General features: G+C 50.6%; 97 protein-coding genes and 1 pseudogene (1 of these 98 running past the window's edge). 53 read left to right on the top strand and 45 right to left on the bottom strand.

Annotated elements, in window-relative coordinates:
- Nucleotides 1-635: pseudogene (locus C9J03_RS11140) on the top strand (hypothetical protein); the annotation flags it as partial.
- A gap of 208 nt (nucleotides 636-843) precedes the next feature.
- On the opposite strand, the gene C9J03_RS11145 reads toward C9J03_RS11140, so the two are convergent.
- From C9J03_RS11145 to C9J03_RS11155, 3 genes are all read right to left on the bottom strand, one after another.
- Entirely contained in the window at nucleotides 844-1,743 is a 900-nt protein-coding gene (locus tag C9J03_RS11145) for a LysO family transporter (protein ID WP_044623796.1), read from the bottom strand.
- A gap of 198 nt (nucleotides 1,744-1,941) precedes the next feature.
- A complete protein-coding gene (locus C9J03_RS11150; protein ID WP_044623795.1) occupies nucleotides 1,942-2,865 on the bottom strand; it encodes an HDOD domain-containing protein in 924 nt (307 codons plus the stop codon).
- Nucleotides 2,866-2,963: 98 nt separating this feature from the next.
- Entirely contained in the window at nucleotides 2,964-3,629 is a 666-nt protein-coding gene (locus tag C9J03_RS11155; RefSeq protein ID WP_231580680.1) for an LON peptidase substrate-binding domain-containing protein, read from the bottom strand.
- 208 nt (nucleotides 3,630-3,837) lie between these two features.
- Between C9J03_RS11155 and C9J03_RS11160 the strand changes: the two genes are divergently transcribed.
- Both C9J03_RS11160 and dsdC read left to right on the top strand, forming a co-directional pair.
- Nucleotides 3,838-4,425: a TfoX/Sxy family DNA transformation protein gene (locus C9J03_RS11160; protein WP_044623794.1), complete on the top strand. Its 588-nt coding sequence runs from the start codon at nucleotides 3,838-3,840 to the stop codon at nucleotides 4,423-4,425.
- Nucleotides 4,426-4,568: 143 nt separating this feature from the next.
- Entirely contained in the window at nucleotides 4,569-5,471 is a 903-nt protein-coding gene (gene dsdC / locus C9J03_RS11165; protein ID WP_039459021.1) for a DNA-binding transcriptional regulator DsdC, read from the top strand.
- Nucleotides 5,472-5,546: 75 nt separating this feature from the next.
- On the opposite strand, the gene C9J03_RS11170 is transcribed toward dsdC, so the two are convergent.
- From C9J03_RS11170 to C9J03_RS11185, 4 genes are all read right to left on the bottom strand, one after another.
- Nucleotides 5,547-6,095: a hypothetical protein gene (locus tag C9J03_RS11170; RefSeq protein ID WP_039459018.1), complete on the bottom strand. Its 549-nt coding sequence runs from the start codon at nucleotides 6,093-6,095 to the stop codon at nucleotides 5,547-5,549.
- 241 nt (nucleotides 6,096-6,336) lie between these two features.
- Nucleotides 6,337-7,326, bottom strand: coding sequence for a 2-hydroxyacid dehydrogenase (locus C9J03_RS11175; RefSeq protein WP_044623793.1), 990 nt, complete (start codon nucleotides 7,324-7,326; stop codon nucleotides 6,337-6,339).
- A 133-nt stretch (nucleotides 7,327-7,459) separates the two neighbouring features.
- On the bottom strand, nucleotides 7,460-7,966 hold the full coding sequence (locus tag C9J03_RS11180; protein ID WP_044623792.1) for a response regulator: 507 nt from the start codon (nucleotides 7,964-7,966) through the stop codon (nucleotides 7,460-7,462).
- Entirely contained in the window at nucleotides 7,963-9,915 is a 1,953-nt protein-coding gene (locus C9J03_RS11185) for an ATP-binding protein (RefSeq protein ID WP_044623791.1), read from the bottom strand. The genes C9J03_RS11180 and C9J03_RS11185 overlap by 4 nt, the downstream gene beginning before the upstream one ends.
- A gap of 316 nt (nucleotides 9,916-10,231) precedes the next feature.
- Between C9J03_RS11185 and C9J03_RS11190 the strand changes: the two genes are divergently transcribed.
- The 6 genes from C9J03_RS11190 (at nucleotide 10,232) to C9J03_RS11215 (ending at nucleotide 17,283) form a co-directional block, all read left to right on the top strand.
- Entirely contained in the window at nucleotides 10,232-11,545 is a 1,314-nt protein-coding gene (locus C9J03_RS11190) for a DUF945 family protein (protein WP_044623790.1), read from the top strand.
- Between the two features lie 277 nt (nucleotides 11,546-11,822).
- Nucleotides 11,823-12,239, top strand: a complete 417-nt coding sequence (locus tag C9J03_RS11195; RefSeq protein ID WP_044623789.1) for a CBS domain-containing protein — start codon at nucleotides 11,823-11,825, stop codon at nucleotides 12,237-12,239.
- A 159-nt stretch (nucleotides 12,240-12,398) separates the two neighbouring features.
- A complete protein-coding gene (locus C9J03_RS11200) occupies nucleotides 12,399-13,820 on the top strand; it encodes an MATE family efflux transporter (protein ID WP_162845557.1) in 1,422 nt (473 codons plus the stop codon).
- A 230-nt stretch (nucleotides 13,821-14,050) separates the two neighbouring features.
- A complete protein-coding gene (locus tag C9J03_RS11205; RefSeq protein ID WP_044623788.1) occupies nucleotides 14,051-15,466 on the top strand; it encodes an SLC13 family permease in 1,416 nt (471 codons plus the stop codon).
- Between the two features lie 10 nt (nucleotides 15,467-15,476).
- Entirely contained in the window at nucleotides 15,477-16,799 is a 1,323-nt protein-coding gene (locus C9J03_RS11210; RefSeq protein WP_044623787.1) for an ATP-binding protein, read from the top strand.
- Nucleotides 16,800-16,809: 10 nt separating this feature from the next.
- On the top strand, nucleotides 16,810-17,283 hold the full coding sequence (locus tag C9J03_RS11215; RefSeq protein ID WP_044623786.1) for a response regulator: 474 nt from the start codon (nucleotides 16,810-16,812) through the stop codon (nucleotides 17,281-17,283).
- 91 nt (nucleotides 17,284-17,374) lie between these two features.
- Here C9J03_RS11215 and C9J03_RS11220 read toward each other — a convergent pair whose 3' ends face one another.
- Nucleotides 17,375-17,656: a hypothetical protein gene (locus C9J03_RS11220; protein WP_044623785.1), complete on the bottom strand. Its 282-nt coding sequence runs from the start codon at nucleotides 17,654-17,656 to the stop codon at nucleotides 17,375-17,377.
- A 201-nt stretch (nucleotides 17,657-17,857) separates the two neighbouring features.
- Between C9J03_RS11220 and C9J03_RS11225 the strand changes: the two genes are divergently transcribed.
- From C9J03_RS11225 to C9J03_RS11235, 3 genes are all read left to right on the top strand, one after another.
- A complete protein-coding gene (locus C9J03_RS11225) occupies nucleotides 17,858-20,281 on the top strand; it encodes a zinc/cadmium/mercury/lead-transporting ATPase (RefSeq protein ID WP_044623784.1) in 2,424 nt (807 codons plus the stop codon).
- Nucleotides 20,282-20,426: 145 nt separating this feature from the next.
- Nucleotides 20,427-20,876 (top strand): methyltransferase family protein, encoded by a 450-nt coding sequence (locus C9J03_RS11230; protein ID WP_044623783.1) that lies wholly within the window; start codon nucleotides 20,427-20,429, stop codon nucleotides 20,874-20,876.
- Nucleotides 20,877-21,008: 132 nt separating this feature from the next.
- A complete protein-coding gene (locus tag C9J03_RS11235) occupies nucleotides 21,009-21,272 on the top strand; it encodes a hypothetical protein (protein WP_044623782.1) in 264 nt (87 codons plus the stop codon).
- A 105-nt stretch (nucleotides 21,273-21,377) separates the two neighbouring features.
- Here C9J03_RS11235 and C9J03_RS11240 read toward each other — a convergent pair whose 3' ends face one another.
- The gene (locus tag C9J03_RS11240) at nucleotides 21,378-21,539 is read right to left on the bottom strand and encodes a CCGSCS motif protein (RefSeq protein WP_082060648.1); all 162 of its coding nucleotides are present in this window, start codon (nucleotides 21,537-21,539) and stop codon (nucleotides 21,378-21,380) included.
- Nucleotides 21,540-21,646: 107 nt separating this feature from the next.
- Between C9J03_RS11240 and C9J03_RS11245 the strand changes: the two genes are divergently transcribed.
- Nucleotides 21,647-22,090: a CopD family protein gene (locus C9J03_RS11245; protein WP_044623781.1), complete on the top strand. Its 444-nt coding sequence runs from the start codon at nucleotides 21,647-21,649 to the stop codon at nucleotides 22,088-22,090.
- Nucleotides 22,091-22,097: 7 nt separating this feature from the next.
- The gene (locus C9J03_RS11250; RefSeq protein ID WP_231580679.1) at nucleotides 22,098-22,919 is read left to right on the top strand and encodes a GNAT family N-acetyltransferase; all 822 of its coding nucleotides are present in this window, start codon (nucleotides 22,098-22,100) and stop codon (nucleotides 22,917-22,919) included.
- Between the two features lie 48 nt (nucleotides 22,920-22,967).
- Here the strand turns inward: C9J03_RS11250 and C9J03_RS11255 are convergent, their stop codons facing one another.
- The gene (locus C9J03_RS11255) at nucleotides 22,968-23,591 is read right to left on the bottom strand and encodes a LysE family translocator (RefSeq protein ID WP_044623779.1); all 624 of its coding nucleotides are present in this window, start codon (nucleotides 23,589-23,591) and stop codon (nucleotides 22,968-22,970) included.
- Between the two features lie 387 nt (nucleotides 23,592-23,978).
- Between C9J03_RS11255 and udp the strand changes: the two genes are divergently transcribed.
- Nucleotides 23,979-24,746, top strand: a complete 768-nt coding sequence (gene udp, locus C9J03_RS11260; protein WP_044623778.1) for a uridine phosphorylase — start codon at nucleotides 23,979-23,981, stop codon at nucleotides 24,744-24,746.
- A gap of 662 nt (nucleotides 24,747-25,408) precedes the next feature.
- Complete coding sequence (gene ygjK / locus C9J03_RS11265) at nucleotides 25,409-27,985, top strand: alpha-glucosidase (protein WP_044623777.1); 2,577 nt, start codon at nucleotides 25,409-25,411, stop codon at nucleotides 27,983-27,985.
- A gap of 86 nt (nucleotides 27,986-28,071) precedes the next feature.
- Here ygjK and C9J03_RS11270 read toward each other — a convergent pair whose 3' ends face one another.
- A complete protein-coding gene (locus tag C9J03_RS11270; RefSeq protein ID WP_044623776.1) occupies nucleotides 28,072-28,383 on the bottom strand; it encodes a hypothetical protein in 312 nt (103 codons plus the stop codon).
- Nucleotides 28,384-28,748: 365 nt separating this feature from the next.
- Between C9J03_RS11270 and C9J03_RS11275 the strand changes: the two genes are divergently transcribed.
- The 7 genes from C9J03_RS11275 to C9J03_RS11305 all read left to right on the top strand — a co-directional run bounded on the left by C9J03_RS11275 (nucleotide 28,749) and on the right by C9J03_RS11305 (nucleotide 35,104).
- Nucleotides 28,749-29,432 carry a TetR/AcrR family transcriptional regulator gene (locus tag C9J03_RS11275; protein ID WP_052829814.1) on the top strand — a complete coding sequence of 228 codons (684 nt, stop codon included), beginning with the start codon at nucleotides 28,749-28,751 and terminating at the stop codon, nucleotides 29,430-29,432.
- Between the two features lie 29 nt (nucleotides 29,433-29,461).
- Nucleotides 29,462-30,184, top strand: a complete 723-nt coding sequence (locus tag C9J03_RS11280) for an outer membrane lipoprotein-sorting protein (RefSeq protein WP_420813003.1) — start codon at nucleotides 29,462-29,464, stop codon at nucleotides 30,182-30,184.
- A gap of 23 nt (nucleotides 30,185-30,207) precedes the next feature.
- A complete protein-coding gene (locus C9J03_RS11285; protein ID WP_044623774.1) occupies nucleotides 30,208-31,437 on the top strand; it encodes an ABC transporter permease in 1,230 nt (409 codons plus the stop codon).
- A 1-nt stretch (nucleotide 31,438) separates the two neighbouring features.
- On the top strand, nucleotides 31,439-32,683 hold the full coding sequence (locus C9J03_RS11290) for an ABC transporter permease (protein ID WP_044624558.1): 1,245 nt from the start codon (nucleotides 31,439-31,441) through the stop codon (nucleotides 32,681-32,683).
- A 27-nt stretch (nucleotides 32,684-32,710) separates the two neighbouring features.
- A complete protein-coding gene (locus C9J03_RS11295) occupies nucleotides 32,711-33,394 on the top strand; it encodes an ABC transporter ATP-binding protein (RefSeq protein WP_044623773.1) in 684 nt (227 codons plus the stop codon).
- A 38-nt stretch (nucleotides 33,395-33,432) separates the two neighbouring features.
- On the top strand, nucleotides 33,433-34,605 hold the full coding sequence (locus C9J03_RS11300; protein ID WP_044623772.1) for a hypothetical protein: 1,173 nt from the start codon (nucleotides 33,433-33,435) through the stop codon (nucleotides 34,603-34,605).
- 94 nt (nucleotides 34,606-34,699) lie between these two features.
- On the top strand, nucleotides 34,700-35,104 hold the full coding sequence (locus C9J03_RS11305) for a VOC family protein (RefSeq protein WP_044623771.1): 405 nt from the start codon (nucleotides 34,700-34,702) through the stop codon (nucleotides 35,102-35,104).
- Nucleotides 35,105-35,117: 13 nt separating this feature from the next.
- Here C9J03_RS11305 and cyaB read toward each other — a convergent pair whose 3' ends face one another.
- On the bottom strand, nucleotides 35,118-35,672 hold the full coding sequence (gene cyaB, locus C9J03_RS11310) for a class IV adenylate cyclase (RefSeq protein WP_044623770.1): 555 nt from the start codon (nucleotides 35,670-35,672) through the stop codon (nucleotides 35,118-35,120).
- Nucleotides 35,673-35,695: 23 nt separating this feature from the next.
- Nucleotides 35,696-36,259 carry a sugar O-acetyltransferase gene (locus C9J03_RS11315; protein ID WP_044623769.1) on the bottom strand — a complete coding sequence of 188 codons (564 nt, stop codon included), beginning with the start codon at nucleotides 36,257-36,259 and terminating at the stop codon, nucleotides 35,696-35,698.
- 130 nt (nucleotides 36,260-36,389) lie between these two features.
- Here C9J03_RS11315 and C9J03_RS11320 point away from each other — a divergent pair, with 130 nt between their 5' ends.
- Nucleotides 36,390-37,334 carry a LysR substrate-binding domain-containing protein gene (locus tag C9J03_RS11320; RefSeq protein WP_044623768.1) on the top strand — a complete coding sequence of 315 codons (945 nt, stop codon included), beginning with the start codon at nucleotides 36,390-36,392 and terminating at the stop codon, nucleotides 37,332-37,334.
- Nucleotides 37,335-37,343: 9 nt separating this feature from the next.
- On the opposite strand, the gene C9J03_RS11325 is transcribed toward C9J03_RS11320, so the two are convergent.
- The 8 genes from C9J03_RS11325 to C9J03_RS11360 all read right to left on the bottom strand — a co-directional run bounded on the left by C9J03_RS11325 (nucleotide 37,344) and on the right by C9J03_RS11360 (nucleotide 44,300).
- Nucleotides 37,344-38,216: a helix-turn-helix transcriptional regulator gene (locus tag C9J03_RS11325; protein WP_044624557.1), complete on the bottom strand. Its 873-nt coding sequence runs from the start codon at nucleotides 38,214-38,216 to the stop codon at nucleotides 37,344-37,346.
- A gap of 88 nt (nucleotides 38,217-38,304) precedes the next feature.
- Entirely contained in the window at nucleotides 38,305-38,529 is a 225-nt protein-coding gene (locus C9J03_RS11330; protein ID WP_044623767.1) for a hypothetical protein, read from the bottom strand.
- Nucleotides 38,526-39,806, bottom strand: coding sequence for an FMN-binding protein (locus tag C9J03_RS11335; RefSeq protein ID WP_044623766.1), 1,281 nt, complete (start codon nucleotides 39,804-39,806; stop codon nucleotides 38,526-38,528). The genes C9J03_RS11330 and C9J03_RS11335 overlap by 4 nt, the downstream gene beginning before the upstream one ends.
- A 98-nt stretch (nucleotides 39,807-39,904) precedes the next feature.
- Complete coding sequence (locus tag C9J03_RS11340) at nucleotides 39,905-40,210, bottom strand: hypothetical protein (RefSeq protein WP_044623765.1); 306 nt, start codon at nucleotides 40,208-40,210, stop codon at nucleotides 39,905-39,907.
- Nucleotides 40,210-41,724 carry a reductive dehalogenase gene (locus tag C9J03_RS11345; protein ID WP_044623764.1) on the bottom strand — a complete coding sequence of 505 codons (1,515 nt, stop codon included), beginning with the start codon at nucleotides 41,722-41,724 and terminating at the stop codon, nucleotides 40,210-40,212. The genes C9J03_RS11340 and C9J03_RS11345 overlap by 1 nt, the downstream gene beginning before the upstream one ends.
- A gap of 16 nt (nucleotides 41,725-41,740) precedes the next feature.
- Entirely contained in the window at nucleotides 41,741-42,874 is a 1,134-nt protein-coding gene (locus C9J03_RS11350) for a tetratricopeptide repeat protein (protein WP_044623763.1), read from the bottom strand.
- Nucleotides 42,875-43,065: 191 nt separating this feature from the next.
- Complete coding sequence (locus C9J03_RS11355) at nucleotides 43,066-43,371, bottom strand: isoamylase early set domain-containing protein (protein WP_044623762.1); 306 nt, start codon at nucleotides 43,369-43,371, stop codon at nucleotides 43,066-43,068.
- A gap of 155 nt (nucleotides 43,372-43,526) precedes the next feature.
- Nucleotides 43,527-44,300 (bottom strand): helix-turn-helix domain-containing protein, encoded by a 774-nt coding sequence (locus C9J03_RS11360; protein WP_044623761.1) that lies wholly within the window; start codon nucleotides 44,298-44,300, stop codon nucleotides 43,527-43,529.
- Between the two features lie 47 nt (nucleotides 44,301-44,347).
- On the opposite strand from C9J03_RS11360, the gene C9J03_RS11365 reads away from it, so the two are divergent.
- A complete protein-coding gene (locus C9J03_RS11365) occupies nucleotides 44,348-45,715 on the top strand; it encodes an MFS transporter (protein ID WP_249031108.1) in 1,368 nt (455 codons plus the stop codon).
- A gap of 78 nt (nucleotides 45,716-45,793) precedes the next feature.
- Here the strand turns inward: C9J03_RS11365 and C9J03_RS11370 are convergent, their stop codons facing one another.
- Nucleotides 45,794-46,960, bottom strand: coding sequence for a Card1-like endonuclease domain-containing protein (locus C9J03_RS11370; RefSeq protein WP_044623759.1), 1,167 nt, complete (start codon nucleotides 46,958-46,960; stop codon nucleotides 45,794-45,796).
- A gap of 413 nt (nucleotides 46,961-47,373) precedes the next feature.
- Here C9J03_RS11370 and treR point away from each other — a divergent pair, with 413 nt between their 5' ends.
- The 3 genes from treR to treC all read left to right on the top strand — a co-directional run bounded on the left by treR (nucleotide 47,374) and on the right by treC (nucleotide 51,740).
- On the top strand, nucleotides 47,374-48,318 hold the full coding sequence (gene treR / locus C9J03_RS11375; RefSeq protein WP_044624556.1) for a trehalose operon repressor TreR: 945 nt from the start codon (nucleotides 47,374-47,376) through the stop codon (nucleotides 48,316-48,318).
- Between the two features lie 225 nt (nucleotides 48,319-48,543).
- Nucleotides 48,544-49,968, top strand: a complete 1,425-nt coding sequence (gene treB / locus C9J03_RS11380) for a PTS trehalose transporter subunit IIBC (protein WP_044623758.1) — start codon at nucleotides 48,544-48,546, stop codon at nucleotides 49,966-49,968.
- A 92-nt stretch (nucleotides 49,969-50,060) separates the two neighbouring features.
- On the top strand, nucleotides 50,061-51,740 hold the full coding sequence (gene treC / locus C9J03_RS11385; protein ID WP_044624555.1) for an alpha,alpha-phosphotrehalase: 1,680 nt from the start codon (nucleotides 50,061-50,063) through the stop codon (nucleotides 51,738-51,740).
- Between the two features lie 82 nt (nucleotides 51,741-51,822).
- Here treC and C9J03_RS11390 read toward each other — a convergent pair whose 3' ends face one another.
- Nucleotides 51,823-52,461, bottom strand: a complete 639-nt coding sequence (locus C9J03_RS11390; protein ID WP_044623757.1) for a LysE family translocator — start codon at nucleotides 52,459-52,461, stop codon at nucleotides 51,823-51,825.
- 281 nt (nucleotides 52,462-52,742) lie between these two features.
- On the opposite strand from C9J03_RS11390, the gene C9J03_RS11395 reads away from it, so the two are divergent.
- From C9J03_RS11395 to C9J03_RS11405, 3 genes are all read left to right on the top strand, one after another.
- Nucleotides 52,743-53,588: a MaoC family dehydratase gene (locus tag C9J03_RS11395; RefSeq protein ID WP_044623756.1), complete on the top strand. Its 846-nt coding sequence runs from the start codon at nucleotides 52,743-52,745 to the stop codon at nucleotides 53,586-53,588.
- Between the two features lie 164 nt (nucleotides 53,589-53,752).
- Nucleotides 53,753-54,103, top strand: a complete 351-nt coding sequence (locus tag C9J03_RS11400) for a RidA family protein (protein WP_044623755.1) — start codon at nucleotides 53,753-53,755, stop codon at nucleotides 54,101-54,103.
- Between the two features lie 85 nt (nucleotides 54,104-54,188).
- A complete protein-coding gene (locus tag C9J03_RS11405; protein ID WP_107291708.1) occupies nucleotides 54,189-54,584 on the top strand; it encodes a DUF2391 family protein in 396 nt (131 codons plus the stop codon).
- Nucleotides 54,585-54,686: 102 nt separating this feature from the next.
- On the opposite strand, the gene yccS is transcribed toward C9J03_RS11405, so the two are convergent.
- Nucleotides 54,687-56,885, bottom strand: coding sequence for a YccS family putative transporter (yccS, locus tag C9J03_RS11410; protein WP_044623754.1), 2,199 nt, complete (start codon nucleotides 56,883-56,885; stop codon nucleotides 54,687-54,689).
- A gap of 408 nt (nucleotides 56,886-57,293) precedes the next feature.
- Here yccS and helD point away from each other — a divergent pair, with 408 nt between their 5' ends.
- Nucleotides 57,294-59,381, top strand: a complete 2,088-nt coding sequence (gene helD, locus C9J03_RS11415) for a DNA helicase IV (protein WP_044623753.1) — start codon at nucleotides 57,294-57,296, stop codon at nucleotides 59,379-59,381.
- A gap of 93 nt (nucleotides 59,382-59,474) precedes the next feature.
- Here helD and C9J03_RS11420 read toward each other — a convergent pair whose 3' ends face one another.
- The 4 genes from C9J03_RS11420 to C9J03_RS11435 form a co-directional block, all read right to left on the bottom strand.
- A complete protein-coding gene (locus tag C9J03_RS11420; RefSeq protein ID WP_044623752.1) occupies nucleotides 59,475-60,305 on the bottom strand; it encodes a class I SAM-dependent methyltransferase in 831 nt (276 codons plus the stop codon).
- A gap of 92 nt (nucleotides 60,306-60,397) precedes the next feature.
- A complete protein-coding gene (locus C9J03_RS11425) occupies nucleotides 60,398-62,275 on the bottom strand; it encodes a hypothetical protein (RefSeq protein WP_052829813.1) in 1,878 nt (625 codons plus the stop codon).
- Nucleotides 62,262-63,536, bottom strand: a complete 1,275-nt coding sequence (locus C9J03_RS11430; protein ID WP_044623751.1) for an ATP-grasp domain-containing protein — start codon at nucleotides 63,534-63,536, stop codon at nucleotides 62,262-62,264. The genes C9J03_RS11425 and C9J03_RS11430 overlap by 14 nt, the downstream gene beginning before the upstream one ends.
- A gap of 114 nt (nucleotides 63,537-63,650) precedes the next feature.
- Nucleotides 63,651-64,868, bottom strand: a complete 1,218-nt coding sequence (locus C9J03_RS11435; protein ID WP_082060647.1) for a multidrug effflux MFS transporter — start codon at nucleotides 64,866-64,868, stop codon at nucleotides 63,651-63,653.
- Nucleotides 64,869-65,147: 279 nt separating this feature from the next.
- Here C9J03_RS11435 and C9J03_RS11440 point away from each other — a divergent pair, with 279 nt between their 5' ends.
- The 12 genes from C9J03_RS11440 (at nucleotide 65,148) to nifB (ending at nucleotide 78,778) form a co-directional block, all read left to right on the top strand.
- Nucleotides 65,148-65,966: a transporter substrate-binding domain-containing protein gene (locus C9J03_RS11440; protein ID WP_052829812.1), complete on the top strand. Its 819-nt coding sequence runs from the start codon at nucleotides 65,148-65,150 to the stop codon at nucleotides 65,964-65,966.
- 84 nt (nucleotides 65,967-66,050) lie between these two features.
- Nucleotides 66,051-67,157 carry an amino acid ABC transporter ATP-binding protein gene (locus C9J03_RS11445; protein ID WP_052829811.1) on the top strand — a complete coding sequence of 369 codons (1,107 nt, stop codon included), beginning with the start codon at nucleotides 66,051-66,053 and terminating at the stop codon, nucleotides 67,155-67,157.
- Between the two features lie 56 nt (nucleotides 67,158-67,213).
- Nucleotides 67,214-68,416, top strand: a complete 1,203-nt coding sequence (locus C9J03_RS11450; RefSeq protein WP_162845558.1) for a B12-binding domain-containing radical SAM protein — start codon at nucleotides 67,214-67,216, stop codon at nucleotides 68,414-68,416.
- 14 nt (nucleotides 68,417-68,430) lie between these two features.
- The gene (locus C9J03_RS11455; protein ID WP_044623748.1) at nucleotides 68,431-69,066 is read left to right on the top strand and encodes a hypothetical protein; all 636 of its coding nucleotides are present in this window, start codon (nucleotides 68,431-68,433) and stop codon (nucleotides 69,064-69,066) included.
- 12 nt (nucleotides 69,067-69,078) lie between these two features.
- Nucleotides 69,079-69,897, top strand: a complete 819-nt coding sequence (locus tag C9J03_RS11460; protein ID WP_044623747.1) for a nucleotide-binding protein — start codon at nucleotides 69,079-69,081, stop codon at nucleotides 69,895-69,897.
- A gap of 9 nt (nucleotides 69,898-69,906) precedes the next feature.
- A complete protein-coding gene (locus C9J03_RS11465; RefSeq protein ID WP_044623746.1) occupies nucleotides 69,907-71,265 on the top strand; it encodes a nitrogenase component 1 in 1,359 nt (452 codons plus the stop codon).
- Between the two features lie 10 nt (nucleotides 71,266-71,275).
- Entirely contained in the window at nucleotides 71,276-72,577 is a 1,302-nt protein-coding gene (locus tag C9J03_RS11470; protein WP_044623745.1) for a nitrogenase component 1, read from the top strand.
- 163 nt (nucleotides 72,578-72,740) lie between these two features.
- Complete coding sequence (locus tag C9J03_RS11475; protein ID WP_044623744.1) at nucleotides 72,741-73,469, top strand: ABC transporter permease subunit; 729 nt, start codon at nucleotides 72,741-72,743, stop codon at nucleotides 73,467-73,469.
- 1 nt (nucleotide 73,470) lies between these two features.
- Complete coding sequence (locus C9J03_RS11480; protein WP_044623743.1) at nucleotides 73,471-74,172, top strand: amino acid ABC transporter permease; 702 nt, start codon at nucleotides 73,471-73,473, stop codon at nucleotides 74,170-74,172.
- A 26-nt stretch (nucleotides 74,173-74,198) separates the two neighbouring features.
- On the top strand, nucleotides 74,199-75,104 hold the full coding sequence (gene dapA / locus C9J03_RS11485) for a 4-hydroxy-tetrahydrodipicolinate synthase (RefSeq protein WP_044623742.1): 906 nt from the start codon (nucleotides 74,199-74,201) through the stop codon (nucleotides 75,102-75,104).
- Nucleotides 75,105-75,111: 7 nt separating this feature from the next.
- On the top strand, nucleotides 75,112-77,328 hold the full coding sequence (locus C9J03_RS11490) for a molybdopterin-containing oxidoreductase family protein (RefSeq protein WP_146149075.1): 2,217 nt from the start codon (nucleotides 75,112-75,114) through the stop codon (nucleotides 77,326-77,328).
- 121 nt (nucleotides 77,329-77,449) lie between these two features.
- The gene (nifB, locus tag C9J03_RS11495) at nucleotides 77,450-78,778 is read left to right on the top strand and encodes a nitrogenase cofactor biosynthesis protein NifB (RefSeq protein ID WP_052829809.1); all 1,329 of its coding nucleotides are present in this window, start codon (nucleotides 77,450-77,452) and stop codon (nucleotides 78,776-78,778) included.
- Between the two features lie 33 nt (nucleotides 78,779-78,811).
- Here the strand turns inward: nifB and C9J03_RS11500 are convergent, their stop codons facing one another.
- From C9J03_RS11500 to torT, 6 genes are all read right to left on the bottom strand, one after another.
- A complete protein-coding gene (locus tag C9J03_RS11500) occupies nucleotides 78,812-80,209 on the bottom strand; it encodes an MATE family efflux transporter (protein ID WP_044623739.1) in 1,398 nt (465 codons plus the stop codon).
- Nucleotides 80,210-80,351: 142 nt separating this feature from the next.
- Nucleotides 80,352-81,539: a multidrug effflux MFS transporter gene (locus tag C9J03_RS11505; protein ID WP_044623738.1), complete on the bottom strand. Its 1,188-nt coding sequence runs from the start codon at nucleotides 81,537-81,539 to the stop codon at nucleotides 80,352-80,354.
- Nucleotides 81,539-82,183 (bottom strand): recombinase family protein, encoded by a 645-nt coding sequence (locus C9J03_RS11510; RefSeq protein ID WP_044623737.1) that lies wholly within the window; start codon nucleotides 82,181-82,183, stop codon nucleotides 81,539-81,541. Before C9J03_RS11510 ends, C9J03_RS11505 begins: the two co-directional genes overlap by 1 nt.
- A 113-nt stretch (nucleotides 82,184-82,296) precedes the next feature.
- Nucleotides 82,297-83,277 (bottom strand): zinc-binding dehydrogenase, encoded by a 981-nt coding sequence (locus C9J03_RS11515; protein WP_044623736.1) that lies wholly within the window; start codon nucleotides 83,275-83,277, stop codon nucleotides 82,297-82,299.
- A 218-nt stretch (nucleotides 83,278-83,495) separates the two neighbouring features.
- Nucleotides 83,496-83,954 carry a methylglyoxal synthase gene (locus tag C9J03_RS11520; protein ID WP_044623735.1) on the bottom strand — a complete coding sequence of 153 codons (459 nt, stop codon included), beginning with the start codon at nucleotides 83,952-83,954 and terminating at the stop codon, nucleotides 83,496-83,498.
- Nucleotides 83,955-84,245: 291 nt separating this feature from the next.
- Entirely contained in the window at nucleotides 84,246-85,316 is a 1,071-nt protein-coding gene (gene torT, locus C9J03_RS11525; protein ID WP_082060646.1) for a TMAO reductase system periplasmic protein TorT, read from the bottom strand.
- Between the two features lie 216 nt (nucleotides 85,317-85,532).
- Between torT and torS the strand changes: the two genes are divergently transcribed.
- On the top strand, nucleotides 85,533-88,496 hold the full coding sequence (gene torS, locus C9J03_RS11530; RefSeq protein ID WP_044623734.1) for a TMAO reductase system sensor histidine kinase/response regulator TorS: 2,964 nt from the start codon (nucleotides 85,533-85,535) through the stop codon (nucleotides 88,494-88,496).
- 89 nt (nucleotides 88,497-88,585) lie between these two features.
- Here the strand turns inward: torS and C9J03_RS11535 are convergent, their stop codons facing one another.
- From C9J03_RS11535 to C9J03_RS11550, 5 genes are all read right to left on the bottom strand, one after another.
- A complete protein-coding gene (locus C9J03_RS11535; protein WP_044623733.1) occupies nucleotides 88,586-89,896 on the bottom strand; it encodes a rhodanese-like domain-containing protein in 1,311 nt (436 codons plus the stop codon).
- A gap of 84 nt (nucleotides 89,897-89,980) precedes the next feature.
- A complete protein-coding gene (locus C9J03_RS11540; protein ID WP_044623732.1) occupies nucleotides 89,981-91,471 on the bottom strand; it encodes a DEAD/DEAH box helicase in 1,491 nt (496 codons plus the stop codon).
- A 127-nt stretch (nucleotides 91,472-91,598) separates the two neighbouring features.
- A complete protein-coding gene (locus C9J03_RS11545) occupies nucleotides 91,599-92,444 on the bottom strand; it encodes a TPR end-of-group domain-containing protein (protein WP_044623731.1) in 846 nt (281 codons plus the stop codon).
- Between the two features lie 200 nt (nucleotides 92,445-92,644).
- Nucleotides 92,645-92,800, bottom strand: a complete 156-nt coding sequence (locus C9J03_RS26685) for a hypothetical protein (protein WP_156149944.1) — start codon at nucleotides 92,798-92,800, stop codon at nucleotides 92,645-92,647.
- Nucleotides 92,801-92,958: 158 nt separating this feature from the next.
- Nucleotides 92,959-93,450 (bottom strand): NUDIX domain-containing protein, encoded by a 492-nt coding sequence (locus C9J03_RS11550; RefSeq protein ID WP_044623730.1) that lies wholly within the window; start codon nucleotides 93,448-93,450, stop codon nucleotides 92,959-92,961.
- 260 nt (nucleotides 93,451-93,710) lie between these two features.
- On the opposite strand from C9J03_RS11550, the gene C9J03_RS11555 reads away from it, so the two are divergent.
- The gene (locus C9J03_RS11555; protein ID WP_044623729.1) at nucleotides 93,711-94,166 is read left to right on the top strand and encodes an RNA-binding S4 domain-containing protein; all 456 of its coding nucleotides are present in this window, start codon (nucleotides 93,711-93,713) and stop codon (nucleotides 94,164-94,166) included.
- A 101-nt stretch (nucleotides 94,167-94,267) separates the two neighbouring features.
- Here C9J03_RS11555 and C9J03_RS11560 read toward each other — a convergent pair whose 3' ends face one another.
- Entirely contained in the window at nucleotides 94,268-96,025 is a 1,758-nt protein-coding gene (locus C9J03_RS11560; protein ID WP_044623728.1) for a sigma 54-interacting transcriptional regulator, read from the bottom strand.
- 559 nt (nucleotides 96,026-96,584) lie between these two features.
- Here C9J03_RS11560 and ygeW point away from each other — a divergent pair.
- From ygeW to C9J03_RS11590, 6 genes are all read left to right on the top strand, one after another.
- Nucleotides 96,585-97,772, top strand: coding sequence for a knotted carbamoyltransferase YgeW (gene ygeW / locus C9J03_RS11565; protein ID WP_044623727.1), 1,188 nt, complete (start codon nucleotides 96,585-96,587; stop codon nucleotides 97,770-97,772).
- A gap of 198 nt (nucleotides 97,773-97,970) precedes the next feature.
- Nucleotides 97,971-99,173, top strand: coding sequence for a diaminopropionate ammonia-lyase (dpaL, locus tag C9J03_RS11570; protein WP_044623726.1), 1,203 nt, complete (start codon nucleotides 97,971-97,973; stop codon nucleotides 99,171-99,173).
- Nucleotides 99,174-99,351: 178 nt separating this feature from the next.
- Complete coding sequence (locus tag C9J03_RS11575; protein WP_044623725.1) at nucleotides 99,352-100,563, top strand: YgeY family selenium metabolism-linked hydrolase; 1,212 nt, start codon at nucleotides 99,352-99,354, stop codon at nucleotides 100,561-100,563.
- Between the two features lie 278 nt (nucleotides 100,564-100,841).
- A complete protein-coding gene (gene hydA, locus C9J03_RS11580) occupies nucleotides 100,842-102,299 on the top strand; it encodes a dihydropyrimidinase (RefSeq protein ID WP_231580677.1) in 1,458 nt (485 codons plus the stop codon).
- A 61-nt stretch (nucleotides 102,300-102,360) separates the two neighbouring features.
- On the top strand, nucleotides 102,361-103,278 hold the full coding sequence (gene arcC / locus C9J03_RS11585; RefSeq protein ID WP_044623724.1) for a carbamate kinase: 918 nt from the start codon (nucleotides 102,361-102,363) through the stop codon (nucleotides 103,276-103,278).
- Nucleotides 103,279-103,668: 390 nt separating this feature from the next.
- Nucleotides 103,669-104,121: a septal ring lytic transglycosylase RlpA family protein gene (locus tag C9J03_RS11590; RefSeq protein ID WP_197078606.1), complete on the top strand. Its 453-nt coding sequence runs from the start codon at nucleotides 103,669-103,671 to the stop codon at nucleotides 104,119-104,121.
- A 71-nt stretch (nucleotides 104,122-104,192) separates the two neighbouring features.
- On the opposite strand, the gene C9J03_RS11595 is transcribed toward C9J03_RS11590, so the two are convergent.
- Nucleotides 104,193-104,420 carry a hypothetical protein gene (locus C9J03_RS11595; protein WP_044623723.1) on the bottom strand — a complete coding sequence of 76 codons (228 nt, stop codon included), beginning with the start codon at nucleotides 104,418-104,420 and terminating at the stop codon, nucleotides 104,193-104,195.
- 97 nt (nucleotides 104,421-104,517) lie between these two features.
- Complete coding sequence (locus C9J03_RS11600) at nucleotides 104,518-105,462, bottom strand: hypothetical protein (protein ID WP_044623722.1); 945 nt, start codon at nucleotides 105,460-105,462, stop codon at nucleotides 104,518-104,520.
- 347 nt (nucleotides 105,463-105,809) lie between these two features.
- Here C9J03_RS11600 and C9J03_RS11605 point away from each other — a divergent pair, with 347 nt between their 5' ends.
- Entirely contained in the window at nucleotides 105,810-107,573 is a 1,764-nt protein-coding gene (locus C9J03_RS11605) for a glycerophosphodiester phosphodiesterase (RefSeq protein WP_231580676.1), read from the top strand.
- Nucleotides 107,574-107,586: 13 nt separating this feature from the next.
- On the opposite strand, the gene C9J03_RS11610 is transcribed toward C9J03_RS11605, so the two are convergent.
- The 3 genes from C9J03_RS11610 to C9J03_RS11620 form a co-directional block, all read right to left on the bottom strand.
- A complete protein-coding gene (locus tag C9J03_RS11610; RefSeq protein ID WP_044623721.1) occupies nucleotides 107,587-107,805 on the bottom strand; it encodes a dodecin in 219 nt (72 codons plus the stop codon).
- Nucleotides 107,806-107,981: 176 nt separating this feature from the next.
- Nucleotides 107,982-110,765, bottom strand: a complete 2,784-nt coding sequence (locus C9J03_RS11615; RefSeq protein ID WP_044623720.1) for a sulfide/dihydroorotate dehydrogenase-like FAD/NAD-binding protein — start codon at nucleotides 110,763-110,765, stop codon at nucleotides 107,982-107,984.
- A gap of 2 nt (nucleotides 110,766-110,767) precedes the next feature.
- On the bottom strand, nucleotides 110,768-115,343 hold the 3' portion of the coding sequence (locus C9J03_RS11620; protein ID WP_044623719.1) for a 2-oxoacid:acceptor oxidoreductase family protein. The gene runs 443 nt beyond the window's last position; only the last 4,576 of its 5,019 coding nucleotides appear in the window; the start codon falls outside the window, past its right edge — the gene reads right to left on this strand; it ends in the stop codon at nucleotides 110,768-110,770.

Consider the following 115,343-nt stretch of genomic DNA (forward strand, 5'->3'; position numbering starts at 1 on the left):
TTCTATGGTTCTATGGTTCTATGGTTCTATGGTTCTATGGTTCTATGGTTCTATGGTTCTATGGTTCTATGGTTCTATGGTTCTATGGTTCTATGGTTCTATGGTTCTATGGTTCTATGGTTCTATGGTTCTATGAGGCTATGGCTAGGTCAGATTCAACAAGGCTCAGGGGGGGGATGTTATTGAAGGTATTGGACTTAGTGTTCACTGCTTCTGGAATAGGAGTATTGCTATCAAGCATCGCGTTTATCCTGACGGTGATCTTTACCAAGCGGTTAAATCCAACAATCATGCTTGTGATGGTGCTGAACCTTGTTATTGCGTTGGCCTTGATGGTGAGCTTGCCTCAGCTCGGGCGAGCTGAGCTTCGAAGCCGGTTTGCTGATGGGATTGACAGTATTTCATCTGATGAAGCCTTCAACCGTAATTTAATGGCTGAAAGGCTAACTAATATCAAATATGTTATTGGGTCAAATTCACATCCGAAAGGGCGTTTCGATATAGTGGTCTACACCAAGAGAGAAGAGATTCTGCTTCAGCTTGCCAGGGATTCAGTAGAGCAAAGTACCTATTGGGTCTACTACCCAAAATACCGCTTTATCACCATCAATGAAGTCGGCAAGGTAAGGCTATAAACCCCAGAGCCTCAAGGAGCTTTCCGCTCCTATCTAGGGCCAAGCACCCAGAACCTAGGACCGTTTTTCTCGGAACTCGGTATCAACAAAAAAAGCGAGAGCCTCAGACTCTCGCTTTGCTTTTCTTACTCTTATCTAGGTTCCAGGAACTAGGATCTATTTGGCTCTTACCCTGCACCTAGGGCCTAGGCTCCTGCTCTTCCTGCTTTTACAGCGACAAAAAGAACAGCATCAACACCGGTACTAGCAAACTCAGGATAAAGCCGCTGACAATGGCGATGGGGACGCAGCGGATCCCACCGCAGTTCTGGATCACCGGCAGGGTAAAGTCCATCGCAGTGGCACCGGCATAGCCGATGGCAGTACTCGGGTAGCGACTGATCATCATTGGGATCAGGCTCAGGGCGACCAGTTCTCGCAACAACTCATTGAGAAAGGCGACACCGCCCATTACAGGGCCGAGGCTGTCACCAATCAGAATACCTGCCAGAGAGTACCAGCCAAAGCCTGAAGCCATTGCTAAGCCTTGGTTATAGGGTAGGTCGAGCAGCCAGGCAGCAATCAGGCCACCAGGCAAAGATGTTGCGATGATCGTCAAAGCAATGATGATGCCTTTTTTATTGAGCAGAATCTGCTTAAGCGTCATACCGCTGTTTCTGAGCTGGATCCCGATCAGAAATAGCAACAGCAGCAGAATGACTTCACTGGCCTGATCGACCCAGTCGAGATCAATACCCGTCACCAAGCCGACAATCAGCCCACCGGCCACGACAAAGATCAGCTTCATGGACTCCATGACCATATCACGTAGCGGGAGTGTCTGGTGACCATGCTCGGTTTCAGTTGGCATTAACTTATCTAGCAAGGGCAACGCAAGTAGGTTGCAGGCACTAATGATCAAAAAGAATACCAATGTATAAGTAATTATCTGGTTGAGGTTTTGTCCAATATTGTCCAAGCCAGCCAAGCTCAGCCCCATCAGGGTCAGGATCACCAAAACCAAACGGCTGGTTTGGGTATTGATAAAATCCAAAACCGAAGGCTTTTTGACGGTGATGAGGTAGCCGATAATCAGCGGCAGGAAGATATAAAGCATGCCAGAGAACATGGTGGTCCTTTTTAATGTCAGAGGGGCAACAGGCGGGATTATCCATAAACCCGCGTACAGTCAGTTAGTAGATAGCATGGTGATCAAGCTCACTATTTTCAGCAGCTTATCAGGTTGGCTGAGAATGGGTCAATATTCATTCTCAGCCAATTTATGCATTTATCATCACTGGCAGTGAAAGGCAGGAGTGTCGGTTGCTTACAGGCCGCTATTACTGATAACCGTTTTGAGGCGTTGGTTGAATTCCTGCGAGGGTAGGTTGGTCAGTTCATACATGACTTCAGCCCCGGCAAGATCAAGTTCGACATGGTGCTCGTCGATCGCATCGTCATTGCTTTTGAACATTAATAAATGATGGGCCATACGGGCGACGTCAAGATAGCCGGTGTCGTCATTGGAGGAGCGGCTGCGCAACAATTGGTTGGTTGCCACTTCGAGATAGTCATCGTCGAAGCCCCAGTGCTTGAGGATGACCTTGCTCGCCTCTTGACAACTGTGCTGGAAGACATATTTAGCGATATCAATGTCGAGATAGTTACCACTATCGAGGTAAGCCTGATATTCGTGGATTAGGCTAAACAGGCCAATGTCAGCAAACAGTCCAGCCAGTAGAGCTTTTTCCGGCTCGATTTTTTTGGGAAGCTCTTCGTGAGTGGCCAGGCCATGGCTGATCAGGGCCATGGTGGCCGCTAACTGCCGCGAGCGTATCGCACTTTGCTTGAGCAACTGATTACATTCCTGGCTGAAGTGGTAACGCAGTTTAAGCTCCTCGATAGCCTTGGCGGTAATGATATCCCTTACCCGAAAAATGCCCAGTCGGCTAACGGCTGTGTAGATATCATGACATACCACATTGCGCCGATTGAACATCATCGTGTTGGATATTTTCACGATGTAAGCAGTAATACCCGGATCATCGATTAGCAAGTCTGCAACACTGCGCACCGTGGTTTCGTCATCATTGCAAAGCTGTTGAAGTTTATTGAGAACAGACGGGATAGGGGGAAGGATAAGCCGGTCTTTTTGGACTGCCGATTTAACCAGAGAGCAAAATTCTGACTCCAATCCCTTGATTATCATGTCGTTTTCAGGTCTTAACCAAAAAAAAGATACGTGAGTCATTTTTATATTATGAAAAGTCTGGACTAGGCTATTCTATCGGGACTGACAAGGGATAGATAGATCCAACTTCATAATTTCGGTACTTATTGTCCAGGTGGTTAATTTTCAGGCGAATGGAATAACTTATGCAGGAAGCGAGTGGTTAATTTAGCTGTATCCTGTGCGATCAACAGTTGTTTGTAGTGAGCTTCCAGCGGCAAAACTTCAATCCACCTTTGGCAAACCCAGGACACATCACCCCACAAGGGGGCGGGGTATAAGGCACCAATTTCGGGCATTGTTTGGTAAAACAGTTTGAGTTTCTCTGCCAGTTCTTGGTCGGCCTGAGCGAGGGGAGCTGATTGCCAGTTAGGGTACAAGGTTGCATCACCTTGCATCAAACCGTCGTTGTCAACGCTGATTCCGCTCAGACGGATTTTTTGTGTCCCCTCTACCACAATGGATAGCAGCCCGGAGTCATTCTGATCAAAATTAATAACTTCACACAGGGTTGCGATAGCTGGGATCTGCTTGAGCTCGTTCAATTCCTCTGATTCATTAATCATGCACAAGGCGAATGGAGTGCCATTAGTCAGCGATTCTTTCAGCATCCGCAAATGACGCTTCTCTATCAGCGTAAAGGGCGCCCGTCCTCCTGGTAAAAGGTGGGTACTTGATGGATAGAGGGCGATCTTATTCATGCTATGGCCTAAAAGAATACCCGTTGTGTAAAAGTTAGTGATAAGAATAAAGATAGTGGTTACTGCATATTTTGGGAGATCCATCGGGTTTTACCATCATACAAATGTGGTCGAAATTGCCACAATTCGCTTAATTTTCATCTCGTAATATGTCTAAATTCTCACTTTTAAATGTTCGCTGTTTCATATGTGGCGATTATTTTCTGGCTGTGTCAAAGTCATTTCTATGATGCTGTCAGGCTTGATGACGGCAAAAAATATAAGCCATTAACCATTTAATGGGAGAATAATTGTGCTAGGTTTCAGGGACGAGATATTTAATTATTTACGCGAATTTGGTGAGTTTGAAAAACGCTCAATGTTTGGCGGTACAGGTATTTTCATCGACAGTGCCATGTATGCCATCATCACCGATGGAGCGTTATTCCTTCGAGGCGGTGGTGAGCTAGACCAACAGTTGACTTCGCTGGGCTGTGAGAGGTTTAGGCATATCAAACGCAGTACCACGGCCGTCGTGAATTATTATGATGTTTCTCGAGTCTATCAGCAGAATTTGGCGCTTTGCTCAAGGCTGGTTAAACAGTCTATTGCTATTTCTACCTCTGAGAAAAACTATAAAATGTCAGGAAAAAGCAAAAGGATCAGGGATTTGCCAAACATGCGCCTGACGTTGGAGAGAATGGTGAAAAAAGCGGGCGTGCCGGATGTCACCAGTTTCGTCTCTCTCGGCGCGGTGGAGGTTTTTCGCAAAGTGCGTCATAGCCAAGGCAAAGATCTAGACGTGAAGTTGCTATGGATGTTTGCCGGGGCGATTGACGGTTGCCATTGGACATTATTAAAAGATGATCAAAAACAGCGCTTATTACGTGATGTGGAATAAGTGAACCACATTATTTCATTGCTAACAAAAAGCCACTTTTTCGAAGTGGCTTTTTTATTTTCTCCTTCCGGGAAAACGTTGGGGGGAATCTGATCGTTTTTGGGTATATCATGTGATGATAATCCCATGCCGTTCAAAGATATATGCGACTACCACGTTTGACGGGGCCTGTACTTTCAGGGCTCCATTGCTTCCTTATTGCTGCCGATCAAATGAGCTTTACTCGGGCGGCTGAGATTTTATGCCTGACCCAGAGTGCAGTAAGCCACAAAATCAAAAACCTGGAAGATTCCTTGGGGGTAAAGCTGTTCATCCGCCAGCCGAGAAAGCTGACCCTGACCGACGAAGGCAAGCGACTTAAAGAAGTTTTGGCGCTTAATTTTGGTGATATTGCCAATGAGTTGAGAGACCTGAGAACGCTTGAGTTAAGTGGTGATCTCAATGTGTCGGTGCCGCCAACATTTGCTCAGCGTTGGCTGCTGCCAAGACTCAATAGCTTTTTGGAAAAATACCCGGCATTGCGTTTTCACTTGCGTACCCGCAATGAGCTGGTGGATTTCCACACCGAATCCTTTGATTGCGCGATATATTTTGGCAATGGTAAATACACAGGCTTACATGTCGTCAAGCTGATGGATGAAAGCATGGTTCCGGTCTGCAGCCATGAGTATGCTGAGCAACATGATTTATACGGTAACCCTGCCAAGTTGTCATCCTGCATGCTACTGCACGATGCCGCGCCGTGGGCCAGAGCGGGGAAAAACGATGAATGGCAATATTGGGCCCAGCAAAATGGTGTTGTCCTGCCGGCAGCCGGTTGTACGTTTGACCGAGCTGATTTAGCATTGCAGGCGGCAGAGCGGGGGATTGGCGTGGCGATTGGACGGGCGTCGTTTATTGCCGAGCAGCTCCAGTCAGGGCGCTTGGTGACCCCCTTTACCTTGTCGGTTCCATCCCCCCAACATTATTTTTTGGTATGTCGCAAGGAAATGGCAAGCTCACCCAGGGTGAAGGCATTTATTGATTGGCTTGGAGAAGTGCAATAGCAATCCGGGGTGAAAGTTAAAGGCCAAATAGCAAAACGCCCTGCAGCGGCAGGGCGTTTAGGGGGCATGTGCCGATCAGAATTTGAATCGAGTCGACAGCATGACCTGATCACCATATAGCTCGTTGAAACGACCGGTTACGCCGACAGAGAATAGCTCTGTGGCATGGAAGCGGCCGTAGACACTACCAATCACTTCTTCGTAATCATCAATGTTCAGGTGACCGATGGTACCGCCAACTTCTAGCTGTGGACCTAGCCACTGGCGTACACCCAAGTTGACTTCAACACCAAATTTACCGCTGGAGCTTTTCAGTGCTCCTTTGTTTTTAGCACTGCGGGCTTTGATCTCACCCGTAATGTCGGCCCAGTTGTTGACTGGTGCGTGGAAACCTACCCCTAGTGCCGCATCCCAGTCACTGTCGAATTCGGTATCGACGCTACCAGTAATGTGGGCATTCGGGTGAATAGACGTACTGAAACCAGCACCGTAAGTCAGCGGGCTAATACCAATACGAGCCTCAGCATAGTCGTAGCTGAAATTGCTCATTGTCGGCTGGGCATTTGCCTGAGCCGCTGAAACAGATGCCAGGACAAGACCTGAAGCAATGAGGATTTTACGCATGACAAATTTGTCCAATGGGCTAAACATAATTGGATTATTTTAATGGACAATAGCCAGTGTTCATAGCAGTTTTAAAGAATTTTGCTGTCTTGTTTCTAAGGAAATAGGCATATAAGTGGACATAATTGGTAAAATTTTATGATCGTATGCTCCAACGCCCTCAAACCGTCATGGGCACGGTCTCCCTTGCCCATGGTGCGGTGTCGTTGAATGTAAGCAATTGTCTTTGTAATAAAAGAGTTTAGATCAATTCATTTCCCGACCGATGTTGCTGCTCGAACTGCTTAATATTGTTCAAGGTGGTATCGGCAATATTGCCAAGGGCTTCCTCAGTAAGGAAAGCCTGGTGGCCGGTAAAGAGTACGTTGTGGCAAGCTGACAAACGACGGAAGACATCGTCTTTAATCACATCGTTGGATTTGTCCTCGAAGAACAGATCTTTTTCATTTTCGTAGACATCAATCCCCAGGGAGCCGATTTTGCTATTTTTCAATGCCTCGATGGCATCTTTCGAGTTGAGCAGCTCGCCACGGCTGGTATTGATGATCATCACCCCATCGCGCATTTTGCCAAACGCCTCGGCATTGAGCATGTGGTAGTTTTCATCAGTCATCGGGCAATGCAGAGTGATGACATCGGCCTGGCGGTAGATTTCATCCAGATTGGTGTATTCGACACCCAGCTCAATCGCCACGGGGTTATGGTATGGGTCGTAGGCGAGAATATTCATGCCTAGCCCCTTGAGGATACGGATTGTTGCGATGCCGATTTTCCCCGTGCCTATCACCCCGACAGTTTTACCGTGGAAGTTGAAGCCCGTGAGGCCCTCCAGTGAAAAGTTGGCATCCCGGGTACGCTGGTAGGCACGGTGGATACGGCGGTTGAGGCTGAGCATGAGGCCAAGGGTATGCTCGGCAATGGCTTCAGGGGAGTAAGCGGGAACACGGACGACTTGAATGCCGAGTGATTTTGCTGCTTCAAGATCGACCTTGTCGTAACCGGCGCAGCGCATGGCGATGAGCTTCACCTGGTTTGCTGCCAGCGCTTCGAGCACTGGTCGGCTCAAGTCGTCGTTGACGAAAGCACATACGGCGTCGTAGCCCTGAACGATTTTGACGGTTTGAGGCGTTAGACGGAAATCATAGAAGTCGAGATGATGGTTATAGTGTTGATTTATCAGCTCGAAGGAGTTCTGGTCATATTTTTTGGTGCTGAAGACTGCAACTTTCATGGATCACCTTTTCGGGGGAAACTCTACCTCGGCGTTTGCCTTGGATTAGTGTAATTGGTCTTGTGGCTTTGTGACCAAGATAACACTTTCGCCCTGTCCCGAAAAGGTTTGTATGACAATTGAGGTTGTAGGGTTATATGTCTGATAGCGATAACCGACGGTGGCTCAGCGCTTCCATGATCCGGTTGGTGTCGAGGATCTGCATCCATGCCATCAGCTCGGCCTCAGATTCGTTGTCGATCACGAAGGTGGTCAGCTGGTCGATCACGATCTGTTTGAGCTGGTCTCCGTTCCATGGCTTGGCGATGTAATAATCCAGGCTGGCATTGTTTACAGCCTGAACAGTTTCCTCGAGGCCGGCCTGACCAGTAAGCAATACTTTGCGAGCGTTGCTGGATTCTTCCTGGTGCTTGAGCTCGATCAGGAAATCGATGCCGGTTTCGCCGGGCATGATGTGATCACACAGGATTAGTGCCAGCGGCATGTGGTCAGCAACAGCATCAGCGAGCACTTCTTTGGCTTCATCAACCGACTCAGCGGCTTCGATAACAAAATATTCTTCCAGCGCACGTAGATCATTAAGCACGCTATCGAGCACTTCCCGCTCATCATCAACGCAAAGGATCAGGTACTTGTTCATAGGCTCTCCTTAGCTGCCTCATCCAAAGGCAACGTGACTATCATTCTGGTAAACAATCCAGGTTCGGATTCGACCCTGATACTGCCATTGTGTTGGTGGATGATCTGCTGGCAGACAGACAATCCAATGCCAAGGCCGAAGTTTCCTTCTCGCTTGGTGGTAAAATTTAGTTCAAAGACTTTTTCCTGCTGCTCTGGCGGAATTCCCTTGCCGTTGTCCTCGACAATAACTTCAATAGCTTGCTGGCCGGCCTGCTCCATGGTTACCTGCCGGGTGATGACTTTGATTTCTCCGGGCTCGTCGATGGCGTCGAGGGCATTGGAAATCAGGTTGGTCCACACTTGCTGCAGGGCGATAGGCTGGCACTGTATTGGCGGTAGCGGGCTGTATTCTTTGATAACGTGGTGTCGCTTGAGCTTGTTATCGAAGATCACCAGCGTATCTTCCAATCCTTCATGGATATCGACAAAGTGTATCGACTCATCATCTTGCCGGGCATAACTTTTCAGGCTTTTGACCAGATCCGCTATTCGCTGGGCACAGACATTGATTGAGCGCAGGAAGTTACCCATCTGGTAGTAATTCTCCCATTCGGCCAACACCTGCGGCAGGTTGTTCTTTTGCGGGAGCAACCATTCCTGAAGGTGGCTATCGTCATCTATCCCCATCTGAACGACTTTGCGGGCTAACTGCCTGTCGCCGAGTGAACCGGTGAGCCGCTTGGCCCGCTGGCGGGCCACCGACGTGGACAATGGTCGTGACCGCATCGCCTGATGCATAATGTCATTGCCGCGGTCTTGGTTTTCATGGCTCAACGCGGTTTTGGTAATATAGCCAATGGTCTGCTGGAGGGTATCACTGCCCCTGAGGATCGCCGATACCGGGTTGTTGAGCTCATGGGCCACGCCTGCCACCAACTGGCCCAACATCGCCATCTTCTCCTTTTCGACCAGCTGATGGTAAGCCTCATCGAGTGACTTCAAGGTCTGCTGCAGTCGCATTTCGGTTTGGATACTTCCTTTGAGGCGGCGGTTGAAGTTACGCAGCAGGAGGTTGGTGAAAAGAGGCAGCAGCTCGCTGCGGGAGTTCATCACCTTGTTGAACAGCGCCCGGTCGAGCTTGATCACGTCGGTAGCGCACAAGGTCACACCGGTAGAGAAGGAGCTTTCGCCGGAAATAAATGACATACCGCCAACGAGATGGCCGGGGCCGGCCCTGACGACCTCATGACGACAGCCATGTTCATCTTTTTTGTACAGGGCAACCTCGCCGCTGGTGATGAACCAGAGGAAGTTATTCGGCTCGCCCTCCTGGGTTAGGATATGGTCGGCACTGTAGCTGCGGCAGGCGCGGGTTTCGTCTTTGCTGGCGAAAAAATCGTGCAGGGCATCAATCACCTGTTTGGCCAGGCTGGTGTCGTCAAGGCTATGGCTATGCTGGATAAACCCCGACCGGAAGCGTGACATTTGGCGTTCGATATGGGCATTGAGGATCCGGCGGTGATCAAGCAATTGGCTGTACTTGAGCCAGTCTTCATCGGGATGTTTCAAGACAAATTGCGTCAGCTCCTTGAGCATCACTTGCTTGAGTTCTTGCGAATTCCAGGGTTTGGTGAGGCAATAGTGCAGGCGGCCCTCGTTCACTGCCTGCATGATGGCATCAAGCTGTGGCATGTCATTGAGCAGCACCGAGCGTGCCTGTTTGCTGGCAGGGTACTGATCGAGAGAGACCAGAAAATTGACCCCCTTGTCCTCGCCCAGCTCATTGTCACAGATCACCATGGCGACTCGCTGGTTGTTAGTCGCAATATCATCAAGGATCTCATTGGCTTCTGTAATGCTATAGGCATTGTAGATGTCAAAAAGAGAGGCAAAATCTGCCAAATCTCGATTGAGCTTTTCAACTACAAGGGGATCGTCATCCAGACAGACAATCGCAAAATTATTCACCGTTACACCCTTCTTGCTCAGATAGCCTGACCCCAAGTACGTGCAGGCGACGGGGTCAGTAAAACACGTCAAAATATTGCTATATGGCTGTTATGTTTAGATACTTTATAAATAAGTGTATAAGAGTTCGTCATTATGGACTGAGAGCCACCTTGCAATCGCGTGAGAATATTATTACCGGATGTTCAAGGTGTGACTGTGAGCGGATTTGCGGGAGCAACAAGTAAAATATCCTAGAAAATCAATGCATAAATTTATTGTTCAGCAAGCTATGATAGACTGAGTCTTTCATCTTCAGATCTGGGACCTAAAAATAATGCTAGGAAAAGTTGGTGCCGTTGGTGGTGCAGTGGCTGTGGCACTGTGTTGGCCGTTTGCCACGGGGCAAATTGGCGAGCGTATTTATCTCGATACGTTTGGGCAGTATGAAAATCCGTATCTTGCCGTGTCCAATGACACCTATCAGCGGGGATACCTCAAGTCTGAGGCGGTATCAAAAATCGAGCTAAAGGATGAGCTGAAATTTCTATTTGAAGATGAAGGTCTGCCGACTGTTTGGTTTGTCAAACACCACGTAAGCCATGGCTTTATGGGAGTCTCCTCGACCAGCGAGCTGGTGGTGGACGATGCGCTTAAGCCGATGACAGAGGCGTTGTGGGGAGAAGGGATCTCACCGATCACCTTCACCACCAACACCGCGCTGACGCGCAAGACGGATTTTACCTTCCAGATTAATCCGATCAGCGAGAAAGAAGTCAATGGCACGAGTGTTGCGTTGGCTTCATTTGTCATGCAGGGTACGGTGAACGCCAAGGGGGCTGGCGAGTTTCATTACCAGCTTCCTTCTGCCAGCCTGGCAACAGTCGCCCGCGAAGAGATGGTGTTAAAAGGGTTGAAAGGCGGCGGAAAGGGCTACTTGGACGGCCAGTTCTGGATTGGTGATCAGGCTCTGACACTGGATGAGGTGCGGTTTGTCGACTTGAACTCAGAGCAGAGCCTGGACGTGGCCCAACTGGCGATAGGGATGGAAAATGTGCTTATCCAGCCTGATGCGGTAGAGGGGCAGGAGAAGCCTGAGGTACAGCTATCGAATTCCAACCATATCAAGGTTGGCAAAGTTGTGATGCTAGACGGCAGCGAATACCGTAACTTCAATTTTCAAATGGCCTTCTCTGAGCTGGATTATCCATCCTTGAGCCGTTTGGGGGATATGACGGATGACTTGGACGAGCCACTCACCGAACAACAGGCGATGGAAGTCTCTGCAGCACTGGATACGCTGGTAGCCAAGGGCCTGACATTTTCTATTAACGATTTGAGCGTATTAGCTCCGGAAGGACAGGTCACCAGCCGCCTGAACATGACTGTCGCTCCTGGGATCAGCAATATTTCCCAGAATATTGGCCAGATTGCGGAGAAGCTTGGGGGAGATCTTCACCTTAGCTTGCCGGTGGATCTGGTCGAAGCGGATCCGCTGCTTAATGAGCGTGTCGATATGTTGGAGCAGAGTGCGATTGTCGAGCGCAATGCCACCCACTACCTGCTAAATATGCAGATCGAGGGTGACAAGGTGGTCCTATCAAACGGGGATCAACTGCCATTTGCGATGTTGTTTATGCTTTTCATGTAACTTGCTGTTGCGTGTGCTAGTTCGAAAACCGCCGTTATCAACGGCGGTTTTTTTGTTTCAAATCTTCCTCAATCCTGTGCGGGTAAGCGGGTTAACGCCAAGATAGGCCATGCCTATTGATAAAATTGCTCATTTCAATTTAGTAATTTCAAGGAAATAGACGACACTTATATCAAAAGGAGGTGAGCCCGGAGTGGGACCACCAATTTGAAAAATTACGGTCTGGGCAGTTAGCTACGAGGCGAATTGCCCCAGCAAACATGAATTAGGGGGATGTATGGAGTCGTTGAAGGTGAAGGATTATATGAATGTACGTCCGGTGACATTCGAACCCAAAATGTCTCTTTCTAAGGCACTGGACAAACTGCTATCGTCAAAACAAATTGGTGGTCCGGTTGTTAATGAGACCCATCATGTCGTGGGCTTCCTTTCCGAGCAGGATATGATCCACAAGCTACTCAAGGTAGGGTATTACTGCCAGGACACGCACACGGTTGAAGAATGCATGCGGCCAGATGTGCTGACCGTGTCGCCTGAGGATTCAATTATCGAATTGGCCGACATCATGGCCGGGCAGAAGCCGAAAATCTATCCGGTTGTCGACAATGGCCGTCTGGTTGGGGTGATCACAAGGCGCGATGTGCTGACAGCCATAAGTAACCAAATCGTAGATTGTTTCAAGCATCCGGTTTAGTCGATGAAGCTGTAAAGAACATAGAAAGGCGCTTCGAGCGCCTTTTTCGTATCTCCCTCACAAGGAATGTTTGTGCCTAGACAAAGCCAATCCCATCAAGAAGCGAACATATCACGACAAATACCCAAAAAAGAGGCCAAGTTTGTCACCGGATCACCAATGAAGCATATTGTGGTGATGTCTAGTACCGGTGCCGTTGGCCTGATGGCCCTGTTTCTGGTGGATCTGCTCGATATGTTTTTCATCAGCTTGCTGGGAGAAGTCGAATTAGCTGCGGCGATTGGTTTTGCTGGGACACTGGTGTTTTTTACGACTTCCGCATCTATCGGTACGTCTATTGCTATGGGGGCGCTGGTGTCGCGTTCGCTGGGGGCCAACCAGCCTGAGCAGGCTCGGGTGATGACAATAAACATCATGATTTTTGCCGTTATTTTCAGCGCGGTGCTGGTGTTCTTTATGCTTAGCAACCTGCAAGCGCTGTTGGCAATGATAGGAGCCAAGGGGAAGGTTGCCGAGGCGGCGACTGATTATCTTACGATACTGATGCCCAGTGCGCCGGTGGTAGCGGTGTCGATGGCCGCTGGTGCGGCACTCAGAGGAGTCGGGGATGCCCGGCGTTCGATGTATGCCACGATCATCGGGGGAGGGGTCAATGCGGTGTTTGATCCCCTGCTCATCTTTGGCTTCTCAATGGGCGTTGAAGGGGCTGCTGCGGCCTCTGTGTTAGCGCGGGTGGCTGTGATGATATTCTCGATCCATGCTGTGATTATCCACCATGATTTGCTTGCCCGCCCGCGGCTCGGCGCTTTTTTTTCTTCGGTACTCCCGGTCTCAGCGATTGCCTTTCCGGCAATCCTAACCAATACCGCCACACCGATCGGCAACGCTATCGTTACCAGCAATATCGCCCAGTTTGGTGAGAGTTTTGTTGCGGGCTATGCGGTAATTGGCCGGATTATGCCGGTTTGCTTTGCTCTGGTTTTTTCGTTATCCGGGGCTATCGGCCCTATCATCGGGCAAAACTTTGGCGCCGGCCGCTGGGATCGCATCCTGCGCTCGCTGTCCGATGCGCTTAAGTTCGTGACGGGATATTGTGTCGCGGTCTCTATCCTGCTTTGGCTGGTGCAGGATTGGTTGGTTGCTATCTTCAGTCTGGAAGCGGAAGCTGCAAGTCTGATCTCGGTATTTTGTACCTACATCGCCATTACGTTTATCTTCAATGGTGCGATGTTCGTCGCCAATGCCGCTTTTAACAACCTCAATCGCCCGACCTGGTCGACCATGCTCAATATGGGCAAGGCGACCTTGGGGACGATTCCGTTTGTCTGGATCGGGGGGAACCTTGGCGGGGCGGCTGGGGTGCTGATTGGACAGGCGGCAGGTACGATTGTATTTGGGATCGTCAGCGGCCTGCTGGTGGTCAGCCAGGTCCGAAAAATGGCTATCGAACATGAGCAGCAGGAGGCAGAGCCGGAAATACTAGAGCCGAGTGTGCCACTGACCCCGTTCTGTTCGTCACGGACCTATATGGGACATGAAGATGTCATAGAGGAGAGCTTGGCGAGCGATACCAAGGCCTGAGTTTGGTTTTTCAGTAAGTCAATTGTTAAAAAGAGTTATATTTCACTGGTTTATTGATCTGTTCCGGTGAAATTTCCTACCCATAGACGCACAATCACTTTATCTGGATTTTTACCGGTAGACAGAATCGCTGCCGGTGCTGCTGTTGCTGCGGGCTTTTTATTGATGAAAAGTGGTTTCTGGCAGTGACAGGCACACAAGATTTTGTGTTTTAAGGGAATAATGTAAACATGCGTCAATATCTAAGGGTGATCATACCCGTTCTCATTCCACTCATCATTCTGATGCTGCCGGCATCAGCGTTTCCTGTCGAAGGACTAACCGTTGTACAGCAGCGTGTTATTGCGATCTTCTTGCTAGCAGCCTTATGCTGGGTGCTGGAGCCGATCCCGATTTATGCCACCTCGGTGGTGATAATTGTGCTGGAGCTTATGTTGCTCTCCGACAAAGGGCTGTATTTGTTCCGGGGCGCTGAAGGACAGCCGCATTTTGGTGAGCTACTGAACTACAGTGATATTATGGCAACCTTTGCCAGCCCGATCATTATGCTGTTCCTCGGTGGTTTCTTCCTAGCCATGGCTGCCACCAAATACCGCCTCGATGTCAACTTGGCCCGGGTGTTGCTAAGGCCTTTCGGTACCCAGCCTAAGTACGTCATGTTTGGCCTGATGCTGATCACTGCCATTTTCTCCATGTTTATGTCGAATACGGCGACCACGGCCATGATGCTGTCGATTCTGGCCCCAGTGATAGCCCTGTTTGGCGCCAAGGACCCGGGCAAAATCGCCTTTGCTCTGTGTATCCCGGTAGCTGCCAACATCGGTGGTATCGGTACTCCAATCGGTACCCCGCCCAATGCGATTGCCTTGAAGTACCTGACTGGCGACAACATGATCACCTTCGGTGAGTGGATGTTCTTCGGTGTGCCGTTTGTTGCGGTGATGCTGGTTTTTGCCTGGGTGCTGATCAATGCGCTTTACCCGGCCAAACAGGAAAAAATCGAGCTGACCATCAAAGGGAAGTTCTTGATGACACCGAAGGCGATCACAGTTTACGTGACTTTCGCCCTGACGATCATTTTATGGTTGATGGGATCGGCCCACGGCATGAACTCATATACCGTTGCCCTGATCCCGGTGGCGGTGTTCTCGCTAACCGGTATTATCAACAAGGAAGATCTTAAAAAGATCTCGTGGGATGTGCTGTGGCTGGTCTCGGGGGGGATTGCCCTCGGCTTGGCGCTGGATCAGACCGGACTGGCCAGACTGATGGTGCACAGCATCCCGTTCGATAGTTTCTCGCCATACATCGTCCTTGGTGGCTCGGCGCTGCTGTGTCTGGTCATGGCTAACTTCATGTCGCACACCGCAACGGCCAACTTGCTGATGCCGATCATGGCGGCATTGGGTACCTCCATGGTCTCGCTGGTTCCGCTTGGCGGTGAGATCACCCTGATTTTGGTGGTCACTTTCGCAGCCTCGCTGGGGATGTCCTTGCCAATCAGTACCCCGCCGAATGCCCTGGCGCATGCCACTGGTCATGTCCAGAGTAACCAGATGGCCCGTGTAGGGGTGATCATCGGGGTTGTCGGTGTGGTGCTGAGCTTTGCCATGATTTGGCTTCTTCACCTGATTGACCATATCTAAGAGAGTCGCCATGCATCAACCTAAAGCCATGCAGCGGATCATTGATGTGTACTTTCGTGATCCCGCCCGGACCGAAGCGGTTAAGGCCGGCACCCAGGTGCTGGTCCAAGATGGATACAACGACAAACTGTACTGGGTGAAAAAAGGCGAGTTGTCTGGCTACCTCAAGAACGAAGCCGATGTAACGGCAAGAGTGTTCAGGGTCGAGCAGGGCATGTTTTTCGGTGTCCACAGTTTCTTTGCCCAGACACTGATGGCGTCGACCACGGTGGTGGCGGAAAAAGACAGCGAAATCGCCTGGATCGATCTCAAAACCCAGCCGGTCGAGCCCGAAACTTTCGGCTCGTTGGCTGAGCAGTTCATGCCGGTTATGGTCCATGAACTGGCCCAGCGCCAGATGATGACCGGGTTGCAGGCGATTGAGAAAGAGAAGGCGCTGCAAAAGCTTTATGCTGCGGAGCAGATGACGACCTTGGGCCAGCTGGCTGCTGGCATAGCCCATGAACTCAACAATGCGGTTGGGGTGCTAAGCAGTAAAACCGAGGGCTTGCAGCAGGGGATCTGTCGCTTCCTGGAAGAAAACAAGCCGGAAGTCAGTCCATTTCTTGATCTGGGGATTTGCGATGGCCAGGCTGTTACCTCGGCACAGGCCCGCAAGCGCGCCAAGCAGCTAGAGCAAGATCTGACGCTCCAGCGGGATCAGGCCAGGCAATTGGCCCGGGCAGTACCGGAAGGGGACATTCCGGATTACTGGCTCGATAATCTCGACGACGCTTTGCAGTACTGGGATATCGGCCGCGACCTGCATGATATGAAGCTGGCTGCCAAGCATGCCGCCAGTATCGTCCGCTCGGTGAAACAGCTCGGTGGCACAGACAATGCGCGCCAGCCCGAGGTTGATGTTAACGATACGATCCACAAGTCCCTGGCGTTGCTGCAAAGCAATCTGAGGCGGGTCAATGTGGTACTGCGCCCGGCGGTGCTACCCACGATGACCGCGAGCACAACCGAGCTGGTGCAGGTGTGGGTCAATATCATCAAGAATGCGTGTGATGCGATGGAGCATACGGCCGAGCCGCAGATCGAGATCATCACGCGCCATTCGAAAAACCGCTTGCTGATCACCATCAGCAACAACGGGCCGATGATCGATGAAGCGACGCGGCGCAAAGTGTTTCAACCCAACTTCACCACCAAGAAAGGAGGGTTGTCGTTCGGATTAGGGCTGGGCCTCTCGATAGTACAGCGGATAGTCAACAGTTATGGTGGCACCATTGCACTGAAGAGCGACCTGGAGAAAACAAAATTTCGTATCAAACTGCCAATCGCGTAAGGGAATGGTTATGGAAAAACTAAACATCATCTGTGTCGATGATCAGAGGGAAGTACTAAGCGCTGTATTGAAAGATTTATCACCTTTGAATGATTTCTTTCATGTCGAAGACTGTGAATCGGCGGATGAGGCGCTTGAATTGATGGACGAGCTGGATGCCGAAGGCGAGTTCATTGCTTTGGTGATCTCAGACCATGTTATGCCGGGCAAAACCGGGGTCGAGTTGCTGACTGAGGTTTCACAGGATAGCCGCTTCCACAAAACCAAGAAGGTCTTGCTGACCGGACAGGCGACCCATCAGGACACCATTGCGGCAATAAACCGCGCCCGCATCGAGAGCTATTTCGAGAAGCCTTGGAAAGCCGATAGCCTGCTGACCACGGCACGCAGCCTGATTACTGAATACATCTTTGACATGGGGATGGATTACCAGCCGTGGATGGAAATCCTTGATAACGGCGTGGTGTTTAGGCGCCTAAGTTAAGGTTTTAGCTAAAGGCTTAGCCAAGGGCTAGTAAAACTAAAAAGCAGGCTTTTGTGCCTGCTTTTTGTATCTTGAAGTCGCTTGGGTATATTTAAGCCGCCACAATATTGTTTCTGACCAAGCCGCGCTTGATATTGCGGCACATCTTGCCAAAACGCGAAATATCGTCAAAGTCCGGCGACTCGCCTCTTTCAAGTACGCATTCCCAGTAAGAGACTTCCGACTCCAGCAACTCCATCAGCTTTTTCGGGCAGCCGATACAACTGTTGTCCGGGCCGCAGACAAAGGTATCGGGATCATACAATGGCAGCTCTTGCTTTACTTGTTCGATGATCAGTTGCATCGCCGTGCGGCGATCGGGTTTTTTGGCCATAGTCGGTGCTGGGTATAGGAGAATAGGAGGGCAGAGGGTATAACATGAGAGGGAGATGTCCATAGCCAATTAGTGGTTTTGTTTATTGCAAGCAAGTGGGGCACTTTATGTATCTTACGACTTGACCTTGGACTTAGCTCCAAGGTTTATAGTTACAGTATGGTGATGCTAATCACTATCAATAACGAAAAGGAGAAGGCCATGTGCGCCCAATGCAATAATAAGAAGTTACATGTTCATGCGGACAAAGCTGCCAGCTTTGGCCAGCCATCCGTTGTGGTTGAAAATAACAGCCCAGAGCCGTGCTGCACTTCTGGCAGTTGCCAATCCACGCCATCCCCTTCAGCATCGCAAGAATCAGAGCTGTCGCCGGGCGATGACGATCCTGCCTCCGGAGCCTCCAAAGGGTGTTCAGTTAATAAAATCACTTCCGCAGAGGCAGCGGTCAAATCGTCATGTTGCAGCTCAGGTAGCTGTGATAGTTCAGCGACGGATGAATCTACCCCCGATGACCTTGCTCCCGCTCCTCATAGCACGACGTTAAGTTGGAAAGTCGAAGGCATGGACTGCCCGAGTTGTGCTAATAAACTTGAAAGGGCCATTAATGGCTTAGAGGGTGTTGCTTCGGCGAAAGTGATGTTTGCCACTGAAAAGTTGATCGTCAACTGCCAATCAGCAGCGATGTCAGAGGATATTGTAGCGAAAACCCGCGAAGCAGGCTTTATTCTCTATACCACTGACAATACACCTGAAGACAGCAAGCGGATGGGTTTATTCCGGGAGATCCTGCCCGTATTGACGATAGCGGTGATGATGCTGGTTTCTTTTTTGCTCAACCAGCAGTCTCAAGCCATGGGGTTAGCTGCCTTTACCGCAACGACGCTGGTGGGTTTGCTCCCTATCGCCCGCAAGGCCGTCAGGTTGGCCAAGAGTGGCACCCCATTCTCCATCGAAACCCTGATGAGCGTGGCGTCTATCGGCGCGCTGTACCTGGGGGAAATGGCGGAAGCGGCGATGGTGTTGCTGCTGTTTTTGATTGGTGAGCAACTCGAAGGTTACGCGTCTGCGAAAGCCAGAAGTGGGGTGAAGGCACTGATGGCCTTGGTGCCGGAAAAAGCCAGCCGAGTATTGCCGGACGGTCGCAAAGAGCAGGTCTCGGCGAGTGAGCTTAAACCTGGCGATATTATCGAAGTTGCTCCGGGCGGCCGGTTGCCCGCTGATGTCGAGCTGATGGATGCGGCGGCCAGCTTTGATGAAAGTGCCTTGACCGGCGAATCCGTTCCGGTAGAGCGTTTACCTGGTGAGCAGGTGATGGCTGGTGCTTTGGTGGCCGATAAAGTGGTGCGCCTGAGGATTATTTCCGAGCAGGGCGAGAATGCCATCGACCGCATCTTGCATTTGATTGAGGATGCCGAATCGCGCAAGGCTCCACTGGAGCGCTTTGTCGACCGGTTCAGCCGCTGGTATACCCCTGCGATGATTGTGCTGGCCGCTCTGGTGGTCGTCATTCCACCGATGTTGTTCGGGCAGGCGTGGGACGAGTGGTTATACAAAGGCCTCACGCTATTGCTGATTGCCTGTCCGTGTGCTTTGGTAATTTCCATTCCGGCCGCAATTACTTCAGGTCTGGCGGCGGCAACACGTCGAGGTGCTCTGATTAAAGGTGGGGCTGCCCTCGAGCAGTTAGGCAAGATTGAAACGGTGGCATTCGACAAGACCGGTACCCTGACCGAAGGAAAACCGGTGATGACGGATATTGTCAGCTGGGATGGCGATGAAGCCCGCTTGCTGCGCCAGTCGGCTGCGGTAGAGATGGGATCAGCCCACCCTCTGGCACAAGCGGTGGTCAATGCTGCTCAAGCGCGCGGTTTGAATGTTGAAGAAGCGCAGGAGCGCCAAGCGTTGCCGGGCCGCGGGATCCAGGGCAATTGTCAGGGTGATACCCTGATGCTGCTAGCTGCCGACCGTCTACCACAGGGCATTACGCTGACCGTGCAGCAGGCTGAGCAAGCCCATGAGCTGGAAGGCCAAGGAAAGACCTTGGTGGTCGTGTTGCGTAACCAGCAACCTGTCGGGTTGATTGCCTGGCGTGACAACTTGCGCGAGGACAGTGCCAAGGCGGTAGAGCAACTCAAAGCGATGGGCATCCACTCCGTTATGCTAACTGGTGATAACCCGCGTGCCGCGGCGGCGATTGCCGGTGAAATAGGGATTGCCTTTGAGGCGGGACTGTTGCCTGAAGATAAAGTGAAGCATGTCGAGCTGGCCAACCAACGTACCAACGTTGCTATGGTTGGCGATGGCATTAACGATGCGCCTGCGATGAAAACGGCGTCGATTGGTATTGCGATGGGTGGGGGCACCGACGTGGCATTGGAAACGGCCGATGCGGCTCTAACCCATAACCGTGTCGCTGAGTTGCCGATGATGATCGCGTTGTCGAAAGCAACGCTGGCCAATATCAAGCAGAATGTGTTCTTGTCGCTGGGTCTGAAAGGGGTTTTCCTGATCACCACCTTGCTGGGGATGACGGGACTTTGGGTGGCGGTGCTGGCCGACAGTGGGGCAACCGCGCTGGTCACCCTCAATGCGCTGCGTCTGTTGAAGTTCAAGCTTAAGGACTAAACCGGTAATGATAGTCAAAAGGCACCCTCGGGTGCCTTTTGACAGTTTGAGTACCATGGCTTGTAAGTGTCCCCAAACATCAACGTACGCTGATAGCTGTTTCAAGCGACAAATGCAATTATCACCAAGTCCAAGGAGAGGAGCCATGCTTGAGTTAAAGATCCCGCCGTTATTGCTGTTCAATATCTTTGCGGCCGCGATGTTACTGCCGGCAGATTACCCGATTAAACTGGATAACGAAGGCTTTTGGGCAGGCAGTCTTCTGATAGCCATCGCAATGGCGATAGCACTGTCAGCAACGATGACCTTCAGGCGGGCCAAGACCACGGTTAATCCCTGCCGTTTTGATAATGTCAATGCATTGGTGACTTCCGGTGTGTTCGGGTACTCAAGAAACCCGATGTATCTTGCCATGGCTATTGCCCTGTTGGGTGTTGGCTTGATAGTGGGCACAGTGGTTACGGCCGTGTTGGCGGCTGTCGGATTCGTCATTTATATGACGAAGTTTCAAATATTGCCAGAGGAGCGGTTGTTGGCCGAGCTGTTCGGCGCAGAGTACCGCCGGTACTGTCAGCAAGTACGGCGCTGGGTTTAGGCTATCCCAATTGTGTTCACTCTAATTGCTAAGGAGAGGAAAGTAGCTCAATTTCGCTAATTGTTGTTGGCCTCATAAACTGCGTAAGCGAAAGCGGTTACTCTTGCCTATCACCTTTCATGGAGGCTACTAATGATGAAAACAGAAAAAAATAAGACAATCGCCATTGTTTCAGCAATCATTTTCTTCATCGGACTCGCGACATTTAATATTAGCGGGCTCGGTATTGTTCCGGTATTTATTGTGGTGATTTCCTTTTTTACGTCACTGATACACGGCTGGCTGTATCTTTCCGGGCATAAAGAGACCGATGTTTTCACAGCCTATCAGGATGGCGCCAAAACCAAGGCGAAGGCGCTACATTCGGGCTTCAAAGGAAAAGCCGGTAAGGAGTAATGGTTTACTTCAACAGGCTATCTGCCGTTCACAGAGTGAAGCCCTAAAGCGGCAGGGGGAGATTTGCTGGTGCAGGCATCATAGCCCCCTGGTGGCATTGTTTGGTTACGAGCAAGAGCCACAGCAAAAACCGGGTTCACCGTGTTTCTTTGTTGTTTTAGTCTTTTCGGACTCTTGACGTTCGCTGGAAGCAGGTTGCTCAATAAACGTCTTATCTTCGGCTTTTTCGTTATCTTTCTTAAAGATCTTGGTAAATGAAATGGCCATTCTACTTCTCTCCTAGTGGTCTTGTGTGATGCAACTTATAAGTTGTATTTTTTATATGTGTTATAGTTTGCCCAAGATGACTGTCAATGATTAAGATGGAGGGAAGAATGTTTGGGTTGTTACTAGCATTGCATATTATTGCCGCAACTATTTGGACTGGCGGGCATATTGTATTGTCGCTGGTAGTCTTGCCGTCGGTGCTAAAAAATCGCAATCCACAGCAGTTGTTGGATTTTGAGCAGGTATACGAAAAAATCGGTATGCCAGCGTTGATCATCCAGGTTGTTACAGGACTCATGCTGGCATACAGAATGCTACCGGATATGACTTTGTGGTTTGATACCAGCATTCCTTTAGCTCATGGGATCATGGCCAAACTTCTGTTGCTAGCGCTAACCGTAATATTTGCGCTGGACGCAAGGTTCAGAGTGATACCGAAATTGTCTCAGGCGAATCTGTGGGATATGGCGTGGCATATTATTCCGGTAACGGTGATTTCTGTGCTGTTTGTTTTGGTTGGTGTCTCTTTCCGGGTTGGCTGGCTGGTATGATAGGAGGATGCTGAATCGTTTAACAGGTGCAGTAATAGGGAGAGAAGGAGTCATGAACACAACGGATGTTATGCATGCTTACAACAAGCATGAAAGAAAGGTTATCAATGATCTCTATGGAAAGGTGATTGATACGGATGGTGTGATTAAATTTGTTTCAGATAACCCCGAAGGGAGTTACATCTCTTTTTACGGTCTCAACGAGCAATCTGCCAAGGCTGCTATTGAACGGGAAGTGGCTTACTTTTCTCAATTGGGTAAAGCATTTGAATGGAAGACTTATTGCACAGACTTACCGCAGAATATTGGTGAGTTGTTATTGAGTTTTGGCTTTGAACAAGAAGAGTCAGAATCCTTTATGGCGCTAGAACTGTCAACCGTCTCTGGGCGTGAGGTTGATGACAGCCGGATAGTTGAAGTGTTTGATGCCAAAGGGATCAGAGATGCTGTCAGCGTGCAGGAGCAGGTCTGGGGCGGAAATTTCGATTGGCAATATGCCCATCTGCTCAATATGAAGACCCAAACCCCGGATAATATCGCTATCTACGTTGTGTATGATGACGGCAAACCGGTAACCTCGGCCTGGATAGTTTATAACGATGAGAGTCCGTTTGCGGGGATCTGGGGTGGTAGTACTATCGCTGAATACCGGGGAAGGGGACATTATTCGTTATTGCTCAACAAGCGAATCAACGAAGCGAAAAAGAGGGGCAAACAATATTTAATTATTGATGCTTCTGAGATGAGTCGCCCCATTGTTGAAAAGCATGGCTTTGTTTTTGTTTCAACAACCACACCCTATATTTTTGAGCCGGGCAAGCAGCCATAGAGATTGGATGGGGCATCCTTTTGCAGGATGCCTGTTTGTTATGCCGAGTTATCCTGCGGCCAGCCAGATGCCGACGCCCATCATCAGCGAACCGGCAATCCGGTTTAGCATCTGTACGTTGCCACGCTGTTGCAGAAAACGGCGCAGTGTACGCCCCCCGCTTGCATACAGCAGCAGGCAGCTGAATTCGGTGATTAGGATAATGCTGATCAGCACCGACAGCTGTGGTAACAGGGCGTTGCCGGTATTGATGAACGGGGGCAGCAGCGAAATCATAAATGCCCATCCCTTTGGATTGGCAATGGCCGTAACAAACCCCTGTATGGCCAATCCGACCGCAGAGGTATCCACTTCCTCATCGATATTATCCGGAATTGCGAGCTTGCCCCTAGAGCGCCACATCTGGATCCCCAGCCAGAACAAATAGCCGCCACCGAGATATTTTAGTAGCAGGAACATTGCAGGGTAGTTGAGCATAATGGCTGCCACACCTACCACAGAAGCGATGGAAACCAATGCGACCCCGATCAGCTCCCCCCACATCATTGGCAGGCTTCTGCGAACCCCAATCGTCATACCCAGCGTCATCGATAGCGTCATGCACATTCCAGGCGTAACCGAGACGAAAAAGAAAGTAGGAATAAAAACAGCCAAAATGGCGAAGTCGATCATCAATTAACATCCTTGCGGTTAACTATACTGACGGGGCAACGAGAATAATTGAAAAAATATTATCAGTTAACTCAATAACAAAAAATAGTGTGATAAGCCGCACGGGCAAACGTTTTTTGGTGATCTTTGTCACTTTATTGTGAAACATGAAATTAATGCAATTTCTCTTAGTGTGATTGTGATCACTCAAATGCTAATTTTTATCAGCTATCGTAATTATGTGTTTACGAACTCTTATTATGAATAAACGGTTTATACCCAAGTGATTACCAGATAGCTGACTCAGCGCTGGGATCTTCATGTTGAAGCCATTTGGGTATAAACAAAACTAATCAGCCGCTGGCCTCAATTTCCCTACCAGGCGGCAACAATAGAAAGGATATGATTATGTCTGACAACGCAGTATTCCATTTGGGTGTGAACAAAGCAGATCTTAACGGTGCAGAGCTAGCCATTATTCCTGGTGACCCGGCACGAGTTGAAAAAATCGCAAACCTAATGGATAACCCTGAGTTTCTAGCAAGCTCTCGTGAATACACGGTGTACCGCGCTAAGTTGGATGGTAAGTCTGTTGTTGTTTGTTCTACCGGTATTGGCGGCCCGTCTACGTCAATTGCTGTTGAAGAGTTGGCACAGCTGGGTGTGCGTACGTTCCTTCGTGTCGGTACAACCGGTGCTATCCAGCCGCACATCAACGTAGGCGATATGATCGTAACGACGGGTTCCGTCCGTCTAGATGGCGCAAGCTTGCACTTTGCCCCAATGGAGTTCCCTGCGGTAGCTGATTTCGATGTGGCTACAGCAATGAAAGCGGCATGTGATGCCGATGGTGCGACCGTTCACACAGGCGTAACCGCATCAAGTGATACGTTCTACCCAGGTCAGGAGCGTTACGACACATTCTCTGGTCGTATTGTCCGTCGTTTCCAAGGCTCGATGAAAGAGTGGCAGGAAATGGGCGTGCTTAACTTCGAAATGGAATCAGCAACGCTGCTAACCATGTGTGCAAGCTCAGGCCTTCGTGCCGGCTGTGTTGCTGGTGTTATTATCAACCGCACTCAGAAAGAAATTCCGGATCACGCAACGTTGAAAGAAACAGAAGCGCGCTCTATCAAGGTTGTAGTTGAAGCAGCCCGCCGTATGCTTGCTGAGTAATCGGTTATTACCCAGCCGGATACCGAGTAGAGAAGCCAGCTCAATTGAGCTGGCTTTTTTTTACTTCCAATAACCGCACATGCAGCGGCTGTCGTTTGGTACCTTGCCTGTGGTTTCACTTGCATAAATATACTGGCGATATTTTGCTCATGCAGGGGGCTGTGCCCAAGCCGGTTGCTGTTACATAAGCAAGGCCTGGGTAACATTTGAAATAAACTGTTGTTGGTTTTGTTGCATCTATGGCGCATGTTTCTGTCGGTAATGAAAATGAACAGGCTCCATTACGTGACCCTGAGTCCATAGTTATTGGCAGCGACAGTTTTTATCAGTTTCTTTGAGTAACAAAGAAACCATTTTGCCAACAGTGATCTGCTTGCAGGAAATCAAAATTTAGTAAAAAGTTGATTGTGATATTGATTCCGAACTTAACTGATTGTTATGAATTACTTTTCACTTCATTCCGGATGGTTATTCAAGGCGGTTTGATTAATTGTTTTACTGAAAAATTTTACTGTGACGGCGATCTATTTTACTTAAAGTTTTACTTATTATTATTTCCTCCGTTAATAAACAAGCTTGTTATGTGTAAATAAAAAAGCGCCTGCCAGCCAATACAAGAATCGCACAGATCACGGCGGCGGGTGACATCGGGGGATTTTTTAATGACTTTTCGTAAAACGTGTTTAGCCGTGTTGATTGGTTCCGTCGTGGCATTGGCGGGGTGTAATAGCAGCAGTAGCAAATCAGAAAAAGAAGCCGGGTTACCGAGCAACGATTTTATCAATGTGATCGACAGAAGTGGCGCGCCAGAGTACCTGCGCGATTATGACGAATACAGCAACTTGAAGTTTAACGCGTTTGTTGACAACGGGGCCTGGCACGGTCACTTGCTACCGGCAGACGAACAAGGCTATGGCTCTTTTGGCGGTATCATGCAGGTGACCCAGGAGTATGCGCATTTCATGTCGGGCCAGACCTTCGACAAACTTCACATCACCGATACCATCAGCGGCGAGACGATTGATCTTTCCGCAGCCGAAGCTAAGGTCTACAGCACACCGGGGGCGCTGGTACAGATCTTGAAAACCGATAAGCTTGAAGTGCAGATGGTGCTTCGCTTTGTCACCGATAGAACCTCGTTGGTTGAAACCAAACTGACTAACCTGACGAGTCAGGACATGGATCTGCAATTGTTGTGGGACGGTGAGCTGCTGCAAAAAGCGCGCTCGACACCGGGTTACGAAAACCAGACCGTTGACCAGATGTATCCGGAATACAATCGCCAAATCCACGCCACGGATAATGGCCTGAAAATCACTTTCGGTGACATGAAAGGCAACTGGGCAATTCGCAACGATGATGACAGTGAGTTCCGTATTGCCCGCTCGGTCAGCACCCAAACACATGTGATGCCAAACGAAATCTCGTACGCCTCTGTTGGCCACCAGCCGCTGTCAGCAAAGGGCACTGCGAGCATCTACACCACTTATTCCCACCTGCACAACGGTGCGGAGGTAACGAAAGAAACAGGCAAAGTAACGGATATTCTCAACAACCCGCAGCCATACATGATAGCTGCCGATGAGCGTTGGGCGGGTTACCTGTCATCGGGCATGGTCAACGGTCAGGCGACCGATGAACAGGCGCGGGTTGGCGTAAAAGCCATTATGACCCTGAACGGTAACTGGCGTTCGGCTGCCGGTGATGTCCACCAGGCAACGGTGACGCCATCGGTAACGGCGCGTTGGTTCTCCGGTAACCTCACCTGGCCTTGGGATACCTGGAAACAGGCTTACGCCATGGCGCACTTCAACCCAGATGTGGCCATGGACAATATCCGCACGGTATTTGAATACCAGGTGCAGGAAGACGATCCGATCAGGCCGCAGGACAAAGGCTACCTGCTTGATGTCGTCACGTATACCTTGCCGGAAAACCGCGGTGGTGCCGGCTCCGAGAACTGGAACGAGCGTAATACCAAACCTTCCCTGGCGGCTTGGTCGGTGATGGAAGTGTATAACGCGCTTAAAAACGAGTTCGACCGTCCGGCAGATGCCCAGGCCTGGATTGATGAGATGTATCCTAAGCTGGTGGCTTATCACGATTGGTGGCTGACCAACCGAGACCATAATGGCAACGGGGTGCCGGAGTATGGTGCGGCAGTGGACCCGGCGCATAATACCGATGATGGCTACATGTATGTGTGGGTTAAGACCGATGATGATTTGGTAGGTGCTGTCGGCCAAGAAAATATCCTTGAGCAAAAAGGAAATGAATACAAAGTAAAAGGAGTGGATAGCTACAACACCATCCTTGATAAAGTGATCTACCAGGAGCTGCATGTGGGTGCTCAGGAAGCCGCTGGCTGGGAATCCGGCATGGATAACGCCGCCCGCTTTGGCTTTATTTCAGCCGAGCAGCTTCAAGCGTACGCCGATGTCCAGCACGGCGGTGATGTGGAAGCGGCGAAGAAAGACTGGGAAGTGCGCTTCGCCGAGAACCGTGGCCGTAACGATGAGCTGCTGGGCTTCTCGATGCTGCAGGAGTCAGTAGACCAAGCGTCGTACATGTATTCCGACAATAAGTACTTGGCGCAAATGGCGACCCTGGTGTCAGCTAATGTTCCCGGCAAACAGCGCGGCCAGGAGTTCCTCGACGGCGCGGCAGCCATCAAGGACTACATCAATACCTGTATGTTTGATGCCAACACCGAGTTCTACTATGACATCCACCTGAATGTCGACCAGGACGGCAAGCCAGCACCTGTAATGAAAAACGGCATTGCCTGCGCTGGTGAGCCGATTGTCGAGCGCGGACGCGGTCCTGAGGGCTGGGGGCCGTTGTTCAATGGTGCCGCGACCCAGGAGCTGGCGGATAAAGTGGTACGGACCATGATGGAGCCGGAGGAGTTCAACACTTCTGAAAAGTATATAGGTGAGGGGATTTCACTGCCGACGGCTTCGCAAACCAACCCGGCTTACCATGCTGACATCTATTGGCGAGGCAGGGTATGGCTAGACCAATTCTACTTCGGTGTGCGTGCGATGGAGCAATACGGTTATGGCAGCGAGGCGGTGCATATGGCCAATGAGCTGTTTGCCAACGCCGAAGGGATGACTGAAGACGGTGCGATCCGCGAAAACTACAACCCGGAAACCGGTGCGGTACAGGGGGCCACGAACTTCTCTTGGAGTGCTGCCCATATGTATATGCTTTACAGAGAGTTTTTTAAGAACTAATCGCCCTGCCCGACAGCAGATAAAATGAAAGCCAGCTCCTGCGAGCTGGCTTTTTGTTTGCAGCAATACGTTGTACAAACACTTGTTTAGTCGAAGCTCTTGGTATGCAGGCTTCGCCGAGTATATTCATTCCACTCTTCGGTTAGTATTGAATAGGTGAGAGTACTCGAGGTGCGGGTATACAAAGGAATATAGACTTCACCGTGTTCATTGGTTTTGTAAACTCTCCCACGGTTAGCCGGGTTGCTGACGCTTACTCTGGCATTGGCAGCCGGTTTGCCATTTTCAGTGACTTTCACCCAGCTACCTACTTGGGTGTCGATAATTCGGATATCAGCAAAAGCGAGTGAGCTAGTAGATAGCATCAGCGCTGCGATACTTGCTTGTTTGAATGTCATGTAAACCTCTCAGACAACTTACCCTGACATTGTTGTATTGCCACCTTCTTCATTGATCACACTGGCAAGCAAAAGAAGATGATGTGTGGTTTCGATGGAATAGCCAATCGCGTCGGTAGATAGCTGCTAGAGATCAGTATAGATAAGGTCACCCACTCCAGAAAGAAAACCGCTGCTCTTGCAATCACTGTGATTACCCTGTGCCAAACGCATCGTGAGCAATGCCGTCGTGGGGCAATTGGGTTCAGGGACAAATTTTGTAACAGAAGGAGTGATGGATTTTTGAACTTGTTATTTGAGCTCGATGATAACCGGGCATATAGTTAATACATACCGACCGTCGGTCGGTCTGTGTGGGGCAGGGTATGTCAAGAGTCGTCAAGTCGCCGCAGGAGCGGCGGGCAGAGTTCATCGCCGCGGCCAATGAGCTGTTTTTTTCCAAGGGGTATGCCAATACCTCGGTCAACGATCTCATCCAGCATGTGGGGGTGTCCAAAGGGGCGTTCTATCACCATTTCGATTCCAAGCAAGCGGTGCTGGAAGCGTGGAGCGATGACATGCTGGCGCAATATCGTCAGGTGATCGGTGGACTGGTAGATGATCCTAACCTCAGTGCCCTGACCAAGTGGGCACTCTTGCTGCGTCGTACTAACCAATGGGAAATCGGCCAGAAGGCAATCATGCTGGGCTTTGTCAAAATCATCAATATGGATGAAAACCTACAGCTAAAACATAACTTCATGCAAAAGGTCAGTGCGTTGCTCGCCGGTTACTACGAAGCTATCTTGCGCCAGGGATCTCAAGAGCAGGTGTTCGATGTGCCTTTTCCGGCGGTGACGGCCAGATTGATGGTGACTGTGCTCAACGGTTTTTCTGAAGCCCTCACCCAAAAAATGCTGCAAGCCGAGCATATCCAAGATCTGTTTGACGGTGTCGTGGATGAAGTGAAAGCCACCCAGCAAATACTGGAAAGGATGGTCGCGGCAAAGGCTGGCAGCATGCCTTTGATTGATGACGAGTTGCTGCGGGCTTGGTTTACAGGGGAATAGAGATGCGATTTGTGAAGGTGCTGTTTGTAATGTTGGTCTGTATTCCGGCTTGGGCCATGGCGGAGTCAGCGACATCGATTGTAAAAAAGTCTGATCAGCAGATGCGGGGGGATTCCAGCTACAGCGAGGCGACGATGCGCATTGTCCGGCCAGACTGGACCCGAACCATGAGCATGAAAAGCTGGACCAAGGGTTTGGATTTGTCATTGGTGCTGGTGACGGCTCCCGCCAAAGACAAAGGTACGGCTTCTCTTAAACGCTACCGCGAAATGTGGAACTGGCTACCTAGCATTGAGCGGGTGGTCAAAATTGCCCCTTCCATGCTCGGCCAGTCGTGGATGGGGTCGGATTTCACCAATGATGATCTGATCAACCAGTCGTCGATTGTCGTTGACTATACCCATGCGATGGTTGGCAAAGACGTCTTCGATAATGACCCGACCTGGGTAATTGATGCGATAGCCAAGCCCAATGCGCCGGTTGTCTGGAGCAAGGTGAGGCTGTGGATCTCGCAACAGACCTACCTGCAACGCAAGGTGGAGTTTTACGATGAGTTCGACGAGTTGATCAACACCCTCAATACTTACGAGGTGAAGTGGATGGGCGGGCGCCAGGTTGCGACGCGAATGGAAATGCTCCCGGCCGATAAGCCGGGCAACAAAACCGAGATCATCACCCATCAGGCCCAGTTTAATTTTCCGATCAAAGAGAGCTTTTTCTCCCAAAGCCAGATGAAAGCCCTGCGCGACTGATGGGCAGTTAACAAGGAAGGACCATGTTACTGAAACTAGCTTGGCGCAACATCTGGCGGCAGAAAAAGCGGACTCTCCTGACGGCATCGGCGTTGGCGCTGGCATTGGCACTCTCATTATTTATGCGCAGCCTGCAAGAGGGTACCTATGCCAATAATATTGAAAATGCGGCGCGATTCTATACCGGGCTGATCCAGCTCCAGCATCCTGAGTTTGCCGAAAGTCACAGCATCGATGATTTGCTCGTCATGGATGAATCTTTTCTCCAGCCGGTATTGGCGAACGTGCATATTAACCGTGTCCTGCCGCGGATAGAGTCGTTTGCCCTGGCTGCCTCCGCGGATAAGTCTAAAGGGGTGATGGTGCTCGGGGTCGATACGGTCGCGGAGGATAGTTATTCCGGCATTTCAAACCGCCTGATCCGGGGAGCGTTTCTGGCACCTGACGATCAGCAAGTCCTGGTTGGCGAGGGGCTGGCCCGGTATTTTGGCTTGGATGTCGGTGACGAACTGATCCTCTATGGACAGGGGTATCGCGGGCAGACGGCCGCGGGTTTGTACCGGATAAAAGGTATCCTCGATTTTCCGGTTGCCCAACTGGATAACCAACTGGTGTACATGCCGATAGCACTCGCTCAAACTCTCTACAGCACCGGGGAACAAGTGACGGCCTGGGTGATGGATGTCAAGCCGCTTGCCCAGCTGCAACCGACGGTCGACCTGCTGGGCGAGGCGTACCGCAGCGAGGTAAATGTCCGGGATTGGCAGGATCTGGCGCCGGAAATGGCCCAGCAGATCCTGATGGATAAAGCCGGGGGGATTTTCATTATGTACCTGCTCTATGGCGTTGTGGGGTTTGGCCTGTTTGCGACCCTGTTGATGATGACGCTGGAGCGGCAACGTGAATTCGGGGTTATGCTGGCAACCGGGATGCTCAAGCGCAAGATAATTGCCTTATTAGGCTTGGAATCACTGATGATCGGCTGGTTGGGGATTGCCATGGGTATGGCAATTACGCTACCGGTGCTAATTTGGTTCTATTTCAACCCGATTGAGCTAACCGGTGAAACCGCGGAGCTGGTGCTGGAGATGGGCTGGGAGCCTATCTTGCCCATGTCGCTGGACCCGGTGTTGATGCTCAACCAAATGGTGATTGTATTGGGGCTGCTGGCCATTTGCCTGATTTATCCGATGTGGCGGATCCGTCGCCTCGATGTGGTCAGGGCGCTAAAAGGAGGCGGTCATGCGAACTGACATGCTGTTCAAGCTGGCGTGGCGTAATCTTTGGCGCAATAAACTTCGCACGGCGATCATGCTGGGTGCCATGGTGTTTGGCCTGATGGGGGTCGTTGCCATGATGGGGTTCCTGTCTGGTATGTACGGCAGCATGATCCACAACGCCATTGCTTGGCAAACCAGCCATATTCAAATTCACAACCGGCTCTATCTGGATGATCCCGACATCAAGCACACAATTGTTGAACTGGCCGATGTCGAGCAAGCCGTGGCGGCGCTACCCGGGCTCAAAGGGTGGTCAGCCCGGTTTGTTGCCGATGGTATGGTGGCGTCAGCGCGCAGTAACCGCGGTGTCCGTATCAATGGCGTGGATCTCGACGCGGAGTCAAAGGTTACGCCGCTGGTAGATAATATCACCCAGGGGCAATGGCTGAGCGAAGAAGGACGGAACCCGGTATTGGTGTCGGAAAAAACCGCCTCGCGCCTCAAGCTTCGAATTGGCTCCAAGGTCGTACTGACCTTCACGGATGCCAACGGCGATGTCAGCGGGGCCGCCTTTCGGGTGCGGGGGATGTTCAAGACACCCTCTACCAGTTTTGATGATGGCAATGTATTTGTTCGCCGGACTGACCTAACCGCGCTGGCTGGTATTGGGGGCGCCCATGAAATCGCCATTTTGCTCGATAGCGATGAGGCGGCCATGGTGCAGGCAGGGCGATTGGGTAAAGCGCTGGCGGCAACGGACGACAGTGCCGCGATGGCGAGGGGCAACCGGGTTCGAGACTGGCAGCAGGTCCAGCCTATGCTGGCTTCGATCATCAACCAGCAAGGGCTGAGCAATGCCATCATGCTGGGTATCTTCGTGGTGGCAATGGGCTTTGGTATCGTCAATGTCATGCTGATGTCGGTTTTCGAGCGTACCCGTGAGTTCGGGGTGCTGATGGCTGTTGGCATGCAGAAACACCGGGTGTTTTTGCTGATCATGCTAGAGACTACGTGGCTGGGGGTAACCGGAGCCGGTCTTGGCTTGCTTGCCAGTTTCTCCTTGATTGGCTTGCTGCAGTACACCGGGATACCGCTCGGGGCGATGGCCGAAGGACTGGGGGCGTTTGGGGTCGACACCTTGCTGTACCCGCATGTGTCCTTTGCCGAATACCAAATGATCTTTTTTACTGTCGTTGCGGCCAGCCTTCTCGCCGCACTTTATCCTGCTCGGCAAATCCTCAGGCAGCGCCCGGTTGATGCCATGGCTGAGATGCACTGATGAAAAAGCACTGATAGCGAGAAACGGATGACCATTACCATAAAGCAGTTATGCAAAACCTATAACCCTGACAGTGATTTTCCCGTACATGCGGTAAAAGATCTCGATCTTACGGTCGAACAAGGTGAGTTTGTTGCGATCATGGGGCCATCGGGCTCGGGCAAGACAACGTTGCTCAATATGATCGGGGGGATCGATAGTCCAAGCTCGGGGAGTGTGCATATCGATGGCTGCGATATCTGCCAGCTCGACGAAAAGGCATTGATTGCTTTTCGCCGCGACCATGTCGGCTTTATTTTCCAGGACTACAGCTTGCTGCCGGTTCTTACCGCGCTGGAAAATGTCGAGTTCGTGATGCAGTTGCAAGGGCACGATGATGCCACCTGCCGCCAGCGGGCCAGTGCACTGTTGGCGCAAGTGGGGTTGGCAAGCCAGCAGCACAAGCGACCGGCCAAGCTCTCGGGTGGGCAACAGCAGCGGGTCGCCGTCGCGAGGGCGCTGGCGCCTCGTCCCCGTTTTGTGATGGCCGATGAGCCGACCGCCAACCTCGATGCCCAGAGTACCGCCGAGCTGCTCGATATCATGCAGCAACTCAATGAAAAGGAAGGGACCACCTTTATCTTTTCCACCCACGACCCTCGGGTGATCACGCGGGCCAAGCGGGTGATTGTGTTTGAGGACGGCAAGCTGAAGGAGGATCGCCGCCAGTGAGCAGGTATCGAAATAGCGTCGGCAAACCGCGACTGTCAATGCCGGTTTGGCTTTTGCTGACAGCTGGGGGACTGTTATCCCCGCTGGCATGTGGCCAGATCCCGGGCTTGGAGCCGGAAAAAGATTGGGATCTCAACGGATACGTGAAGTACATGGCAACGGGCACATTGCCGGACAACGGCTCGAATGGCCTTGATCACCTGATCCATCAGCGCTTCAATTTTGAATATCGGTTTAATGGGCAGTGGCGGTTCAATGTCGGGATGCGCAATCGCCTGCTGTTTGGTGATGCCGCAGAAATCCCCGGTTACGGTGATCTGGTTGCGATCGATACCGGCTATATGGACTTGTCGAAAAATTGGCTGGACAAAAAAGGCGCCGTGGGGAATAGCCAGCTTGATCGCCTGTATGTCAATTGGCAGCGCGATGACTGGCAGGTGCGAGGCGGCCGTTTCCGGGTCAATTGGGCGATGGCCACGCTGTGGAACCCGAACGATATCTTCAATTCCTATTCCATCTATGATTTTGACTACGAAGAGCGTGCCGGAAGCGATGCGGTGATGGTCAGCCGTAAGCTCGGTTTTGCCAGTTCTTTCGATGTGGTTGTTAATCCCAACTCCGATAACAACCTGAACAGTTACGCCGGCCGGTATCTGTTCAATCACAATGGCTGGGACTATCAGGTATTGGCCGGAAAATCCCTGTGGGATCATGTTGTCGGGGCTGGCTTTGCCGGCGATCTCCAAGGGGCTGGTGTCAGGGGAGAATTGAGCTGGTTCGAGCCTGATCAGGATGAATGGCAGGGTGAGCCGCTCAAGCATTCTGCGGTAGCCACACTCGAAACCGATTACAGCTTTGGCGGCCAGCGCAACTGGATGGCGCGAGGGGCGGTGCTGTATATCTCGAACCCGCAGACCCCACGCAATGCCATCGCCTTTTTGAACCTGCCGCTAACCGCGAGGACCTTGAGCTTTACCCGCTGGACGGCCTATGCGGATGCCAGTTTGGATGTTACCCCCCTTAGCCGCCTGACTCTGTCAGCATCATACTATGATGATGGCTCGTATTTTGTCGGTGCCAGCAACAGTTATTCGCTGGCGGATGACTGGCAGTTGCTCGGGGTTATCCAGCGCTTCGACGGCAGCGGCAATAGCTTGTTTGGTGACACCGCCAGTACCTTGCTGTTTGCCCAGATTCGCTGGAATTTTTAAGTTAGTCCAAACTGGGTAATAGTGGGGTATTGCAAGCGATAAATGCTGATTATGCGTGCTTGTTGGTATCAATGACAGGGTAACGGGATAGCTGATGATAACACTCGAAGGGATTGACCATGTGGTGCTGAGAACCACCAAACTGCCTGACATGCTCCATTTTTATTGCCAGGTGCTTGGTGCAAAGCTGGAGCGCGAGCTGCCCAAGGAGATGGGGTTGGTACAACTGCGTGCCGGTAGTGCCTTGATTGATCTGGTAACCGTTGATAGCCAGCTTGGCCAGTTAGGCGGTAAGCCGCCTAGCCAAGATGGCCGCAACGTCGATCACTTTTGTTTGCAGATAGCGCCTGTTTCGGAACAAGCGCTGCTTGAGTACTTATCCCAACACAATATTTCCTGCGAGGGCTTCGCCGAGCGCTATGGCGCTGAAGGGTTCGGCCGCTCGATCTATATTCAAGATCCTGAAGGGAATGTGGTGGAGCTCAAGCTGAAGTGCTAATGAACGTTATTAGCTAGAGCGTTGACCGCAACTGATAAAGTGTTCGGTACGAGCGATGCTCGAGATCCTTGGACGTCAGCCCAAACTGCTTGGCCAGCTGTTCAAGCTCACCTTTATATTTTGCAAGAAGCGATTCATCATTGGTCATGATGGCAAATTCTGCAAAGTGGCCAATACCATCGAGGAAGTCCAGGGTAATGTGGTACGGACCGACAAAGTAAATGCTACGCACTTTCTTCATTAACAAGTAAGGCTCATAGCCCATGGTCGCCAGCATGCTTTTGGCGGCCTTTGCATCAGTGATATTGGTCGCTTCGCAGCGATCAGCCTCCGGCCCTTTGACGATCCAGAGCTTGATGTCCGATGGCTCCATTTCGCGGATAGCGACGGTCTTGTTTTGGCTTGCCAGTGAATGCTCGGGCGTGTCAAAGTACCAATCGGTCTCTATGTTGTCGACTAGCATAACTTCATGGTGGAGCGAACTGAGCACCTGTAAAAAATCAGATTTTGATTCCACACGGTACTTCAGCTCGACTTCATATTTTCCTTTGAAGTGTTCACTACTCATGTCTGTTTTCCGGGTGCTGGTTTTCAGTTTTGTTCATTTTCATGAATACGGCGGATCAGCTTGGCGGGGGTACCACCGTAAAGGCTGTCAGGTGGCACGTCTGAATTGACCACGGAGTTGGCGGCAATAACGGAGCGGGCACCGATGGTGACACCTTGGTTGATTACCACATTGCCGCCAATCCAGACATCATCTTCGACGGTAATGGGCTTGCAGGTGGTCGCCCATTGGCGGCGCTCGAGGTAGTTCAGCGGGTGGCTGGCGCAGTAGAGCTGGGTATTTGGGCCAATGAGTACATTGTTGCCAATGGTAATCTTGGCACCGTCCAGCATAGTGACATTCATATTGATGAAGGTTTTCTCACCGATATAAATGGTTTTACCGAATTCACAGTGGAAGGGAGAGCGGACGATGCTTGAATCGGGTATGTCACCCATCAGTTGGCTGAGGAGAACACTGCGCTGGGTGTCATCAATGGTTTGGTTTAACGCCATCAACACCTGTGCGGCGTTGTCACGAATGTGATTGATCCCTTGGTCGCTGCCGTCAAAGTCTTTGCCTGCGAGCATTTTCTCGAATTCGGTCATTGTCTTTCCAATCTGTCTCTATTTGGGCCGGTCAGGCAGCCCTGAGTATATTGTTGCAAGGACTATAGCGACCTCATGATATGATGAGAAGTGATTAAAATTCATTATTCAGCTGAATCAAAGGAATATCATGATCGATCTATCCCGCCTGCTAAAAAATGATATGAATCTGTTGATTTGCCTGTATGTGCTATTGCAAGAGCGCAGTGTCAGCCGGGCAGCAGACAAGCTGTATTTATCGCAGTCTGCAGTGAGCAAACAGCTGACAAAATTGCGCCAAGTGTTTGATGACCAGCTTTTCGAGCGCGAGTCGAAAGGCTTGTTGCCCACCCCAAAAGCACTCTCTTTGGAGGCTAAATTACAGCAGATCTTGCTGCAGGTCGACCAGCTCAGTGATCCCGACCGCTTCGAGCCGGAGAGCAGTACCCGTTCATTCAATATCGATCTGATTGAAACGGCGTACGCGACAATTTATCCCCGTTTTTTGCCAGCGGCGTTAGCCGAAGCGCCGAATATCACCATAAACAGCCGCGACTGGAATGCAAACAGCCTCCTGCGCCTGCAAAAACGGGAAGTGGACTTTGGGATCGGGATTTTCGAGTGGGACAGCCGGGCGAAGACCCATGTCCAGACTATTCCAGACACGCTCAGCTATGTTGAGCTAATGCGCGACTCATCCGCTTGTGTAATGCGCAGAGGACACCCTGCGCTGCAGGAGGAGTGGAGCCTGGAGACCTTTTTGAAATACCGCCATATCCAGGTGTTGACCGGGGGGATCACCAGCTGGTTATTGCATGAAGTGCTGGACTCCAAGCGCCTTAAGATAAACAACGCGGTAAATATGTCGGATATTGCCAGTGCGGTAAAGCTGTGTGAGAAGAGTGATTTGCTGACCTCTTACCCTTATGAGTGTGTGCGCGATTTTGTTGATAGCGCCGACATTGTGATCAAGCCGCTGCCGATTGAATTAGACCCCGGCGGTCAGTTCTTGTTGTGGAACAAGCAGTTCGACACGGATCCCAGCCATAGATGGCTCAGGGAGCTGATTATCAATCAGTTCAACGGCAGCGAGTGAAACCGGCGGTTATTTCTGGTGTAGCCCCATCTTGCACAGCTGCCTGAAGTCCTTGGGACTGACATCGGTATGGCGCTTGAAGAATTTGGTCATATTGGTGGCTTCGTTGAAACCGAGCCGGTTGGCCACATCGGAAATCGAATACTGGCTGAAGGCCAACAGGCGCTTGGCCTCAACCAGGACCCGTTCATCGACGAGCTCTTTGACACTGAGGCAGGCGTGATCCTTGGCAAGCTTGTCCAGCTGCTTGATGCTTTTGCCCAATGCCAGCGCGATTTCCCCTGCTGTCGGTCTTTGCTGGAAATGCTCGTCGATATATTTTTTCAGCCGGTAATAGTCGTTGTGGCCAATTCGCTGGATGGATTGCAATTGTTGCTGGTAGCTGGGTACCACGGCTTTGAGGATGATGGACCGGATCAGATTGCGAATGATCTCGTCTTTGAATTCAGAGGTCGATGCAAACTCATTGACCATGGCATTGAACAGTAGCCCGATATCGTCATCGACATGGTGGACGCAATTAATGTGGCCCATGGCGGTGAGCAAGAGATCGAAGTAGGGATCGGTATTGCCACTGGACAGAAAGCTGCAGTCGAACGAAAGCACGTAGCCATCGACTGCACGCTGTTTGGCAAAGGCATGGATCTGGTTCTTGCCCAGTATCAGCATAGATCCGGTACGCAGTCGATGCTGTTGGTGCTCGACGTAATGTACGCCTTGGCCCTCGGTGATATAGATCAATGCACTGAAGTTAAGCCGGTGTGGTCTGGAAACGGTCTCTAAACCCCTTAGGGTATAGAGATCTGAAATTCTGTTGATAAAGGGATTAATCAGGTTCACTTCTCTGTTCAGGCGCTCGAGAGGGATGCACTTGCTAGTCATATCTATCTTTACAAAAGGCGCTTGGCGTTCGGCCAAGCCCTTACACTCCATGGAAACTGCGGCGTAGCAGAGGTGTTTGCTGCTCGCTTTAGTATTTTTCTTGCGTCAAATCGTTAGCCATTTGCCGGAAGTCGACTTTTGGTACGCTGTTGAGCTCCGTGGTCTTGGCCGTCGGCTCGGTCTGGCGTGACACACTGTGCAATATCGAGCGCTGAGGTGCATCACTGCTCAGGGCCATGAAGCTGGCACCGATTTGCAGCATGATGACAACAGAAGCCAGGCAATAAAATACGAGGGAAATACGCTGCCTCATCGGTGGCCTCCAGTATGTTCATGGCGAGTAGGTACGTCTTCCGCTGCGATTTGTTTTGGTGCCGTTCGTTTGGCCAAGCCTTGTTTCCGCTTGCGAGGCTTGGCAGCCTGTTTGATCCACTGCTTATTGAAAACGACAAAGTCAGTTAAGGTATTGATCGGACACAAACTTTGGCACCAAGGACGGCGGACGATTAATGAGGTTAGGAGGATCATCACAGTTAGGATAAACAGGTACATACCGCCGATCATGCCAAAGGCGATGCCGAAGGGCTCGTAGACAAAGGCGGCAGGGTTGCGGAAATAAGCCCCCAGACAGAGGGTGGCCAGCAGCAGGAAGCGGGGAAACCAGATAAACAGTGAACGGCGTATCGGTGACGCTTTGGCTTTGCCGACCTTGGCCAGGCATTGCTGGACGGCACCGAATGGGCAGAGGCTCTGGCAATACACGTTCCGGTTGTAGTAGAGGATACAGCCAATGCTCAGCATCAGCAGAATAAATGGCGTGTAATTGGCGACACCACTGAGCCAGGTGCCGGAGACTAATCCAGCCATGGTGGAAGCCGAATAGAGTGACGCGGAGTGGAAGCCAAACAGCAGGGTTGAGCCAGCCAGCAGCACGGCATTCATTTTGCTCTTGTGCTCAGAGCGGGTGCGGTTAACCCAGACTGCCGCAACGAAAAATAGCAGGGCCGCAGCATCAAGCCATTTCAGGTAATGCCACGCGGGCTTGGCCTCGGTAAACTGGTAGCCAAATAGCCGCAGCCGGATCGGATCGGCCGCTTGGTTCAATGCCTGGGTATAGGCCTTCGAAGTCAGGGTGGCGCCGGATACCGCATCTACAGACAATGCGGTTTTGATATTCTGGGACAGTAATGATTCGGGCAGTTTCTGCTCGGCCACTTTGTCAAAATAAGAGGTTGTTTCTTTAGAGCCCAGCAAGGCAATGGTTTCTATCTCCCCTTGATGGGAAAAGACCGCGCCGATGGTTAACTCGCCGCCGTAGCCAACGCCGGTGCCGAAGCTGACCCACTTGCTCGTATCCTGGGTGGTTTCTGGCGCAGGGTTGTTCTCAACACTCGGTACGATTTGATAGAGCAGGGGAGCCACTTCGATAAGCTGTTCGCCGCTGGCGAGGATACTGTCGAAGAACTGGGTTTGGGAATGGTTGGTGCGCTGCCCGCCGAGGTACCATGCAAACGCCAAAGCCAAGATAGAGATAACACTCACAAATTTGTCGAAGCGGCTATTACGCCGAGGTTTGGTCTTTCTTTCCATATATCTCCAAAGCCATGAGGCATCGATCCGATGCCTCATGGCTTATTCCTATCATACTGTGATCAAAATAGGTTAGCGCTGTATTCAGAACTAGCGACTCAGTGCTTCGGCTTCAGGGCGATGAGTATTCTTAGCAGGACTGCCCCTGCGATAACGAGGCCGGTGCCGACAAACCCGAGGAAGTACCAACCGGCAAGGCCCTCGTTTTCACCCAACAGGGTAAATGCCCCGGCAATGGTGAGAATGATCGAGGCCCACCAGGTACCGGCCAGTGTCCATTTCCACCAGTTCATCCCCAGTTTAAATTGCTTGGCCCATTGGTTGGCGCCGGCAAAGACCAGTACCTGCAAAGCGCCGAATGCCATCCAGAACAACGGATCCAGTATTGTTGATTGTGGAAACATCAGAAGCCCTCCCAGTTGCCGTCATAGTCCCAGGTCTTCTTGACCTGGAGGTATTCCTCGCTGCGTAGCCACTCCGGTGGCTGGTGGTAGCCTGCAAATCGCCCGCCGTTCCAGTCGCCGTGGTAGGCTTCTGCCTCTGGGTAATAGAAGAAGTTATGCTGCATCGCCAACAAGGTTTTGCGGGTCAAGCCGGTTGGATCTCGCGGGTCGGTCTCCTTGACCAGCGCATGGATCCAGTTGTTCTTGCGGGTATATGGGCATACCGCGATACAGACCCTGCATCCCATGGCGGTCTCCGTTGGACCCTGGCGCCACATGGTCCAGCAACTGTCCTGGTTGAAGTCGAACTTGCGATAGCCTCGCACGACGGCATCGGGTTTATCAGCTTTGCTGATCGAGCCGCTCGGGCAGGAATCTGCGCAGATTTTGCACTCTTCGCAGAAGTGTTTCACTTTGGTATCGATCGGCTTGTCAGGCTCCAGATCCAAATCAGTGATCACGGCGGCAAGGCGGATATTCGGACCCAGCTCCGGGGTCAGCAGGATACCGTTGCGGGCGGCTTCGCCCATACCGGCCTGAATTGCCAGTGGCGGCACGACGATCTCATAGTCCGAACCCGGCCACTGCGGCCGGGCCGCGTAACCCAGTTCACCTAGGAAGGCTGCCATCAGCCCCGAAGCATTCTTGGCGCGGAAATAGCCGTCATAGGAGGTAGAGTAGCCGATAGAAGCATACATCGGGTCCCAGTTCATTGGGGTACCGAAGATAATGACATTCTTCCAGTGTTTCGGAATGCTCTCGTCCCAGTCGGGCATACCGCGCATGGTGTTTTTGAATACGAAGCTCGGGTCCAGCTTGGTGATGCCGACAATGCTCATGCCGAACTTGAACGCCATTTTCTTGATCAGCTCTGAGGCGTGTTTAGGCGATTTAAAGGCTTGAGGCTCACGCTTTACCCACTGGAAATCGACCTCATCGGGGTGGCCTTTGGGCTTAGGAGGGAAGTTGCTGCTATTGCCCTTCAAGTAAGCCGCAGAATAGGCCCAAGCGAGGGCAAAGCGGTCACGGTGTCGTTCGATGTTCTGGTCGTGCTTGGCCTTTTCTTCAAATGACTGGTACATATCGTCCCAGCGTTCTGGGTGGCGGGAGTAGTACTCACGCACCTGCTCATTGGGGATATCACGCCAATCCTTAGTGGGTACCCAGCCGTTGCCCATCTCTTTGCCCAGCGCACGGGTGCGGTGGAACAGGAAGTCGCTCCATTCAGGACGGACGGGCTCGCTGACCACTTCCATTGTCGGGGCGACATCGACCCGGAAAGGCTCGCGGTTGAAATACATATCTTTGCCCGCTTCGGTGCGACCCCAGCCGACGTTGGCATCTGGGTCACGGCCTAGTACAAAACCTGCACCGGCGGCGGCACCCACGGTGGCAGTGGCTGCCGCAACACCACCAAGTTTAAGGAAGTCGCGTCGCGATGTACTGGCAACGCCTTGTTCGGTTTTTTCTCTCACGTTTGCTCCCTGTGTATTAGTTTAATTCGACGATATCGAGGCTCAGTTTCTTGTTGATGGTATTGATGAGCGCTCGGTGAGTAACTTTGTAATGGCCGGATAGCTTGTTGAGTTCGACCATAATGTGCTGGGCCTCGGCCCATTGCCCGTTATGGAAATAGCAAAGGAAAAGTTGCTCGAGGCTCCATTCTTCATGCGGTTCGAGGGTCAGTAGCTGCTTGAGATCAGGCTCGAGCTGGTCAAAAAGCTTGAGCTCGGCTTTGATGCGGGCACGGATGTTGAGTACATCGAAATTGCTTGGGTGTACGCTTAGGTATTGGTCCAACGCTTCAAGCGCTTCTTCCAGTCGGCCTTGCTGGTGGGCACAGATGCCAGCCAATCGCACCAGCTCGATCGATGAAACCTGATTTTCGAAGGCGCGGGTGATCCATTTATCAGCCTGAACGTTCTCCCCCAGCGCCAGGTAACTGCTGGTGGCGGTGATGTAGGTAGAAACCAGCGAATGATCTTTGCTGTAGGCCTGTTCGGCATATTGTGCTGCCAACGCGAAGTTGCCTTCTTGGTAATAAAGGCCAGCAAGATTCTGGTAGCCGCCGATAAAGTCAGGGTCGGTGGTGATACTGCGCTTGAAGCTCTCTTCGGCCAACTCACTTTGACCCAGATACAGATGGCTAAAGCCGAGGTGGCAGTGCAGCAGGGGATTGTGGGTATTGAGGGCTATCGACTCTTCGAACATCGATTTTGCCATTTCGTAATCGCCCAACTGCTGGTAGACCAACCCGCAGCAGGTTTTGAATTCTTCTTCGCTGAGCAGGGGCCTATGGTTATTGATGGTTACCATGGCAAGCTGGCACATCTGGGCGGCCATCAGGGTTTCGAACAGGAATTTCAGCTGGGCTGGGCTAAGCCTGTGTGTAGCCACGATGTCACTCATGATTAACGTAAAGGCTTCATGTTCTAACCAGTCGGCATGGCTATGTCCTTGGGTGTCTTCGTTCTCCCAGTTTGTTTGCTGTTGTTGCTTGGGAAACTGTACTTGTAAAAACAGCAGACGCTCGTTGAGCGGTGCGAGTACGTCGGCAGGATCAGGGAACTGCGTGATCTGTTTCTTGATATATTGGTAAAGCTCAATCCACTTACTGCTAATCATTCGGGTGTCCTTGGAGAAAGATCAGCTCAAGTATTGTGGATGCGGCAAATGGTCAAAAGGTACAAATCCCCCCGTTTCGGGTAGAAAAATGCCCTTTGCTGACAATGTTGATTTTAATCAATAGATGTGTTCGGAATGAAAGGGCTAAAAGCAATATAGCCCTTTGTATTTATTGAGTTTGTTTTGTAAGGCTAATGGTCGCTGTGGGTTGATAGCAGGCCGTTGTCACTACCAAAACCGTTATGGATGTAGTCATCTGCACCGGGGTCATTTTCCCACGTCGAACCATTGATCAGGTAGCGGAATTGATATTGGCCACCTTTGGGCAAGCGAAGTTTCAGGCTAAAGATTTTCTTTTTGTTCAGTTTCATCGGGGTGGCTTGCCACTGGGTAAAGTCACCCGATACCGCAACGGTTTCGGTCATGCTATCTGCTTGTGGCCACTCGAAAGTGACTTCGACTTCATCTTTGGTTTTAAAAAAGCGCTTTTTAATCATGTTCACTCCTTGGAATAAAGCGTAATGATGTAAGCAAGCAACTTAAATGCCAATAATCAATGGGTTATACAGTGGTAGTGAAAGGTGGTATAGGGCTGGAAATTGTTGCCAATGCCCCATAAAGGGGCAATGGATGCACCATGACTAAGCTAAGCTTACGGCCTGCGAGTCTGCAAGTTTGGAATAACGGGTAACTCGTCATGAAAAGCGCCTTTTGCTGCCATAAAACCAAATGTATATGGAGCAACCTGTAGCCCTTGGCGGGCACGGTGGTCTTGGCTTTCGCGTAGCAGGTTAAATAACCAATCATCTAGCTTATGGACAACTTTTTGAAACTCGTCTTTGGTGAGATCGGCTTTCAGTGTAATGAGGAAAGCATCCTCATCGTCGGCCGAAATACCGATGACTCGCTCTTGAAGCCGGGTTAATACTTGATGGGTAAAAAACTCGGGAAATTTAGAGCCTTTTTCGAATGAGGTATGGGTCGGGACACACAGCTTTACTTCATGAGCTAGCCCTAGGGTGATTAGCCCTACTTTTTCCAGCTGCCTTAGATAGAGGTGAACGGAAGCGTTATTGAGGTGATATTTAGCTGTAATCTCAGCAACGCTTTGGTGCTCGGTCAGTTTTGTCCAGAACGTAAATAGGGCAGGGTTATCCCAAAATGCCTGATCTTGCTCAGAGGTGAAAAGGGGGATTTTAAACAGGTTTTTCTCGGCCTCTACTAGCAGGTTTGAAAGCGGTACATCAATGAGCTGGCAGATAGCAATGAGTCTCTGCATGGAAAGAGGCTGCTGGTTGTTCAGCAGGCGCTTGATGCTCACATCAGAAATACCTAATTGGGTCGAAAGTGCTCTGTAGTTAATGCCGTGCTTTTTGAGCTCCCTTTTGATTATCCGGCATACCTCGAAGGACAGTTGTTCTTCCATATTGTTTACTTTTCTTTTTCCATGTTGTCGGGCACGTGAGGTGATACATGAATGGTCATTATACGATGCTTTTTTGTTCATTGTTGTTCTGGAGGGTCAATATGAGACTCTTTGAAAAACAAAGGACAGGGAGGAGCAAGATGACACGGGAAGTATTGGTATGGCGTTATGCCATTCAACAATTTATACACTGGACGATTGTCGGTATTACTATTCCGGTGTTGATACTGCTTTTTCAGGCCAGAGGGTTTAACTTACAGGATATTGGTCTGGTGATGGCCGTTTGGGTGGGCAGTACTGCGGTACTGGAAGTGCCCCTTGGTGGTGTTGCGGATAGGTATGGCCGTAAAGCCACCTACCTTGGTTCGTTGATCGTCAATATACTGGGTTGTTTTGCTCTGTTGTATGTCACCGAACTAGTAGAGATGTTGTTCTCAGCCTTTATGCTAGGGGCGTCTCGGGCCATTTACTCTGGCACGCTTGATGCTTGGTTCTATGATGCCTTTCAACAATGTCGCCAGCAATGCCGTCAGCGCAAGCTGACGTTTCATACTGCACAGTCCTATGTGAATATGTCTGTCACCATTGGTTTAGCTTTGGGCTCGCTGCTTGGCGGCTGGCTGCCGGACTATGTGGTGAGTACTGGTGCACAGTGGGCCAGCATTTATGATCTTAATCTTGTGGTAGTGATTGTCGCAAATACCTTTTTGATTGCTGTCACGGCAGTGCTGATCCGCGATAATAAAGAGCAAAACAAAGCTGTTGATGTGAAAGCCACTAACCTAAGTGTTTCGGTCCAGGTTTTAAGTGAGGCGTTTACGCATGATGTTATCAAGAGGCTGATGCAGACAACTATCGTTTATGGTGCAGTGCTAAGTGCCGTAGAGACATTTTGGCAGCCTTATCTGATGGCGATAATACAAACGACCACCAGCGGTCCGAATGAGAGTAGCATCACGCTGTTTGGCATTTTAGCAGGGCTGTACTTTTTGATGTCTGCTTTATCTTCCTTATTCTCTATCCGTTTGTTGGCTTTTTGTAATGGCTCACATAAAACGTTGATGCTTGCAACTCGGATCTTAGCCGGTCTTGTTTTGATAGCCATGGCAAATAGTGATGAAACTCTTTCTTTTACTTTGTCTTATCTGGCTTTTTTCTTCTTTTTTACTCTGGGCAATAGTTCTCAAAGCGTGCTGACCCATGAAAATACCCAGCCGCAGCATCGGTCTACCATGTTGTCGGTGAGCTCCTTGGTAGTGACTTGCGGGGCGGTGGTTGCTTCATTGTTGTTTGGCTTTATCTCTGAGCATTATGGCATTTCACTGAGCTGGCTGATTTGCGGAGGGGCACTGGTAGTATCTTCAGCGTGGTTCGTCCTGATCCCTGATAATCACAGTGCTGTTGCCCAGCAGTAGAAAGATACCAGCGCCACAACAAAAGAGGGAGAACGTATGTTCCCCCTCTAAATTCACTGAGATAAGTGCCAAATTCAATTAGGCGATATTGTGGCTTTGCCCACCGGCGTCTTTGAACCAGTTGTAGAGGTGGGTTTGCAGCTCGCTGAGCTGCTCCGGGCCGATAATGGCCAGGCCAAGGTCCTGGGCGCGCACCACATCGTGATGACGAAGAGGTCGAAAGCTCACCAGCATGGCACGGGCCTGCAGGCCGCCAAGCAGGTCTCGCAGCGATTCTAGCTTGTACAAGGTGTCGTCACCGTCGTCACGCATCCCCTTGGTTTTACATTCGATAATATGGAGCTTGTTGTTTACCACTGTGGCAACATCAAGCTCATTACGAACCTCGCGATCTCCAATCTGGCGGTAGACCTGAACACCCAGCGAGTGGTCTTGGATGGTTGGCAGATCATTCTGGATAGCCCGTACTGTGCTGTGGACCAGATTCTCTAGCCATTCGCCATTGGCGAAGCGGCGTGCTTCCTCATGCTTGAAGGTTAGGGTGCCAGCCTGGTAGGTCGCGAGGCCGGTTTCTTCCAGATCCTTGATCAGCATCCCCAGTTCTTTGTAGCCTTGCTGCTTCTCGCTCAGCTCAACATCGAGCTTTTGCTCTTTGCGGCAAGTGGTGGCCAGGTAGTTGAGGGTGGCAAGGCCGGGGCCAAGCTCAAGGGCTGAACTTGCCCAGCGTTGCCCCAGCTCCCAAAGTTGCTCGTTGAGCTCTTCGGGTACTAGGCTTTCTGGGAGTTCACAACGGGCACCGAAGATAGTGAGGTAATCAGTAAGTTGAATGCGATCTTCGACTTGTTGTTGTTCACGATCCGCTGGGTATAGCCAGCACATTTCATCGCTGAATGGCTCAATCACATAGATAGGCCAATGGTAAGTGCGGAAAACTTCATAAGCGGATAATAGGCGGTGACGCAGGCCACAACTGGCGTTGAACCAGACATCGGTTTGGGCGGCTTTGAGTTTTTCTGCCAGCTCAATAATGCGAGCGCGAATACTGGTGATATTGATGGAGTCCGGGATAATGAAAAACTCGGCGTCGATATTGCGGGGAAGCAATATTGACGCAAGGCGGTTGTATTGCTCTTGCTGTGCCTCGGTCCCGATAAAAATCATTTTATCGGCCGGGACGCCGTGGTCGAGAAGTGGGGTGATCAGTCTCACGGGGTCCTGATCGATAATGCCAACATGTGTAATCATAATTATCCTTAAGCGTTATCTATGACTGTGCCGGCTCATCGATAATGGGGTACAAAGGGTGGTCCGGGCTTACTAGTCAGTAACGCTTTATATTTGTCATTCTTTATATATGCGGACAGTGTTCATTAAAATCAAGTCACACTGTTGCGTATGCTCATGTTATTTGTGCTTGTTGCTTTCTTTTGTGACCGCTTATCCACTAACTTAATTCAATCAATTCAAAGAAATGTCTGAACCATGTCAGTGTTTGTCAGAAAAAATGAAGTTTTGTTCCGCTTGGCGAACAATATTTGGCAGAAAGTTGTGTAGCTGGCAGCAGCCTGCTGATTTGTTGCAGGAAAAGGATTGAAATTATCGCGGTGTCAGTGACAATAGGGGGTAACTAGGCTGTTGCCCTATTGACCAGAATGATTATGACCCAGAAACTTACAATCCTAGACATTGCCAAGCTGGCAGGTGTTGGCAAATCCACCGTTTCCCGAGTACTGACCAATGATCCTAAAGTAAAGCCAGCGACCAGAGAGAAAGTCGAGCAGGTGATCCGTGAGTCCGGTTACGTGCCGTCTAAGTCAGCCCAGGCGATGCGCGGAGGGAGTGCCAAGGTGGTTGGGATCATTCTCTCTCGCCTGGATTCTCCCTCCGAAAACAAGGCGGTCAGCGGTATTTTGGATGTTATCTACAAAGCCGGCTATGACGCGGTGATCATGGAAAGCCAGTTCAGTGCTGAAAAGACCAATGAGCACTTAGCGGTATTGCAAAAGCGCAATGTTGATGGGGTGATTGTATTCGGTTTCTCGGGCTGTGATCTGAGCCGTATTGAACTGCTTGGCCATAAAGCGGTGGTTATCGCCACCGATACCGATACTATTTCTTCTGTCGATTATGACCACCAGGGCTTGATAGCACTTGCCATGGACAAGCTGGTCTCATGTGGCAAGCAAAGCATTAGCTATATCGGGGTGGATGAATCCGATCGAACTACAGGTCTGCTGCGCCTTAATGCCTACCTTGAGAGCTGTCGTAAGCTGGGGATTGAACCGTGTTACCGGACCGGCCAGTTGAGCTATGACAGCGCTTACCATATTACCGATCAGGTGCTCAGCGAGGGCACTGAAGCGATTGTCTGTGCCAGTGATACCTTGGCAATGGGGGTCGCCAAACGCCTTCAGGAACTGGACCGAACTGATATTCAGGTCTCTGGGGTAGGGGCCACGGATCTGCTGTCGTTTCTGTTTCCTAATACCTTCAGTATTGATCCGGGCTACTTTGAGGCCGGCAAAGCCTCGGCCCAATTGCTGATAAAGCAGCTGTCGGGCCAGCAAGAAATTACTCACCTCATTCAGCAAGCGTCATACTAAGCGGGAGCTTGCTAGGCGATACCGCAGGATCTAAATCATAGGTTTGCTATTAATCTATACATGTAGGTTGTGAACTGATTCACGAAATGGGAATGTTCCCATTTTCATCGGTCAGCGGATCTGACAATATTTGCGATATCAAGTGGGAACATTCCCATTCATTTGAAAGTGAACAAAGACAGACAACCCAACACATTCCTATTTTTATAACGATGGACAATCGGCATGAGTAAGATTAACCAACAGCAGATAGAGCGTTTGGTCGAGTTAATCGGCGGTAAGGACAACATTGCAAGCGTCAGCCACTGCCTGACCCGTTTACGTTTTGTACTGGCTGACACAGACAAGGCGCAAACTAAGGAAATTGAAAAACTGAGCATGGTAAAAGGTTGTTTTACCAATGCTGGCCAGTTTCAGGTAGTGATCGGGACTGAAGTTGATCAAGTGTATAAAGCGCTGAATGAATATACCGGTCAATCGGGGGCCAGCAAGGACGAAGCCAAAGTCGCTGCCCGTCAGAATATGAGTTTGCTGGAGCGTGGGATCTCCCATCTTGCTGAAATCTTTGTCCCATTGCTTCCAGCGATTATCACCGGTGGTTTGATCCTCGGTTTCCGCAATGTCATCGGCGACATCAAGATGTTCGATGGCCAAACCCTGACAGAAATCAGCCAGTTTTGGGCGACGGTTCACTCTTTCCTATGGCTGATTGGCGAAGCGATCTTCTTCTTCCTGCCGGTTGGTGTGTGCTGGTCAACCGTGAAAAAACTGGGCGGTACGCCAATTCTGGGGATCGTGCTGGGTGTCACATTGGTATCCCCACAGTTGATGAATGCCTACCTGATAGGCCAGCAATTGCCGGAAGTGTGGGACTTCGGCCTGTTCACCATTGAAAAGGTCGGTTATCAGGCGCAGGTCATTCCAGCAATGTTAGCGGGTATTGCCTTGGCTCTGATTGAAACCAACTTGAAAAAAGTGATTCCTGCGTACCTTTACCTGGTGATTGTCCCGTTTGTTTCAATCATTACGGCGGTTATTTTGGCCCACGCATTCATCGGTCCATTCGGCCGTATGCTTGGCGACGGTGTGGGGTATGCGGCTCAAGCTGCAATGACCGGTGACTTTGCCATTTTCGGGGCGATGATCTTCGGCTTCCTGTATGCCCCGCTGGTTATTACCGGTATCCACCACACCACGAACGCCGTGGACTTGCAGCTGATGCAATCTATGGGGGGGACACCGATCTGGCCATTGATTGCCCTATCTAACATTGCTCAGGCTTCTGCGGTTGTTGGCATCATCATTATCAGCAAGAAAACCAATGAGCGTGAAATTTCGGTACCGGCTGCCATCTCTGCGTACTTGGGGGTCACCGAGCCTGCCATGTACGGTATTAACCTTAAGTACAAGTTCCCGATGCTGAGCGCAATGATTGGTTCGGCGATTGCCGCGGCTATTTGTGGTAGCGCAGGTGTGATGGCGAACGGTATCGGTGTCGGTGGCCTACCGGGCATCCTATCTATTCAGCCGCAGTACTGGCTAGTGTATTTCATCGCTATGGTGGTTGCCGTTGTGGTACCGATGGCACTGACCTTGTTCATGTACAAGCGTGCTGAAGCAAAAGGCGAGTTGAGTGAAGCAACGGCCTAGTGGCAATCGCCTCCCTGAGTAATTTTGTAGCTGGTCGGAACGGTTTAAATGGCCAGCTACCTTTTTCTGATTTGTTAAGTGTGCAGGTTATTATGTTGAAAGAGCAACTTGAATGGTGGCGTACCGCTACGATTTACCAGATTTATCCAAAAAGCTTCTGTGACAGTGGCAGCAAGGGAACCGGTGATATTCAAGGGATCATTGCTAAGCTAGACTACCTCAAAACATTGGGTGTCGATGCGCTTTGGCTGACGCCGGTGTATAGCTCGCCAATGATTGATAACGGCTACGATATTTCCGACTACTACAATATCAACCCAGAGTTCGGCACCATGGCCGATTTTGACCAATTGCTGGCGCAGGCGCATCAGCGCGGCATCAGGATTGTTATGGATATTGTCGTTAACCACACTTCAACCGAGCATGCCTGGTTCCAGTCGGCGCTGGGTGACAGGAACAGCCCATACCGTGATTATTATATTTGGAAAGATCCGGTTGACGGCGCTGAGCCGACCAACTGGCAGTCGAAATTCGGTGGCAATGCCTGGGCACTGGACGAGGCCACCGGCCAATATTATTTACACTTGTTTGCCAAAGAACAGGCTGATCTGAACTGGGAAAACCCGAAGGTTCGTGAAGAGGTCAAAGAGGTGATCAACTTCTGGGCCGAGAAAGGGGTCGATGGCTTCCGCCTGGATGTGATCAACTTGATTTCCAAGCAGCAAGACTTCCCGAACGACGACATTGGCGATGGTCGCCGTTTTTATACCGATGGCCCTCGTGTTCATGAATACCTGCAGGAAATCAGTGAAGCGGTGTTCCAGCAGTATGGCTCAGTGACCGTTGGCGAGATGTCTTCGACAACGCTTGAGCACTGCCTGCAATATTCATCGCTCGATGGCAAAGAGCTGTCGATGGTGTTTAACTTCCACCACTTGAAAGTTGATTACCCCAATGGCGAGAAGTGGACCAAGGCACCGTTTGATTTCCATCAGCTTAAATCTATTTTCAACCACTGGCAGCTTGGTTTGAATGGCAAAGGATGGGGCGCACTGTTCTGGTGTAACCATGACCAACCTCGGGTGGTTAGCCGTTTGGGTGACGATGTTAACTACCGAATTGAATCGGCCAAGATGCTGGGGGCGTCAGTGCATATGATGCAGGGCACCCCGTATATCTTCCAAGGTGAAGAAATCGGTATGACCAATCCGGGGTATACCTCGATTGACCAGTACCGCGATGTGGAAAGCACCAACATGTACGACATCATGGTGAATCAGCAAGGGGTGAGTCACGATGAGATGATGGCGATTCTGGCGCAAAAATCCCGCGATAATTCCCGTACCCCGATGCAGTGGGACGATAGCGACTATGCCGGTTTCTCCAAGGCACAACCTTGGCTGCAAGTGGCAGAGAACTATAAGCAGATCAATGCCAAAGCCGCGGTTGCAGATCAGAACTCTGTGTTCCATTTCTACCGCCAGCTTATCCAGTTGCGTAAAGAGGTTGCCGTTATTACCGACGGAGACTACACCGACCTGATGCCGGAGCACGATCGTATCTTCTGCTACAAACGCGAGTCAGCCAGCCAGATTTTGTTGTGTGTGAACAACTACTATGGTGACGAGGTCGAATGCCATCTACCTGAAGGGTTGGCTGTCGTCAGTGGTGAATGCTTGCTGTCGAACTACGCCGAATCGATGAAGGCGGCTCAGCAAAACAGTTTCACTCTGAAGCCGTATGAAACTCGGATTATCTTGATTGCCAAGTAGGCAGGGCTTAAAAGTTATGAGTAATAAGGGCATCTCTCGAGATGCCCTTATTTATTGTAACGAGGTGGTAGGGCACAGAGCCTTAAACCGCCGGTACCTGTGAGGCCAATAGCCAGATCGCCAAGACGAAAAAGATAAGCCCCATGAACTTGTGCTGGTTGGTACGGAATTTTTCGTTCTTCAGCAGTGGCTGGCCCAGGCTGCCGATCATGGTGACCAAGAACAGGTTGAATAACAGACCCAGTACATTCAATAGCAGACCTAGCACTAGCATTTGTTCACCGGAAGTCGCCGTAACCTGAGTGGATACAAACTGCGGCAGGAACAGAACAAAGAAAATTAGCGCTTTAGGGTTAAGCAAATTACTGATCACCGCTCGGCGGTACAAGGTTTTGGCTACACTGCTGCTTTGCTCAAGGCTTGGCGCATCAGAAGGTTGGGTACGCATACAGTCCCAGCCCATTTTTAGCAGGTAGGCACCGCCAAGTAAACGAAGCACCTGCAGGGCGATTGGGTTCATGGCAATCAATGCCGAGACGCCCATGGCTGCCAGCAGGGTAAGGATCAATCCTGAGGTGGCATTGCCCAGGCTGGCAAAGACCCCCACCTTTTTACCGTAGCTCAGGCTGGAGCTGGCGATGAGCAGCATGTCAGGGCCAGGGATGAGCAGCAGGGCGATAACGGCAGTCAAGTAAACAGGTAAAATGGCTAGATCAATCATGGTAATTCGGTGTTGGATTTACAAGGTGCTGGATTCTAGTTCTTTTTGTGGTTGATTTAAACGTATTGATGGTATTTTTTGGTTTGTCTGTTTGTTTTGTTGGTGTTTTGTTGTTTGATTGTTCTGCTTGGTGCGTTTTTGAGGCACTTAGTTGCGTGAATTGATTTAATTGTCCAACTAAGTAAAAGCGGTAGTCTGGATGAAGGGAAATATGAGATAAACAGAAAAACGAAGGGCACTCCTTTTGCTCGGCCTCTGTTAATTCAATCTAGGGTGTTGCTGTGACCACCATTACCATCAAGCAAAGCCAGTTACCGTCTTCCATGTTGCTATTGGCGAAAGCAATACTGAAAAAGGGAAGAGATCCTTTGCCATCGATAACTGTGGCTATCGATGGCTTTACGTTCGAAAGCGAGAGCGTCAACCGTTACAACACATGCTGTGGCTTGCCTCAGGGTCGGTTACCGCTCCCTTACTTGTTTGTGGCCACCCAACCCGCCCAGTTACTGTTGCTGACCCATCCATCCGTTTCTTTGACACTGCTGGGCATGATCCATACCCATGTTAGTTTTCATCAACAAGCCCCACTGCAAATCGGCAAGGCCTATGACTTCTCGCTTGGTGTTATCGAATGCAATCAAACCGAAAAGGGCATGGAATTTGAGTTGGAAGGGCGTTTTGCGCTCGATGGCGTGTATCAGGCTGGCTATCGCAGCCGTTGCCTGTTGCGAGGTAAGACGCCAGTTAACCGTAAAGACCAAAATGAGTCAACGTCAGAGATTGAAGAACAATGCCCTGCTTGGACCAAGCTGAAGACGTTGACTCTAACGCCCCAGATAGCGAGAGGCTATGCGGCCGTTTCGGGGGATTACAATCCTATTCATCTTCATTGGTTGACCGCCAAGCCATTTGGCTTCAATGCACCGATCATTCACGGCATGTATTCTGTCGCACGGATGTTTGCTGCTATTGAGTCTCCAATTAGCCAAGCTGAGTTTACCTTCCGTCGCCCGGCGTTTTTGCCTTCAACGGCAGACTTGGAGTTTTGCGAAAGTGAGGCGAGGGAAGGGGAGCTGAGGCTGGTCAATAGCGAAGGCAAGCCTCTGGTAGAGGCACATTACCGTTAAGACCGTGAATTAGCCTAGTCGCTTGGCATTTATAACCTGGCATTTATAAATAGTTACGTTTCTGAGTGAGTTAGCCGACAATGCCAAGCCGATTTTTCGCTATTATATCGTCCTAACAATCAATAAACCCAAGTGCCAAACTTTGGGTATCAAAGGAAAGTAGAATGGATATTCAGCGAATTAACCCGACCAAGCGATGGTCTGATGTGACTGTCTTCAATGGTATCGCACATTTCGTCGAAGTGGCCGAGCAGGACACCAGCGCCGACATGACTGGTCAGGTCAACCAGATTTTTGCCCAGGCCGAAGCAATGCTGGCCAGTGTTGGCAGCGATAAATCCCGCTTGTTGTCAGTCACTATTTACGTTACCGATTTTGCCAACTTCGATGCGCTCAATGTCGCATGGGAAGCTTGGCTGCCGCAAGGCTGCGCCCCGAGCCGCGCCTGTGTCAAAGTTGAACTTGCCGACCCGAGCCTGTTGGTTGAAATGGCGTTTGTGGCAGCAGCAGGGTAATTTTACCCGTTGTTACTAAAACAAATTTATCATTTTGTTATGCAATGAGCCATGATGGTGTTGTACGGTAATTTTGCTGGATAACATCATGTTGAATTTCAATATGGAGGACGCAAGCCAAGTGTGTGTTGGCGCATTTGCCCTTGCTGTCCCGATTTCCTTTTCCGAAGAAGCTTGGCGGCTAGGGGAAACCCTTCCGCTCCCTAACTTGGTTATGCTGTTTTGCCTTGCGGTGTTTTTCCTGGGTGTCTTCACCTATGAAAGTGTATTTCAGAAAAACATACGCCACAGGCTTGCCGGCTTCGTCTTTCGTATTGTCATTGCTTACCTGATTACGGCGGTGGTTGTGTCCCTTATCCTAGTGGCGCTGGATAAATTACCTTTGCTCTCCGATCCGCTGACTTCGTTCAAGCGGATTATTGTTATCGCTATGCCAGCTTCGATGGGGGCTATCGTCGTCGATAGCTTTGACAAAGAATAGGCTTGATAATGAATAGCGAGTCCGTACTCCCTCAGCAAAAAACGCCATCACAACCACTGGCGGTTTGTGATGGCGTTATTGAGGGGTAACTCTCAATCGCGGTTACGCGGCTTTTTCATTTTTTGACTGGGCTGTTTGGCGGGTCCGCGCCGCCAGCTTGTTGGCGAGTGAGTTAAGCTCAGGCAGCATGCGCTGGATCAGGTGCAATTGCTGCAGCACCATACGGGCCGATGTCGAATCCTCATCGCGCCACAGCGATAGGCGCTGTTCCAGCTCGCTGTCGGACTCCGGTGCCTGAGCACACTGATTACCGGCAAGTTGCGCTGCCAAACAATCCAAGTGCTGGTGGATCTGCCTGTGGGCCTGCGAGACCAAATGATGCGTACTTTCATCTTCCAGCTGGGTGCGGTGGGCACCAAGGGCTGATATATAGCTCAGCATGGCATGGTTGAGCGTCAGGAATCGGAAGCTTTCATCGGTGGCCATCCGGTAGCGCCCGGGCTCCAGCAGCATGTTGCTGATCGCGGTGCTGAGCTGGGCATCGGTATTGTGGGCATCACGGCGGGCAATTCGGTAGTTCAGGCTGTCTTTTTTCCCGATACGGTACTGGCCAATGATTTGTGCCAGATAATCACGGTTTGTCTCTACGGCTGCCGCCATGACCTTGTGCAAGCGACGGGCTTGCCAGTCCGGTAAGATAAAGCTGACCGCCATTACTGCCAGCAAGCAGCCGAGCAGGGTATCGCCGAGGCGAGGCAGGATCACCGCAAAGCCTTCACCGAGCTGGTTGAAACAGAACAGTACCAGCAGGGTGATGAACATGGTGGCCACTCCATAGTTGGCAGTACGGAAGGCAAAGAACATCACCCCGGTAAAGACCATCAGTACCAGTTGCCCTTCTTGGCCCGGAAACAGGAACAGTAACGGCATGCCGATCAGCAAACCGGCGATGGTGCCTATCACCCGCTGCTTGAGGCGCTGGCGGGTTGCACTGTAGTTCGGCTGGCAGACAAACAGGGTAGTAAGCAAAATCCAGTACCCCCGCTCCAGGTCGAGGCCAAGAATGATGCCGTAACCTACGGTGAGGGCGATGGCCATTCGCAATGCATGGCGGAACAGCATCGAACTAGGATCAAGCTGAGCACGGATCCGCTGCCAGCGCTCTTTCATGCTGCGCGCTTCAGTGTCCGATAACTCGTTATCACGGGCGCTGTCCGTGGTCGAAACATCCGGGTTACTGACGTTCGACAACTGGCGTTCAACCGTCGCAAGGTTGTTGAACAGATATTCGAGCTGGTTGATATACACGCGCCGTTTGGGATCGTTCTGGCTTTTCAGGTAAAGCAAGGATTCTTGTAGTTCGTCCAGGGCCTTTACACTGTCGATAGCGTGGCTATAGGGCTTACCCATGGCCAGGGCTCGGGCAATCTCCCGGCAGGCATTGGCTTGCCGGGTCAGGAGCCGCTGGAATCGGAATAGCACGTCACTGCGTTGGAATTCCGCCGCGAGATCTTGGTAGCGGTAGTGAGATGAGCTGGCCCGCTCGTGGATGTCCTGTACCAAGAAGTAAATATTGAGGAATTTATCCCCCGTTTCATTTGGGTGGCCGCGACGGGCGCGGTGAAGCAAGGTAGCCTTGGCGTCGTTAAGCGCACTGACCACCTTGGCATTCTTGGTAGCCGCTTGAAGCCGCAGTGGCTGAGGAACTAAATCGGCCACCGGCTCGAACAGCTGGCTCTTGCTATCGAGGTAGCAGGACAGCTCGGTAAAGACTTTCGACAGGCTCTGCTGAACCGGCTGGTTCGGCCACAGTACCTGCCAGCTGAGCGACAGCAACCCATACCAGGTTGCGCCGCCGAGCAGTAACATCGGTTGGTACCACAGGTTCGGGCTTTGCGCCGCGCCCAGCATGGTATAGACAGCTAGCAGCAGTGAAGCAAAGGCGATACTGGCATAGCGGGCACCCATCGCCCCCAACATGATAAAGCCAAAGGTTGAAGTAAACAGCCCGATGGCAAACAGCGGCGGGTAGGGAAACAATAGTTCAATCGAGAAAGCGGCAAGCACGAAACAAAGCAGGGTGGTGATCAATGCTTTGATCCGCCCTGCCAGGTTGTCATCGGTTTCGGCCAGCGCCGAGGCAATGATGCCCAAGACTAACGGTGTAACCTCGGTGGTTGCTTGAAGATACCAGCAAGGCAGAGCAACCCCAACCAGGGCAATAAGTACACGAATGCTGTAGTTTATCCGGTCGTTTGCCCAGTAACGACGCAGAGTTAATTGTAAGCGGCTAGTTGTCATTGTTTTTATGGTCTTCCTAATGAAGCGCTAAAGATAGCAAACTTCAGTAAACAAGCGTTATAAAACCCTAAAAAAAATGCAGTTTATCGTTTCTTGCTACTGCTGGGGCGAAAGACTGTTCGGGTGTCGGTGCTTAAGGCCAAGCCCCTGATTGACGATAAACGGTGTTAGTGTGAATTACCCGCAACCTGTGCAAAAGTCACCTTGTAAGGTCAGAATCCCGATTTTTTTTAGCAAAAAATTTACCTAAAAGGTTTTCTGGACGCTAGGGTATATCTAGAGAACTTGGTACTCTAAGTCCAAATTGTTATTCCGTTAATAGGCTATAAATGTCTAATAACGCGCGCAATAGCGCAATAGCGCAATAGTTAGTGCGGTAGAAGAAGAATATTGAGTGTTGGTGACAGAATGCGTTTGACAGCAGGGTGGTTGGCCCAATGGCTCGCCCAAGGTGATTATTGCAGTATTGCTCTTGGTGACAATTGTTTGGTGCTTGATAGCCAGACAGAGACAGAAGAAATTCCCTTTGATGAGTGGGATGGGGCCATAGACGTTCACCGCGGTGTGTTATGGGGCAGCTTTGAATTGACCTCAGCGGATCAGGAGTACTGCTGGACGGTACATGGCCTGCCATGGCAGCAATGTAAGGCCTTTGCCAATATGTTGCTCGAAGCCTACCGCAACTGGGCGCAAGGCCGGGTCGAAAAGCTCGATAACCTGCTGCCAGTGATGCTTGAACGCATTGATTGTTATGCCCAAGCCGACGGCTACCTACGTGAATCTTCCCATCGTCAATTACACCGTTATCTCGATAACGCATTGGCTTCGACTGGTCTTAGCCGCGAGCTGGCGGCATCGTTCCGTCCGCTGGCGTTCGAGAAGGTTGAACCTTGGCTGGAAGGCAATGAAGAATGGGTGGAAGAAGCCAACAACCAATGGCTGGAAAAAGAAACCGATAAATGGTCGTCGTGGTTCGATAAGTTTGAATCGTCGCCGTTAAACCCGTCCCAGCGCGAAGCGGTGTTGATTAACCAGGATCATAACCTAGTGCTGGCCGGTGCTGGTACGGGGAAAACCAGCGTATTGATTGCTCGTGCCGCCTACCTGATTGCCAATCAGCAGAGTCAGCCCGAAGAGATCCTGATGCTGGCGTTTGGCCGCAAAGCCGCCGAGGAGATGAGCGAGAGACTGGCGGCCAAAGTCAGCGATCGCATCAAGGTGGCGACTTTCCATAGTTTGGGCACTCAAATCATCAAGGCAGTCGAGAGCGAGATGCCAAGTGTCTCGCCGATCACTTTGGACGACAAAGAGCGTGCCAAGTGGATTGCCCAAGTGCTGACCGAGCAGTGGGAAAGCGCTGCTTCGGCCAAGCGCTGGCAGAAGCACCTGACCCAATGGCGCATTCCGGGCTTCAAAGCGGACAACTCGATGGAAAAGCAGGCCAAGAGTGAACAACTGGCAGCTTGGGTATGGCGTCATATCGAGTTAATTGGCCAGCGCGGGGCCAACAAGTCTCAGCTGGTTGAGAGTATCGAAAAGCATGAGAATGAATCTGCCCGGGCGCGAATGAAGAGTGAGCTGGCACTGCTGTGGCCATGCTACCGCGCCTATGAGCAGCACCTGAAGGCCAACAAGCAGATTGATTTCAACACCATGATCCAAAGGGCGACCGAATACGTCAAAGAGGGCAAGTTCACCCCGCCGTGGACGTTTGTCATGGTCGATGAATACCAAGATATCTCGCCGCACCGTTTGGCCCTGATCGAAGCGCTCTGTCATGTTGGCGACAAAGACCAGCGACCAACCTTGTTTGCGGTTGGGGATGACTGGCAGGCTATCTACCGCTTTGCCGGAGCCGATGTGAACCTGACCACTGGCTTTGAACAGCGTTTTGGTGCCAGTCATATTACCGAGCTGGATACCACCTACCGTTTCAATAGCATGATTGGTGAAGTGGCCAATGCGTTTATCCAGCAAAACCCGAACCAGCTGAAAAAAGATCTCACTAGCTTCAAGAAGCAAAAGCGCAAAGCCGTGACGTTGCTGTGCCAGGACTTGATCGACCAGGAGCTGGCTCAACTGGCCTCGCAGCAAAAAGGCGAAGTGACCACCTTGCTACTGGGACGCAACAACAACCAGCGCCCGGAGAAGCTCAAGCAGTGGCAGGAAAAGTGGCCTCATCTTGGCATTAGCTTCATGACCTGCCACGCCAGCAAGGGGCGTGAAGCCGATTTCGTGTTCATTCTGGATGTGAATCGCGGTGTATTTCCGGCTCCAGACCGCGATACTGGCCTCGCCGCTTGCCTCCAGGCCCGCGGGGAAAGTTTCACCGATGCCGAAGAGCGCAGGTTGTTCTACGTCGCACTGACCCGTGCCAAGAAGCACGTTTGGGTCTGCGCCGAGCCGCAGAAACCATCGACGTTCGTCAATGAGCTGATTGACGACGGCTACCCGGTGATGAACAAGATCAAGCGGGTGAAAGCGAAGCAGAAATGATCGCAGAAGTTTGACGCAAGCAGTGCTTTTAAATCGACACGCAGTGGCCACGGCGGAAAGTGGCCACTGACAGATAAAGTGACTCGGTGGCGATTACTTTTGAAAAACGATCATGTCCAAATCCATCATCAATCCATTTGAATTTGGATTATGTGGCAACTTTTCAAGTTCGACACTGCGAAAGCCCAATAATTGTTGAAATTTTCGATAAGAGTATTTTCCTGGCTCATTAATTTCTATCGGGTATATTGCTATAGAACGATGGGTTGTCTCTTCGAGTAGGCCATTGATATATTTTTCCGTGATGCAGTCTGATTGTTGAGTATCCTTGTTATAAGTACGAGAGCTTTTGAATACAGTCCCATCTTCTTTGTTTACACTAAACGTAAAAGGGTTGGATTTATTTCTAGCGAGATTGATGTTGTATTTTGGAACGGTAAGGAATAGTAAGCCGCCATTATCCAGTCGTTGGTAGAGGCTTTTTAATACTGTCAGGTTGACTGAATGCTCGAAGAAGCCAAAACTGTTGCCAAATAAGCATATGCAGTTGTATTTTCTATCTGTCTTTTGCTGCTCTAATGCCTGCATATCCATCTCAATATATTGACATTTTTCGTCATCTAACCATGCTTGATGGTGTTTGTGTGTAGCATTGAAATGTGTTCTGTTAAGTTCAAGGAACTGCTTGTTAATGTCGATATGATCAACATATGAGATGGCGTGTTCTTTTACCAAGGCGATACTATGCGCAGCATTTGGACCGCAAGCGAGATTCAAAAGAGTAATATTAGAAATATTATGTTGTGTCAATAGTCGACTAACAACCTCAATTTCGTTATTGATCCTGAAGTCCTCAAAATATATTTGATAATCATAGCGTGATACTAAGTCGCCTGTTTGATAATAAGAAAGGTGCCAACTCATAGTGTTCCCTGTTGATTAATCGATTGTGTCTGTCGAAACAAAGATAGCAATGTGTATTTCTGAATAAGAATCATAACTCTTGAGTGTTTGGTTCAGGACAGAGGCCAGTGTCGATACTGGCCTCTGGGTATTAGTAACAAGTCATGTTCGAGCAAATCGGCATTGCTGGAGATATTGAGTTTCTCTTTCTTTGCTTCAACCATATCGGAGTTGCGCTTTTTGCTCGCGGCGGAAAGAGGGAGGTTGCCACAGTCAAGATAGCGTACCGCGTAACTATTATCCCTGGCGGTTGTAACTCTGCCCATACTATATAGGCTCGGCGAAAAGGGGATATCAAGCCAGCCGCGGTTAAAGGCGTTAATAATCGCGTCGCGGTAGTCCGCCTGGTGACCGAGAATGGTCGATAGCAGCTCGGTGGTCTCTTGATAAATAATCTCTTTTTCAATATTAACCATTTCCCAGTCGGCTGTAGCAGTGTCACGCATAGCGCGCTGAATCAACTGGAATGCTTCAGTGTTGTCCTCCAGTGTTGGAATATTATTGAATTCGGCTGCTGTTTTGTAGAGCAAACGGTCGGCCCCTGCGAGTACCGCTGTCTGCGCTGAGGCATAGATGAGTTGTTCGCTACGCGCACGGGTTGCCGGGAAGGCAGCCATGTACTGATGGAATACAGTTTGTATGGTGATGTCATTAAAGCCGTGAGCGGCGGCAGTTTGCTTGGCAAGTTCACCCATCACCGCGATTGCAGCGATATCTTGGCTGCGACAACCTTGCTCAGCGTAGCCGAGTGATACGCTTTTGACCCCATGGCTGATAGCCGTCAGCATTTCAAGGATATTGCTGGCAATGGCCAGCGAGGGGGGAATAAGGGTGCCGGTCAGGGTACCAAAGAACTCGCGGTCAATTGCGACACCATGATACTGGTAATAATGGGCGCACAGTTGATCGACGTAAGCCCAGCGGTTGAGCGACTCGGCCAGTGAATAGTCTTTGTAATAGGGAATGTTATAGCAAATCGGCCCCCCCTCAAAAGACGTGCAGCCAGCCGCGAGGCTGATTTCAGCAAGCAGCCGAGGATCTTTGGTGCTGTGGCGAACTTGTAGCGGGGGAGCCACAGCTTGACAGATGGCTCTGACCGGACCAACACCATGATTGATCAGGGGAAAGCCGTTGAGTTTGTTCTGGTTTAGCCCTTGCTCTGCACCGTTGTAATCATTATTGCGGGTCAGCGAGTCGATTTGAAATGAAAGTACCTCGACGCCCAGAGACGTAAAGTGTTCGAAATAGCGCAATTGTTCGCTGGTGGTGGAGACGCCAGATCGCGGTTGGAGGAGCGGAAGGTGGCATAGGGATCTTGAGTGGCTGACAATATGGCTAAAAGAAGGTTTCTCGGCAAGAAAAAGCCCGTTCTGGTGAAGGTTGGCTGCCGCTTGCCCATTGGGGTGCGAGGCCAGAACTTTCGCTCTTGATCGCATGAAAGAGCTACCTGCTTCCAGTTCATCGATGCGTGATAGCAAATGCTGGTGGATTCCTGTTTGGGCATGCTTTGTATCTGGCAGGGGCAATGCTATGTTATTGAGGGTAAATAGCTGCTCCAACTGCAAAAAGAAAGTTGTTAGATCGACATATTTGGGGTACACCAAGTCGAACCCCTTTGTTTGGAATGCAGCCTCAAGAGCACCGGGCTCGGCGTCGATGGTCAGATTGCCGCCGATCACCCAGAGCGCCCCCTGTTTGTCGTGTTCACTAATCGTGAAATTCTGGAGATACAGCGAAGCATGGCCATCTAGGGTCGAGAGCATCACGAGCTGGTAATCTTTGCTCAGAGACTTGAAGTCTTCCGGATTGTTTTGGATCCCCCGAAAGTCAACATCAAAACCGCGCTCAGCCAAGGAGAGCTTAAGCAGGTGGAGCCCAACAGAATGAGAATCTTTTCCTATACCGGCGAGTAGAACCTTACAATTGGGCATCAGACGTAACCTCGCATGACGGTGCAACGGTATATGGGTAGTAGGATCTCAGCCGTTCAAAATCGGCACGTAGTATCGTTTCATCGTCGTTCCACAACAGCATTCTCCCCGCATTCTTACAAAGACCCTTGTTGGTATTGACGGCATCGTCAACCTGGTAATTCCAAAAAGTCTGGTAATCGCTAATTAACTGAGGCGGATTGATCTGGCTGACGATACCCTCCGTGGGAGGAAGTGGGTAGATATAGCGAGCGACGAAGCTGGTGGACGTGAACTCAAGATCCATATCAGGATCAACCTGAATTAAAATGTGAATCTCTTTGAGCGGAATGCCGCAGCGCTGAAGATACATCTCTGAAGCGAGGTTGCCTGGTGGACGGTAAGCAATTTCAAGAAATACCAAAGTGCCATCATGTTTCTTAAAGACTTCAAGATGAGTAACCCCATGCTTGATTGGTGCTAGCAGGGCGTGGATTTTTTTGCTCATGATGCTGATATTGATATGGTCGGGATCGGTTTCCGCCAGCGTGATGCTACCTAGAGCCTGACCAAGTGTAATGTTAAAGCATGGGGTTGAGTATTCGTTTACTTGTGAATAGATGATTTCGCCGTGCTGGAGTATTGATTCACAATGGTAAAGGGTGCCATTAATAAACTCGTCTATTTCGTACTGGTAACCGTCTTCTTGCCAGTTGGCGAGCCAGTGCTCCAGTGCATCCTGGTTATCCAGTCTTGCAGCTCTTACCGCGCCGGCTTGATCAATAGGCTTGATAAAACAGGGAAAAGGGATCGTGGCGACAAGCCGGTCAAGATAGGCTATCGGGTCATTAAGCCAGGTTTGACGGCATAATGCTTGATGCTTGGGGATCACAATACCGCTATTGCGTAACCGGGCTTTCATTTCGAGCTTATCGACATAGGATTCATGGTCAAAGTCCTGAAGCCCATAATGGCGCTTTAGCTTGCCGCACAGTGACACGGTAGGCTCTTCAATCGATAAGATATCGAATGGCTCATGCTGGATATCGACGCTACTCTCGATGGCCTCGGTGATGGCTGAAAAATCATCCATAGAGGGGACTGAGAGTATCGCATCGAAGTAGATGTCCTTGCGTTGCTGGCGAAGGTTATTTCGAAAGCAATTTGAGCAGATGAGATAGAATTTGCCTTTGATGTGCTGGCGCAACAATGCAAAATCGATACTGATATCTGCACTGCATTGGCGATGCAGAAGGTAGATGGTGCGCTCAGGGAACGTCATAATCTTAGGGCTCCTTTAAACCTATCTGACTCAGCTTTCCACCATTAGATGCCCCACCGCATTTTCTTATATGCTGTGTTGAGTAGGGGATGGGTAATAGCCGAGCAGGGGGGGTTAGTTCAATTCGTTTGAAATTAGTAATTGGTTTTGTCGCATGAAGTACAGGAACTGGCACAAAGCAAACGAGCTACCGACTAATAAAACCAACGCCAGCGGAAGTTGGCTTGATTTGGGCAAATACCCGATCAAAGCACTGGTGAGGACCGAGCCGGCAATCTGAAAAAAACCATAAAGCGATGAGGCGACCCCCGTTATGCCGCGAAAATCAGACAGGGCGCCAGCCATGGCATTGGCAAAAATAAGCCGCGTACCGATCATGAAAAAGCACATTGGTATCACCAAGGCGTAGAGGTTGAGAATACCGACCACCCCAATAAATGTCAGGCTCAACGAGGAAAGCAACATGGTAGTGAGGCCAATGGCAATCACATGGTCGATCGTGTGTTTATCAATAAGGCGATTGTTCAACCACCCTCCTGTGATGTAGGAGAGAGTAATCGTGATAGTTAGCCAGCTAAATTGTTCCATAGTTAGACCCAGTAGGCTCTGGAACAAAAAAGGGCTGGAGGTGGTATAAGCGATAACACCAGCATAGGCTAGACAGGTGCACAGGCTATAGGCAACGAAGCTGCGGCTGGCGAATAGGCGGCGATAGTTTGCAAGGAGCTTACCTTTACTGGCGTCTTTACTAAATCTTTGCTGATTTGTTTCTGGTAAAAAGCGTAGGATAAGTAGCAATACTAATGCCGACAGTATTAGCACAAAAATGAATGTGGATTGCCAGTCAAAATATTTAACTAGATAAGCGCCTAATATTGGAGAAAAAGCCGGTAGGACGGCAAAGATAGTATTAAGTAGTGATGCTGCTTTCGAAACGTCTTTCTTGTCATATAGGTCAGTCAAAATCACTCGGCCGATAGGAATACTGGCCGCGACTCCGACCCCAAGGACGAATCGACCCAGAAGAAAAGTGGATATAGAGGTAGATAAAGCGCAAATGGCGGAGCCTAATAATGCTATTAGCAAGCCGAAAATAATAAGAGGCTTTCGACCATAATAATCAGAAGCAGGACCGTAAGCGAGTTGGGCGATAGCAAATCCAACGAAATAAATGGAAATAGAATACTGTAATACACTCGTTGTTGCAGCAAAATATTCTGTCATCAAAGGCAGTGCAGGTAGATAACTATCTGATGCTAATGAAGGTATCGTGCATAAAATAACTAGCAATGACAGGATTAAAGATTTTTGTGTTTTATTTATATCGGACATTCTAGGTCAACTCATATCGAATAGCTAAATTATATATCCTACCTTTCCTGTATCTTGTCAATAAAAACATATACACAGCGATATCGTTAATATTGTTGTTAGCAAACAAGGCCAAAAATATAATTTTGCGCGAACATTATTAGCTGGCGTTTTTTATTGTTCTTTATGTTAATTGATTTTGATCAAGAATGCTCATGACTAGACTGTTATTGTTTTTTTAGTTTTATTTTTTCATTGTCATTAATAACCCGTCTATCAATAATCAATGGAGTTGATGTTTTGCGTAGGATCGTATCTTTTCTTTTTGTTTTTTTTTCGCTCGGTTCACTTCAGATTCATGCCGGGAATTTATTTGATGAAATTAGTGCTAGAGAGGAAATAAATATCGGTGTCGGGTATATGGTTCCGCCGATGAATTATATTGATGATGATGGCGTACATACTGGTTTCGATGTGGATTTAGCGTTTGCAATCGCAAAGCACATGGGGAAAACCGCTAACTTGGTTAAGGTCAATAATAAAACACGAGTTAGTTTTCTGGTTACGGGCAAGGTCGATATTGTTATTTCCAGTATGAACCACACTGTCGGAAGAGATAAGGTGATCGATTTTAGCGACGTCTATCTTTATGACGGTAAGCGTATATTGGCTAAGCGCGGACGCTTTAGCTCTCTTCAAGACTTCGTCGGTAAGCGGGTTGCTGTCGTACAGGGAAGCAATGCGCGCACTGCTCTTCATGAGAAGCTCATCGAGTTGGGCGATCCTAATCCACAGATTCTTTCTTTTCAAAGCAACGCAGAGTGTTTATTGGCATTAAAAACGAATAAGGTCGATGGCTACACCAACGACACCGTTATTTTGTTAGGAACGTCAGGCGGTGACAGCCAGTATGAAGCCGTCGGAGAGATATTCAGCCCTACATTCTTCTCTATTGGTGTACCAGAAAATCAATCAAAACTGCGCGATGAGGTGAACTTTATTCTGCGGGATATGCACCTCTCAGGTGAGTGGCGAGCAATTTACGACAAGTGGTTTGGCCCATCTTCTCAGTACTCCTTGCCCGGCGAGCCTAAGCTGCCACCGATATGGCCAATGTAATTGGTTCGTTAATGGGAGTACCGGTATGTGCGTGGTTGTGCCCGTTGATTGTTTCACGACTTGTTGACTACAAAGTGATGATAGATGATTGAAATTAATAATGTTAGTAAGCACTTTGATGGAGTCCCTGTTATATCGAACGTCTCGTTCGATATCAGATCTAGTGAGGCTGTCGTTATTTGCGGACCTAGTGGGTCAGGCAAGAGTACTCTGCTAAGGATGATCGCTGGACTTACGAACCCCTCGGCAGGTGCAATTTCCATCGACGGTGAGCCTGTCCAACGTCGCACTTTTAACGGGCAGATAGGGCTGGTACTGCAGGAACCTTTTCTGTACTCGCACCTTAGCGTTGTTAACAATATTGCGTTGGCACCTTGTCGGGTTAAAGGCATATCAATGAAGCAGGCGCGAACCCTCGCATTGAACTTGCTGCGAGAGTTTAACTTGCTCGATAAGGCTGATGCTTATCCCCACGAACTGAGTGGTGGGCAAAAACAGCGAATATCGATACTCAGGGCTTTGGCAATGGAGCCTGAAGTGGTGTTGCTTGATGAGCCTACTTCCGCTCTTGATACCATCAGTACTCAGGAAGTTATTGGGACAATAAAACGGCTGACCGAACGTCATTGTACGGTGGTTGTTGTGACACACGAGTTGAGTATATCCAATATGATTGCTGATCGTGTTGTATGCATGGACCGCGGCGAGGTACATGAGATAAGTACGCCATATGATCTTGTGACAAGGCCGCGTTCGTTAATTGGCAAAGAGCTATTCTCGCAAAGTGTATCTAGCGTATCCACCCATGATCGTATCCGTCTAACAAAGAATATTAATGTCGGTGTGAGGGGCGGGCTTCATGTAGAGCATCTTTCTTTTATTACAGTGATGGAGCAAAAGCTAGCAAGCAAAGCGAAATTTCACCACTACGAAAATGTTAGTCCTGAGGTGTTGTTGAGGCTGGGTATTGTCGATATATATATTGACTATTGCTGTGGGCAGAATGTTTCAATAGCCACCAAGTCATATCAATTGTTCGGTAATGAAAGCGATTATCAGGTGACTACATTTGCGAAAGATATTATATGGAATCAATTGGTATTAGGAATGATTGAATCGGATCATCCACCCATTGAACAAACCAGTATGTCAAAACCAGCATTGCACTTAATCGAGACGGCAGTAATTTAAGTTCAGATAATATTCTATTGTGCGATAAACCGAAAAGAGTAATTCGGAGATAAATCTTGACCAATATAAAGATAAAAGAAACACCGGTTAGTGTTCTGGTGTTGTCGACCTATGAGGCTTATTTACAGCCTCTTACCGCAGCAAAATTATCGAGGCAATTAAAACAAAGTGGCTGTGAAGTTAGAGTGGTCGATTGTTTTGTACAGTCTCTTGATATAAAACTAGTGAAAAGTTTTGATAATATCGCTATTTCTGTACCATTATCTGACTCAATAACGACAGCAATTAAACTGCTTAATGTTGTTAGGGAATTAAACCCTAAAGCGAAAGTAGCATTGTTTGGTGCGCATGCGATATTAAATAAAGTCGAGCTTGAAACCCAGTATTCCGTTGCGATCCCCTCTGATGTGGCAGGATTCTTTACGGGATTAAAAACTGCCAATGACCATAATATAATCCCAGATAGAGAATCTTTATTGGGCTTAAAGCATTATGTATACCCGGGTGGACTGATAAACGATAAGGTGGTTGCCAACATTGAAACCACGGAGGGGTGCCGATTCAAATGTACGCATTGTAGTGTGTTTTCACTGGCTAAGGGTAAAGTCCTTTATAAAAAGCTCGACTGCGTAATGGAAGAAATTGCCTTCGCGGTTGAAAATGGTGCGGAGCACATTTCATTTACAGACCCTGAGTTTATGAATAATGCGACACACACGCCGGCAATTATCGATGCAATGCATTGCTCCTACCCGCACCTGACCTTTGATGTTATTACCCGTGTCGACAGACTGTTGCGCTATAAAGACGCCTTCATTACCTTTTTTGACAAGGGATGCCGGTTTATCACGACAGCCATTGAGTTTCCCGATGACAAGGTGCTAAAGGCTCTGCAAAAAGGTTATCGGACCAAGGACCTCGGAGCGTTGGCTGAGCTGATCAAGACGACCGATATTGTTGTCAACCCAACGCTGATCACTTTTACCCCTTGGGTCGACAAGGCCACGATATTGGCAGGGGAGCAGTATTTGGCCGAGATTGGGCTTACAGAGATCATCGACCCGGTCCAATCGAAGACCCGCCTTATGCTAACTAAAGATTCTAATCTTTTGGGCACCCCCCATCTTGAGGGTATCGAGTTGAGCGAAACTGAGTTTGGCTATGATTGGTGCCACCCTGATCAGGAGGTCGATGAACTATACCGCCAACGGGTATCTACTATGGGCGGCGGCTTCAACCGTTGCTGCGTTCGTTGTTAATGCAAGGAGTGATTATGAACGAAGAGCGAAGAGATTGTTACAGCGTTACTGCCGTCAATAACAGTAACCAGCAAGTCGTGTTGAACTACTTGTACAGCGAACAATTGATACAGCCTGAATCAGGAAGCGAGGCCTGTTGTTGCGATACCAAAGGTGAGTCGTACTTTAGCTCGAATCCTACTCTGGTGCTGTGGCACAGCGATAGCATTGGGGAGCATAAACCTTGTGCCGTGATGGTATTCGAACTGAGTAAACCGGAAGAAAAGTTGGCAAGCCTTGAGCTAATTCATCTTGGTTCATGCAATGAACCGGATTCAAACATCCGGCTGATGTTGCAGCATGGTTGCCAGCACATGTCGTCGTTAGGCTTCAAAAAAATTGAGTTAAGCTTGGATACTCATCCTGCGTTGACCGAAGCCGCAGTGAGGTGTAGCGGCTTTGCTCAGGAGTGCCGCAGCCTGTCGGCGGTCTTCCACAGTTACCTGCCCATGTATTTTTCCAGTATGGCAGACAGCCAGACAGCTGTGCAGCTTCTTTCGGCGGTAAACGCGGGAACGTTTAGTGCAGTAGCCAATTACCAAGACGGCCATATCGTACTGTCCATTGACAGCTTTTTAGGTGCCGAGCGTCACCTAGTCATCCAATCATAAGAGTAGGAAAACATGCTTAAGCTAGCTATTTACGGCAAAGGTGGAATTGGGAAATCAACAACATCTGCCAACCTCTCGGTCGCGCTGGCAGAGATGGGGTACAAAGTGATGCAGATTGGTTGCGATCCCAAAGCGGACTCGACCAAGAACCTCACCGGAGGTGTGAAGATCGCGTCGGTATTGAGTATTACCAAAGACAAGCGGATCCACGAAATCAGTATCGAGGACGTGGTTCATGAAGGCTATAAAGGTGTTTATTGCGTAGAGGCGGGGGGACCCGAGCCGGGGATTGGATGTGCCGGACGCGGGGTGATTTCGGTACTCGAGTTTCTGACCAAGTTGGACGTATACAACAAGCTCGGCATTGATATCGTGCTTTATGACGTCCTTGGGGATGTTGTGTGCGGCGGATTTGCCGTGCCGCTGAGGGCTGGCTATGCCGAGCTTGTCTATGAGGTTACCTCTGGCGAGATGATGGCAATGTATGCCGCTAATAATATCGCAAAAGGGATCAAACGTTTTGCTGAGCGTGGCGGCAAAGTACGCCTTGGTGGTCTCATCTGCAATGAACGCAACGCCTTCCTTGAGAAAGAGAATGTTAGCATGCTGGCCGACCGTCTCGGGAGCCGAGTGGTGAAATTTGTACCGCGCGACAACATAGTACAAGAGTCGGAAATGGTAGGGAAAACCGTACTGGAGTTTGCCCCGGAGTCGGTCCATGCCGACGTGTATCGCCAATTAGCGAGAACCATCCTGGACAATCAAACTTACAGCATTCCCACCCCGATGGATGATCAGGCGTTTGAGTCTATGTTAAATGCAGCGCGATAGGTGGATGGGATGGAGATAGATCAAAGGATTGAAACCGCAAGCTCGACAATTGGGCGGCTGAGCGAACTGGTGTATGGCATAGAGAAAGATTGGATAAACATTAATGAAAGCCTGGATATGCACCAGTTTTGCGCCTTCTGGGGGGCGTCAGACGTCTTTAGCTATATCAATGATTGCGTTGTTCTTACCCATGGCACAGCAGGTTGTATCAACAACCGTCGTTTTTTGATCCCCCAGGGCAGTCAGGACAGGTGTGATACGGCGCCGCACCTCTCTACTGACTTTAAAGAGAACGATGTCGTGTTTGGCGGTGAGCAAAAGCTCGAGCAGGCTGTCAGTCAGGTTATCTCGGATATGCAGCCTAAGTTATTGGCAGTTATCACCAACTGCTGCGCGGATATTATCGGTGACGATGTCGGCGGTATTGTCGAGATGGCCTCTGACGGGGAAACCAAGACAACTTGGCTCGATACCGGGGGCTTTACCGGTAAGTCCTACCGGATCGGAACCGAATACGCCTTTGAGAAGATCGTTGAACTTATGGCTCGCCAGCCGTCCGTACCGGTGAAGAAAAAGAGTGTCAATGTCTTCCTGCGACGGTGGCTTCGTGGGGATACTCAGGTGCGGGAAATCGAAGAGTCTGTGCGTCTTATGGAGTTGATGGGACTGACAGTTAATAGTGTTTTCCATAAAGGGAAAACCTTCGATGAGGTCATGGCGCTGCGAGAAGCTGAAGTAAATGTTGCCCTTTGTTTTTATTTTGGTATGTCCCTGTTTCAGGGAATGGAGGAGCACTTTGGGACGAAGATGGTTAAAGCCACCACTCCAGTAGGCTTGGACAATACTCTCCATTGGTTAGGCGAAATTGCCACGGTTTTGGATACCGAATTTTCGCCTGAGCTGCATGATGAAATCACCCAGACCAAGTCGTTGCGCCAGAAAGCCCGTGAGGTAATAGGCAAAGGCCGGGTGGCCATTATTTGGACCCAGACTGGAGAGCGGCTTATCGCGATGGCGAAATTGGCACAGGATCTCGGCCTCACGCCGTTGATTGTGGGAATTGACCCGGCAATCGTACGCGACAAGCTGAAGATCTTCAAAAAGGAACTTAATGGTCAGTTTGATCCCTATATCACCATTCTCAGTGGTATTGATGAAGTGCGGGCCCTTGCCCATCAACTTGATAACCCAGTGATATTTTGTAACGACGACTATTTTCATGAGTTCGATGTATTCCGGTACCGCTTTGCCAACAATCAGGTATATGGCCTCAAAGGCGCCCAGCTGATCTACCAGAAAATCTGCGACGAGCTAGGACGCAGACGCAGTCGATACTCGCTTATCAGCGAAGTTACCTATTCGGGTTAAGGAGAAAATAATGCAAGGACTAGCACTTACGGATGACACGCACTGTGCCTATATCGATCCCGCCTCGCGCTGCTCGATTCTTGGGGTTGGTCAAGTCGCCGCACAGGTCAAGAGCGCAGCGGTTGTCGTGCACGGCCCGAAGGGATGCCTATATCCCGTCTATGAAGCTACGCTGCAGAGCAACTTTCCTTACAATTATACCGAAATGTGCGAAAGCAGTGTTGTGTTCGGCAACGAAGAAGTGATCCGCGATAAAATCCTCGATACCTACTACGATAATGCCCCCAGCCTGATTGTCGTGGTGACGACGTGTAGCTCGGAAATTATCGGGGATGATGTTGACGGGGTCATATACTCGCTCAAAGAAGAGATTGCCTGCCCGATAGTCAAGGTCGAGGGGGTAGGGTTTAAGAAGAACCATGCTGAGTCCGTCCCCCATGCGATGGGCACGATCATCGAGCACCTCGCCAGGCCTGCTTGCTGCAGTAAACAACCGGCATCTGACATTAACCTTATTCCCCATATTGGAACGACATCGCGCTGGAAGGATGAAGCAAGTGCTATCAGGCAATTGCTGGAAGAGGCGGGATACACCGTGAACCTGTTGTTTTGCGATAGCGAAACTGCCGCTTTAGCTGATGCTGGACGCGCGAAGCTCAATGTGTGTATCAACCGTGAGGTAGGGGAGCCGCTGGCTAAGCAGCTTGAGCAGGCGTTCGGTACGCCATACTTGGCGCCTGTACTGCCAATCGGTCTGGAAAATTGCGTGCACTTTATGGATAGCATTGACCAGTATTTTTCCCGCAATAACCATCAGCGTTATGATGATCTCGCTGATACCAGCCGGACCTATTTTCGCGCGGCGCTGGGAAAAATGGCCAACCTCAACCCTTTGGAGCTTGCCCAGCGAAGTGCCACCGCCGTCATTGGTGACAAGGAGCAAGTCAGCGCGTATATGTATACCTTGAGTCGCGAACTGGGGATCACCCCTTGCCTTGCGATCATTAAAGCGGCCGAGACGGACAAGGAGCATATTCAGGCGCTGGCTGATGAGCATCGAGACTGCCGTTTTGTGTGTACCGATGACAACATGGTCATTAAAAAAGAGCTCACAGCGGTCAAACCGACCATTCTCCTGGCTAACGACTTTGAATACCAATTGTGCAAAACGGTCTGTGAACCGAGTTACATTAATATTAGCTATCCTGGGGCCCGGATGATACGTATGCGCGAGGAATATCATGTCGGATTCAAAGGGGTACTCATTTTGGCCGAGCAAATCATTAATGCTGTTATTCAAATGAGGTTTTAACCGATCATGAGTCAAGAACAAGCAAAAAGCAAAGCAGAAAAGATCCCTCAACTACAGGAGCGTCTGTTGACAAAAGAAGAGCTCAATAAAAAGTTCGGCTATCAACGCAACAATGATCTGAGAAATATAAAGAGAAAGAGGAGCAGCTGCTGCTAGGTGAATTATGAGCTACGCGTTTAGGTGGGATCTTGTTTTATCACCATTTTGGTTAGATTCTCTTTTAATGGGCTTTTACTATACAGCTGGCCTGTTTATATTCTCGTCCATGCTATCTCTTATGTTGGGAGGGGCTTTTGCGTTTGCTGAATTATCAAATTACATTCTAATATCAAAAATCTCTAAAGTGATTTGCCATTTATTGAAGAATACACCCGCACCGTTTCTTATGCTTGCATGCTATATTTTGTTTCCAGTTCTTTTTCCTGCAGAGATAAGGGATATAATAAATGGTTATCAACATTTCGGTTTTTATTCAGCGGTTGCTGGATTGACTCTTAATTGTGCGCCTTATATGAATGATGTTATCAAGTCAGGTTATGGTGCTATTCCAAGAGGCGTATACGATGTTGCTCGTGTTTCAGGTTTTAAGAAATATCAGATAGCATGGTTAATAGTTGTGCCAGGACTACTAATTTCAATTTTTCCCGCGATGAACTTACGTTTAGTGCACAATTTTAAGAATACATCACTCGCGATGCTGATCAGTGTTCCTGAACTAACATGGCAGTCCCAAGAAATTGAGTCAATAACGTTCGCGAGCATTGAAGTCACGACCGTGGTTACGGTTATCTACATTGTTTCCAGTCTCGTGATTTCGAGAACAATTATTACACTCGAGCACGTGCTTTTCAGCTATCTGCGATGGCCGAGATTTGATCTGCTTGGAGGATAGCTTGGATATAAATTCGCTGTCATATTATTGGGATATTATTGCTGACCTCTACTTCGGACTCGGAGCAACAACCGGGGGTTTGATGATAAACCTCGGCTTAGCTTTGGTCGCTATTCCAACCTGTTTTGTATTCGGCTTACTGGTGGCATTACTAAGTGGTAGCCGTTTAATGCCACTGCGCGTTTTTAGTAAGATATATATTGAATGCGCAAAATCAACACCCTTGATTTTGATGATTTTTTGGTTCTATAGTTTACTGCCTGCATTTTTTGGGATTGACGTCGGCCTGATAAAAAGTGGCTTTTACGCGATTGTTTTTATTGAAACGGCTTATATGTCAGAGGTCTTTAGAAGCGGGCTTAACTCTATTGAACATAGAACTATCGAAATTGCCAAAGTTAATGGTTTAAATCGTTTCAGCATTATTGTTTATATTATAGCGCCACAAGTAGTGATTCGTATGTTGCCGGCTTTGATTGGTGTGTGTATTTCACTGTTTAAGGATACGAGTGCTATATATATTATAGGTGTGGTTGAGTTGACCCAAACGGGAAGCATCATTGCTAATCGTGATCCAGATTCCTTAATCTTTATCTATATCGTTACAGGCTTAGGTTATTATGTTGTATGCTCGCTATTTTCATTTGTTGAGCGAATTGTAAGTAATAGATGCGTATATCAAAGCGTAAATGGATTACAGTAAATTAAAATTAATTAAAAAGGACTAATATGAACACTTATGAAGGAATATACGTTCCCCTAGTGACCCCTTTTAAAAATGGGGATATCGATTGGGAGAGTTTGGGTCAGTCAATCGAATATTATATCAGTGTGGGTGTTGCCGGTATTGTTCCCTGTGGCAGCACTGGCGAATGTTGTACGCTATCACATGATGAACACAATAAAGTCATTCAGTTTTCTGTTGAGCAAGTTGCAGGGCGAATAAAAGTTGTTGCTGGAACGGGTTCAAATAGTACCTATGAAGCCATTAAATTATCGCAGGCGGCTGAGCAGGCTGGAGCTGACGCGGTGTTGGTGGTATCACCTTACTATAACCGTCCATCACAAGAGGGTATCTACCAATACTTTGCAGATGTCGCGGCCTCAGTCAATATCGATGTCATTCTATATAACATCCCAGCCCGAACCGGATCTAATATCAGTGTTGATACTGTTGTCCGACTGTCAGAAATTGCCAATATCAAAGGGATCAAGGAAGGTTCTGGTGATATTCAGCAAATGACCGATCTCGCGCATCATTTCTATGATCAAGATTTTGCCATCTTGACGGGCGAAGACACGCTGCTCTATCAGCTTTCCACGCTCGGTGGTAATGGCGGGATCATGGCAGCGGCGTGTGTTTACCCTGAGCAGTTGATCAAGGTGCATCAGTTGGTCCGTGATGGTAAGTCCCTGCAGGCAAGTGAGCTGGACCGCCTGCTACGTCCGGTTATAAAAGCCTTATTTCTCGAAGCTAATCCCGTGGTTGTCAAATACGCCGTTTCCCTGAAGCTCGATATACCTTATGAGCTGCGCAAACCGCTGCTACCGGTTACCGAGAGCAATAGGCAAAGAGTGGAGGCGGCGATGCGGACAGTGGATAGCGCTCTGAGCAACAGTGTGATGCCAGTGTGAGCCCTGCGTGAGTTTGGCAACGCGAGAGGACGATCCGCTTGGCGAGGGGGCGGCGCTAGTCGCAACCTTGTGCTATATGTGTTCGAGTGAGTGTGGCTTGTTGGTTTCGGAAAAAGCTGGCAAGGTTAGAATAAAAGGCAACCCGGCCCACCCGGTTAACCGAGGTAAAATCTGCCCGAAAATCAAGTCGGCTCTTAGCCTACTGTACTCACCCAGCCGAATTCTGTCCCCCAAGAAACGGGTTGGCGCCCGGGGGGAAGGGAAGTTTATTGATATAAGCTGGCAACAGGCATTTCGTGACATTGCGACAAAACTTGAGGCGGTCCGCGAGCAATACTGCAGTGAAGCGCTGACGATGTTATTTGGTGAGAAGCCGGATCATGATGTTGCCTATTGGTTCGCTTTTCTCTATGGCACGCCCAATATCTTAGATCACAACAGCCTGTGTGATACCAGTAAACGCTTGGCCTATAAGTCGGTCTTTGGCGAAGGGCAAGAGCGGCCTCTACCTGATCTTCAGCGTCCAGCCTGGACCAACTTGGGATACAGAGAAAAGCACGATTGCCGTCTGCTGATCTTGGTCGGCGAAAACCCGGCTGAGGCAATACGTTATTTTTGGTTTTGGCAAGGGATCTGCGAGGCAAAACGCCAGGGAATGACCCTGGTCGTGGTTGACCCTTACCAAACCAAAACCGCAAAGCTGGCGGATCTGTGGCTTCCTATCCGACCGGGGACTGACGTTTGTTTGTTGCTTTACTTGCTGAAGAACGTTGTCGATTCAGGTGCTTATGACCGTGAGTTTGTAGACGTTCATGTCAGTGATTTTACTAACATGCAGCATGAATTGTCGGTGCCCGTATTGGATGCCGGACTGACGCGATACAGCCTGGAGTGGGTGGCGCATATGACTGGCCTTGAGCAGCAGTATTTGCAGCGATTATCAGCGTTAGTCTGCACAGAGAACCCACTGCTTATTTCTGTAGGCAAGAATGGCGTTGCCCACCAGTACAGTGGCTTTTGCACGACTCGCCTGGCAGCGATCATCACTGCCCTTAGCGGTAGCCTTGATGTGCCCGGCGGACTCTTGCTACGGGATCCGCCGCGCTACAAGTCCCTCAGCAATTCAAGTGACTTGCTAAGGGCTGGTCAGGCAGACAAGCATAAAGATTACAGCGGTCGCTTTCCCCTAGCATCTCATGGCGTCGTATCAACGATCCCCAGCGAGATCCTCGATGGTGTGACGATAATGGAAGGGCCTTGCAAAGGTCACCAATACCAGACGAAAGCGCTGATCGTAACCCATGGTAACCCGTTGCTTACTGCTCCTGACAGTGCGCAGTGGCGTAAGGCGATGACGGCCAGAAGCGGTGATGGGTACCAGCTATCCCTGCTTGTGGTCAATGATAGTGTTCTGCATGATACTGCACTGTATGCCGATTACTTGCTGCCGATGCGCCATTTCCTCGAAAGGCAAGGGGTCACCGAGCAGGAGTCGGCAATCCCGCTTACAGGGCTGCGTCAAATGGCGGTCACTCCGCCTGCGACAACCCGATCACCGCTCGAAATCTATCAGGGCTTAGCCCAAGCATTCGACTCATCAGATGGCTTTGCCCCTTTGCTGGCATTAACTGGGGATGATGACTGGTGTGATAGAACACTTGGCAAGGCGGGTGAAACGGCGGAGCTTCGCATGCAGGGCGGGGTGCAGGCCAGGCCCATCCGCTACCGAAAGTTTACCACGCAAGGCTTCGCCACTCCCACAACCAAAGTAGAGCTCTACCCTCATGGCGCTAAGACGCTGGCAGAACAGGCTTATTACAGAAATGAAGCAAGCTGTTATGCACAAGCTTCGTCAAAAGCACGATTTCGGCTGATCACCGGTCGGGTTTTGGGCCATGTCCACTCGCTGACACCGCTGCTTGATGGGGCTTCGGCATCTCCTTATGTATGGCTGAACAATGTCGATGCGCAAGCCAAGGGGATAAAAACGGGTGATCTCGTAAAGTTGGATGTTGAGGGCAAAGCCTCGCTTATAGCCCGCGCCAAGGTGAGCCTGGTCTTACGCCAAGGTGTCGTTAGGGCGCTCTACGGCTGGGGCAGCGCACTCTCCTCGACCCCCCATAACTATAACATCAATGAACTCATAGATAGTCGTCACCTGCATCCGATCAGTGGTAATGCAGTTTTTGGCGCAGTGTGGGTAACAATTAACAAGCTAATTTGAATGAAAAAGAATGGATGAAATCATACCCGTAGTTAATCTAGATGCGTGCTCTGATAACTTATGTAAATCTCGTGGCTGTACAGACCCTCGTTCTCAAGACAATAGTCTTAATCACCTGCCAATGGCTGTGCAAGCCAAAATAGAGGATCACCCTTGCTACAGCGATGAGGCTCATAACTATTTTGCGAGAATGCACGTGCCTGTTGCCAGTCGGTGTAATATTCAGTGTAACTACTGTAATCGGAAGTTTGATTGTGCCAATGAAACCAGGCCCGGAGTGGTAAGCAAGCGCTTAAAGCCGCTTGAGGCGGTTGACAAGGTGCTTGCTGTAGCCAAGGAGATACCGGAACTTTCCGTGGTCGGTATTGCCGGTCCCGGCGATGCGTTTGCGTCGGCAAAACAGACGATGCAAACCATCACGGAGCTTTCGCGAGTCGCCCCCAACCTCAAGCTCTGCGTTTCGACAAACGGCCTGATGTTACCCGAACATGTCGATGAACTGGTTGCCAAAGGCGTCGAGCATGTGACGGTAACGATAAATACTCTGCGCCCGGAAGTCGGTGCCAAGATTTATGCGTGGATCTACTATGACGGCCAGCGTTTGAGCGGTGAGAAGGCCGCCAGGATACTGATTGGCCGCCAGCTTGAGGCGGTCTCGATGTTAACTCAGCTGGGGGTTTTGGTTAAGGTCAATACCGTTTATATTCCCGGTGTCAACGATCGCTGTATCGTCGAAGTCAGCCGTGAAATCCAACGGCGCGGTGCCTTTATTCACAATGTAATGCCGCTGATCTCCAAACCGGAATTTGGTACGGCATTCTCCAAAGCCGGCCAACGCGAACCCACAGCCGCAGAGCTCGATGCAGTGCGTGAGGAAAGCTCTGGTAGTATCCAAATCATGAAACACTGCCGGTTATGTCGAGCAGATGCCATTGGTAGGCTGGGACAGGATAAAAGGGCAATGTTTGAGTCGGCGGGTACGCCTTCAGTTGCGGAACCTCGTTCGTACGATAGCCATGCCCTGTTGCGCTATAAGCAGGCGGTGACAACGATCCTATCCCGGCGTAGGGCGCTACGCGAAAGCGTAGGTCTCAGCGCGCTTGACTCAAGTATCGTTCGGTTTTATGTGGTGGCGACAACAGGAGATAGCCTTATTAATCTTCACTTTGGCCACGCGCAAGAGTTTTTGGTCTACAGGGTGGATCCCTATGGCTGTTCGCTCCACTCACGGCTTGAGGTCGAACAATATTGTGCTAATGGTTATGGCAAAGAGGGTGTATTGCTTTCCATGATTGAGAAGCTCAAGGGCTATGATGGTGTCTTTGTTGCGAAGATTGGACGCAAGCCCCGCCTGATGCTTCAGGCGGCAGGAATTAATGTTATCACCGATTACGCCCATCAGGATATCGAATATGCGCTTAGGAAGCACAGTATCGAATCGCTATCCTGATAGACAGTCCCGAGTCATTGCGGACCTCCCCCCTCAGTTTAAGAGCTCAACGGCTTGGACCGGTCGGCGGCGGATCACGTAGCGTAGGCGCAGCAGCATAAACAGTGCCGCAACGCTCAGGCCGGTGACAATTCCCACCCAGAAGCCGGTTTCGCCCATGGCCGGTACCACCTTGTCAGTCAGCCCCATTATCATGCCCAGAGGCAGTGCCAAACCCCAGTAGGCGGTGATCGCCAGGATCATCGGCACTTTGGTATCTTTGTAGCCACGCAGTGCACCATTGGCGGAGGTTTGCAGTGCATCGCTAAACTGGTATACCGCGGTATAAATCAGCAGGGTAGCGGCGGTTGCACTGACCGCCGGGTCCGTGGTGTACAGGCGGATGATCCAATCAGGGAACAGCAGGAAAAAGCCCACTGAAATCAGAGAGAGCAGGCCGGCGACGGCAATACCGAACAGGCTGCGCTCCTTGGCACCCTGTTCGTTCTTAGCTCCCAGGGCGTGGCCAACACGGATAGTGATACCGAAAGAGAGGCTCATCGGGATCATGTAGGTCATGCTCGAAATGTTCAGGGCAATTTGTGCCGCTGCGACATTTTCGGCACCGATACGGCCAATCAGCAGGGCGATTACGGCAAAGATACTGCCGCACACCGCGATGTTCATTCCGATCGGCACGCCCAGCTTGAGCAGGCGCAAGCCATCTTGGACCCTCGGCTTGATATCGGCAAAGTGAATGATCTTTTTATAATGGTGATGCCCTTTGATGTAAGAGTAGAGCAAGCCGGACATCACCCAATAGACGACACTTGTTGCCCAGCCACAGCCGACTGCTCCTAGCGCCGGGAAGCCAAACTTTCCGTAAATCAGCACATAGTTGATCGGGATGTTCAGCAGCAGCCCGATAACCGAAACCAGCATCGGGGCGCGGGTATTGTTCATGCCTTCACAGAAGCCGTTTAAGGTGTAGAACAGGGCAATACCCGGCACACCGAAAGCCAGTGCCAGCACGTAGTCGCCGGCAATCGGAATGATTTCAGGGGCGACGCCGATGGTGGCCAGGATGTTGCCGCCTTGCGATAGGTAGATAATCAGCAGGCTGCTGACCGAGCCAGCGACCCAGAGCATCTGGATGAATTCGGTACGTACCTTGTCGAGTTCATTGGCGCCACGGTGAAACGCGACCACCGGCGTGAGTGCCATGATGATGCCACGAAGCAACAGGGAGACCGGCAGCCACAGGCTGGTGCCCAAGGCAATCGCAGCCAGATCGGCAGCGCTGACTTGGCCGGCCATGGTGGTATCAACAAATCCCATTGCTTGTGTGGCAAGCTGGGTCAGAATGATTGGAATCGATAGGTTCATGAGTGAACCCGATTCACGGGTAAAGCGAGAAAAAAGCGTTGTGCTTTTCTGTGTTTGATTTTGCATGGAGTATAGAGAACACCAATATAAATGCACCAGTGGAAGCAGGATGGCGGGCGTGCATTTTAGGGTGTGCCTTTCGAGGCGGGGGGAATATATCCAGCCTGTGCATAAAGTGCAAGGCCGGATATGTAAGTGATTAATAAGATCAGGCCGGCTGTACCTGAGGGCTTACCCTGAAGCCGCGGAGGATATTGCTTAGGGTGATCAAGGCGAATATCACAATGACAATGGATAAATGCCATGGTTGGCTGAGACCCAGCTTCACCAATCCCATGCTGACAATAGACGAAGCTATCATCTGCCCGCCCCCCGACATAGCGGCAGCTGCGCCAGCCTGTTTCTTGTAAGGCTGCATCACCATTGCTTGTGAGCAGGGCAGGGCAATACCATTGCCCAAAATCATCAGAAACTGGCCCAGCATCAGGTACAGCGGCTCAACCGGGCAGAAGAACAGCCAAAGTGCGGCACAGCCATGCAGTACCGGGGTGAATAGCAACATTTTCTGGGTGCCGATTTTCGGCCGGACCCGGTTGGTCAGGGTGGTGCCGGTCAACATGCCAAGAGCAGGGATCAGTGCCCACATCGCATATTCGTCGGATGTCATGCCGATTTGGTTTTGCATGATGAAAGGCATGACTGAGACTGTGGTGATCATCAGGCTGAAGTTAAGCCAGCCGATACTGGCAAAGCTCATGAAATAGCGAGAAGTAAGTAGCTGCCAGTACTGCCGGGCTATGTTCTTCGCTGAAGGCACCTTCGTTCTGGTTTTCATGGTCTCCTTGAAACGCAGCGCAATCACAATCCAAACCAGGCTAACGTAGCCCAGCAGGGAGGAGAACACCATGGTCCAGCCGAAGTGGAAGTTGATGAACCCACCGATCACAGGTGCCATCAGTGGGGTCAGCGATGCAGCCATTGCAATATAGGACATGGCCAAGGGGAGTTCTGCGCCGCTGAATTGGTCACGGGTGGATGCCCGCGCAAGCACTGCGCAGCAACCGGTGCCTAGCCCTTGAAGAAAACGCCCCAACACCATGCCGGTAAAAGAATGGCTGAATGTGATGATCACTATCAGGCCGGTCAGGGCGATCAGCAACCCTGTCATCAACACTTTCTTGCGGCCCAACGCGTCTGAAATGGGGCCGTAGAGGAATTGCGACGGGCCAAAGCCGAGCAAATAGATACTGACCAGCAACTGTGCCTGATCGAGCGTTATGTCAAAGTCTTTGGCAATCCACGGCAGGGAAGGGAAGACCAGCCCCATACTTAACTGCCCGACACTGATGATCAGGCAAACCAGTCCCAAGGCTTTCCAGAAATTACGGTCTGTCATTACAGCTTGTTATCCTTGTGGCGTTTACAGGTGTGCCGGGTACGCAATGCGCCTTCATCATCGAACTGGCTTAATTTACTTTTTACACGCTTGACGGTGGAAATGCTGACATTACAGCTATCCGCGACGTGTTGTAGTTTGTGGCCTTCGAGCAGCATGGCCGCGATTCCCCGGTGTTTCTCGCGATCGGCAGGCCGGCCGCGGAATTTTTGCTGCCACAGCTCGGGATCTTCCTTTATTGCTTTGCGGCTATGCTCGGCAGCCAGCAACCTGCGACGGGTCTGGACATTGCCATAGCCGCTGAGAAGAGAAAGCAGCACCCGGCTCGCCTCCGCCTGTGGCGCAAACGTCAGCGGCTCTGACAAGGTGTAAAGTGTGACGCCCTTGTCGAGCAGTGCCGATACCGTTGCCTGGACCTGGTTGAAGTCATGCCCCAGTGCCGTTAACCACCAAACCCATATTGCGTCGCCGTCTTTGAGGCTGTCGAACATTTGGCGAAACGCTCGGCGTGCCATCGGGTCGATATCACCACGTACGCGATCTTGGACTTGCTCTGCTTCCGGTTCGGCGGCAAGCAAGGCATCAATTTGCTGCTGGTAGTCGGTATTCCTGGGAGAGAATCGTGAATAGATATATTTTGCCATAAAGCAAAATTTGGCTCATTTGATGTAATGGTTCATAAATATACCGTGGTCAACCTTTAAACACAATGAACAGAACCTGACTTGGTGGTGTTGTGGCGGATATTCAGGCCATGTTAGCTAACGGTCATTACCAGCTTACCGCTATGTTGCTGCTCTTGAAGGTGTTTGAGTGCTTCGGGAAGCTGGCCGAAGGCATAGACGTGATCCACCATAGGATCGAGCTTGCCCTCGCTGACGAGGCAGGCCAACTGGTTACCAATATCAGCGAGATGCTGGATATGCTCGATATGGCCGTGGGAGTAGGTGCCGTGCAGGGCGACTTCATGCAAGCTGAGGGCTTTGGTTGTCGCCAGCAGCGGTACCTGGTTGAACTGATCGGCAATCATGACAATATGGCCGTTGTAGCGGACCAAGGCGCTCATGGTGCTGCCCGACTTGGCCGACACACAGTCAACCACCCCGTGTACTAATTTGTCTTCGGTGTATTCGATAAGCCGCATGGCGATGTTTTCCGTCTGCGGATCAATAACTTCATCCACACCGTAGGACAGAAGCCGTTGGTGGTGCTGGCTGTCGGCAATGGCATAGACAGTGGCGCCAGCCAATTTTGCCAGTTGGACGGCGAAACCGCCCACACCGCCTCCGGCACCGGTAACGGCGATGCTTTGCCCTGCCTCGAGCCGGAGTTTGTCATGAATGGCGATCCACGCTGAGTAGCCTGCGCAGGGAAGGGCTGCAGCCTGGGTGAAGCTGACATTGTCGGGTAATCGACTGACCGCATAGGCTTTGGCCTTGCTGTATTGGGCGAAGCCCCCGCCGTCCCGGGGATCAATAAATGCCATGACCCGATCGCCGGGCTGGAAATGGTGGACGTCCTTACCGACGTCGGTGACCGTACCGGCAATATCCAGCCCGATAATTTGGGGGTAGTGCCAGGTAGCATAGCCCCAATGCGCAAGTTTATAGTCGATAGGGTTGAGGCCGACAGCTTCTACCTTGATACAGATATCTTCAGCGGAAGGGACGGGTTGGGGCGCCGTAGCCAGTACCAATTGATCGATACCCTCCGGCTGGTTCAATTTCCATGCTTTCATTGGCCACCACTGCGATTCTTGTTGTATGTCATGTGTTTATTATCTCTTATAACAATAAACCAAATTTTCACTTTTGGGTGGTTTGGGCGCAGCGACGGGGCGGAAGAGGCTACAGGCGAGGAGGCGGTTGCTGATTAGGGTAAAACCCGCCAATAAAAAACGCCTCTTGGCGAAGAGGCGCTTGCTGGACTTTAGGCGACGGCCTGGCTGGAGTGTTCTTAGCCTAGGCGTTCGGTTAGGTACGCGTCGTAATCGGGGATTTCGATCTCGACCTTTTCCGCCAGTTTTGGCGAAGAAATCATGAAGTTCGCGCTGGCACGGTTGGTTGCTACCGGAATGTTCCAAACGGCTGAGATACGCAGGAGGGCTTTCACATCAGGATCATGGGGTACCGCATTGAGTGGATCCCAGAAGAAAATCATCATGTCAATCTTGCCTTCGCAGATCAGTGCACCGAGCTGTTGGTCACCCCCCATAGGTCCACTGAGCAAGCAGTTGATCTCAAGACCCGACTCGCGTTCAATCATATGGCCTGTTGTACCTGTGGCGTACAGAACATGGTCTTTTAACTTGTCCTTGTGCTCATTGACCCAGCGAAGCAGGTGAGCTTTACAATTATCATGAGCGACAAGCGCGATGTGTTTGGTTTCTTCCATTGTGCGGGTTGTTACGTGCATCTATTACTCCACAGAGACAAAATTGACAACAGCTGTCGCACAGAGTTTACGGCTCGAGTATGACAGCTGTGTGGTGTTATCTGTATTTTTATAACGCCATATGTAATGGATTGCACTTGGCAAGGGAATAGCATGTGCAACGCAATTCGAGGCATCAGGTATAAGTACCAGAGCTGACCATGGAAGTACAAAGAATTCTTTTCAAATCATTGGCTAGGTAACAGAATTCTGTCATGCGGGACCAGCCGTGGCCGGTCCTTGGATGGAAATACAACAGAGTAGGTGTCGGTATTACGGCGCTTCCACATGGAAGACGGGGCGAAATTCCGCAGGAGAGAGCGACTCGGCAATGGCATCGCTGTCGAGGCTAGCCGGTGTCAGCAGGGCAAGGATCGGGGCGAGATCTTTGTTCAAAGGCTTGCCTTCCAGATACCTGACCGCCTGATCGACTGACAACATTGCCTGCTGGGCCATCTTATCCGTTGGAGCAAAGAGGATTTTGCCGCGCAGCAAACCACGATATACCCCATGACTGAGGTAGGTCGACAAGATCTGGGTCTCTCCGCTCAAGTGCTTGGTTCTCAGTTCACTGATCGCAACTTCTGCCGCTACCGCCCCACCGACAATGTAGTTAAAGTGCTGCTCGCTCGCCAGCAGCTGCTGGATCAGGTTACGCTGTAGTTCCTTGCTGTGATCGGCCCATAACGTTGTGACAATCTTAATATCGCTGTCTTTGGTCGCATCATAAAAGCCCTGTACTACCGGCTTGGTGCCGCCACGTTTTTGCGGCCCGGGCAGCAAGGCCACATTGACCATACCACTGCCTTTGGGGTGGCGTTTTGCCAGAAACTGGCCGGTAAGGCGTCCCATTTCGTACCAGTCGATTCCCACTCTGGCCATCACGTTGTCATGGCTGTCTGGGTCTGTGGTATCAAGGTAGTTGATGGTGGCAAAGACCGGAATATCCTCGGTCAGCTGGGTCAGCCTATTCTCATAGGCTAGGCTATCGACGGTACCAAGGATAATGGCGTCGGCTTGCCATTTACGGCAGTCAACCAGTTGGCTTTGCTGCCTATCGAGGTTCGGGTAGCCGCCGGCTTCCAGGACTTTGAGTTCGACGCCGAGCTTTTTCGCATGTTCCACCATGCCGTAATTGACAGATAACCAATAGGAGTCTTTAAGGTGCGGGTAAACGGCACAGAGCTTCCACGGTTTGCTGGCGGTATCGAGCGGTTGGTAATGGATTTTCGTGGCTTGTTTGTTGGCCTCGAAAGGAGGGCTGTAAGCGATAACCTCGACCGCATTTGCAGTGTGGCTGAAGCCGGCGATTGCCAGCAGTGCCATCGCAATTTTGTTTATCATGTTGCAACCGTCTGGAAGTAGGTCTGTTGTTTCGGCTGGCGAGTATATTCCAGCCAATAAGAGTAGAGCAATGTTGTGGTTTATCATTAAGTAGCTTGGGTATAATAGCATTTTTACTGTTTTCTGTGAGATGTGCTCGGCGAATCTTCCTGCTTTCTGTACTGTGTTAAGCAAACTGAAAGAGGGTACATCTTCTTCTCTGCCACGGTTTATTATATGACCTTTACTCCCAGTAGCATTGGCCAGAAACTGCTGATTGCTTTTTCAATGATGGCCGGCCTGATGATCATCGCCGTAGTGATTGGTGTGGCCGGTTTTTCCCTGGTGGCCAAAACCGAGCGGACGGTGATCAATGCTGCCGTCCCAGCTTTGGTCGAGGCTCGTCAGCTGTCGGATCTCAGTACCCGGATTATCTTCAACGCCCAGGTGCTGGCAAAGTCAAAAGATGAAAACGAACGGGAGCAGCAGGGCAAGTCGCTGACACTTCACATCCGTGCCCTGAACAACAGCCTGAAATCCCTTGATCAGTATGCGTTCGAGCCTGAGCTGATGGCTCAGCTGGAAACCGATGTTGAGAACATCGTCAATAACCTTGCCATGCTGGGGATGCTGGTGGGCAGGAAGCTTGAACTTAGCGAGCAGGTCAAGGCGCTGAATAACACCATGACGGCAGCCACCAAGCAAATCGACGAACTGTCACAGTCTCAGGTTTCCAATGCCAATACCATTGCAGTGGCAAACGTGTCTCGCATTTATGATCTGGTGAAGAAAGATGACAAGGAGGCGGTATTCAATGCCCTCGACAGCTTAGTCGAGGTGGATATGGATCTCAGCGAGCGCCTGTTCGAGCTTCGTTTCCTTTCCCTGCAAGTGATTAATATGCTCGATGACAGCGAGCAAGTGAAAACAATAGGTGAGTTGGGCAAACTCAGGGAGCGTTTCGAGTACGCGGTTGGTGTCATTCAGCAGCGGGTGAAATCAGTAGAGGATCCGAGCCGCTCAGAGCAACTGCTTGAGCAGGTCAAAGCACTCAATAACGACGGCGAGTTCTTCGCCAACATGGAAGCGTTGATCTATTCCCATCAGGATGTCGAACGGATGGAGCAGCAGAACTTGGTGCTGTTCCAGCAGTTGAACCAAACCGTCGACGATATTATACAGGCGGCGAATACCGGTACCCAGCAGGCAGTTACCCAGGTCGATGAAACCCTCACAGTCGCGCGAAATAGCCTGATTGCGATTTCTGCCCTTGGGATGGTGGCCTTGGTACTCATTATGTGGCGCTATGTTTATGCCCGGGTGATCCGCCGGATCAATGATTACAGCAAAGCCCTGATGGCACTGGCTCGGGGCGATTTGGCGATCCGCTTAACCACCCAGGGTGATGATGAGCTCGCGCAGATGGGGCGGGCGATTATGGTAGCCCGTGATACCGCCTACGAACGGCACAGACTGGCGCAAGTTGAATCGAAGATCCGTTCTGAGTTGCAGCAGCATAAAAATAGCCTGGAACAATTGGTGGCAGAGAGAACCAGCCAGTTGGAAAAGGCTAACGAGAAGCTCAACCAGGAAGTGCAGAACCATGCTAAGGCGCGGGATGAAGCTGAGCAGGCCAACCGGGCGAAATCGGCATTCCTGGCGACCATGAGTCATGAAATCCGCACTCCGATGAACGGGGTGCTCGGTACGGCATCCTTGCTTGCCGATACCGGACTCACCGACAAGCAGGCGGAATATTTGAAGGTGATCAATCGCAGCGGCGAAACCCTGCTCGATATTCTCAACGATGTGCTGGATTATTCGAAGATCGAAGCCGGCCACCTGGACATCAGGCCTGCTAATTTCTCGCTCCATACTTTGGTCAAGGATGTCTACAGCCTATTTGCCGGACGGGCACAGGGTAAACATATCCGTTTGCTGACCGAGATTGATGACAACGTCGCGGAATACTGGGTCGGGGATGCGACACGTATCCGCCAAGTGTTGGCTAACTTGGTCGGCAATGCCGTCAAGTTTACTGAAAACGGCCAGGTGTCGGTGTATGTGACCGCATCGGCGCATGACCCTTCTCGCCTGCATTTTGAAGTGGAGGATACTGGTGTTGGTATCCCCCACCATGAGCAAGAGGTAATGTTCGATGCCTTCCAGCAGTCAAGCGAGGGCCGTCAGGCGGTGGGGGGAACAGGATTGGGACTGGCTATCAGCAAACGTATCGTCGAGGCCATGGGCGGAGAAATTGGCCTGGTCTCATCGCCTGGCGAAGGGAGCTGCTTCTGGTTTACCCTGACGCTAGAGCCTGGCGAGCAGAGCGAGATTTTAAGCCTTGAAATGGTATCGAGCCTTCCTGCGGCCAAGGTGCTGCTGGTAGAAGATAATCCGGTCAACAGCCTGGTCGCCGAGGGCTTCCTGCGCCGCTTGGGTCATCATACTGTGGTGGCCGAAGATGGCCAGCAGGCGAGGGAAGTCTATGCCGGGCATGACTTTGATATTGTCCTGCTGGATATTAATCTGCCGGATACCGATGGGGTAACCTTGCTTGGTGAGCTCAAACGACTCAAAGGTACGGGGCAAGTTTCCGATACGACACCATTTATCGCTTTTTCTGCCCATGTGTTCAACGAAGAGGTCGAGCAATATTTGGCCGCCGGGTTTGCCGGTTTCCTACCTAAACCGCTGGTCGAGCACCAACTGCTGGACGTCATGAATGCGATTTTAGGTGGCAATGAGCATGTCGATGCTTTAGAGCAAGCCCATTTTGTGCAGGAAGAAGCGGCGAGTAATAGCCGTAGTGACAATGAAGAAGATGTCGAGGTAAGTGCAACTATGACCGAGCAAATACCGCTGTTGGATGAATCTGTGTTGAGTGGTGATCTCCAGGTGCTGGGCCAGGCGATGGTCGAGAAGATGATCTCCCTGTTTGCCGAGTCATCGCAAGCGACCATGGCTAAATTGCTGCCGGCCATGCAGAGTGGCGATAATGCATCGGTATCTGGCCTGTCACATAACCTCAAGGGGGCGGCAGGCACCATGGGGTTGCGCCAGCTGCATCAGGTTTGCTTGGAAATCGAGACGTCGGCAAAGGAAGGCCGGGTTGAGGAGGGGGCTGCCAATGAGCTCGAGGCAGTGTATCAGCAATCGCTCAAGGCGTTAGCAGATGCTTTTTCTAACGGTGACAAATAAGAAAAGGCTATTGGTAAAATAGATGATTGTAGCAGGAGGTAACTTCCATCCTGCTACAGCAAGGACCACTGAAAAGTCAGTGGTTTTCTTTATTTCTCTTTATAAAATGCAGACTTCGGCGCGTTGGGAATGTCACCGGTTTCGGTCGGGTTGCTAGGATCCCCGCTCCATTCAAACCAGCCACCGTCATAGACGCTGATGTCTTGCCAGCCCATCACATGGGCGTAGAAGAAGGCCTCGGATGCTCGCCAGCCGGTACCGCAATAGAACGAAACTGTCTGCGATGCGTCAATGCCCCAGTCTTTCCAGAAGTCAGTCATGATATTCGGGCTGATCATGGTGTCATCTGGGTTGCGAAAGTCTTCCAGATGGTAGGCGTCAGATCCCGCGTGGCCCCATTTTGAGCCCTTGATACGGCCTTTGGGCTCGATGTAACGGTAACCGCTCGTCTCACCAACATATTCGGCCCAGCTGCGGATACTGACCAATGACTGATGCTCAGGATCTGCTAATATTTCACGTGCCCCAGGGACGTCAATGATGTACTGAGGATTGGCTGGAATAGTGCGGCCAAACTCGACAGGCTTGGCGTGGTTACGCAGTGGCTGGGTTGAATAACCTGCATTGACCCAGGATTGCCAGCCGCCGTTGAGTAGGCGTACATCATCAACACCGGCATACATAAGTAGGCTGGCGGCGCGGGCTGCGGCGGTATTGTCACGGCCGTACAGGATCACCGTTGTATCGTGGGCGATCCCCAATTCTTTGATGGTCGCCGCTAGCTTGCTGTCGTCAACTCGGTTCCACCAAGGCTCTGATTCAATATTGTTGGTATTGAGGTAGAGTGCAGAAGGTATATGGGCGGCAAGGTATTTTGTCGGTGGTCCCCAGGCGACTTCGACCACTTTGTAGCCTTTTGCCGGTGGGTGAAGGACATCTTTGCCGTTGATCAGCTGATTGAGCCACTGTGCAGGTACAAGCTGCTGGTAGTTTTCAAGCGCAGTAAGCGGACCTGAAAAGTCAGTAACCGCCTGGCTAATAAGCTGAATATTGTTATTGCCAAGGCTCTTAAGCTGGGATTGTAAAATGTCCGCTTTTTCAGGCTGGCAATAGAGATAAGTCGGCTTGGTCAGGTCGATACCGCGGTTTTCGAGCTCGGCTCGGACAACCTGAGGGCGAAGCGTCGATAGCCAATCGGCATCGAAATTAATAGCACCAGGAAAGTGGCCACCACGTGTCTGGTTGGCTTCGGGCCAGCCGTTGTAGTGATTACTCGACCGACAATCGATGATTTGAAAGTCTTGGTTATTTTCGGCGGCTAACTGATCAAAAGTTGCCGCCATAAGTTGGGGACTCATTACGGCTGCAGAAGAGAGCAGGGCCCATTTTGTTAGTTTCATTGGAGTTACCTAGCATAAAAAACAGAGCCAGCATTATATTATGCTGGCTCGCTACTTTATTGATATAAGTAATGTTCTTTCGGTTTAGCTTGCTTGCGCTGCGGTATTTTTCGAGCGGTTCACATTTTTGCTACTAGGCTTGCGGCCACGTTGGTTTGGCTTTTGGCCTCTTGGCTTCACATCGCTGTTACGGGAGTTTTTGCCGTTGCCGTTGCCGCTACGTTTGCGTTGCTGGCCGTCAGCATTACGAGGTTTATTATCACCTTGTTTTGGTGCGTTACCTTTGCGAGGGCCTGAGTTGCGTTTTGGCTGGTTACTGCGGTTGTCGCTACGTTTTTCAGTACGCTTTTCAGTATTGCTTTCTGCCGCTTCTTTTGGCTTTTTGGGTTTCTTTGGCTTTTTCGCTTTAAGCGGTTTGATCGGCAAAGAGTTCGGTAGCGCATTGGTTGGCACAAAGCCCATTACATCTTTGCGCTCAAGGTGCTGCTGAATCAACTGCTCAATGGCGTTAAGCTCTTTGATTTCATCGGCGCACACCAGTGAAACTGCATGGCCTTCAGCTCCTGCACGGCCGGTACGGCCGATACGGTGAACATAGTCTTCGGCCACATTTGGCAAGTCAAAGTTGACTACTTGTGGCAACTGGTCGATATCGATACCACGTGCGGCAATGTCGGTTGCCACCAAGATGCGGATCTCACCGGTTTTGAAGTTTGCCAATGCCTTGGTACGGGCACCCTGGCTCTTGTTACCGTGGATAGCCGCCGCGGTAATGTCACGCTCTTCAAGGTATTTTGCCAAGCGGTTCGCACCGTGCTTGGTACGGGTGAAAACCAGTGCCTGATGCCATTTTTTCTCTTGGATCAGCTTGGTCAACAGTGCTGGCTTTTTCTTCTTATCCGTTGGGTAGATCCACTGCTGTACCGTTTTGGCCGTGCTGTTGCGCGGCGTTACTGAAATCTCTACTGGGTTGTTGGTCAGCTCGCGGGCCAACTCACGGATTTCTTCCGAGAAGGTTGCAGAGAACAGCAGGTTCTGACGCTTGGCAGGAAGTAGCGCCAAAATCTTTTTGATGTCACGGATAAAGCCCATATCCAGCATACGGTCGGCTTCATCAAGTACCAGTACTTCTAGCTGGTTGAACTTAACAGCGTTCTGGCCGATAAGATCCAACAAGCGGCCAGGTGTAGCGACTAGTACGTCGGCACCTTTGCGCATGCGCATCATCTGCGGATTGATTTTAACCCCACCGAATACGACCGCCGAGCTAAGTGGCAGTTTCTTGGAGTAGGTTGCTACATTTTCACCCACCTGTGCCGCCAGCTCGCGAGTTGGTGTTAGAACAAGTGCTCGCACTTGGTTCGCACGTACGATAGGGCCTTTTGATAGGCGCTCAAGAATAGGCAGGGTGAAGCCTGCGGTTTTGCCTGTTCCTGTTTGAGCTGCGGCCATAACGTCTCGACCTTCCAAAACCGCAGGGATAGCCTGTGCCTGAATAGGAGACGGGGTTTCATAGCCTTGGTTGGCAACAGCTTCAAGGATTGGGGTACAAAGGCCCAAAGAGGCAAAACTCATAGATAATTCTCAGTTGGATGAAAAGTATGATCTGCCTCACACAGGCAGCAAGCGGGCTAGCTTACAGCAGGATCGGGAAAAGTCCTAATCTTTCAGATTATTCTATCGGTCGGCCAGTGATTGTGGATCAGCTTTCACCGCTTGCGATAAGTGTCTCAAACCGCTCATTGCCGCGCAGGGATTCGAAGTCCTGCTCTTCGGCGGCTAGCTCGCGCAAGGAGGCACTGTCACGGACCGCTTGTTCCAAGTCATTGATAGCCATTTCTTCGGAGCCGAGGCAGGCATAGGCACAGGCACGTTGATAGAGGGCGTGGGCATTGCTGGGATCGAGCTCTAATACCCGGTTACACAAGCTTAACGCCCAGTAAAACTCCCTGATTTCCATGGCCGCATCGGCTTTGTAGATCAGAGCCTCCAAGTCACCGGGGCGAATTTTCAAAATGTCGTCATAGACCTCGATTTTTTGTTCCGGCGTCTGCAGGCCCTGCGAGCGTAACCATAGGTTGTGGATTTCGTTGATGGTTTCAATCTCTTTGTTGTTCTGGGCAATGATACGGGTTTTGCGCTTGAGATCTTGTTCGAGGCGTTGGAACTTCTTCTCATATTGTTCAGCAATAGACTGAAGCTGCTGGTCGGCGGCTTTCTTGGTGTTGTCGCGCAGCTCACGCAGCGACTGCCAGCCGATCAGGGCAAACAGGGACGCGGCACCAGCAATGAGGTAGAAGAAATAGGTGACAGTGACATTGGCGTAGTTCATCGACTTATCGGCGACAGCCAGTTCCCGATCGGTGATTTCGATCACCAACCGGCGCTCAAGATCCTGCTGGTCGATACGCAGCGCCTTGAGTTCATCAAGGATGTACCTTTCCATCAAGGGGCGCTCCAGTATTTTATCTTCTGCTGGCGGTTTCTCGGCACTGGCAAGGGCCGAAAAGGCGAAGGCAACAAGTAGGATCAGATGACGAGATAACATAGCGACTTCCTTGAGTAAAAATATACTACTAGGATCAGTCTAAAGGAATGGCTGTTCGATTGGAAATTGAAGAAGAGAAAGAAAAGCGCTGATGGCCTGAGTATGTTGATTGCTTACTAACAACGAGGCACAGGAAGAGATTGGTTGGCGGCCAAAACCTTGGTTACCACCAGCGCTGGAGAGACGTCGAAATAGGATTGCTAGTCTTCGAAACCACCTTCTTTCTGAACGGTAGCCAGCATCGACCTGCGCTTGAGCTCTTTATCGGCTTCTTGCTGGCAATGGACGGTGTTGGCTTCTTCGAAGCTGGTTTCTGCAGTGTTTGAAAAAACAAAATCTTTATTAAAAATCAGCATGACGTTTTACCCTCAAGTCATCATGTTGTTTACGGATCACATCCTGTCTTGATTTGGTTAAAAAACCATCATCCCTGACTAATTATTTTAAGGAGGAGGAAAGAGGCGTAGTTCACACTTTCTTTGCCTACAGTAGGCGTAGAGCGACCAAAGGCTCGTCAATCTATACCGAGCAGCTCTAGTGCGAGTCGGGCTGAGTCAAACGCAAACTCAGAGGGGGCAATCTCATGGCGATTGATCCATTTAATAGCCGCAACATCATCATTTGCCTGCATTTTTGGCTTGCTATCAAGTGTTATCTGATAGAAGGCATCACAGGTTTTGTACGTCGTACCTCGGTATTTATAAGTATTGGGTGCCGAGCCGATATAGCGCATGCCGGCAGGCTGAAAGCCAAGTTCTTCTTCGAGTTCGCGGCAGAGCGCTTGTTCTAAAGATTCATCGTAATCGACAAACCCTCCCGGGAAATCGAGCATGCCTTTACCCGGTTGCCGCCCTCGCTCTGCCACCAAGATATCATCACCGCAGCAGATAACCGCCAGCACTGCCGAAGCGGTATTGTGGAAATAGGTAAACTGACAGTGGTCACAGCAAAACACTTTGGCAGTGGTGCGGGAAAGTGTGGCTTGTCCGCAAGATGGGCAGAACATATGGCACTCTTCTGGAGAAACGAATGGCCAAACTATACCAGACTAAGTAATTGCCTGACTATATTGAGAGCTATCCCTGCCGCTGCAGTGCTACCCGAGATGATAGCCATTCTTCATTAAACCAATCCGTGAATGCCAAGCGCGATTGGGTTAAAATTCAGTAAGCGTTATCCCCTCGTCTTTCTCGCTGAATAAAGCACCTAAAGTTGCTTGGGTACATAGCGCCTTGTTAATTATTGAAGTCACCACTGGTAAATAAAATGTCTGAAGAACACGAAGAATATGAAGTTGAAGCCCTTGGGGTTGAGGTGAGTGCCCAGCCTATTGAGCTTTATAAGGTGTTGAAAATTGCCAACGCCGTAAGTGGTGGCGGTGAAGCCAAATTCGCGATTGCCGAAGGCTATGTCGCGGTCAACGGTGAGCTGGAGCAGCGCAAGCGCCGCAAGGTGTACGACGGTGATGTCATTGAGTTCAACAATGAGTTCTACCTAGTGCTTTGCGATCAGCCGGTGACAGATGTGGCTGAAAAGCCGAAGAAAGCCGCCGAGCCAAAAACTGCCCCACGCGCAAAGTCAGGCTCAAAACCAGCAAAAGGCAAAGGACTGGGGGCTAAATCGAAAGCAGGAACTCAAGGGAAGAGTTCTCAAGGTAATCGTTCTAAAGCCAAGAAAGGGCCAGCGGACAAAGCGACCGGCAGAAAGCCAATTAGTTTCTAGGCTCATCTGTGACAAGTCAGGGTTATTGATTAGAGAGTATAGAAGGCCGCGATTGCGGCCTTTTTGTTGGGGATGTGCTTGTGCCAGCGGAACCTCAGGCGCTAAGCCGCGCGATGGTTGCTTAGCCCGTATTTCTTTATCTTGCGGTACAAAGTCGCAATACCAATCCCCAGTTCTTCGGCCACCATCTTACGGTTGCCAAGGCGTGAAATAGCCTCCTCTATACGGATCTTTTCCATTTCTTCCAGGCTCATCGAGCAGTCGTCATTCAACAGCTCCTGCGGGCTGGACGCTTCAGGGGTTTGCTCGAAATAGGGGGGAAGCAAATCGACGTCGATCGGGTCGCCTTCCGGAACGACATTGACAAGGTATTCCACTAGGTTGCTAAGCTCGCGTACGTTGCCCGGCCAGTGGTAGCCATTGAGACGGCGCATGGCTTCCGCACTGATCCCCGGATAGGTCACCCCGATTTTTTGGGTGTGATGCTCGAGGAAGTAGTTGATCAGCAGCGCGATATCCCCTTCACGTTCCTTGAGCGGCGGCAGGTGAATAGGGATGACGTTGAGGCGGTAATACAAATCCTCGCGGAATTTGTTGGTGGCGATCATCTCCTGGAAATTACGGTTGGTGGCCGAAATAATGCGGATATCGACCGGAACCGCTTTGTTGGAGCCAATTGGCATCACTTCACGTTCTTCCAGCACACGCAACAGTTTGGCCTGCAACGTCATCGACATATCGCCAATTTCATCGAGGAACAGCGTGCCCTTGTTGGCGGCCTGGATCAAACCGGTTTTGCCTTTGGTCGATGCGCCGGTAAAGGCACCTTTGACATAGCCGAACAGTTCGCTTTCCAATAGCTGATCAGGGATAGCCGCACAGTTGATTGCAATGAAAGGGTACTGGCTGCGATCGCTCAGGTTATGGACCGCATTGGCGATCACTTCCTTACCGGTACCACTCTCGCCGTTGATCAGGACGCTGGATGGGCTGCTGGCAATGCGGGTGATGAGCTTCTTCAGCTGGCGCATCTTGCTGCATTCGCCGATAACGGTGGCGAACTGTGGCTCATGATCCGGGATCATCAATGCGCTATTAGGTTGATGAAAGGCCATCAGGAAAAGTTGATGGCCGTGGGCGTTATAAAACTGCCCAACTAATAATTCCTGCCGGCCACCGAGTGAAATAATATGTTGTTGGTGGCCCTTCATCTCATTGTTGTGTAGAGAGAGCGGCTGAATATTAATTTCAATACTGTGCAGCGCTTCCTGAGTTATATTCAGGTTGTTGAGTGCGGGCTGGTTGCCGTATTTTACCCGGTTGTTTTCATCGAGAACTAATACGCCCTGGTCCATGTTTTCAATAAGATTGGTAAACACCTCATCGAGACCGTCGCTATTACTGTTTTTCTCGACAACTTTAGACACCACTATTTGGGCAATATGTTTGATGTAGTCGGAGAACAGCTGGACATTATCTTTTATCCTCTCGCGTGACTCTTCACTGAACGCAACGAGGCTGATCACTCCAAGGCAGCGATCCTCAATCATGATCGGCACCCCGAGGAAGGCCATTTCACGACAGCCATTCTTGTTGGTACAGCCTTCACACAAAGGATCGGTTCTTGATTTGACGACAACTTTTTCTTCATGTGTTTCAAGAATATATCTGAATATTCTTGAGCTGGTATTTAGCTTTTTTCCAAAAAACTTACTATAGGGACCAGTACCTGCAATTCTGACCAAATCGGCATCGACGACTTCAGCATCGATTTTCAACACCGCCGACAGCATTTGGGTGAAGCGGAGGATAGTCGGTTGCAACTGCATTAACTCTGAGGGTCTTGGTGTATTCAGCATATTGACTGGCTTATTCCTTTAATGACCGAATTAACATAAAGAAAAACCCTGTTATGCTGTTTGATATGTGTCAGGGTTTTTAGATTGAATATTTCAAAAAGAAATATTTTGCTACCAATGTCACACGGGAATATCAATATGATAATTCCCCTTTTTTATCACTATCATTTTGGTCTCAGTAAATGATATCAACTGATAGTGTCTTTTTTATCATTCTCTGGCTCTTACCATATAAACAAATCACGTTAAAAATGCCCACCCCAGTATTTATGCGGCTTGCCGAAGGGCGGTGGGACTTTATTTTCCAGTAAATTATTTTTGGCACAGTTATTGATTGTTAGTGAATTAAGTACGCAATCACCTAACTTTGTAAACCCTTAAGTTAAGGCGGAAGATCCTGAACATTTACCTTTGTTTGCAATCTCAATGCCTTAAACCAATACCAAATGAATGATCGCTGATTGAGCAATGCTGAAGGCTGTCATTACCCATTAAGCGACTGGACAGTGGCGTAACGCGCTGCCAGGGACGAATAACAATTGAAACCGGGAAGATAATCATGAAGAGCATCAACGAACTTATCAAGGAAATCAAAGAGCTAAAATCTGAGTTACATGACAAAGACTTTCTGCTGACGTGGGAGCAAACCCCGGAAGAGCTTGAGCGTGTATTGAAAACAGCCCAGGTCCTTAAAGCGATGCGTCAGGAAAATATTGCTACCAACGTGTTTAATAACGGGCTCGGAATTTCCCTGTTCCGCGATAACTCAACCCGTACCCGCTTCTCCTATGCTTCAGCGATCAACATGCTAGGTCTTGCCCAGCAGGACTTGGATGAAGGCAAATCACAAATTGCCCACGGTGAAACAGTCCGTGAAACCGCCAACATGATCTCTTTCTGTGCCGATGCTATCGGTATCCGTGATGACATGTACCTAGGCGCGGGTAATGCTTACATGCGTGAAGTGGGTGAAGCCTTGGATGACGGCGTGAAAGAAGGCGTGCTTCCTCACCGTCCTGCCCTGGTGAACCTGCAATGTGATATCGACCACCCAACCCAGTCTATGGCTGACTTGGCATGGTTGGAAGAGCACTTCGGTGGCCTGGATAAGCTGAAAGGCAAGAAAATAGCCATGACATGGGCTTACTCGCCAAGCTACGGCAAGCCACTGTCTGTCCCTCAGGGCATCATCGGTTTGATGACCCGTTTCGGTATGGACGTTACCCTGGCTCACCCTGAAGGCTACGACCTGATCCCTGAAGTGGTCGAAGAAGCGCGCAAGAACGCAGAAGCCTCTGGCGGTAGCTTCACTCAGGTTGCCAGCATGGAAGAAGCGTTCAAAGATGCGGACATCGTCTATCCGAAATCTTGGGCTCCTTACCAAGTGATGGGCCGCCGTACCGAACTGCTACGAGCTAACGACCATGATGGTCTGAAGGCATTGGAAAAAGAATGTCTTGGCCAGAATGCTAATCACAAAGACTGGCATTGCACCGAAGAGATGATGAAGCTGACTAAAGATGGCGAAGCGCTATACATGCACTGCCTACCAGCAGACATCACCGGCGTATCGTGCGAAGAAGGCGAAGTGGAAGAGTCGGTATTTGAGAAATACCGTATCGCAACTTATAAGGAAGCGAGCTGGAAGCCATACATTATTGCGGCAATGATACTAAACCGTAAATACCAGGAGCCTGGGCACATTCTGCAAGAGCTGCTGGATGATGCGAAGAAGCGCGTTAAATAACCGCTTGCTGCATCAATACTTTTCCTGCCTTGGTGCATTCGCCTGGTTCATACGCGATGGTGTGACAGGGCAGGGAACCCCTAGTCGATCTATCTGTATCTTTATGCTTGGGTCATGCTAGCCCATAAGCGGGGGGGAATACCCTTGGGTAATTAACGCCCCCGCCTTTTTCTTTCTCTTATTTTATGAGGTCTGGTCGTGTCTACGTTCACTCTTAAAATGGAGATCGCCGATAACCGCCATTATAACGGTCAGCTTTCTCCACTCTTTACCGCCGCTGAAGCGGAAAAAGCCCGCGCATTCCACCAAGCTGTGGAAGGCTACCAGCCGACACCTTTACATTCGCTTGACTGCCTGGCCAAAGACATCGGTGTTGGCAAAATCCTGGTTAAAGACGAAGCCTACCGCTTCGATTTGAATGCTTTTAAGATGCTGGGGGGCGCCTATGCGATTGCCCGCTTGCTGTGTGATGAGTTCAAGCTCGATATCAATGCCTTTGATTTCGCCAAGCTGAGAAACGACATTACAGAAAAAATGACCTTTGCGACCGCAACCGATGGCAACCACGGCCGTGGTGTAGCATGGGCCGCCAATAAACTCGGTCAGAACGCTGTGGTTTATATGCCAAAAGGTGCTGCCGATGAGCGTGTTAACAACATCCGTGCCCTGGGGGCCGAATGTATTGTGACCGACATGAACTACGACGATACCGTGCGCCTCGCGATCAAAACCGCCGATGAAAACGGTTGGAAAGTGGTACAGGACACGGCATGGGAAGGGTATACCGAAATCCCGACTTGGATCATGCAGGGTTACACCACTATGGCAGCAGAAGCTGTCGACCAAATGAAAGCGATGGCTGTTGAACGCCCGACTCACGTGTTCCTACAGGCCGGCGTTGGCGCGATGGCCGGCGGCGTGCTGGGCTACCTGTGTGACCAATACGGTCCTGACAAACTGCACTCAGTGGTTGTCGAGCCTGATCAAGCTGACTGTATCTACCGCTCGGGGATCAGCGAAAAAGGTGAAATGATCAATGTCGATGGCGATCTTGCCACCATCATGGTTGGTCTGGCATGTGGTGAACCTAACCCAATCGGCTGGCCGGTATTGCGTGATTGCTCTACCCAGTTTGTTTCCTGCCAGGACAGTGTTGCAGCCCTCGGTATGCGTGTCCTCGGCAATCCATTGGGTGACGATCCTCGAGTTGTGTCTGGTGAGTCTGGCGCAGTCGGTGCTGGTTTGCTTGCCGCCATTCATTTCCACCCAGAAAAAGAAAAGCTGATGGAAAAAATGGGCCTCAACAAAGACTCGGTGGTGCTCTTGATTAATACCGAAGGGGATACTGACCCTGTCCACTACCGCGAAGTCGTGTGGGGCGGCAAACACCAAACTATTTGACCATTTATTTGGGCTAGTTAGCACATGCCTGTGCTAACTAGCGTCACTAAATGCTCAAGAAATAGATGAATAAAGAATTTTAAATTTAGTGCCTTGTTGGTGTCATCAATAGGCAGGGTGCCGTGAAAATCGATCATACCGGGTGTGATGACCACCGCCCGGTTCAAGGAGAATTATAATGAACATCCCATTTGCCCAAGTACTGGAAAAAGCCCAAGACTACAAAGCGGACATGACCCGTTTCCTTCGTGACATGATTGCCATTCCAAGTGAAAGCTGTGACGAAGAAAAAGTGGTACTGCGCATCAAAGAAGAAATGGAAAAAGTCGGTTTTGACAAAGTAGAAATCGACCCAATGGGCAACGTACTGGGTTGGATTGGTCACGGTCCTCACCTCATCGCGATGGATGCACATATCGATACCGTGGGTGTCGGTAATATGGATAACTGGGACTTCGACCCATATGAAGGTATGGAAGATGACGAAGTGATCGGTGGCCGTGGTGCATCGGATCAGGAAGGCGGCATGGCGTCTATGGTTTACGCCGGTAAGATCATCAAAGATCTTGGCCTAGAAGACGAATACACCTTACTAGTAACCGGTACTGTCCAGGAAGAAGACTGTGACGGTCTGTGCTGGCAGTACATTATCCAGGAAAGCAACATCCGCCCTGAGTTTGTCGTTTCGACTGAACCAACTGATTGCCAGATCTACCGCGGCCAGCGCGGCCGTATGGAAATCCGTGTTGATGTATCCGGTGTCAGTTGCCACGGCTCAGCACCTGAGCGTGGTGATAATGCCATCTTCAAAATGGGCCATATTCTAGGCGATATCGAGAAACTGGCTTCCAACCTTGGTGACGACCCATTCCTAGGCAAAGGCACATTGACGGTTTCTGAAGTCTTCTTCACCTCACCAAGCCGTTGTGCGGTAGCGGATAGCTGTGCGGTGTCTATCGACCGTCGTCTGACTTGGGGCGAAACGTGGGAAGGTGCTATCAAGGAAATCGAAGAGCTTGAAGCGGTTAAGAAATTCGGTGGTAAAGTATCTATGTACAACTACGACCGTCCTGCCTACACCGGTTTGGTTTACCCAACTGAGTGCTACTTCCCAGCATGGAAGATCGACGAAGAGCATGTTGCAACCAAGACTCTGGAAGCGTCTTACGAGCTACTGTTCGACAAGAAACCTACCGTTGATAAGTGGACCTTCTCAACCAACGGCGTTTCTATCATGGGCCGCTACGGTATCCCAGTGATCGGCTTTGGTCCTGGTAAAGAGCCAGAAGCACACGCGCCAAACGAGAAGACTTGGAAAGATCATCTAGTCACTTGTGCTGCAATGTACGCTGTTATCCCACAGATGTACCTGAAAGAGTTGAAGAAGTAATAAAACGTGACGGGTAGGGTATTACGCTCTCTATGCTTTGCCTGTCCATCCTTTTCCGTCCTGGGGGTGCCGACCGCTCTGCCTAACGTTGGCCACATATCCCCCCCAGGATGGATTTCTTTTTTATGAGCAAGTTACCTCTGAACCCGTATTTTGAAGTAGCTTGACGATATAGGCAGGCGCTTGCTGTTCCTTTTGTCCGTTAGGCCTGAAGTTCTAAGTCATAGCGGGCAAACGAAACAGCATCCTTTTTATCTTAGGCAGAGAAGGAATAAAGTATGTTTTCCGCGGCGTCGAAAAAAACATCAGAAAACCAAGCGGCGATCCTGACCCAGCCCCGTCCGGGGACCATGTTGATCCGCCAGGGAATAGTGGTCGATCACCAGCAGGCACAAAAAGCCGATATTCTTATCGTTGACGGCAAGATCGCCGATATTGCCCCTGAAATCCACATCATTCCCAAGCAGTGTGAAATCATCGAGGCGGCGGGACTGTATGTCATGCCGGGCGGTATTGATGTCCATACCCATTTCAATATCGATGTTGGTATTGCGCGCAGTTGCGATGATTTTTTCTCCGGTACCCGCGCAGCAGCATGTGGCGGCACCACCACGGTTGTTGACCATATGGGCTTTGGCCCAAAAGGTTGCAGCCTTCATCACCAGTTGAATGTCTATCAGAAATACGCCAAGGAAACGGCCGTTATCGACTATAGCTTCCATGGGGTTATCCAGCATGTAAATGAAGACATCCTCGCTGAAATGGCTTCGATGGTCGAAGAAGAGGGGATATCTAGCTTCAAGTTGTACCTGACCTACGGTTACAAACTTGATGACGAAGACGTGCTCAAGGCACTGATCCAGCTTAAACAAGTCGGTGCGTTGGCTACCGTGCACCCCGAGAACGATGCTGCCATTGCCTTGCGCCGTAGCCAGTTGCTTGAGCAGGGCAAGACCGCACCTAAATACCACGCGGTAAGCCGCCCGCTGGAGTGCGAAGCCGAGGCCATTGCCCGGATGATCAACCTTGCCAAACTGGCCGGTGATGCCCCTTTGTACATTGTCCACCTCTCCAATGGGCTTGGCCTGGATTATGCCCGGCTCGCCCGTGACAACCACCAGCCGGTGTGGGTGGAAACCTGCCCGCAATACCTGATGCTTGATGACAGTTGCTACGAGCGGGAAGACGCCCTCAAGTATATCCTCAGCCCTCCTCTGCGCCCGGCTGCGGAGCGAGAGAAACTCTGGCTCGGGCTGGTGGATGGCAGTATCGATACGGTTGCCACCGATCATTGCGCGTTTACCTACCACGATCAAAAACAACGCGGCAAAGACAACTTTAGCGCTTGCCCTAACGGGATGCCCGGTGTTGAAACCCGAATGCCATTGCTGTTCTCTGAAGGCGTGATGAAAGGGCGGCTGAGCCCGAGCCGTTTTGTCGAGCTGACCAGTTACCTGCCTGCCAAGCTGTTTGGCCTTTATCCGCAAAAAGGCGCCTTGCAGGCCGGATCAGATGCTGACTTAGTGCTGTTCGACCCAGAGCAAGAAGTTTCAATCAAACACGAATTACTACACGACAACGCAGATTACACCCCGTTTGAAGATATCCAAACCCAGGGCTGGCCAGTGATGACCATCAGCCGTGGGGACGTTGTAGCGTGTAATGGCGAATTTACGGGGAAAGCTGGGAATGGCCGCTTTATTCGCCGCAAACCGTTCGATGCCAGTGCGCTGTAAACCGTAACGAACGGGCAGGGGTGATAGCCCCAAAACAACAAGGATAATTCAAGGAGTAGTTATGAACACCCCAACCAAGAAGAGTACTGCTGTCGTCGCCTTAGGGGGAAATGCACTGTTGCGTCGCGGCGATGCGCCAAGTTTTACCAACCAACTTGCCAATATCAAGATTGCCGCCAAGGCGATTGCGGAAATTGCCAAGGAATACCAAGTGGCGATTGTCCATGGTAATGGGCCTCAGGTCGGTTTGTTAGCGTTGCAAAACCTGGCTTACGACAAGGTTCAGCCTTACCCGCTCGATGTTTTGGGCGCCGAAAGTGAAGGTATGATCGGCTATATGCTGGCGCAGGAGTTGCAAAACCTGATGCCGGATACTGAAGTCACCAGCTTGCTGACCCGTATCGAAGTCGATCCGAACGACCCGAGTATGCTCGACCCGACCAAGTTCGTTGGCCCTGTCTACAACGAGGAAGAAGCCGGTATCTTGGCTGAAGCCAACAACTGGACCATGAAACGTGATGGCGAATTTGTCCGCCGCGTCGTACCGTCACCCAAGCCGCTGAACATCATCGATAAGAAATCTATCGAAACCCTGTTGGGCGCTGGCGACATTGTGATCTGCTGCGGTGGTGGCGGGATCCCGGTACGCAAAACCGACTGCGGTTACGCCGGGGTCGAAGGGGTGATCGACAAAGATCTGGCTGCCACTTTGCTGGCCAAGCAGCTCAAAGCCGACAAGTTATTGATCCTGACTGATGCCGATGCGGTCTACCTTGACTGGGGCACCGAGAACCAGCGCGCACTGCGCTCTACCACGCCGGCTCAGCTGAGCGAATACCAATTCCCGGCAGGCTCGATGGGCCCGAAAGTTGAAGCCGCCGCCGACTTCGCCCAGTTCGGTGGCAGAGCCTACATCGGCGCCTTGGAAGAAGGGCTGGATGTACTGGCCGAGCGAGCAGGTACCTGTGTTAGTGAGTAGCTGCTAGTGGTTTAATCCAGGCTTGATGAACAAACAGCAACTCAAGGAATTGGGTTGCTGTTTTTTTTGTGGGGATCAATGAATAGCCACTAACAATCTGCCACAGATCTCAAACGTTGCTGACTTTTATATTTTCATTTCTAAAATCTTTCTTAATCATGACCAATCGAACCATCGTTCATGGAAAGATAGGCGAGTCATATCGGATGGCCATGTTTGCCTCATTCGCGTTTCTAAACTGTTTTATTGCAACTGTGGTCGCTTTGTATACAGTGACGCAGCATGCTAGAGCGGGTATTTCACACTCATTATTAATAAGACGTCTTGAAGCTATGACACTCCAGGCAATATTTTTAAACCAACAATAAGTCAGAAATAGACAAACATGACATGAAGAAAATTGAGTATCAAAATAGCATGAAAAAATTAAACCTCGCTTTTGCTGCTTTCATCTTTACTGTGCTTGCGGGCTGCTCGTCAACTGAGGCAGTCTATGATGAAAAAACAAAGGTTTACGCCAAGTCACATAAGCTTGTTGGCCAAGCGTCGTGGTATGGTGACAGATACCACGGAAAGCTCACTGCAAGTGGTGAGCGGTATAACATGAGAGCCTATACAGCGGCTCATAAAACCTTACCTTTTGGGACTATCGTGAGGGTTACAAATACAGCTAACAACAAAACGGTAGATGTGAAGATCAATGATCGAGGTCCTTTTGCCAAAGACCGAGTCATTGACCTTTCTCATAAGTCATTTGAACAAATAGGTGACACCAAGAAAGGCTTAGCACCGGTCAAAATTCAAATTATTGATGATAGTAATACCTTCAGGTATAAGCACTAATCCCCTAATCAAAGTTAGCTTGGACTGATTTGTGTAGCAGCTTGCTGCACAAATCGGTACTGACGCTGTTGCTAGGTGAGGTTGTCGTTAATCGTCTTCTTACCGCACTTTTCGCAAATACTATGGCGTGAAAAGTCATCCATAGTGGCTTCAAACGCGCCAACCGCAGCACTTTTAATAAAGCCTTTTAAGAAATCCTTAAATTTGCTCTGCTCAGGTTCATCTCGAACTAAAACAACAATATGCTTAGTCTCCATTGCGCATTTGGAGCAGTAGTGAACTTCTTCATTTGTCAGCATGAGGCGTCTCGATGTGATGAGTTTCTATCGATTGAAGTTACCTGAACACCTTTCTTGCCGCTTTGAGACGTAACTCCCGTTTTGCTGTAATGCATAATCAATAAACCCGGTATTGTGCGTTCCAGCTGAAGCTTTCCCCTACCGGTACATTAACCTCGATAAAATTTTCCGGGGAGAGGGAACGGTCATTAGCCCAGACCACTAGTCTGCTCAATGGCTGATCCACCTTGACATCGATGCCCCGGTTCAGTCCGTGGTGATGAACGCGAAACTGGTGATCATCTGAGGTACTGGCAAAACCTGTCAGAGGAATAAACAGTCGGCGATCGTCGCGGATCGTCTCAAGGATCTGAAGGCTGTTGCTATCTAGTTTTATACGAGGCTCGCTTTTGCGCTTTTCCGGAGAAAAAGGAAAAAACACTTGATATTGCTGATCAACCTTCTGGTCATCAATGACAAAAAAGTGGTGGTTGAACACAGTGGTTTCAATTGCCTTTTCGCCGGTGTTTTCCAGTTGATGTGACATGGTAAATCCCTGCTCGTCCAAGGTAATGGTCTTTTGATAACGATAGCCATACCCCGTGCCATCCTGCAGTGTCTGAATGAATTCTACACTGTGGTCGGAAGCATTGATTTGCCATTCGCCATGGTCAAGGATCTGGTAGGGGTTGGTAAAGTTAAAACGTTCTTCGTCAGCTGGTTTTTTCAGGACACCGATACCGATACGAACAAAAGTCTCGGATTCACCATAACCCAGGTTGTCGAATATCTGGGCCGGTCCATTCACACTGAAGTGTATTTTGGGGTCATGTACGGGCTCAAAGCGCCAACGACCAAAATACTCAACACCGTCTAACTGAAACGAGTGGATCAAACCTGACCAGTCAAACCGAGTGGAACGATATGAACCGTCCTCAACATCTGGCAGGTATATCGCCATTTCAACCATATCGTTTGCCAACCGAACTTCAGGGAAACTGACAGCTGACGCGCCAACGCTCGCTACGGATAAACAGCCGCATAGAAACCAGCAGATTTTCATTTAATACCTTTGATTTATTACTGTAAATATCAATAACCTATCAGGAAAATTCGCCTAGCGACCTATTACGGATCAATACATGGCTGACTAAGCTCCCGTACTAATTTGCGGCCTCTGGCACCTAAACGAAATCGAGGTAGAGTGCGGGTATCAATTATTCAATAGCCACTACGCCATAATGTGCTATCGCTTATCTATGCTAAGCATCCTTTTTGCTCCGGTGTTATTATATTCCTTCGAATCAAAATACAACTTGGCGAAAACGACATTTGACTAGCGCAATAATTCATCGCGGTCGGCACATTTTATATTTCATATGGCACCGGCTCAGAACCAGTGGCTTGCAGATGCTGGCCAGTTTCCTTTTTGTGCGCTGTGCACTGCTGACCTTGTTCGTCCCGCTCGATATTTGGATCAGCTCCAAGTTGATGGCGTTTCATGGGGTGAGTGCCATTGCCAATCAGGAGTTACTGTCTTTCTTCCTCTCGCCAGCAGGCTTTTTGCTGAGCTTGTGGTTTATCACACAGCTGAGTTTTGCCTTTTTCGTCGAACACTCAACAATTAGCATCTTGCTGGCCCAGCATGATCTGGGCAAGCGATCGATATTGGATACGTTCGGACTGATCCTCCAGCGCAGCTTTCGGGTGGCAAAGGTCGTGCTGGCACAATCGCTTGGGATCAGTCTGCTGCTTTCTACCTTGGTGTGGTGCGGGCGCTGGATCTACGGGCTTATGCTCAATGACTGGGATATCAACTATTATCTCAGCCACCAGATGAGCTCGTTGTGGCTGGCGGTTGGCTTATTGGTCCTGCTCACGTTACCGATTGTCTTGTTGGTTCTGCGCTATTGGGCTAGCTGGTGGCTCGCCTTGCCGCTGAGCCTGTTTCAAAACTGCTCCCAGTGGCGGCTGTTCAAGCAAGCCCAGCGTTTGAGCCAAGGCATTTATCCGCATATTTTATTGGGCCATATTGCTTGGTTATTCGGCCGGGTGGTTATTATTGCGATTATCGCCAAGGGCATTTTGTTTGTGCTTGAACCCGTACTGCACTGGGCAACTTATGATCCTGAGCGTTACCCTTGGCTGATGGTTGCAACGGTTCTGCTGATTGGCGTCGCCTTTCTGCTGAGCTTTGTCGACCGCTTTATTTACGCAAGTTGCCAATACTATGTGCTGCGCCTGCAAACCAGGCGCCATAAACTGGTCAATGAAGAAGAACGATTTGCGGGGCTGATGCAAAGCACCGAGCGCCGTATTTTGCTCAGTAGTGTCATGGTGTTGTTCATTGTCTTTGCATCAGTGAATGGTTACTCCGACGTGCGCCATTTCGTCGGACATTTGCAAACCAATACCTCTGGCTATGTCACCGCGCACCGCGGTGGGGGATTTGCGTACCCAGAAAACAGTGAAGCAGGCATACAGTACGCAATATCGCTGGGGGTCCAGAGTACCGAAATTGATGTGCAGATCACCAAGGACGGGCAGGTGGTGGTTTTCCACGACCGTGACTTGGGCCGTATGCTTGGCTCTCACTTGGTGGTGGAAGAGGCCAGTTATTCTGAGATAGTCGCGGCTTATCAGGCTAAGAACCAAGTACCTCCGCCGCTGTTAAAACAGTTATTGGATGACTATGCCGATGATATCGAATTCAATATTGAATTAAAGCGTTACAACCGAAGCTTCGATCTAGCTCTGGCAATGGCGGAGTTGCTGCCGAAGTACCAGCAAGCCATGATTGTGTCGAGCTTGGATGTCGAACTGCTGGCACGGCTGATGAACAAGATGGAGGCATCGCGTCCTGAACAGCTACGCTATGCGCTTATTTATGCCGCCAGTGTTGGCGAGTCCGAGCTTGAACGAGAAGTGGATATGCTGATGCTCAGCGATCAATGGCTTGATACGTGGCGGATCATTGAAATCCAGCAACGGGAGCAAGAGGTATTGGCTTGGACCATCAACAACTCAGCTGCGATGGAGCGGCTATTCCTGTTGGGGGTGGATGGCATTATTACCGACGAGCCCAAGTTAGCGTTGGAAGCCAAGAAGAGCATAGAACAAATGGATTTCTCTGAGCGGGCGCTGCGGACCTTGCGCCACTGGTTGTTACTTTAAATGAAAGATCGGCTTACTCTTCTAGGGTAAAGCCGATTTTAATGGTTACCTGCCAGTGGGCCACTTTGCCATCTTCAATATGGCCGCGGGTTTCGACGACCTCAAACCAGCGCAGGTTTTTGACGGTTTCGTTTGCCCGTTCAATAGCGTTGCTGATTGCGTCTTCAATACTGTCTGGAGACGAGCCAACCAGTTCCATTTTTTTGTAGGTGTGATGATCGGGGCCACTCATAGCCGTCTCCTGCCATTAATCGTCGTTTAAGTGTAGTCGTTTTGAAGGCCACGTCATGCCGCAATATTGAATGATAATGCCCCGTGACTGATGGAGGGCAACGCTATTATTATTCGGGCAAGAAAAAGGGCCTCACTCTGCAGTGAAGCCCTTTGATGCTATCTAGCTACTGGAGCTTACTCCTCAATCAACCGGTGCGCGATCTGGCTCTGGCGCTCTTGTGGTTTGAACTGGTTAAACCTTGGCAAGAACTTGTCCCAGTCGATGACATGGCTGTTGATTTCAGGACCATCGATACAGGCGTGCTTGCGCACCAGTTTGCCGTCTTCCATCACTGGCACCATGCAGGCGCCACACATGCCGGTGGCATCCACCATGATGGAGTTGAGGCTGGCAACACAAGGGACTTGATAGCCTAGAGTCTGATCGCTCACTGCACGCATCATCATTGGCGGACCTATGGTGATGACTTCTGCAATTGTCTGATCAGAATCAGGACTATTGGCTTCCCTGTGCTGCACCAGGCGATCTTCCAGCGGATTAGTCACGAACCCTTCGATGCCGAATGTACCGTCATTACTGGTGTAAACCACTTCCAGCAAACCTGGGAACGCAGCCCGGAGGTTCTCGACTTTGTCACCTTCCTCGGTCCAGAAGCTATGGGTTTTGCTTCTGAAACCGGAGATCAGAGTGACTTTGTTGCCGATTTCCAGATGGGCACGCATGATCGGGTGTACCGCCGGCAGACCAACGCCGCCAGCGGTGAAGATAACACTCTGGTTGTCAGGGTGTTTCACCACGTGGCTTGCTTGCCCCAGTGGGCCGGCAATGGCCTCGAAGCAGTCGCCTTCTTGCATTTGGTTGATCAGCTTGGAGCTGGTCCCCAGACCTTGGATCACTAGCTCGATAGTGCCGGCCTCGGCGTCCCAGTCGGCCAGAGTCAGCGGGATCAATTCACCTTTTTCATCCGCCAGTACCCTGACAAACTGTCCCGCCTTGGCTGAGCGGGCAATCAGCGGTGAGGTAATGGTGAACTCGACAATTTCCTCGGTCAATTGCCGACGTTTGACGATTTTCGGCGGCGTTTGGCTAAGCCCCGTGTAGTGGCAAGCTTGTGCGACTAGCCCTTCGACTTCCTTGGCGTTGAAATCAAGGTGGCCCATGATCTCTCTTGCCGCTGCCTGACCGTCACCAGCGGCCTTGATCGCGGTAGAACCACCACGGGTAGCATCACCACCACTGTACACGCCGCTTAGCGAGGTCTCTTGCGAGCCTTTGTTGAGCAGCAGCGTACCCCACTTGGAGGTATCCAAGTCTGGGTTAGCGTCTTTGACGATCGGGTTAGAGCTGTTACCCAAGGCCATAATGGCAAAGTCGACCTTCATCAGCTCAAACTCACCGGTAGACTGTGGACGTCTACGGCCAGACGCATCGGGCTCGCCCAGCGCCATCACATCAAGTTTGGCACTGGCCAGAACATGGTTCTTGTCGCCGTTGAACTCGCAAGGGGAGCGGAGCTCTTTGAGCATGATCCCTTCTTCGAGCGCATGGTGAAGCTCTTCGACACGGGCTGGCATTTCCTGTTGGGTCCGGCGGTAGACGATAGTGACGTTGGCCCCCAAACGGCAAGCGGTACGGGCAGCGTCCATCGCGGTGTTACCACCACCGATGATCATCACTTCCTTGCCTTCCATATCCGGCATTGGCGTTTCGTAGTCAGGCTCGTTGGCGTGCATCAGATTGACACGGGTAAGGAATTCATTGGCCGACATGATGTTCAGCAAATGCTCACCCGGTACATTCATAAAGCGCGGCAAGCCCGCCCCGGTACCGACGAAAATGCGCGTGAAGCCAGCACGCTTAAGGTCTTCAAGCGTTGCGGTCTTACCTACGATGTAGTTGGTGACAAAGCGGCCGCCGAGCGCTTTGATTTTCTCAACCACATCGTCCACCAACTGGTTAGGCAGGCGGAACTCAGGGATACCGTACCTCAGTACCCCGCCCAAGACATGGAATGCCTCGAACACGGTAACTGGGTAGCCTTCTTTGGCAAGCAAGTAGGCATTGATCAGCCCTGAAGGCCCAGAACCCACAATCGCAACCGGAGGCTTGGTCGCCGCAACCCAAGGGTTAATGTCAGCCGGTTTTGGTGGTTCACCGTTGGAAAGTTCGCGCTCACGCTGGGGCAGGAACCACTCCAACTGGCCGATTTCTATTGGCCTGTCGTTGTGGGTACACACCCCCTGACATTGCAGCTCCTGCGGGCAAACCCGGCCGGTAACATTCGGCAGTGGGTTGGCATCGCGGATCAGCTCGAAAGCGTCTCTAAAGCGGCCTTCACCCATCAGGTTGAGAACCTGAGGAATGTGGATCTTAACCGGGCAGCCTCCGTCGTTTTCTTCAGCGGGGTTACCGTCGCGATCGCACTTCGGCACACCGATTTCACACGGGCGGTCTTCACACTGCTTGTCTCGGATCACTTCCAGCCACACGAACAGTTCAACTTCCCGCAGGCTGTAGCCGAGCCCCATGTAACCGAGGTAGCCTTGGCTAACTAAGTCAAAGTCCTTGCGGCGCTCTTCGGCAGGGCGGACGTAAGGCGGTATGTTGTTGCTACCGGGCCATCCGACGGATAGCCCTTTGAACATCGGGTAGCGTTCAGACATATGGGTATCGAGCGCCTGCACAAAAGCACGCTTTTGCTTGAGCGGGATACGCCATAGGTAACGCTGTAGGGCGACACTGAGCTCATTGTCGGCCAGCAACAGCTGCCAGAGCTTATCGGTAAATTCAGCTGACAGCTTGCCTTGCTTGAGCGTCTCGCGGATAAGCTGCATGCTCTCTTCGATCACCATCTGCTGGAAGCGCTGCGGGTTTTGCTCCATGCGCTTTAGCATCAGCTCCCGTTGAGCTTGCGACACGCCAGGTGTCGTTTCTGGTTTTTCAAAAACATCACTCATGGCTACACCTCCACCGACGCAGGTGCGTTGAAGTGGATGATCTCGGCATCACACTCATCAGCAATGCGCGAGGCACGCTTGATCAACTCATCGCTGAGTTCGACGGTTTCCAGTGCATTAGGGATCACCTGGCTGATGACCTTGGCCTCGCCGTTTTCAACAATGGTGGTTTTCTCAAACAACTCACTCAATTGCTGGTAGCAGGTTTTGCAGTCGGTACATTGACCTTTTTCGTCTTCATTGATCGAAACCAGGGGTAGGGCACCATCGGCATCGCCAGCCTTAGCCTTAGGCGCATCAGCGCCCGCGTCTACCTGGGTGACCGGGATGCTATTGGCGACATTGGGCGAAGCAGCCATGGCTAACTCTGCCAAGCCATTGGCGATGGTTTCGATAGTCTGCTCGTTGCTGTCCATCGCGTTGTGGTAGCGCTGTTTCCACTCATTGATCTGCAGTTGGTACTGCTGGTCAATATTCGTGACATGCTGGCCGCTCAGGTACTGCAGCATATGCCAGTTGCGTAACCGCTCTTCGGTCAGGGCAACAATCGAACTGGAGACACTCAGCTTGATAAGGTGCTGCTGTTTATCCGTTGCCCAGATAAACGGTGTCTTGCCATTGCGTTCATCCGCACTCATTGTGACGTATTCAGCTATCTCAACCGCGTGTTGCTCGTCAGATACTGGGTTGAAGTGTTTCTTGAAGCGACCCTCATAGAGTGAGAAATCAGCCGGAGTAAATGGCACTTGTTTCAACTGGGTCATACCGTCACTGTCAATAAAGCTGATGGTATGGGTTGCCCAGTCATGTTGCAGCTCGGGGTTGCCTTCGATAGAGAAGCGCTCGGCCAGGGTTGCGCCCTTGCGTGGGTCGTGAACAAACACTGGGCTCATGCGGCTTTCAACAGCCAAGCGAGAGTGGCGGGTACTGGCGTCATCGGCAATACCGTGCTCACCCATACATGGGGTGTAGACGTCAAACAGTGCAGGAGCATCTTGATAGTTTAGGTACTCCATCAAGTTGGCCATGAAGTGGCCCTGCAAGGCGGTAGAGGTTTGTACCACCATGACTTTCGGGTGGAAGGTCGCGATGATACCCAGCTCTTTACGCGATTCTTGCTTACCGCTGTGGGCGCTGCCGAAGCGGCTCAGGTCGGAGTCCTGCGCGGTGAAGCTGGCGGTAGACGCCTGGCCCCCGGTATTGGAGTAACTACCGGTATTGAGCACGAACACCTTGATCGGCGTGCTGGTGGAAAGCAGGCGCGAGAGGGCACCAAAGCCGATGTCATAGGTCGCGCCGTCACCGCCGATACTGAATACGGTCGGTAACAGGCCAAGCTCCTGATCGGACAAATGGCTCCATTCCAGATAACGCAGCTGGCGATCGTGGGTCTCGGCATCGTACATGTCTTCAAGCTCTAGCTTGGCAGTGCGAAGGGCCTTGAACTGCTCGAGCTGGTTGGCCGCTTCACCCTCGAACAAGCCCTTGGCAACCGCCGGGGTATCCTGGAACAGGCTGTTCACCCATGGGTCGTTGTATGGGTTGGCCGGGAAAGTCGAGGCGTAGACACTACTACAACCGGTGGCGTTGGCAATCAGTGCATCAGACGGCCCGTTACCGGTTGGTCCGTATTCGAAGTGGTACAGGCGTTTCTCCAGAACTTTGATAGTACGGGCAATGCGCTCGGCACGGGTATTTTCTGCATCGATAGCTGCCAATGATTGCTGCTTGTCTTCCAGCTTCTCAATCATCTCCTCTAGGCTGGCGATGTGCGACTGGTAACGCTGCTGCTGCAGGGCGCGGTTGACCGAGGTAACCAGACGCAATGCAGTGACCTCGCCACAACCACGACACGCCCCGTGGCCTGAGCTCATGGCGTAGTAGTTGCTGCGGTCAAGCAATAGGCGCTTGGACTCGCTGGCATCGGTGACGCCTTGTTGCAGGAAGCGGGCAGGGGTATTTGGCATTTCTGCCAAGGTATGGAACAGCTCGTGCATCTGCTGGTTCATTTCTGTGGTCTGGCGGACTTTCTGCAGCGCGTTCGGACCACACACATCCACACATTCCATACATCCACTACACTTGCTTGGGTCGATAGCGACCGAGAACAGGCCACCGCTACCAGGAACCGCTTTTTCCATGGCATCGAAGAAAGGTTTGGTACGGCTGACAGGCAGCGATTCCAGCGCCACGCAAATACCAGCGATTTGCTGTGAGACCGCCGGATCATCAAAGGTCATGCTGTCGACCACTTTGGCGACCACTTGGTGCAGCGGTAGTGACTCGTTCTTCGGCGCGGTGCGGTAGTATTGGCGAACCGCATCCAAAATCGGCGGCATTTTGGCTTTCAGGCCATCACGCTGTGCAGGCGGGATATTGAGCTTGTCGATCGCCACGTAAAGGATATCGTGCAGCTCATGCACCGCATTCGGGATCGCACCGTCAGGACAGGCGATGGTACATTCCATACAGCCGGTACACTTGTCGGCATCGAACTTGGGGGCATTGAGCCTGAACAGGCCTTTATCTTTGGTGATCGCGCTGGCTGGTGGCATGAACATGCCCGAGCCCGGTATCACTGGCGCTTCGCCAATCGAACCATCGGCATAATGCTTACCCGCGATATTGCTGAAGTAGGATGGGTCGAACAGGCCACAGCTGGCTTGTTTCTGTTTCGGTGCATCGGCTTTGGTTGTTGCTGCAGCAGCAATGTCAGCATCTTCGAACTCTGCGTAGCAAACCTGCTTGGTCGCATGGATCCCTTCGCGGATCACCGCCATGTTACTAGCAACCACTTTCTCGCCCTTGGCACCGAACTTCTTGGCGATCTGCTGGGTGATGCGCTCAAGCATTAAGGTTTCATCGGCACCTTGGGTGACCTGGGTGGCATGGCCGCAAAGCGCGCCGATAAAGGCGATCCCCATCATCCTGATCTCGAGATCTGCGGATGGTGCTTGTTCACGGGCGACCTTGAAGGCATCGACAATGTAGAAGTTGATGTTGTTGTCACGAATGAACTGGCGGGCAGCCGCTGGGATTTCCTGCCATACCTGCTCTGGCTCGTGGTGGGTTTGCAGGATGAAAGTACCGTTAGGGCTTAAGCCTGCCAGCGGGTTGGTGTGCATGAACACCTTGTGGTCTGGTGACAGGACGATTTCAACTTGCTGCAGTTCGGCATTGGTGATCTTTATAGGCTCAGGCGACAGAGTAATAAAGAAGTTGGTCGGTGCACCACTTTTCTCCGAGCCGTATTTTGGCATGGACTTCGAGTGCAGCCCCAAAGCTCCGGATAGGATATCGGTGAGCAATTTACCGGTGGCAATGGTGCCGTAACCACCTACGGAGTGGAAGCGAACTCGAAGTGCGGATTCAGGCAGTAGGTTAGGGTTCTCGCCGGTTTCCAGTGCCATCAGTTCGGTATCTGGATAGGCGGCACGAAGGCGGTCTTGGATTTCCTTAAGCTCACCGGTGGCCTTGGCATCGAAGAACTGGCTGCCGAGATAGAAGAACGGCTTGGTATTGTCATCGCGCATGTTATCGAACGCGGCGATCAGGTGCTTAGGCTGCAGATCATGGCCGCCCAGCCCGAAAATACCGGTGCTGATGGTTGGGATTTGCTGCAGCGGTGGAATACCTTTATGCCTTGGGCTCTGCACGTTTTCCTGTGCCTTGAACAAGGCGCGGGAGATACGTGCGGTCAGGCGGGTTTCATCACAGCGCTCAAGCACAGTCACTGCCATTTTACCGGCAAGCTTTTCGACAATTTGTGCTTCCGGGAACGGATGAAGCTGCTTGATTGAAATAACCCCGACTTTCTGACCTTGCTCACGCAGATGCGCTGCCACGGCTTCGGCATCATCGGTAACTGAGCCTAGGCCTACAATGATATAGTCGGCATCGTCGCACATGAAGTCCATGACAGGCTCGTAGAAGCGACCGGTGAGCTCGCCGTATTCCCGCATGGCTTGCTCGATAAACTGCGGCACGTCATTCTGGAAGTGACTGCGGTGATCGACAATACCTGCCTGGTAATCCGGCTGGTTCTGTACCCCGCCGGTCAGGCCAGGGTTATGGGTGTCCATCAGGGCAGGAACGCGCTGGCGGGTATCTTTTTCGTAGGCATTGAGCCAAGCACGCTGCCATTTCTTTTGCAGGCCCTCAGGCAGGAATAGCTTGGTCGATTCAATGAACTGGCCTGCGCTGTCTTTTTCAATCGCTTCGCTGTTGCTGGCGATATAGCCTTTGAGGTCATTGAGTTTTTCAGGCCAGAACTGGTCTTGGAATTTTTCGATGAATTGGCCTAGCTGCCAAACGCGTCCCTTGGCACCGTAAAGCATACGCTGGGCTTCGGTTGGGGCCGGGATGCGATCAGTCGGGTCGCCGAGGTACTGTTTCAGTAATTCAGGCTCTGGCAGTTTCACTTCGCTCTGGATGTGGCTGGTGGCAAAGCCGTCCATGGTATTGGCTACCGGGATCAGTGATTGAGCACTGACACGGTAGGAAATCGCCGCAAGGTCGGCCGCTTCCTGTGCGTTGCTGGCAAATAGGGTGGTGTAGCCTGCAGAAAGCAGGGCGTAC

This window comes from Photobacterium gaetbulicola (genome assembly GCF_003025515.1).
Classification (GTDB): domain Bacteria; phylum Pseudomonadota; class Gammaproteobacteria; order Enterobacterales; family Vibrionaceae; genus Photobacterium; species Photobacterium gaetbulicola.

Excerpts from the sequence above, each read along its gene's own strand:
- C9J03_RS11145 (WP_044623796.1), bottom strand. The coding sequence starts at position 1,743 with ATGTTCTCTGGCATGCTTTATATCTTCCTGCCGCTGATTATCGGCTAC.
- C9J03_RS11150 (WP_044623795.1), bottom strand. The coding sequence starts at position 2,865 with ATGACTCACGTATCTTTTTTTTGGTTAAGACCTGAAAACGACATGATA.
- C9J03_RS11155 (WP_231580680.1), bottom strand. The coding sequence starts at position 3,629 with ATGGATCTCCCAAAATATGCAGTAACCACTATCTTTATTCTTATCACT.
- dsdC (WP_039459021.1), top strand. The coding sequence starts at position 4,569 with ATGCGACTACCACGTTTGACGGGGCCTGTACTTTCAGGGCTCCATTGC.
- C9J03_RS11170 (WP_039459018.1), bottom strand. The coding sequence starts at position 6,095 with ATGCGTAAAATCCTCATTGCTTCAGGTCTTGTCCTGGCATCTGTTTCA.
- C9J03_RS11175 (WP_044623793.1), bottom strand. The coding sequence starts at position 7,326 with ATGAAAGTTGCAGTCTTCAGCACCAAAAAATATGACCAGAACTCCTTC.
- C9J03_RS11180 (WP_044623792.1), bottom strand. The coding sequence starts at position 7,966 with ATGAACAAGTACCTGATCCTTTGCGTTGATGATGAGCGGGAAGTGCTC.
- C9J03_RS11190 (WP_044623790.1), top strand. The coding sequence starts at position 10,232 with ATGCTAGGAAAAGTTGGTGCCGTTGGTGGTGCAGTGGCTGTGGCACTG.
- C9J03_RS11195 (WP_044623789.1), top strand. The coding sequence starts at position 11,823 with ATGGAGTCGTTGAAGGTGAAGGATTATATGAATGTACGTCCGGTGACA.
- C9J03_RS11200 (WP_162845557.1), top strand. The coding sequence starts at position 12,399 with ATGAAGCATATTGTGGTGATGTCTAGTACCGGTGCCGTTGGCCTGATG.
- C9J03_RS11205 (WP_044623788.1), top strand. The coding sequence starts at position 14,051 with ATGCGTCAATATCTAAGGGTGATCATACCCGTTCTCATTCCACTCATC.
- C9J03_RS11210 (WP_044623787.1), top strand. The coding sequence starts at position 15,477 with ATGCATCAACCTAAAGCCATGCAGCGGATCATTGATGTGTACTTTCGT.
- C9J03_RS11215 (WP_044623786.1), top strand. The coding sequence starts at position 16,810 with ATGGAAAAACTAAACATCATCTGTGTCGATGATCAGAGGGAAGTACTA.
- C9J03_RS11220 (WP_044623785.1), bottom strand. The coding sequence starts at position 17,656 with ATGGCCAAAAAACCCGATCGCCGCACGGCGATGCAACTGATCATCGAA.
- C9J03_RS11225 (WP_044623784.1), top strand. The coding sequence starts at position 17,858 with ATGTGCGCCCAATGCAATAATAAGAAGTTACATGTTCATGCGGACAAA.
- C9J03_RS11230 (WP_044623783.1), top strand. The coding sequence starts at position 20,427 with ATGCTTGAGTTAAAGATCCCGCCGTTATTGCTGTTCAATATCTTTGCG.
- C9J03_RS11235 (WP_044623782.1), top strand. The coding sequence starts at position 21,009 with ATGATGAAAACAGAAAAAAATAAGACAATCGCCATTGTTTCAGCAATC.
- C9J03_RS11240 (WP_082060648.1), bottom strand. The coding sequence starts at position 21,539 with ATGGCCATTTCATTTACCAAGATCTTTAAGAAAGATAACGAAAAAGCC.
- C9J03_RS11245 (WP_044623781.1), top strand. The coding sequence starts at position 21,647 with ATGTTTGGGTTGTTACTAGCATTGCATATTATTGCCGCAACTATTTGG.
- C9J03_RS11250 (WP_231580679.1), top strand. The coding sequence starts at position 22,098 with ATGCTGAATCGTTTAACAGGTGCAGTAATAGGGAGAGAAGGAGTCATG.
- C9J03_RS11255 (WP_044623779.1), bottom strand. The coding sequence starts at position 23,591 with ATGATCGACTTCGCCATTTTGGCTGTTTTTATTCCTACTTTCTTTTTC.
- udp (WP_044623778.1), top strand. The coding sequence starts at position 23,979 with ATGTCTGACAACGCAGTATTCCATTTGGGTGTGAACAAAGCAGATCTT.
- ygjK (WP_044623777.1), top strand. The coding sequence starts at position 25,409 with ATGACTTTTCGTAAAACGTGTTTAGCCGTGTTGATTGGTTCCGTCGTG.
- C9J03_RS11270 (WP_044623776.1), bottom strand. The coding sequence starts at position 28,383 with ATGACATTCAAACAAGCAAGTATCGCAGCGCTGATGCTATCTACTAGC.
- C9J03_RS11275 (WP_052829814.1), top strand. The coding sequence starts at position 28,749 with ATGTCAAGAGTCGTCAAGTCGCCGCAGGAGCGGCGGGCAGAGTTCATC.
- C9J03_RS11280 (WP_420813003.1), top strand. The coding sequence starts at position 29,462 with ATGTTGGTCTGTATTCCGGCTTGGGCCATGGCGGAGTCAGCGACATCG.
- C9J03_RS11285 (WP_044623774.1), top strand. The coding sequence starts at position 30,208 with ATGTTACTGAAACTAGCTTGGCGCAACATCTGGCGGCAGAAAAAGCGG.
- C9J03_RS11290 (WP_044624558.1), top strand. The coding sequence starts at position 31,439 with ATGCTGTTCAAGCTGGCGTGGCGTAATCTTTGGCGCAATAAACTTCGC.
- C9J03_RS11295 (WP_044623773.1), top strand. The coding sequence starts at position 32,711 with ATGACCATTACCATAAAGCAGTTATGCAAAACCTATAACCCTGACAGT.
- C9J03_RS11300 (WP_044623772.1), top strand. The coding sequence starts at position 33,433 with ATGCCGGTTTGGCTTTTGCTGACAGCTGGGGGACTGTTATCCCCGCTG.
- C9J03_RS11305 (WP_044623771.1), top strand. The coding sequence starts at position 34,700 with ATGATAACACTCGAAGGGATTGACCATGTGGTGCTGAGAACCACCAAA.
- cyaB (WP_044623770.1), bottom strand. The coding sequence starts at position 35,672 with ATGAGTAGTGAACACTTCAAAGGAAAATATGAAGTCGAGCTGAAGTAC.
- C9J03_RS11315 (WP_044623769.1), bottom strand. The coding sequence starts at position 36,259 with ATGACCGAATTCGAGAAAATGCTCGCAGGCAAAGACTTTGACGGCAGC.
- C9J03_RS11320 (WP_044623768.1), top strand. The coding sequence starts at position 36,390 with ATGATCGATCTATCCCGCCTGCTAAAAAATGATATGAATCTGTTGATT.
- C9J03_RS11325 (WP_044624557.1), bottom strand. The coding sequence starts at position 38,216 with ATGACTAGCAAGTGCATCCCTCTCGAGCGCCTGAACAGAGAAGTGAAC.
- C9J03_RS11330 (WP_044623767.1), bottom strand. The coding sequence starts at position 38,529 with ATGAGGCAGCGTATTTCCCTCGTATTTTATTGCCTGGCTTCTGTTGTC.
- C9J03_RS11335 (WP_044623766.1), bottom strand. The coding sequence starts at position 39,806 with ATGGAAAGAAAGACCAAACCTCGGCGTAATAGCCGCTTCGACAAATTT.
- C9J03_RS11340 (WP_044623765.1), bottom strand. The coding sequence starts at position 40,210 with ATGTTTCCACAATCAACAATACTGGATCCGTTGTTCTGGATGGCATTC.
- C9J03_RS11350 (WP_044623763.1), bottom strand. The coding sequence starts at position 42,874 with ATGATTAGCAGTAAGTGGATTGAGCTTTACCAATATATCAAGAAACAG.
- C9J03_RS11355 (WP_044623762.1), bottom strand. The coding sequence starts at position 43,371 with ATGATTAAAAAGCGCTTTTTTAAAACCAAAGATGAAGTCGAAGTCACT.
- C9J03_RS11360 (WP_044623761.1), bottom strand. The coding sequence starts at position 44,300 with ATGGAAGAACAACTGTCCTTCGAGGTATGCCGGATAATCAAAAGGGAG.
- C9J03_RS11365 (WP_249031108.1), top strand. The coding sequence starts at position 44,348 with ATGAATGGTCATTATACGATGCTTTTTTGTTCATTGTTGTTCTGGAGG.
- C9J03_RS11370 (WP_044623759.1), bottom strand. The coding sequence starts at position 46,960 with ATGATTACACATGTTGGCATTATCGATCAGGACCCCGTGAGACTGATC.
- treR (WP_044624556.1), top strand. The coding sequence starts at position 47,374 with ATGACCCAGAAACTTACAATCCTAGACATTGCCAAGCTGGCAGGTGTT.
- treB (WP_044623758.1), top strand. The coding sequence starts at position 48,544 with ATGAGTAAGATTAACCAACAGCAGATAGAGCGTTTGGTCGAGTTAATC.
- treC (WP_044624555.1), top strand. The coding sequence starts at position 50,061 with ATGTTGAAAGAGCAACTTGAATGGTGGCGTACCGCTACGATTTACCAG.
- C9J03_RS11390 (WP_044623757.1), bottom strand. The coding sequence starts at position 52,461 with ATGATTGATCTAGCCATTTTACCTGTTTACTTGACTGCCGTTATCGCC.
- C9J03_RS11400 (WP_044623755.1), top strand. The coding sequence starts at position 53,753 with ATGGATATTCAGCGAATTAACCCGACCAAGCGATGGTCTGATGTGACT.
- yccS (WP_044623754.1), bottom strand. The coding sequence starts at position 56,885 with ATGACAACTAGCCGCTTACAATTAACTCTGCGTCGTTACTGGGCAAAC.
- helD (WP_044623753.1), top strand. The coding sequence starts at position 57,294 with ATGCGTTTGACAGCAGGGTGGTTGGCCCAATGGCTCGCCCAAGGTGAT.
- C9J03_RS11420 (WP_044623752.1), bottom strand. The coding sequence starts at position 60,305 with ATGAGTTGGCACCTTTCTTATTATCAAACAGGCGACTTAGTATCACGC.
- C9J03_RS11425 (WP_052829813.1), bottom strand. The coding sequence starts at position 62,275 with ATGCCCAATTGTAAGGTTCTACTCGCCGGTATAGGAAAAGATTCTCAT.
- C9J03_RS11430 (WP_044623751.1), bottom strand. The coding sequence starts at position 63,536 with ATGACGTTCCCTGAGCGCACCATCTACCTTCTGCATCGCCAATGCAGT.
- C9J03_RS11435 (WP_082060647.1), bottom strand. The coding sequence starts at position 64,868 with ATGTCCGATATAAATAAAACACAAAAATCTTTAATCCTGTCATTGCTA.
- C9J03_RS11445 (WP_052829811.1), top strand. The coding sequence starts at position 66,051 with ATGATTGAAATTAATAATGTTAGTAAGCACTTTGATGGAGTCCCTGTT.
- C9J03_RS11455 (WP_044623748.1), top strand. The coding sequence starts at position 68,431 with ATGAACGAAGAGCGAAGAGATTGTTACAGCGTTACTGCCGTCAATAAC.
- C9J03_RS11460 (WP_044623747.1), top strand. The coding sequence starts at position 69,079 with ATGCTTAAGCTAGCTATTTACGGCAAAGGTGGAATTGGGAAATCAACA.
- C9J03_RS11465 (WP_044623746.1), top strand. The coding sequence starts at position 69,907 with ATGGAGATAGATCAAAGGATTGAAACCGCAAGCTCGACAATTGGGCGG.
- C9J03_RS11470 (WP_044623745.1), top strand. The coding sequence starts at position 71,276 with ATGCAAGGACTAGCACTTACGGATGACACGCACTGTGCCTATATCGAT.
- C9J03_RS11475 (WP_044623744.1), top strand. The coding sequence starts at position 72,741 with ATGAGCTACGCGTTTAGGTGGGATCTTGTTTTATCACCATTTTGGTTA.
- dapA (WP_044623742.1), top strand. The coding sequence starts at position 74,199 with ATGAACACTTATGAAGGAATATACGTTCCCCTAGTGACCCCTTTTAAA.
- nifB (WP_052829809.1), top strand. The coding sequence starts at position 77,450 with ATGGCTGTGCAAGCCAAAATAGAGGATCACCCTTGCTACAGCGATGAG.
- C9J03_RS11500 (WP_044623739.1), bottom strand. The coding sequence starts at position 80,209 with ATGCAAAATCAAACACAGAAAAGCACAACGCTTTTTTCTCGCTTTACC.
- C9J03_RS11505 (WP_044623738.1), bottom strand. The coding sequence starts at position 81,539 with ATGACAGACCGTAATTTCTGGAAAGCCTTGGGACTGGTTTGCCTGATC.
- C9J03_RS11510 (WP_044623737.1), bottom strand. The coding sequence starts at position 82,183 with ATGGCAAAATATATCTATTCACGATTCTCTCCCAGGAATACCGACTAC.
- C9J03_RS11515 (WP_044623736.1), bottom strand. The coding sequence starts at position 83,277 with ATGAAAGCATGGAAATTGAACCAGCCGGAGGGTATCGATCAATTGGTA.
- C9J03_RS11520 (WP_044623735.1), bottom strand. The coding sequence starts at position 83,954 with ATGCACGTAACAACCCGCACAATGGAAGAAACCAAACACATCGCGCTT.
- torT (WP_082060646.1), bottom strand. The coding sequence starts at position 85,316 with ATGATAAACAAAATTGCGATGGCACTGCTGGCAATCGCCGGCTTCAGC.
- torS (WP_044623734.1), top strand. The coding sequence starts at position 85,533 with ATGACCTTTACTCCCAGTAGCATTGGCCAGAAACTGCTGATTGCTTTT.
- C9J03_RS11535 (WP_044623733.1), bottom strand. The coding sequence starts at position 89,896 with ATGAAACTAACAAAATGGGCCCTGCTCTCTTCTGCAGCCGTAATGAGT.
- C9J03_RS11540 (WP_044623732.1), bottom strand. The coding sequence starts at position 91,471 with ATGAGTTTTGCCTCTTTGGGCCTTTGTACCCCAATCCTTGAAGCTGTT.
- C9J03_RS11545 (WP_044623731.1), bottom strand. The coding sequence starts at position 92,444 with ATGTTATCTCGTCATCTGATCCTACTTGTTGCCTTCGCCTTTTCGGCC.
- C9J03_RS26685 (WP_156149944.1), bottom strand. The coding sequence starts at position 92,800 with ATGCTGATTTTTAATAAAGATTTTGTTTTTTCAAACACTGCAGAAACC.
- C9J03_RS11550 (WP_044623730.1), bottom strand. The coding sequence starts at position 93,450 with ATGTTCTGCCCATCTTGCGGACAAGCCACACTTTCCCGCACCACTGCC.
- C9J03_RS11555 (WP_044623729.1), top strand. The coding sequence starts at position 93,711 with ATGTCTGAAGAACACGAAGAATATGAAGTTGAAGCCCTTGGGGTTGAG.
- C9J03_RS11560 (WP_044623728.1), bottom strand. The coding sequence starts at position 96,025 with ATGCTGAATACACCAAGACCCTCAGAGTTAATGCAGTTGCAACCGACT.
- ygeW (WP_044623727.1), top strand. The coding sequence starts at position 96,585 with ATGAAGAGCATCAACGAACTTATCAAGGAAATCAAAGAGCTAAAATCT.
- C9J03_RS11575 (WP_044623725.1), top strand. The coding sequence starts at position 99,352 with ATGAACATCCCATTTGCCCAAGTACTGGAAAAAGCCCAAGACTACAAA.
- hydA (WP_231580677.1), top strand. The coding sequence starts at position 100,842 with ATGTTTTCCGCGGCGTCGAAAAAAACATCAGAAAACCAAGCGGCGATC.
- arcC (WP_044623724.1), top strand. The coding sequence starts at position 102,361 with ATGAACACCCCAACCAAGAAGAGTACTGCTGTCGTCGCCTTAGGGGGA.
- C9J03_RS11590 (WP_197078606.1), top strand. The coding sequence starts at position 103,669 with ATGAAGAAAATTGAGTATCAAAATAGCATGAAAAAATTAAACCTCGCT.
- C9J03_RS11595 (WP_044623723.1), bottom strand. The coding sequence starts at position 104,420 with ATGCTGACAAATGAAGAAGTTCACTACTGCTCCAAATGCGCAATGGAG.
- C9J03_RS11600 (WP_044623722.1), bottom strand. The coding sequence starts at position 105,462 with ATGAAAATCTGCTGGTTTCTATGCGGCTGTTTATCCGTAGCGAGCGTT.
- C9J03_RS11605 (WP_231580676.1), top strand. The coding sequence starts at position 105,810 with ATGCTGGCCAGTTTCCTTTTTGTGCGCTGTGCACTGCTGACCTTGTTC.
- C9J03_RS11610 (WP_044623721.1), bottom strand. The coding sequence starts at position 107,805 with ATGAGTGGCCCCGATCATCACACCTACAAAAAAATGGAACTGGTTGGC.
- C9J03_RS11615 (WP_044623720.1), bottom strand. The coding sequence starts at position 110,765 with ATGAGTGATGTTTTTGAAAAACCAGAAACGACACCTGGCGTGTCGCAA.